The following is a 115343-nucleotide window of genomic DNA, read 5'->3' as shown; positions in this document are numbered from 1 at the left end:
GCCGGCGACCTCCCAGCGCTCCCACTCCGGGCGCGCCGTCGAGGCCCGGTCGATCAGCTCCGGCCACTGCGCGATCGTCGGCCACTCGTCGGCGACCTGTGCCAGGCCCGCTCGGCGCAGCGCTCGACCTGTCTCGCGCTGCTCCTCGAACGGTCGCTCCTGGGGCACGACGATCGCCGGCGCGTGCGCCGCAGCGAGGTCGGCGACCGCGTTCTGACCGGCCCACGAGACGACGACCGCCGCCGAGACGAGGGCCTCCCACGGGTCCTCCGCCCAGGCGCCGCCCTCGCCGAGCACCCGCCACCGCCGGCCGGTCGCCTTCTCGGCATCCCGGATCGCCGCCGGTCCCACGGCCGACCCGCCCGACCCGGCCAACAGGACGACCTCGTCGGTGCGGGTTCCGCCGGCCCCGCGCGCGGCGAAGCGGCTGATCCCGCCGGTGTGCACGACCTTCTCGCCGAGCGCCTCGAGGTGCGGTGGCGACAGGATGCCGCGGGCCCACGGCGCGAGGACGGTGTCGGCGGCCGCGAATCCGAGCATGTGCGGCCGGTCGACGCGGTGACCCGGCTGCGTCACGACGACGGTGCGAAGGCCGAGCAGGCGGGCGAGGAGCGTCACTTCCACAGAGGTGTCCACGACCATGCCGTCCCATCGGCGCTCCGCCGCGGCGGCCGCGATGGTCGCGAGCCGGCCGCGGTGGCCGACGTGCCCGATCGGAGCCCAGTGCAGCATCCCGCCGACGGTCGGGTCGACCGGCTCGCCGCCGTCGTCGTCGCGGTCGAGCACCGTCCAGGTCCAGCCGGAGGGCAGAGCGCGGGGAGCGGGGAGGCTGCTGACGCAGTCGACCTCGGCCGCCAGGTGGGGGGCGATCGCGAGCAGGCGCGTGACATGCCCGCGTCCGTGGTGATGGACGTACCAGCCGAGGCGGGGGATCACGCGGCGCTCTCCGTCTCGAGCAGTCGCGCGAAGCTCGCCTCGAGCGCGTCGATGCGGATGTCGAGCGAGAAGCGGCGCTCGGCGGTCTCGCGGACTACGGCGCGGAACGCGGCATCCTTCCCGCTTGGGAGCATCGCCGCGGCGCGTTCCGTCATCGCGTCGACGTCGTCGGCGGCGACCAGCTGCATGCCCATCGTCGCCGCGGCGATCTCGGGCACGCCGCCGACGGCGAACCCGACGACGGGCGTCCCGCACATGAGCGCCTCGGGGCCGACGAGCCCGAACGGTTCGGCCCACGCCGGCGTCGCGAGGGCGAGTCCGCTGCGGCCTACGAGGTCCGCCAGCGGCTCAGGGGCGAGCTCGCCCGCATAGTCGATACAGCCGCCCAGCCGGGGGAACACGACATCGCGGGCGTACTCCTCGTCGCCGATCCGGCCCGCGATCACGAGGCGCCGCCCGAGACGGCGGGCCACCTCGACGGCCACGTGCGGGGCCTTCTCGGGCACGATCCGCCCGAACCAGACGAGATCGTCCCCGCCGGGTCCGAGCGCCCACGCTCGGGGGTCGACGCCGTTCGGCAACAGCGTCGAGGGGACACCGGCGGCGTCCCACTGCACCTTCGTGTGCGTGCTGACCGAGAGGAACTGCGACCCGTCGCCCGCCGCGGCGACGTGCGCCTCGACGGCGTCGAGGTCGACGGGCGTGTGGAGGGTCGTCACCATCGGGATCCCGAGCTGCGCGGCCCGTTGCAGCGGAAGGGGGTCGAGGCAGTGGTTCGAGACGACGTCGTAGCGCTCCGGGTGCGCCGCGACCGCGTCGAGGGCGAGGCCGAGGGCCGGCAGGCTCACGCGGCGGTAGCTCGAGGGCCAGGTCGTATCGGTCGGTCGAGCGCCCTCGGGCCACACCACCGGCGGCAGGCGGAACTCGCGCGCGTCGGGCAGGAAGTCCGACCCCTCCGGCGCGATGAAGGTCACCTCGTGGCCGCGACGACGGAGAGCGTCGACCTCGGCCCAGACGGCGGATTCGAGGCCGCCGGCGTGCGGGCGACGGATCGGGAACCGCAGCGGGGCGATCACGACGATGCGGAGCGGGCGGGCGCTCACGCGGTACGGCCTTCGAGCGGGTGCGTGCCGTCGAGCAGGCGTCGGTAGAGCTCGGCGTGACGCTCGGCGATCGCGGCATCCATCACGGACCGCACCCCGCGTCGCTGCTCGACGAGCGCGTCGCGCGCGGGACTCGCGGGGCGCGACGCGGGCGCACTCCACAGCGTCCCGAGCGCGGTGGCGAGCTCGTCGGGGTCCGTCCGTGAGAACGAGGCGACCGTACCGTCGTCGTGCTGCTCGGCGAAGAACCCCACCCGCGGGGCCGCGACCGGGACGCCCAGATCCCAGCACAGCTCGAGCCACCCCGAGTGCGTTCCGTGCCGGTACGGCAGGACGCACGCGTCGAGCCGCGCGAGCGCGGCGAAGAGCTCATCGTCCGCGAGGCGCTCGTGCTCGACGAGGTCGAGGGCATCGGATGCCGCGCACAGCTCGCGGACCTCGGCGGCGGCATCCGCGTCGCGCACCCGGTGGTGCAGGCGCACCTCGCCGCGGACCTCGTGGCCCGCATCGCGCAGTGCCCGGAGCGCTGCGCCCAGGACTCGGACGGTGCCCGGCCCGTCGACACCCGGACGCAGGTCCTTCAGGTGCACGCCGACGACGCGTCCCGAGCCGAGGGCCGGTTCGATCGCGGCCGATCGGGGGAGCACGGACGGGTGCGGGATGACGGTGGCACGACGCCCCCAGCGCTCGCGCACCGTGCGGGCGGCGCCCACCGTCAGGGTCGTGACCGCGTCCGCACCGGCCATCAGCTCGTCGAGCTGGGCGAGGTAAGCGGAGCTGTCGCCGAGCTGGGGGTGCTCGAGGTCGTGGAGCGTGAAGACGACCGGCCAGCCGACGGCGTGGGCGGCGTCCAGGCACGCGGTGAGGTGCCCGGGTGGGAACGACTCCGTGCCGAAGTGGATGTGGAGGAGCGACGCCTCGTCCGCGTACGCGCGGATCCACGCCGGGTCGAGAGCCGCCGGCGGCCACCAGACGGCGGGATCCGTCCCCGGAGCGACGGGATCGGCGAGCACGGTGACGCGGGGATCGGCCGTCGCACGATGCACGTACGGATGCCCCGCCGGGATCGACACGATCGTGATCGGGGCGGCGGACTCCGCATCCGTCGTCGTGCCGATGCGCATGGTCGTGTCCACAGATCTCCTTCTGACGCCGTCGCGCCGACCAGAGGAGTGGGTGCGTCTTGACGCCCCGACCGTACGCAACGAATCGTCCGAGGCGAGGGGGGCTTGACCCCGTGCTCACCGCCGGATAACCATGCGAGGTGATCTCCGCTCCTCCGCTCCTGCTCGTCCTCGGTCCCGAAGGGCACGGCGTCACCCGGTACGGCCGGGATGTCGCCGACGCGGTCCTCGCCCGCGACACCGGTGCGAGGGGGGTCCAGGTCGCCGACGTCGCGGCCGGCGATCGGGTGCTCGCCGAGGTGGGTGCCGGCGCGCGCGTCCACCTCCACGCGACGGATCGGCTCTTCGGCGCCACGCCCGAGGACGCCGCCGACGTCGTCGAGCGCTGGGCGCGGCTCAGCCGTCTCACGCTGACGCTGCACGATGTGCCGCAGCCCTCCGACGGCACCATGTTCGAGCGTCGCCGCACCGCGTACGCCCGCATGATCACCGCCGCCGAGCGGGTCGCCGTCAACAGTCGCCACGAGCAGCTGCTCATGGCGGAGTTCCTTCCCGGCACGGCTCCGGCCCACGCCGTCGCCCTGGGCACGCGAACCGATGTCGCGCGCGTTTCGTCGGTCGGCGCCGACCGCGACCTCCGCGTCCTCATCGCCGGTTTCGTCTACCCCGGCAAGGGGCACCGACCCGCGGTGGTCGCCGCCGCACGCGCCGCCGAGACGCTGAGGTCCCGCGGCGAGGACGTGGGCGAGGTCGCCGTCCGCGCGATCGGGGCCCCCTCGCGCGGCCACGAGGACGACGTCCTCCGACTCCGCGACGAAGCGGCCCGCCTCGGCGTCGCATTCGAGGTGACCGGGTTCCTGGACGACGCCGCGTTCGGCCGCGAACTGGTCGCCCCCGGCATCCCCCTCGCCGCGCATGAACACGTGTCGGCGTCCCGATCGATGCTCGACTGGGTCGAGGCCGGTCGCCGCCCGCTCGTCGTCGACTCCCGCTACGCCGCCGAGATGGACGAGCTGCGTCCCGGGACCATCGCGCGCTACACCGCCGATGCGCTCGCGCCGCGGCTCGTCGACGCGTGGCTCGATCCGGCCTCCACCCGACTGGCCGCCGAGGCGTCGCTCGCCCCGACGCTCGACGACGTCGCGACGTCCTACCTCGCCTGGTGGGCGAGCGCGTGACGCCGCGGGGGATCGCCCTGCCCGGCAACCGCTGGGACCTTCTGGACGGACGTCGACCGGATGCCGCGCCCACCGTCTCGGTCGTCGTGGCGCACTACGAGCAGCCCGAGCAGCTCGCACGCTGCCTCGCCGCTCTCGGCGGCCAGGACCACCCCCGCGACCGTCTCGAGGTGATCGTCGCCGACGACGGCTCCACCGAGCCGCCCCGGGTGCCCGAGGGCGTCCGGCTGGTGCGCCAGGCCGACGAGGGCTTCCGCCTTGCGGCCGCCCGGAACCTGGGGGCATCCCACGCGACCGGTGACGTCCTCGTCTTCCTCGACGCCGACACGGTCCCCGAACCCGGTTTCATCCGGGAGCTGACACGGATGCCGGGGCTCGCCCCAGACGTGGTCGTCGTCGGCAGGCGGCGCCACGCCGATCTCACCGGTGCCGCCGTCGTCGCCGACATCCGTCCCGTCGTCGCTGGGCGCGAGCTGCCCGAACCGGCGTGGCTGACCGACGCCTATCGGCGTTCGCGCAACCTGCTCGAGGCGGACGACCGCAGCTATCGGCACACGATCGGCGCCGTCCTCGCGTGCAGCCGCATCATCTTCGACGCGACCGGCGGCTTCGACGAATCCTTCCGCTCCTACGGCGGTGAGGACTGGGAGTGGACCTACCGGGCCTGGCTGAAGGGTGCGCTCCTGGCCCATGTCCCGCAGGCAGTCGCCTGGCACGACGGCCCGGATGCCGGGGCCCGAGACGAGCACGACCGCGCCCGCCGTAACGCCGAGGCCGTCCTCCTCGCCGATCTCATCCCCGTGCCCGGCTCGCGGCCGCACGGTCGGCCGACCGACCGCGTCGACGTCGCAGTGACGGCACCGCCCGGAGCGTCCGAGGGCGCCGCGTTCGTGAGCGTCGACTCGGTCCTCGCGGCCGTCCCGGGGTCGGAGTGGGTGGATGCCGCCGCCCTCGCCGAGGCCCGAGGGCGCCTGGACCGCGTGCGTGTGCACGTCGAGATCGTCCGGCCCGTGCGCGTCGATCGGAATCTCTGCGACCTCGTCGACAGCATCGCCCGAGACGGGCTGGGCGTCGTCACCGTTCGCGCCGACGACGGCGCTGTGCTCCTCCGCATCCGCTCGTCGCGTGCCGCCGCCCGGGAGGAGAGGTGGGGCCGGGATGACCTGTTCCCCCGCGCGTCGGAGCGCGTCGACGGGGTCCGGCTCCTGGTCGGCGAGCCCGACGTCGCCGCCTACCTCGGCGGGTGGGGCTGAGTCGCCGAGGTCCTTCCGCGTCGCGTGTCGACGGGGTCTTCGGCATCCGTGTGACGGATCGTGTTGTGCCCACGGCCCGGGTCTGGTTTCATATCGACGGGGACACCGGTCGTGCCCGCCTGGGGAGGCGTGCACACCGGCGACGAATGGGATCGTCGCCGGCACCGGTCTAACGCACACATCTCTCGCTCGGGGTGTGCGCGACTGGGGAAGAGCATGGGGACAGTGGGGACAGTCGTCGCATCGGCGACGAGCCGTACGCGCATAGACGCGCCGATCGGCCGCGCTATCGCGCGCGCCCTCGTTCCCATCCGATCGGCGGACGGCTCCGAAAAGCCGCTGTCGGCGCCCGGACCTGATGCGATGCGCGCGCCGGCGCACGACTCCGCAGTGAGTGCCCGACGGCGCGCTGCGATACGACATCGAGACGGCACCGGCGACGGCGCCGTCCGGGCGGCGGCGTGAGTCGCCGCGGGACGCTCTTGGGGAGCGTGTACGACATGGGGAAATGTGGGGGGACACACGTGAGCAGAAGACTGAACATCGCCGTCATCGGCGCGGGGTACTGGGGGCCGCAGCTGGCGCGCAATCTGCGCGCGAGTCGGGAGTGGAACCTCGCGGCCATCTGCGACGTCGACATCGACCGCGCCCGCCGGGTGGCCGATGCGGTGGGAGGGGCGCCGGTCACGGCGGAGATCGCGTCGGTGCTCGCCGACCCGCTCATCGACGCGATCGCCATCGCGACGCCGGCCGCCACGCACCATGCCATCGCCATGGCGGCTCTCGACGCCGGCAAGCACGTCATGGTCGAGAAGCCCCTGGCAGACACGCAGAAACGCGGCACCGAGATGGTGCGCCGGGCATCCGAGCGAGGTCTCGTCCTCATGGTCGACCACACGCAGTGCTACACGCCGGCGGTGATGAAGATGCGTGAGCTGATCGCCGGCGGTGAGCTCGGCGACATCCTGTTCGTCGACAGCGTCCGCATCAACTTCGGCCTCACGCAGCCCGACGTCGACGTGTTCTGGGATCTCGCGCCTCACGAACTGTCGATCATGGATTTCATCCTGCCGGACGGCCTGCAGGCGACATCGGTGGCGGCGCACGGCTCCGACCCGATGAACACCGGCAAATCGTGCATCGGCCATCTCACGATGCCGCTCGACGGGGGAGCGATGGCGCACGTCCACGTCAACTGGCTGAGCCCCACCCGCACGCGTCGCATGGTGATCGGCGGAACGCGCCACACCCTCGTGTGGGACGACCTCGACCCGCAGCAGCGCCTCAGCGTCTACGACCCGGGTGTCGATGTCTCGTCGATCTCTCGAGCCACCGCGCAGGATCGCCGTGCCGCGACCAGCTTCCGCATCGGAGGCATCCGCGCACAGGCCGTCGAGGAGCGCGAGGCCCTCGGGACGGTGGTCTCGGAGTTCGCCGACGCCATCCGCGAGAAGCGAACGCCGCGCACGAGCGGCGCGGCGGGGCTGCGGGTGCTGTCGATCCTCGACGCGGCCGCCGGCAGCCTCGCAGCGTACGGCGTCCCGCAGCCTCTGCGGCATGCGCGCCGCTCGGCCGGAGTCGCCGCGTGACGACCTCACCGGCGGCCGGCATCCCGCTCGCCGACCGGGCTCGGGGAATGAGTCCGGTGCGGGATGCGGCCGACCGTGGCTGAGTCCAGGATCGAGGTTCTGGTCCCCTGCCTCGGCCCGCAGGAGGCCGAGGCGGTGGCCCGCGTCGTTGCCGCAGGGTGGATCGCGGAGGGACGGGCGGTCGCCCGGTTCGAGGAGGAGTTCGCCCGCGTCATGCGGGCGCCCTACGCTGCGGCCGTCTCGAGCGGGAGCGCCGCGCTGCAGCTGGCGCTGGTCGTGGCCGGCGTGCGGCCCGGCGATGACGTGGTCGTCCCGTCGCTGGCGTTCATCGCCACGGTGAACGCCGTCCGGCACGTCGGAGCGACCCCCGTGTTCGCCGATGTCCACCCGTACACCGGCACTGTCACGGGGGCGACGGTCGACCGCGTGCTCACCCCGACGACGACGGCGGTCATCGTCGTCGACCATGCGGGCGTACCCGTCGACCTGGACGACATCCGCTCCGTGACGGACCCCCTCGGGATCGTCGTGATCGAGGACGCCGCGTGCGCTGCGGGCTCGACGTACCGCGCGCAGCCGGTCGGCGCCACGGCAGAGGTCACGGCGTGGTCGTTCAGCGACCGATCCATCCTCACCACCGGCGAGGGCGGCATGCTCACGACCACGCACGCCCGGTGGGCCGCGCGGGCGAAGCGCCTCCGCGAACACGCCGCCGACGCGGCGTCCGGGGGCGACGCTCTGCTGCTGCCGCGGGCCGAGGAGTATGCGGAGGTGGGCTGGGACTGTCGGATGACCGATCTGCAGGCCGCCGTGGGTCTCGTACAGCTCGCCAGGCTGCCCGAGATCCTCCGCCGGCGGCGCGAGATCGCCGACCGTTACCGGCGGGAGCTCGCGGGCGTCGCCGGACTTCGCCTCGTCGCCGATCCTGCGTGGGGCGAAGGCAACGCGCATGACCTCTGGGTCGAGGTCGGAGGAGAGTACCCGCTCGACCGCGACCGGGTGATCGAGGCGCTCCGTGAGGCGGGGGTGTCCGCTCGACGCGGCACCCGGGCCGCGCACCGTCAGGCGCCGTACCGATCGCTGACTCCTCCGGAGGGCCTGCCCGGAACGGCTCGGCTGACCGACGGCACGCTCGTCCTCCCCGTCCATCACGCGCTCACGGATGCCGAGCAGGGCCGCATCATCGCGACCCTGGTCCAGGCTCAGCGTGCGGTCGTGACGGCGGCGGAGATCGGTCGCTGACCGGCGGCATCCTCCGCTGAGGAGTCGAGCCCCGGCGTCGCGTGATCGCGACCGGGGTGCCGGCTCACGCCCGAGTCGGACGTATCGTCATCGATCCATCAGGCGGGCACGGACGGACGGGGGGAGGTCCGGCCGTGCCCGCGTGCGGGTGACGGTTCATGCATCGTGGTGAGCCGAGGATCGGCGGTCGGCCAGAGAGGCCTGCGGTTCCTCGATGAGGTTCCGCGTCGCTGATCGCTTCGGCTCGAGCATGAGCCGCCACATCTTCTCGAGTCCGGCTCGCCCGACCCACCGGGGGGCGTGCGCGGCTCGACCTGTCAGAAAATCCATCACCGTGTCGGCAGCCAGGAGCACACGCGCACCCGTGGCATGCCCGTAGGTGTCGATCCACTCCTCCTGCGTGGCCCTGCCGACGCAGACGATCACGAGGTCCGTGTCGGTGTGCCGGAGCTGCTCCGCGATCTCCGCGGACGCGCCCGGTGACGAGACCTGCTCCCGGGTCGGCGTCCAGTGGCCGATGAGTGCGACACCGGGCCATTCGGCCATCACCCGTCGGTGGAGCGTCTCGCGCACGTCCGGAGAACCCCCCACGACCGCTACGCGCCACCGCTCGGCACTCGCGCGGGTCAGGACGTCACCGATCAGGTCGCCTCCGTCCAGCCGCGGCCACTCCGCTCCGGTCGCGCGCTTCGCTCGTGCGGCGACGTGTCCGTCGTCGATGAGAGTCAGATGTCGGATGCCGCTGGCATCCGACGCCTCGTGGTGCGGGTGGTCGAGTGTCGCCGGGACGACCGCGAGCGGCGAGAGCCGTCGATCGTGGATGGTGTCGGCGATCACGTCGCACGCGCCCTGCGCATCGGTGAGGTGGACGTCGGTGCCCGCGATGCGGACAGTCGGTGGCCCCATCAGCGAGGGCCTCGGAACGACCTGCGGGGCGGCGAGCGGGCCGCGCAGGCGAAGGGTGCGTATCGGCGACGTCACCGCGCGCACGGCCATCAGGCGGCCCGCCGCGTGCGCCGCGCCGACACGCGTGTCGCGCAGTGCTGTCCTGCGTCGAGTGCGCGACGCAGTCGGCGCGCCCCCGTATTCCGTTCTGTCCCCATGAACGTTCCGTCCCCCCCCAACATCGACCAGGTCCCAGACCTGTGCCCCCAATGCGGATCCGATCCGCTGTCCCCGTTATTGACGCCGGTCCCCGTCGGCGTCTGCGCGGTGAGCCGAACCCCTCGGTCACCGCACTCTCTCCCCCTGGTCGCTCAGCGACCGACCACGCGTCGCCCCTCACGACGCGTGGAATGTGGGCCCTTCGTACGTGTTCGTTGCGCGAACGAAGGCGTACGAAGAGCCCAGGCAGACATGGTTACGGCCCCCAAGCTCGCCCCCACTTCCTCTGCTGCCGCCTTGTGCCGTGTCAACTCCCCAAAGCCTCTACGGCGGCGATATCGGAACGCTACAGCCGAGTCGCCCGTCCACCAATAGGGGGACAAACCTAATCTGTTGTCCCCCAAACGGGGGACAACTAGGGGATCGGATTAGGGGTTCGTGGAGGCAAACACGGGAGGTCTGTCGACCGGATCGGAGATAACGTGACGGCTGTACATCGAGCGCGCCCACCTGAGGCGCGGGCTCGAATGCCTTTGGGGAGGCTGTTATGTGGGGGAACATCTGGCGTGCCACGATCGTGGTCGCCGTCATCGCAGGGGCCGGCTCGACGCCGGCGTTCGCCGCGGACGGATCGTACGTCCCGAGCAGTCCGCCGGACGGTGGGCTCGACGGATCGGTCGTGCAGGCGCTGTGCGTCGATGAGGCGCCCACGATCGACTACTCGATCGTGCGCGTCGCCGCGACGGCGAGTGCGCGCAGCCTCTCGACCGGACCGGTGACGGTGTCGACCGCTCTGGCCGCGTCGTCGACGGTCGCCTCGACTGTCCGGGCCATCGTCGCGACGGCGGCGACCTCGACACCGACCGCAGAGCTCGTGATCCGGGGTGACGGGCAGGAGATCGCCGTCCCGCTGCGGGTGGATGCCGCGGGTGAAGGCACCGGCAGTATCCTGTGGCCCGGCGTCGAGGTCTCTGGCGACGGCACCGTCGAGGCTCTGCCCGGCTGGGTCCGTTCCGGCGACCAGTGGGAGCCCCGCAACGATGCCGCCGCGTGGACCACGGGCGACGTGACGGCTCAGCTGCGGGTCGGGGGCGAGCGTATCGATGTTCCGCTCGCCTACCCGGGCTACTCCGACGACTGTGCGACGCCGGTCGGCGTCGCGTCGGGAAGCGTCTCCCGCGGGCTGGCGCAGACGGGCGGACAGTGGCCCGTCGCCGCGGCCGTGGGTGGAGCCGCTGCCGTGGTCGCCGGTGTCCTCCTCGTCGCGCGTCGTCGCCGCCGGGTCGAGTCGTGAGACGGCGCCGTCGACTGATCCTGGTCGCCGGCGCCCTCCTCCTCATCGGCACCGCTGCCGCGGCCGTGCACGTCGGTCGCTCGGCATGGGATCTCAAGGAGGCGCTCGATGTTGCGGGGGATGACGCGGCCATCGCGGTGAAGGCCGTCGGCTCGGGTGACATCGACGGCGCGAAGGCCGCCGCCGACCGACTCGTCGACGGTATCTCGCACGAGATCCCGGACGACCCGGTCTGGTATGCGGCGGAGGCACTCCCCGGAATCGGACCGAACCTCTCCGCGGCGCGACGCGCGGCCACCGCGGTCGTCGACGTGGCGGATGACGTCGCTCCCGCCGTCCTCGACACGGCACGCGGCCTCGAGGGCGCCGACGCCGCGGGAGCGGTCCGCGTCCTGCGACACGCAGCTCCGGCCCTCACCCGCGCAGCGGCGGCGCGCGACGACGTCGCGGAGGATCTCGCCGACATCGACCGGAACGCCCTTGTCCCGCAGCTGGCGAACGGTGTCGGCCGTGTCGTCGACGCCGTCGATGACATCCGGCCGCTGACGGACGGTGCGGCGCAGGCGGCCGACCTGGTGCCGACGATCCTCGGTGCCGAGGGCGACCGGCGCATCCTGGTCGTCCTGCAGAACACCGCGGAACTGCGTACCGGGGGCGGCATCACGGGGACATTTCTCGAGCTCCGGGCCCACGACGGCATCCTCACGCTCGGCGCGCAGCGCGATTCGTCGCAGTTCTCGCCGGCGGCATCCCCGCTGACGGCGGTGTCCGCCGCGGAGGTGCGATCCCTGGGTGACGGGATCGGCCGCTACGTGCAGAACGCGTCGATGACCGCGGACTTCCGGGTGACGGCTCAGCTCGCGTCGGCGTGGTGGCAGAAGTCGGGCGAGACGGCACCGGACCTCGTCGTCTCGATGGACCCCGTCGTCCTCTCCGCGATCCTCGGCGCCATCGGTCCGGTCGAGACGTCTGCCGGCGTTCTCAACCAGAAGAACGTCATCGACAGACTGCTCGTCGAGCCCTACCGGACGCTCGACCAGGATGCCCAGGGGCGTCTGTTCTCGGATGCCGCGGCCGCCGTGTTCACGGCCCTCACCGAACGGGCCCGTCCCGCCGCGATGATCCCCGGCCTCGTGGGAGCGGTCGAGGAGGGGCGGATCTCGGTCTGGAGTCGTCACCCCGACGAGCAGAAGGTCCTCGCCCGAACCGCGCTGGCCGGCCCGCTCGCGAGGCAGGATGCCGCCGGCCCGAACGCCTTCGCCGCCTACTTCAACGACGCGACGGGCGGCAAGCTCACCCCGTACCTGACGGTGGGACTCGCGACGCGCTCGGGGGTGTGTCGCGCCGACGGTCTCCGCGAGGTGGAGGTGGAGGTGTCCCTCGGCAGCACGCTGACGAAACGGGATGCCGAGACGTTGCCCGTCAGCGTCACCGGGGGCGGGTTCTACGGTGCTGCGGCCGGCGACATCGCCCCGACGGTCACGGTCGTCACGCCGCCGGGATGGTACGCGGGTGGGGTATCGCTCGACGGTGCAGCCGCCGCATCCGTCGATGCCGGCGAGGACGGCCGTGTCCTCGTCACCCGTCGGGTCGACCTCGCGCCGGGGGGATCCCACGTCCTGACGTTCCGATTCGTCGCCGGACCGGACGTCCCGCTCGACACGGCGACACCCGAGCTCCTCCACACTCCGCTGCTGAAGCGGGTCGACGTCGCCTCGTCGGATATCGGGTGTCCCGCCGCTTGAGGTGAGGCCGCTCACCTCAAGATCTCGCGAATGTCTATTCGGGAAGAGAGCTTTCCTCTAGCATTGAAGCGCCATCCCCCTACGGTTGCCGGGCCGTTCCCCAAGCGGTCTTGACGCGCATTGTCCCCAAACGTGTCCGTCTCTGGCATCCCGGATGGCTTCGCGGACCCCCTCCCGCCGCAGTCCCCACTGAACTGGCCCGAGGGGGTCCGCCCTTTCAGGGGCGTTCGTCAGCGGCTTTCAGCGTTGTCCGTGCCGCCGTCCTCGGCGCCGACGATCGCTTGGAGTTTGGCGATCAGGTCGGTACGCGAGGTGGCGCCGATCCGGCGCCGGATGCGTGCGATGTGGTGCTCGGCAGTGCGCGGCGAGATGAAGATGGCCTCGCCGATCTCGGCGTAGGTCATGCCGCGAAGGACGAGGCCCGCCACCTCGCGCTCGCGCGCGCTCAGCAGGCCGCTGTCGCCGAGAGCCACATCGTTGGTCGCGCTCCCTGGCGCCGCGCTCGGGTGGAGCGTCCGAGCGAACGCAGCGAGTCGGATCCCCGTCCGGCGATCGCGCGAGCGCTCCGACAGGGTGATGGCCAGGCGCGCGCCCTCCCACCCGAGGCCCATCTCAGCCATGCGCGACGCGACCTCTTCGATGCGTTCCGCGGCGCCCTCGTCGACCCGGTTCCGCGACCACTCGGTGGCGGCGGCCGACAGGGCCCCCGCAAGTCGCGACCCGCGCGCGACGGCGGAGAGCGTCCGCACCGTCTGCGCCTGCCCGTGCGGGTCCCGCGCGAGCATCGCTCGCTGGAAAGAGGACCACGTCAGCGGAACCGACCACATCAGCGGGTCACCGAGGCCGTGGAGGATCCCGTTCAGCGTCTCGAGTGCGGGGGCCACCCGCTCGGAGTCGTCGAACACCGGAGCGGTCTCGATGAACTCGCGCAGGGGGTGGAGGAGGAAGAGGTCCGGTTCGACGTGACGGACATCGTCCCGCACCCGCATCCACAGGGCACGCAGCTCGTCGAGCGAACCGTACCGTCGCACGTGGGCGAGCATGACGGCGTCGCGGACGAGGATCTCGCGACTGCTCAAGGGGAGGAACGAGGCATCCACATCCGCCAACCGGGCGGCCGACTCCTCGGGATGCTGCCGGTGCACGGCGACCCACGCGGCCCAGAGCAGCAGCCGCGAGCGCGCCCACGGGCCGCCGTGGTCGTCCATGAGCGCATCGCCGAGGATGTTCGCGGCGGTCTGCAGTTCGCCGAGGTTGATGGCGCCGATCGCGGCGATGACCGCCGGCAGTTCGGGGACCGGACCGTTCTCACCGGAGTCCCCGTAGGTCTCGCTGGCGCGGACGAGTTCGTCGAACGCGCCGCCCGCAGGCCAAGTGAGCGAAGCCGCCAGGCCCCTCATCAGCTTGGCGTGGGCCACCCTCAGCGTCGTCGGGACTCCTCCGGTACCCGCGTTCAGTCGCTCGACCGCGTCGAGCAGAGGCGCGCGGTCTCCCGTGCCGAACGAGGCGAGGGCGCCCTGCGCGTAGAGGAGGAAGTCGTGACCGGGCTGCGCGCGGTAGGTCATGGCGCTCGCGCGGAGGAATCCGCGCGCACTCCACGCCGAGCCGAGGATGCGGAGCGCTTCGCTGTGATCGTCGCCCTCCGCCGACAGGGCGACGGCGTCGACGAGGGAGGCGGCCTCGTCGATGTCGCCTCGGTCCCACGCCATGCGCGCCTTCCTGAGCGCGATGCGGTTCGGATCCGCCCCGGCGGCGAGCGCCGCGTCGTAGAGTTCCGTGGCCCGGGCGAAGTCGTAGGTCGCGGCCTGGTCCGCGTGAGCCTGGAGGACCCGGGCCAGACGCGCGTCGACGTGGCCGCCGAGCGACGATGCCACCTCGGCATCCAGCGACGGGATCGACGACGTGTCGAGCAGGTCGATCAGCTGGGCGACAGGCGTCGTCCGGGTGACGGTCGTCCGGACGATCGGCACGGGGCGACCTCCGCGAAGCAGGAGTCCTTCGGCATGCCCGACGGCGAGCGCGGCCGCCACTGCGTCGTCTGTCGCTGCCGGCAGATCTTCGTCGCCGCCGAGGCTCGCGCGGCGGACGACGGCGGCGACGGGTGGCTCGAGCGTGTCGAGGCGCAGCGCGATCACCTCTCCGACGGCACGGATGACGCGCTCGTGCGAAGGGTCGCGGCAGTAGCCGTCACCGTGCGCGGCGAGTGCCTGCTTGACGAGCCAGGTCACGGATGCCGCCATCCGGACGATCGCTCCGATGCACCCCGGGTCGATCGAACGACCGGCCTGCTCGACGGCGCGGGCGACGTCTTCGGTGTCGACCTGGCCCACAGCCAGGGCCGGTCGGGACTGCTCGATGCGTCGGATCAGTGCCGTCAGCGCCGGTGTCCACGGCCACGGGCGGCAGCTGACGACGAGTCCCGCGCTCGGGTCGTCGAGGTGCCGGTCGAGGACGCGGACCTGGTCATCGGTCAAAAGGTGCGCGTCGTCGACGAAGAGGGTGTCCTCGACGTGAGAGACCCGTCGGGAGATCTCGTCGAGGAGGGGGCTCTTGTCGGAACCCGCGGGGCCGACCACCACGAGACGGGCCGGGCGGTTCTTCGAGCTCAGTTCCTCTTCGACGTGGGTCAGAGCGAGTTGCGGCCACAGCAGAAGGGAGGGCGGAAGACCGGCGGACATCGCAGCCAGTGCCATCGCGTTCCCCTTCCCCTGAACGGAACGAGCAGACACCCGCTGACGATGTTTCGCCGTCGCACCGTTCACCCCTGCACCCGGGTCCAGATTCGGGTCCGACCCGGGGTTTCCCGCCTAAGGCGAGGTTCTGCGAAATCTACCACCGCCCCCACTCCGTGCGGGGCGGAATGCGAAAACAGTGGAGTGTGTGGTATCAGGGTCGCCGAGTGGAAGGCTCGCGGCGCCGTGTGTAGGTCAGGCTCACCTAACCCGATTTTCCTCGCCTGACCGGGGAGAAAAGGCTGAACTTAGGCTGTCCGAACCGCGGGGGTCGGCGCGTACTCTCGAGTCACGACCACTGAAGGAGGCTCTCATGAGCACCACTCTCGACGACCTGCCCCGCGTGTCCGAGTGCAATGCCCTCGGCTGCTCGTACAACGACCACTCGCACTGCCACGCCGCCGCGGTGACCATCGGTGGGACGCCCGGTGACGCCGAGTGCGCCACGTTCATCCCCCTCGGCACGAAGGGCGGCCTCGACAAGGTCGTCAGTCACGTCGGCGCCTGCCAGCGCGCCGAGTGCGTCTTCAACTCGTCGCTCGAGTGCACCGCCGCGACGGTGCGCGTGGGACCCGGAGCGGAGTCGGCCGACTGCCTCACGTACCAGGCCGCCTGACACCCGCCCTCGCGCGCGCCTACTTCGCGGTCCAAGCGGCGGGCGGCGCGCTCTGGTGGGTCGCCGTCTTCACGGTCCCCGTCGTCCGTGAAGCCACGCTGGGGAGCATCGATCCCTTCGTGATGGCGAGCCTCGACATCCCTCTCTTCGTGATCGCCTCGGCGCTCGCGGCGACGGGGATCCGCGCAGCAGCCGTCATCGCCACGGGCTGGACGCTGCTCGTCACCGTCTTCCTCGCGCTCTTCGCGGTGGCGACGACGGAGGCGGGATGGGGTGCCGTCCTCATGATCGCGGCGGCCGCGGCATCCGTTCTCGCCGCCACCGTCATCGTGCACGGGTCCCTTCCCACGCACTGGCTCATGGTGGGGCCCTTCCGGATCCGCCCTGCGTCGCCGGGAGCGACGGTGCGTAGCCATGTCGGAGCGACGGCTCTTCAGATCGTCGTGTTCTGGGGCCTGGCGCTCGGAGTCGTTCCCGCGGTCATCGTCTGGGTCGAGACGAGATGGATGCTGCACGTGCCGGTACCTGCCGGGGCGCGTGGCGCCGGTGTCGCCCTCTTCACCGTTGCGAGTGCCGTCGGGTTGTGGTCCGGCGCCGTGATGTCGACGCAGGGTGAGGGCACGCCGCTGCCGATCGCGACGGCGCGGCGCCTCGTGATCCGCGGCCCCTACCGTTTCGTCCGCAACCCGATGGCGGTCGCGGGCATCGCACAGGGCGTCGCGGTCGGGATGATGCTCTCGTCGTGGCTGGTGGTTCTCTACGCCGCCTGCGGCTCCGTCGTGTGGAACGCCGCGATCCGACCGCACGAAGAACGCGACCTCGAGGCGCGGTTCGGCGACGAGTTCCTGCGGTACCGGGAGCGGGTGCGGTGCTGGGTGCCGCGTCTGACACCGGTCGCGGTCGATCAGCCCGCGGCTTCTCCGGCGGGGGCCTCCGCCGAGTAGACCTCGACGGCGTCGTCGGCCAGCACGAACTGCAGACGGGTGCCGATGGCGAACTTCTCGCGCAGGGCGGCCGGCGTGGTGCTCGACACCACGAGGCTCGATGCCGGCGCGAAGGGCTCCGCTGCGCAGCTCGTGTACCAGGCTCCCGACCACCCGTCCTCGGGGGAGGCGCTCCAGGCTTCGTCCGGCAGGATCTGCAGGCACCGCGCCTTGACGCCGTCGCCGGTGTCGTAGTGGGCGACGATCGGTGTCATGCCCGCGAGTGCGCGGTAGATGCGGCCGTCCTCGGGTGGAGCGCTCAGGACCTCGGGCCAGGCCCGTTCCGCGTCGAGGGGGAGCGACGTGACGTGGGTGACCTCGACGTCGGCAGGGCTCGTGGCCCCCGCGGTCAGGGCGGGGGCGCTCGCCGCCGCGGTGATGCCGACCGAGAGGGTGGCGACCGCCGCGAGGGATCCCGCCCACGCGAGGCCCGCCAGCACGCGTCGCCGACCCGCATCGGTGCCGGTAGTTGCTCGTGCGGCGCGGAGGTCGGCGGCGACGGCGGCCGGAACCGTCGGCGCGGGAGGCGCCGACGGTCGGGGTGTCTGCTGTCGGGGTGTCTGCTGTCGGGGCGCTTCTGGAACTCCGTCGACCACGGGCGGGCGGTGTCTCTCGTCGCGGGCGCGCGTCTCGAGCTCGGCGAGCCGGCGTCGCGCGGGGGGATCGTCGTCCAGGCCGCCGCCGGGCCCGTACGCTCGAGCCTGCAGCGCGCGCAGCTCTGCGCTCAGGCCGTCGTCCATCAGAGCCCGAGAGTCTCGGGGGCGATGGATCCCGCCTCGGCCTCGACCTCGGCCAGCGACTTGGTCTGCAGGAAGGTGCACAGCATCGACACCATCGCGAGCTCGCCCGAGAGCTCCAGTGTGCGACTGGCGTTGAGCTTGAGGTCCAGCTCGCGCGCCTCGAAGGTGATGCCCCAGTGGATCGAACCGAGAGGCTCGGGCTGGATGTAGGTGAGCGTCATCGAGTCGAGGAGGTTGAGCGCGATCAGGCCCGTGTCGAGCCCGTCGGTCCCGTCCTGCGGGATGACCTTGACCCGGTCGCTGATCGGATACCCCAGCGCGGCGAACTCCCCGAGCCAACGCTCGAGCATCTCCTTGCTGTGGAACGGCATGAGCAGTCTCCTGGAGGAACGCCGGATGGGACGCGACCATTATCACCCGTGCGACCTGCGAAGGGCATCCCGCCTAGGCTCGACGGATGGCCATCGGATCCACGATGCACACGTTCACCGTGCACCTCGCCGACGTCGATCGCGGCGTCTACGACGAACTGTCGCTGCGCATCGCGCGGCATCCGTCCGAGACGGCGGCGAACGTCCTCCTCCGCGTGCTCGCGTACGCCCTCGAGTATGAAGACGGGATCGCCTTCAGCGAGGGCATCTCGGCGACCGCCGAGCCGGCGGTCCTGATCCGCGATGCGACGGGTCGGATGACGGCCTGGATCGATGTCGGTGCTCCGGATGCCGCGCGTCTGCACTCGGCCAGTAAGGCGGCCGACCGGGTCGCGGTGTACACCCACCGCGAGCCGAACCGTCTGGCGCAGGCGTGGGCGGGCAAGACGATCCACCGCGCGGCCGACATCCCGGTCTACAGCTTCGATCGCGACTTCGTGGACGATGCCGCTTCCGCTCTGGAGCGGCGCAGCACACTCACCGTGTCGGTCACCGAGCGGCAGCTCTATCTCGACGTCAACGGCCGGTCCACCTCGTCGGCCATCGCGGAGCAGCGGGTCGGCTGACACCTCCGGTCCGGCGGGATGCGGGACGCTCCAGCCTGTGCAGCCCCTGGCAGTCGCGTGGGGATCACCGATGCATGCCGTTGCGGCGATGCGCCTCCCCGTAGCGTGGCCCTCACGTGGTCGGCATCCGCTGATCGTTTCTCCCTCCGCCCCGGCGGACACCCGATCTCGAGCAGGTGCTTTCATCGCTTCAACCGTCACCGAGTCGCGTCTCGGTCCCGTCCGCCAGACATACGCCGGAACAGCGGAGTTCCCCCCGATGGCGAAAGCGTTCACCGACGTCTCGCGCATCGTCCGCGAAACGGGGTTGCTGCACCGGACCCACGCCTTCTACGTCATGGTCGGCATCGCGCTGACGCTCGCCTTCGGCGGAGCAGTGACCGGATTCATCCTGCTCGGTGACAGCTGGTTCCAGCTGCTCATCGCCGGGGCCCTCGGCATCATCTTCACTCAGGTGGCCTTCCTCGCCCACGAGGCGGCGCACCGGCAGATCCTGAGCTCCGGTCCCGCCAACGATCGCCTCGCGCGCATCCTCGCGGCCGGTGTCGTCGGCATCAGCTACGCCTGGTGGACCGGCAAGCACACGCGTCACCACGCGAACCCGAACCGCGTCGGCAAGGACCCCGACATCGAGATCGACACGCTCTCGTTCATCGAGACGGATGCCGCATCGGCTCGCGGCCTGCGCCGCGCGATCACGAAGCGTCAGGGCTGGCTGTTCTTCCCCCTCCTCACCCTCGAGGGCCTCAACCTGCACTTCCTCGGCCTGAAGTTCCTCTTCACCGAGAAGGACGTGAAGGCGCGCTGGCTGGAGATCGCCATGATCGTCCTGCGACTGGCCGTCGTCCTCGTCCCGGTGTTCCTGCTCCTGCCCCTCGGCATGGCGTTCGCCTTCGTCGGTGTGCAGCTCGCCGTCTTCGGCGTGTACATGGGCGCGTCGTTCGCCCCGAACCACAAGGGGATGCCGGTCATCGCCCCCGACGCGAAGCTCGACTTCTTCAGCAAGCAGGTGCGCACCTCCCGCAACATCCGCGGCGGCTGGTGGGCCACCTGGCTCATGGGCGGTCTGAACTACCAGGTGGAGCACCACCTGTTCCCGAACATGCCCCGCCCGCACCTGTCGAAGGCTCGCGAGATCGTGCGCGAGCACTGCGCGACCCTCGGGGTTCCGTACACGGAGACGAGCCTCGGCCGGTCGTACGCGATCGTCATCGACTACCTGAACCGCGTGGGCCTCGCCGCCCGCGACCCGTTCGACTGCCCGATGACGGCGGAGTTCCGCCGGGGCTGAGCCTCAGACGGCACCCGCGTCAGCGGGAAGAGCGCCGAGGAACGGTTCGGGATCGAGCCGCTTCCTCGGCGCTTCGTCGATTCTGGCGCGGAGGTCGGCGTCGACACTCCCGACGTAGAGCCAGCCCATCAACAGTTCGTGGTCGGCGAGACCGTGGAGCGCGCGCACCTCGGGGGAGTTGACCGCGAGGCCCGTTCGCCACATGACGCCCCATCCGGCCCGCCAGAGCGCGAGCTCGAGCAGGTGCGCGGCGCCCGCGGCGGTGGCGTGCTGCTCCCAGACGGGCACGGCCGGGTGCGCCTTCGGGCTCGCGACGACCGCGATCAGCAGGTCGGCGCGGAACGGCTTCATGTTCCGCTCCCCGGGCTCACGGGTGGTGCCGGCGGCGGCGTCGAGCGCGTCGCCGAGGCGGGCGCGGTCATCGCCGCGCAGCGCGAGCAGGCGCCAGGGGCGGAGGGCCTTGTGGTCCGCGACGGGGGTGACGGCGGCGAGCAGCTCGCGCAGCTCGTCGTCGGTCGGAGCACCCGGCCCCACTTTCGCGAGCGACCGCCGCGTCGCCATCGCCTCGAGGACCGGATCGTCGAACGTCGCCATCCCTCCATCCTCGTCGCTTCCGAGGCGGGTGTCGCCGAGGCGGGGTAGCGTCCCGGTCATGACCTGGCCCGCCCATCACCTCTCCCGCACGATCGAGCGCCCACCGCGCGAGGTGATCGCCTTCGCCGGAGACCCCGCGAACCTGCCGCGGTGGGCGGCGGGGCTGAGCTCCGGCATCCGGAACGATGGCGGCCACTGGCTCGCGGACTCGCCCCTGGGGGACATCGAGGTCGCGTTCGTCGGGCCGGTCGAGGCGGGCGTGCTCGATCATGACGTCCGTCTTCCGGACGGCACGGTCGTGCACAACCCGCTGCGGGTGCTGCGCAACGATGCCGGCAGCGAGGTGGTCTTCACGCTGTTCCGCCGTGACGGCGTCACGGATGCGGAGTTCGCTGAGGATGCCGCGGCGATCGAGGCCGACCTCGAGACGCTCCGGGCGGTGATGGAGAGCTGACCGGGCCTTCCCGTGCCGGGGCCGCGGTGTTATCGTTCGACTGAGTTATCAATCGATAACTGAAGCACTCTCCCGGAGGTGCCGTCGACGATGACAGCCCCCACGACGTATCCCGACCTGGTCGCCGAGCTCGAGCGGCGTCGCGCCGAGGCCGCCCGCGGCGGCCCCGAGCGGGCGCGCGAGCGGCACACCGCCCGCGGCAAGCTGCTCGCCCGCGACCGCATCGACACCCTGCTCGACGTCGGCAGCCCCTTCCTGGAGGTCGGTGCGCTCGCCGGTCTCGACCTGTACGACGACGAATGCCCCTCCGGAGGCGTCGTCGCCGGCGTCGGACTGATCCACGGCCGGCACATCATTGTCGTCGCGAACGACGCGACGGTGAAGGGCGGCACGTACTACCCGATCACCGTCAAGAAGCACCTGCGAGCACAGGAGATCGCCGCCGAGAACCGCCTGCCGTGCGTCTACCTCGTCGACTCCGGTGGCGCGTTCCTGCCCATGCAGGACGAGGTGTTCCCCGACCGCGACCACTTCGGGCGCATCTTCTACAACCAGGCGCGGATGTCGCGGGACGGCATCCCGCAGATCGCGGCGGTCCTCGGGTCGTCCACCGCCGGCGGCGCCTACGTCCCGGCGATGAGCGACGAGACGGTCATCGTCCGGAACCAGGGCACGATCTTCCTCGGCGGTCCGCCCCTCGTGAAGGCGGCGACGGGAGAGATCGTCTCGGCAGAGGACCTCGGCGGCGGCGACCTCCACACGAAGGTCTCGGGCGTCACCGACCACCTCGCCGAGAACGATGAGCACGCGCTGGAGATCGTCCGCGACATCGTCGCGACGCTCCCCGCCCCGGCACCGCTGCGCGAGCAGCCCGAGCCCGTGGTCCCCCCCGCCGCCGATCCGGCCACCCTCGTCGACGTCGTGCCGGTCGAACTCACCACGCCGTACGACGCCCACGAGATCGTCCACCGCCTCATCGACGGCGGTACGTGGCACGAGTTCAAGCGCGAGTACGGCGAAACCCTCGTCACCGGCTTCGCCCGCCTGCACGGACACCGCGTCGGCATCCTCGCGAACAACGGTGTCCTCTTCGGGGAGTCGGCGCTGAAGGGAGCCCACTTCATCGAGCTGTGCGACCAGCGCGGCATCCCGCTCGTGTTCCTGCAGAACATCACCGGGTTCATGGTCGGCCGCGAGTACGAGTCGGCCGGCATCGCCAAGCACGGCGCGAAGATGGTGAACGCCGTCGCGTGCGCGTCGGTGCCGAAGCTCACCGTCGTCGTCGGCGGCTCGTTCGGCGCCGGCACCTATTCGATGTGCGGCCGCGCCTACTCGCCGCGGTTCCTGTGGCTCTGGCCCGGTGCGCGGGTGTCGGTCATGGGCGGGCCGCAGGCGGCATCCGTCCTCTCGACCGTCCGCCGCGAGCAGATCGAGGCGCGCGGCGAGGAGTGGTCGGCGGAGGACGAGGCGGCGTTCCAGGCGCCGATCCGTGCGCAGTACGAGGAGCAGGGGAGCCCGTACTACTCGACGGCCCGCCTGTGGGACGACGGCATCCTGGCCCCGGCCGAGACCCGCGACGCGCTCGGTCTCGCCCTCGACGTCTGCCTCCGAGCCCCCTTCGACGCGCCGGGCTACGGCGTCTTCCGGATGTGATGCGCATGTTCTCGACAGTCCTCATCGCGAACCGTGGCGAGATCGCGTGCCGCGTCATCCGCACGCTGCGGGAGCTCGGCATCCGCTCGGTCGCCGTCTACAGCGACGCGGATGCCGGTGCCCGCCACGTCGCACTGGCCGACGAGTCCGTGCGCCTCGGTCCCGCGCCCGCCGCGCTGAGCTACCTCGACATCGACGCGGTGATCGCCGCGGCCCGCGCCACGGGGGCGGAGGCGATCCACCCCGGGTACGGGTTCCTCTCCGAGAACACCGCGTTCGCCGCGGCGTGCGAGCAGGCGGGGATCGTCTTCATCGGGCCGAGCGCCGACGCCATCCGCACGATGGGCGACAAGATCGCCGCGAAGCACGCCGTCGACGCCCGCGGCGTGCCGACCGTTCCCGGTGTCGCTCGCGCCGGCATGACCGACGACGAGCTGATCGCGGCCGCTCCCGAGGTGGGTTATCCGCTGCTGATCAAGCCTTCCGCGGGCGGTGGCGGCAAGGGCATGCACGTCGTGACGGATGCCGGGGGCCTGCCCGCGGCGCTCGCCGCGGCGCGACGCGAGGCGGGCGCGAGCTTCGGCGACGACACGCTGTTCCTCGAGCGCTACGTCGACACCCCGCGGCACATCGAGGTGCAGGTCCTCGCCGACGCCCACGGGACCGTCGTGCACCTGGGGGAGCGGGAGTGCTCGCTGCAGCGCCGCCACCAGAAGGTGATCGAGGAGGCGCCGTCGCCGCTTCTCGACGAGACGACTCGGGCCCGCATCGGGCAGGCGGCGTGCGAGACGGCGCGGAGTGTCGACTACCGGGGCGCGGGGACGGTCGAGTTCATCGTCGCCGCCGACCGCCCCGACGAGTTCTTCTTCATGGAGATGAACACCCGCCTGCAGGTGGAGCACCCCGTCACCGAGGAAATCACCGGTGTCGACCTCGTCGCCGCGCAGTTGCGGATCGCGGCGGGGGAGCCGCTCGGCTTCGGGCAGGACGACGTGACACTCACAGGCCACAGCATCGAGGCGCGCGTCTACGCCGAGGATCCGGCCGCCGGCTTCCTGCCGACCGGCGGGCACGTGGTGGCCGTGCGACACCCGGCGGGCCCCGGCATCCGGGTCGACAGCGCCCTCGCCGACGGACTCGACGTCTCGGTCGACTACGACCCCATGCTCGCGAAGGTCATCGCGACGGGCGCCACCCGTGACGAGGCGCGGCGCCGTCTCGTCGCGGCGCTCGGAGACACGGCCGTGCTCGGCTTCGAGACGAACGTGCCGTTCCTCCGGGCGCTGCTCGAGCTGCCCGCCGTCGCCGCCGGCGACCTCGACACGGGACTCATCGCGCGGGAGCTCGACGGGCTCCTCGCCGCGGACGATCCCGCCGACGTCCTCACCGAGGCGGCGCTGTTGATGGATGCCGCGGTCCCGCGCGTCGGCGGTCCGTGGCGGCGCGCGGACGGCTGGCGCCTGGGCTCGCCCGCACCGCGACGGTACCGGCTCGCGTCCGGCGGTGAGGAGCGGATCGTGGAGCTGGTCGGCGACGGGGTGATCGTCGACGGCGCGGCGGTCGCGGCATCCGTCCGTCCCCTCGGCGACCGGGTCGTCGTGCGCATCGGGGATCGGAGCGTCTCGCTCGTCGCGGCGGTCGACGGCGACGTCGTCTGGCTCTCGGCGGGCGGACGCGCGCACGAGGTGCGGCGCGTGCGGCTCGACCATCGCCGCGACGCGGATGCCTCGGCCGTGCCCGAACTCGTCTCGCCCATGCCCGGGGTGGTCGTGATGACCTCGGTCGCCGACGGGGCCGAGGTCGCCGCCGGCGACGCGGTGGTGGTCGTCGAAGCGATGAAGATGGAACATGTGGTGAGGGCGGAGGTCGCGGGCACCGTGGCGTTGCGCGTCGCGACCGGCGACAGCGTCGGCCGCGGGCAGACCCTGGCCGTCGTGACCCCGGCCCCGGAGGAGGACGCATGAGCGAGGAGACCCCGCGGCGCATCGTGCAGCGCGGACTGTACTTCGACGAGCTCGAGGAGGGCGCCGTCTACGTCCACAGCCCCGGCCGCACCGTGACCGAGGCCGACAACGTGCTGTTCACGACCCTCACCATGAACACGCAGTCGCTGCACCTGGATGCCGCGTGGTCGGAGCAGACCGAGTTCGGCGACCGGCTGGTCAACAGCATGTTCACCCTCTCGACCCTCGTCGGGCTGTCGGTCGCGCAGCTCACGCAGGGGACGATCGTCGCGAACCTCGGGTTCTCGGAGGTGAACTTCCCGGCGCCCGTCCGCCACGGCGACACGCTCTACGCCGAGACCGTCGTCGCCTCGAAGCGGGAGTCGCGCTCACGGCCGGGCCAGGGCGTCGTCGAGTTCGTGCACACGATGCGCAACCAGCACGACCAGGTCGTCGCGACCGCGCGTCGATCGACCCTGATGCGGATGTCGCCGGGAACGCCCGCATGAGCCTCGGTCCTGCGCTGCTGTTCTGTCCCGCCGACCGGCCGGAGCGGTACGCGAAGGCGCTCGCCGCGGCCGATGCCGTGATCCTCGACCTCGAGGACGCCGTCGCGCCGGCCGATAAAGCCGGCGCCCGTGAGGCGCTCGTGGCGGCGGACGTCGACGCCGCGCGCGTGATCGTGCGCGTGAACCCTTCCCCGACCCCCGAGCTGGCGCACGACCTCGACGCGCTGCGCGGCACCCCGTTCCGGCGGCTGATGCTCGCGAAGGCCGAGGAGACCGCCGAGGTCGACGCGCTCGACGGGTACCGCGTCATCGCCCTGTGCGAGACGCCGCGCGGGGTCGAGAACGCGGGCGCGCTCGCGCGGCATCCGCTCGTCGACGGACTCATGTGGGGGGCTGAAGACCTCGTCGCGGGGATCGGCGGGCGCTCCAGCCGCACGGGCGACGGCCGGTACCGCGACGTCGCGCGGTACGCCCGTTCGCGCGTGCTGATCGCAGCGGCCGCTGCCGGGATCGATGCCATCGACGCGGTCCACCTCGACATCGCCGACACGGCGGGGCTCGAGGACGAGGCGCGGGATGCCGCGGCATCGGGGTTCGCGGCGACCGCCTGCATCCACCCGTCCCAGGTCGAGGTCATCCGGCGTGCCTACGCGGCGACGCCCGACGAGCTCGAGTGGGCCGAGGCGGTGCTCGACGAGGCGACGCGGCAGCGCGGGGTGTTCCGGTTCCGCGGACGGATGATCGACGAGCCGGTGCTGCGGCAGGCGCGCCGGGCGCTGTCGCGATGACCACCTGGCGGGCCACGCAGAAGGCGAACCGCCGCGCGGAGCTCATGACCTCGGCCGCGCGGCTGTTCGCCGAGCGCGGGTTCGCGGCGGTGTCGACCGGCGACCTCGGCGACGCCGTCGGGATGAGCGGACCGGCCCTCTACCGCCACTTCGCGAGCAAGGAGGCGCTGCTGTGCGACCTGCTGCTCGAAGCGAGTGAACGACTGCTCGAGGGCGGTCGCGCGCTGACGGCCTCGGGAGGTGCGGCGCGCGAGGTCTTCGAGGCGCTCATCGCCTTCCACCTCGACTTCGCCACGAGCGACGCGGACGTCATCCGGGTCCAGGATCGCGAGCTCGCGAACCTGCCGGTGGACGTCAACCAGCGGGTGCGGCGGCTGCAGCGCGAGTACGTCCAGGAGTGGGATCGCCCGTTCGCCGCGCTCCGGCCGGACCTCGACGACGCCGAGCGCGAGACCAGGCTGCTCGCCGCGTTCGGGCTGTTGAACTCGACCCCGCACTCGGCCGCGCCGAGCGGTGAGCGGGCGGGCGGCATCCTGGCTGGGATGGCCCGTCGCGCGCTGCTCGACGACTGACGCGGGCGGCGATGACAGGATGAGGGGATGCCGCACACCATCGTCCTCACCGGTGCCGGATCGGGCATCGGACAGCTCCTCGCCGAGCGTCTGACCGAGCGAGGTGACCGCCTCATCCTCGTCGCGCGCGACGCGTCCCGGGCCACCGACCTGCAGTCCCGGCACCCGGGCGCCGGCGCGATCGTCGCCGACCTCGCGCGGCCCGCATCGCTCGCGGCGGCGGTCGCGGCATCCGATCTTCCCGAGGGGATCGACGCGATCGTGCACGCGGCGGGCGCCGTCGACCTCGGGCACGTCGCCGACCTCACGGTGCAGTCGTGGCAGGACCAGCTCGCCGTCAACCTCGTCGCCCCCGCCGAACTCACGCGACTGCTGCTGCCGCGCGTGCGCGCGGCGCGCGGGCAGGTGCTGTTCGTGAACTCCGGCGCCGGGCTCGCGGCCCACCCGCAGTGGGCGGCATACGCCGCGTCCAAGCACGGGCTCAAGGCGCTCGCCGACGCGCTCCGCGGCGAAGAGGCGGAGCACGGCGTGCGCGTCACCACCGTCTACCCCGGTCGGACGGCTACGCCGATGCAGGCGCAGGTCCACGCGCAGGAGGGCAGGGATTACGACGCGGATGCCTGGATCCAGCCGGCATCCGTCGTCACCGCCGTCCTCACCGCCCTCGACCTGCCCCGCGACGCCGTCATCACCGACCTGTCGGTCAAGCCCGGCCCGCGCTGACGATGCTTCGGGCGGCGACCGTCGAGGATGCCGCGGCGATCGCCGCGATCCATGTCGCCTCGCGCGCCGCGTACTACGGCCAGCACCTCGATCCGGCGGACGCGGCGCGCGATCGCGAGCCGATGTGGCGCCGACTCGTCGCTGAGGGCGGGCGGGTCGCCGTCGTCGCCGAGGACGAAGGGCTGACGGGGTTCCTGCACGTGCGGCTCGGGGAGACCCTCGAACTGGTGAGCCTGTACGTCCTGCCGGAGCTGTTCGGTCGCGGGGTCGGGTCGGCCCTCCACGAGCGATTCGACGAGATCCGCGGCGGTCGCCCGGCCGAGCTCGAGGTGTGGGACGGCAACGCACGGGCGAAGGCCTTCTACGCCGCGCGCGGCTGGCGGGCGACCGACCGCACGCGCGACGGCGTCACCGGCATCCCGTTCGTCACCTGGCGGCTCGGCGGCTGACGGCGCCCGCCCCCTGGGACGAGACCCGGACGACGTTCCGTATTCAGTCCGAGACGCAAGCTGCGGGCGACCCTGCGCCGTCGTTCCGGGAGTCCGGAGCCCGCAGCACCACTCGGGACTGAGTATCGAACGGGCTCCGCCCGGCAGGCCGGTGATGTGCCGAGTGCAGGTCGAGTGCCCGATCCGGGTGGGGCGGTGACGCCTCCGCGGCCTCTCGTCCTGTGCTCGTCACGCGCGGCGAGAACCGGCGGGTCAGGAGACCGGCTGCGGGTTCGCCAGCACGCCTTCGAAGACGGCCTCGGCGGCGCCGATGAGCAGGCGGTGCTCGGCCAGGGCGGCCGGCAGGATCTGCAGATCCTCGCCGCAGGCCGGCATCGCCTGAGCGCGGACGGCGTGCAGGAGCGCATCGACGTCGAGGTCCGCGAGCACCGCGAGGAACCCGCCCAGCACGATCGCCGAGGGGTTCAGGACGTTGACCGCGTTCGCCAGCGCGGTGGCGAGGATGCGGCGCTGCCGATCGACCTCTCCCGCGACCGACGGGGTGTCGATCCGCGCCGCGAGGGCCTCGCCGAGGTCGCGGTCGTCGCCGCGGCCGAGGCCCACGACCGACAGGAGGCGTGCGCGGCTGACCTCGTCCTCGAGCACCCCGTCGCGGGCGCGGCGGTCGGCGAGGGTCGCGATGCCGGGGCGGTTCTGTCCGATCTCGCCGGCGTAGCCGCCGGCGCCGACCACCGGCATCCCGTTCACGATGATCCCGCCGCCGATGCCGCTCGCACCGCCGTTGAGGTAGAACGCGTGGTCGATGCCGCGCGCGGCGCCGAACAGATGCTCGGCGATGGTGCCGAGGGTCGCATCGTTGCCGACGACGACCGGGATCCCGGTGGCCGCCGCGACGAGGTCCCGGAGCGGCACGTCGACCCAGCCCAGGTGGGGCGCGTCGCGGACGAGCCCGTCCTCGATGCGGACGAGCCCCGGGACGGCGAGGCCGACGCCCAGGATGCGGGAGCCCGCGAGCTCGCCGCGGCGCCAGGTCGCGACCTGCTCCGCGACGAGGTCGGCGGTCGCCTGCGGGGTGAGGAGGTGGTCCTGCGGCAGGACGACGACGGCGCGGATGTCGCGGTCGAGGCCGACGGCGGCGATCTCGAGCGCATCGACCTCGGGGTTGACGGCGATCGCGACGACGGCGGGGTCCACCGCGACGACGGGGGAGGGTCGGCCGACCCGGCGCGACGGGTCGGGAGCGCGCTCGGCGACGAGGCCGAAGGACACGAGCGAGCCGACGAGATCGGCGACGGTCGACCGGTTGAGCCCGGTCGACTCGGTGAGGGCGGCGCGCGACTGCGGGCCCTCGCGGTGCACGATGCGGAGGATGCTGCCCAGGTTCGCGCGCCGCACGGATTCGACGGTTCGCCCCTGATCGGTCACGGACCCCACGATAGCCACCGGAAGGGGTTTGTCGCGGCGGCGCGCCTGGTATACGTTGCTGACAACAACATTTTGTCCGGCTCGCGAAGGAGCGTCATGGTCACCCCCACCCCCGCAGACAAGTTCAGCTTCGGCCTGTGGACCGTCGGCTACAACGGCACCGACCCGTTCGGCGGCCCGACCCGTCACCCGCTCGACGTCGTCCACGCGGTCGAGAAGCTCGCCGAGCTCGGCGCGTACGGTCTCACCTTCCACGACGACGACCTGTTCGCCTTCGGATCGAGCGACGCCGAGCGCCAGCGTGAGATCGACCGCCTCAAGGGCGCCCTCGACTCGACCGGCATGATCGTCCCGATGGTTACGACCAACCTCTTCAGCGCCCCGGTCTTCAAAGACGGCGGCTTCACCGCGAACGACCGTGACGTGCGCCGGTTCGCGCTGCGCAAGGTCTTCCGGCAGCTCGACCTCGGTGCCGAGCTCGGCGCCAAGACGTTCGTCATGTGGGGCGGCCGCGAGGGCGCGGAGTACGACTCCGCCAAGGACGTCCGTCAGGCGCTCGAGCGCTACCGCGAGGCCGTCAACCTCCTCGGCGACTACGTCACCGACAAGGGCTACGACATCCGCTTCGCGATCGAGCCGAAGCCGAACGAGCCGCGCGGCGACATCCTGCTGCCCACGCTCGGTCACGCGATCGCGTTCATCGACTCGCTCGAGCGTTCCGAGCTGTTCGGCGTGAACCCCGAGGTCGGCCACGAGCAGATGGCGGGGCTCAACTTCACCGCCGGCATCGCCCAGGCGCTGTACCACGGCAAGCTCTTCCACATCGACCTCAACGGCCAGCGCGGCATCAAGTACGACCAGGACCTCGTGTTCGGCCACGGCGACCTGCACAACGCGTTCTCGCTCGTCGACCTGCTCGAGAACGGCGGCCCCGGCGGCATCCCGGCCTACGACGGCCCACGTCACTTCGACTACAAGCCGAGCCGCACCGAGGACGAGACCGGCGTCTGGGAGTCGGCCGCCGCCAACATGCGCACTTACCTGCTCCTCAAGGAGCGCGCGCAGGCGTTCCGCGCCGACCCCGAGGTTCAGGAGGCGCTCGCCGCCGCGAAGGTCGACGACCTGTCGACCCCGACGCTGAACCCGGGCGAGAGCTACGACGACTTCCTCGCCGACCGCTCGGCCTACGAGGACTTCGACCCGAGCGTCTACCTCGGCGGCAAGGGCGCCGGCTTCGTCCGCCTGCAGCAGCTGGCGACCGAGCACCTGCTGGGCGCGCGCTGACGTGACCCTCGTGATGGGCGTCGACTCGTCGACGCAATCCTGCAAGGTCGTCATCGTCGACGTCACGACCGGAGCGATCGTCCGCTCCGGTCGTGCGTCGCACCCCGACGGCACTTCCGTCGATCCCGAGGCGTGGTGGTCGGCGCTGCAGAGCGCGATCGCGGATGCCGGGGGCCTCGACGACATCGCGGCATGGTCGATCGGGGGCCAGCAGCACGGCATGGTCGCGCTCGACGCATCGGGCGCGGTGGTGCGCGACGCGCTGCTGTGGAACGACACGCGCTCGGGGCCGGCGGCATCCGATCTTACGATCGAGTTCGGCGCCGACGAGCTCGCCCAGCGCACGGGGCTCGTGCCGGTCGCGTCCTTCACGATCACCAAGCTGCGATGGCTGCGCGACGCGGAGCCCGACAACGCCGCCCGGGTGGCCGCGGTCGCGCTGCCGCACGACTGGCTGACGTGGCGCCTGCGCGGCTACGGCCCGGGGAACCCGGCGCTCGACGAGCTCGTCACCGACCGCTCCGACGCGTCCGGTACCGGCTACTGGGACCCCGCGTCGGGTGGGTACGATCGCGAGCTGCTGGCCGCGGCGCTCGGCCACGACGCGATCCTGCCGCGTGTGCTCGGTCCTCTCGAGTGGGTGACGGATGCCGGCGGTCGCCGCGTCGGTCCCGGTGCGGGCGACAATGCGGGGGCCGCCCTCGGGGTCGGCGCGACGGCGGGCGACGTCGTCGTGTCGATCGGCACGTCGGGCACGGTCTTCGCCGTCAGCGACACGAGGACGATCGATCCGACCGGCACGGCCGCGGGCTTCGCGGACGCCACGGGACGATTCCTGCCGCTCGTTGCGACCCTCAACGCCGCGCGGGTGCTCGATGCGACCGCGCGTCTGCTGGGGGTGGACCACGAGGGTCTCACCGAGCTCGCCGCGGCGGCCGAACCCGGCGCCGGCGGCGTCGTGCTCGTGCCGTGGTTCGAGGGGGAGCGCACGCCCAACCTGCCGACCGCGCGCGCGTCGATCGACGGGCTCTCGCTGGTCAACACGACGCGGGAGAACCTCGCCCGCGCCGCGATCGAGGGCATGCTCGCGGGTCTCGCGACAGGTCTCGATGCGATCCGGGGTCTGGGAGTCACCGCCGAGCGCGTGCTGCTCGTCGGCGGCGCGGCGCGGAACGCGGCGGTCGCCGCGGTCGCCGCGCAGGTGTTCGACGTCCCGGTGGCGGTCCCCGCGCCGGGTGAGTACGTGGCGCAGGGCGCCGCGCGGCAGGCGGCGGCGGTGCTGACCGGTGCCTGGCCGGAGTGGGCCGTCGAGATGGACCGGGAGGCGGCATCCGACCCCCGTCCGGAGGTCCGCGAGCGCTACGACACCGTGGCCGCACGGCGGGCGGAGGAGGCCCGGTGACCCGTCGCGCGCTCATCGTCCGTGGCGGGTGGGACGGGCACCACCCGATCGCCGCGACGGACATGTTCGTCCCGTTCCTCGAGCAGAACGGCTTCGAGGTCGCGATCGAGGAGACGAACGAGGTCTACGCCGACGCCGAACGGATGGCGGGGGTCGACCTCGTCGTGCAGGCGGTGACGATGTCGTCCATCTCGGACGACGCGCTCCGGGGGCTGCGGTCGGCCGTCGAGGCGGGGACGGGGTTGGCCGGCTGGCACGGCGGCATCGCGGATTCGTATCGCAACAGCTCCGACTACCTGCAGCTCGTCGGAGGCCAGTTCGCGACCCATCCGGGGCGTCACCCCGACGACCGCCCGGGCGACGAGCGCGACAACTACCTCGATTACACGGTAGGGATCACCGAGCTGGGTCGCGGCCACGAGATCACGGCCGGCATCGACGACTTCACGCTGCACACCGAGCAGTACTGGGTGCTCCACGACGACCTGATCGACGTCCTCGCGACGACGACGCATCCGACGCAGGAGTACCACCCCTGGCACCGGCCGATCGTGAGTCCCGCCGTCTGGACCCGACTGTGGGGCAGGGGTCGCGTCTTCGTCGCGACGCCGGGCCACACGCCCAAGATCCTCGCCGATCCGAACGTCCGCACCATCGTCAAAAGGGGACTGCTGTGGGCAGCCCGCACGCCGTAGGGATCGTCGGTCTCGGCGTCATTTCGACTCAGTACCTGGACCTTTTCGCACAGAGTCCCTCGATCCGGATCGCCGCGGTGGCCGACCTGCGGCCGGACCGTACGGCGGAGGTCGCCGCGGGCATCCCGGGCGCGCGGGCGCTGACGGTCGACGAGATGATGGTCGACCCCGAGGTGCAGACGGTCCTCAACCTCACCGTCCCCGCCGCGCACGCGGAGGTCGCGCACGCCGCGATCGCCGCCGGCAAGTCGGTCCACGGCGAGAAGCCGCTGGCGCTGACGGTCGCCGAGGGACGTGCGGTGATGGATGCCGCCGCCGCGGCCGGCGTGCACGTCTCGGCTGCGCCCGACACGGTGCTCGGCACCGGCATCCAGACCGCGCGCCGCCTCGTCGACGACGGGGCGATCGGGCGGCCGGTCGCGGCGAGCGCGACGTGGGTATCGCCGGGTCACGAGCTGTGGCATCCCGCTCCCGGGTTCTACTACGCACCCGGCGGGGGACCGCTGTTCGACATGGGGCCGTACTACCTGACGAGCCTCGTCCACCTGCTGGGGCCGGTCGTCGCCGTCACCGGGGCCGCTCGCCGGGCTCGTGCGGAGCGCACGATCGCCACGGGCCCGCACGCCGGCGAGCGGATCGAGGTCGAGGTCGACACGCACCTGAGCGGGCTGCTCGAGCACGCGGGCGGGGCGGTGTCGACCGTCGTCACGAGCTTCGACGCCGTCCGGACGGCCGCCCCGCCGATCGAGGTGCACGGTGAGCGGGGGTCGCTGTCGGTGCCCGATCCGAACATGTTCGACGGCGAGGTCCGCCTCGCGGCGCTCGGTGAGGACGGCTGGCGGTCGGTCCCGGCGTCGGCCGGCTACGAGGGCTCCGGTCGGGGCATCGGGTTGATCGACGCCGTCGCCTCCGGCGGGGCGGGTCGAGCCGGCGGAGCGCTCGCGCTGCACGTGCTCGACGTCATGGAGAGTCTCCTCCGCTCCTCCGCAGAGGGGCGACGGCTCGAGGTCGGCACGACGGTGGAGCGGCCGACCCTCGTCCCGCTCACCGCTGCCGCGGACTGGACGCGCATCGCCGGCTGATCACCGCGCTGCGCCCTGACGACGCCGCCCCGCCTTCCGGCCGGGGCGGCGTCGTCGCGTGACCGGAACGTGATGTTTGACGGGTCCGCCGTCGAGCGTTATCTTCATATCGAAGCGGTTCGACGGCCATTCGCGGAAGCGCTTCGATCACGAAGGAGTGAGATGACCCGGCACATGTCCGAGCGCCCAGAGCGGCGCGACCGATGACGCAGCAGGCGATCGTCACCGAGGTCGCTGCCACGACGATCGAAGAGAAGACGCCGTCCCGCCCCGCGCGGCGGGTGTCGAAGAACGGTCGCTCCTTCCGGATGTTCCTGTGCATCGTCCCGTTCCTGGTGCTGGTCTTCCTCTTCTCGTACTTCCCGCTCTACGGCTGGATCTACGCGCTCTTCGACTACCGTCCCGCCCTCGGCCTCGCCGGCAGCGACTTCGTCGGGCTGCAGTGGTTCCAGCTGCTCGTGAGCTCGCCGACCCAGGTCGCGCAGGTCGGCCAGGTGCTCGCCAACACGCTCGCGATCAGCTTCCTCGGCATCGCGACCTCGGTTCTGCCGCTCGCGTTCGCGATCTTCCTCAACGAGATCCGCGCCCCCTGGTTCCGCAACGCCGTCCAGACGCTGACGACCCTCCCCAACTTCATCTCGTGGGTTCTCGTCTACATGATCGCCTTCTCGCTCTTCTCGAGCTCGGGACTCGTCAACGGCGTCCTGTCGGATGCCGGATTGATCACCACGCCGGTGAAGTTCCTCGACACCGACCAGAACGTCTGGCTGACGATGACCCTCTGGTCGGTCTGGAAGGGCCTCGGCTGGGGAGCGATCATCTACCTCGCCGCGATCGCCGGAATCGATCAGTCGCTGTACGAGTCGGCGGAGATCGACGGCGCAGGGCGATTCCAGAAGATGTGGTACATCACGGTGCCGCAGCTCATGCCGACCTACCTCGTCCTGCTGCTGCTGTCGATCGCGAACCTGCTCAACAACGGCATGGAGCAGTACTTCGTCTTCCAGAACGCCTTCAACAAGGAGTACATCCAGGTCCTCGACCTGTACGTCTACAACATCGGAATGACGGGCAACAACCTGTCGATGGCGACGGCGATCGGCATGTTGAAGAGCCTCATCTCCGTGATCCTCCTGTTCACCGTCAACGGCATCGCCAAGCGCGTGCGCGGCGAATCCATCGTCTGAGTCAGGAGCCCCCGATCATGGTCACCACGACTCCCACCCGCCGCCGCGTCGTCCGGCGCGACGCCGATCTCTCCGGCCGCGTCGTCTTCGCGATCGTCAACTACTCGGTGTTCCTGGCGCTCGCGTTCGTCTGCGCCTACCCGTTCTACTACCTGATCATCAACTCGGTCAGCTCGAACGACCTCGCCGCACTCGGCCAGGTCCGGTGGCTGCCCACCGGCATCCACCTCTCCAACTACGAGCAGGTCTTCCAGCTCGGCGGACTCACGCAGGCCGCGATCGTCTCCGTCGGCCGCACCGTCCTCGGTACGGTCGCCGCGGTGCTCGCCTCGGCCTTCCTCGGCTTCATGTTCACGCAGAGTCGCATGTGGGGACGCCGGTTCTGGTACCGCTTCGTCATCATCACGATGTACTTCAGCGCGGGCCTCATCCCGGTGTTCATCGTCATCCGGAACCTCGGGCTGACCAACAACTTCTGGGTCTACGTGCTGCCGTTCGTCGTGCAGCCGTTCTTCATCATCCTCGTGAAGACCTACGTCGAGGCGATGCCCACCGAACTGCAGGAAGCCGCCGAGATGGACGGCGCGAACATCTTGCAGGTCTTCTTCCGGGTGTACCTGCCGAACATGACGCCGATCCTCGCGACCGTGGCCATCTTCTCGGCCGTGGCGCAGTGGAACAGCTTCCAGGACACCTTGATCTACATCACCGACCAGAGCCTCTACACGCTGCAGTACCTGCTCTACATGTTCATCAACCAGGCCAACAGCCTGGCTCAGGCCATGCAGAACGGCGGCAACATCAGCTCGATCGTCGACGCGGCCACGAGTCAGACGCCGACCTCGATCCGGATGACGATCTCGGTCATCGTCATCCTGCCCATCATCTTCGTCTACCCGCTGTTCCAGCGCTTCTTCGTCAAGGGCATCATGCTCGGCGCGGTCAAGGGCTGAACCCGACCATCACGGTCACACCACCGAGAGGAAAGCAATGAAGCTATCACGCAAGGCCATCGGCGCCGTCGCCGCTCTGGCGACGGTCGGGCTGCTGAGCGCCTGCACCGGCCCCGCGCCCACCGAGAAACGCGAGGAGATCACCGCGTTCCCGACCTCGTGGGACGAGCCCATCACGATCGACGTCTTCGACGGCCTCGCCAACTACATGGGGATGCAGGAGGGGTGGTTCGGCGACCTCGTCGAGAAGAAGTTCAACATGAAGCTGAACATCATCGCCCCCAACGTCGCGGGCGGCGGCGACACCCTCTTCAACACCCGCGTCACGGCGGGAGACCTCGGCGACCTCATCATCACCGACAAGGGCCAGCGGCTCGAGGAGCTCCGCGAGGGCGGTCTGCTCCTCGACTCGGCGAGCTTCTACCCGGCCATGAAGAACGTCGGTCGGTTCGACGCCGCCGTCGACAAGATCAACGAGGGCGCCGACGGCACGTACGCCTTCCCGTCGCAGGTCTCCTCGCTGAAGCCCACCGAGCCCTCCGAGGGCCTCGACCCGACGTTCGGTCCCTACCTGCGCTGGGACCTCTACAAGCAGGCCGGCTACCCCGAGATCAGCACGCTCGAAGACCTCCTCCCGGTGCTGAAGAAGATGCAGGATGCCGAGCCCACCGCTCCCAACGGGCAGAAGACCTACGCGGTCTCGCTGTTCAAGGACTGGGACGGCAACATGCTGAACAACGCCAAGCAGCCGACCACCTACTACGGCTTCGACGAGGTCGGCTTCGCCCTCGCCAAGGGCGACGGGTCCGAGTTCCAGGGCATCCTCGACGAGGACGGGCAGTACGTGCGCGCGCTGCGCTTCTTCCACGAGGCGAACGAGCTCGGCATCCTCGACCCCGACTCGACCACGCAGAACTACGACACCCTCTGGAACAAGTACCAGAACGGCCAGGTGCTCTTCTCGTTCTGGCCGTGGCTCGGACAGGCCGCCTACAACACCGACAAGAACGTCGATGCGGGCCGCGGCTTCATGATGGCGCCGATGGACGACATGGACATCTTCTCGTACGGCGCCGAGGCGTACGGCGGCAAGCAGGTGTTCGCGATCGGCTCGAAGGCCGAGGACCCCGAGCGCATCGCGGCATTCGTCGACTGGCTCTTCTCGCCCGAAGGCGCCCTGGCCAACAACAGCCAGACCCAGGGGGCTGCCGGTCCCGAGGGGCTGACCTGGGAGCTGAACGCCGACAAGGAGCCCGCGCTCACCGAGCTCGGTCACAAGATCTTCTTCGAGGGTGACGCCGAGGTCCCGGCCGAGTGGGGTGGCGGCAGCTACATCGACGGCGCATCGCAGCTGAACATCAGCGCCGTGCTGCCGATCGACACCGACCCGAACACCGGCTTCCCGTACAGCTACAAGATGTGGCCGAGCTACCAGGCCGAGACGAGCAATTCGCTCACCGACGACTGGACGGCCAAGATGGGCGCTCCGACGACGATGGACTACCTGCGGGACAACGACCAGCTCATGGTCGGCGCCGGCGCCAGCTTCACCGCGCCGACCGACTCCTCCGAGATCGAGACGCTCCGCAACCAGGTCAAGGCGACGATCGTCCAGACCTCGTGGCAGATGGTCTTCGCCGAGAGCGATGCGCAGTTCGACTCGCTGCTGTCCTCGATGCAGGAGACCGCGAAGGGCCTCGGCTACGACAAGGTCCTCGAGGTCGACATGGCCAACGCCGAATCGCAGGATGCCGCCCGCAAGGCGGTCTCGGCGGAGTTCGGCGGCTGACCGCCCCGCACGCAGGAAAGGCCCCGTCGGTGATCCGGCGGGGCCTTTCCCTTGCGACTCAGGCGGCGGTTCCGGAGCGGCGGCGGTAGATGCTCCGGAAGAGGAACGCGCAGCCGTAGGCGCCGACGGAGAATCCGATCGTGGCCACGAGGAACATCGTGGGAGGGAAGACGATGACGAGGCATACGACGGTCACGGGGATCACGAGGAGCGCGAGGGTCCGCAGCGGCTCCGCTGCCGGGAGGAGCACGGCGTTCTTGAGCGTCTGGCGGAAGGGGGCGCGGTACGCGGCGACGAGACCCATCGCGTGGACGAACGCGGCGACGGCGTAGGCCGCTCCGGCGAACGCCAGGGCGGCGAGGCCCGTGAGGAGCGGCTCGGGTGCCGACAGCCAGAACACGCCGCTGAAGGCGAGCGCGACGCTCGCCGTCAACAGGATGAGGCTGAGCCCGGTCGCGGGCAGGAAGTTCCGCGCCAGCGCGGGCAGGAAGTCGCGCAGCGGACGGCCGCCCTCCTCGTCGGCGTAGCGTCGGGTCACCTCCAGCAGGGCGCTCGTGGCCGCGCCGATCGTGACGAGGGGTGCGCAGCAGAGCAGGAACAGGATGTTGAGGGCGACGAACTCGAGGAACGACGACAGGCCCTGGACGGCGCGGTTCTCGGGGTCGATCTTCATGATCAGACCGTCGCGGGTTCCGCCGGCGAGTGGGCGAAGCGCGGGGCGAGGAGTTCCGGCCCGGGCGACCGTTCACCGCGGATCGCGGCGAGCAGCGTGCGGGCACCCGCCGCGCCGAGCTCTTCGGCGGGAAGGTCGATGACGTCCGACACGCCCGGAACATGGAGGGCGAGCTCGGCCGGGCTCAGGGCGACGATCTCGATGGGCGCCGCGGAGGCCGAGGCCAAGAGGCGGGCGGCGATGAAGGGAAGGGCTGCCTCGTTGTGGACGAAGAGCGCGGTGGTCTCGGGGGATCCGGCGAGCAGCGCATCGACGACCTCGGTCGCGCCGGGACCCGCGGGGCAGGGGAGCACGGTCGCGGTGAGTCCCACCTCGCGGCTGCGGGAGAGGAACCCGCGGGTGAGGCGGTCCGAGTACGAGGTGTGTCGTGCCTGCACCTGAGGCGGGGCGCCGAGGAGGGTGACGGTGCGGTGGCCGCGCTCGGCGAGACGCTCGGCGGCGAGGCGTCCGGCGGCTTCGAAGTCGAAGTCGACGCAGATCAGCTGGTCGGCCGTGTCGGGGAGGCCGATGAGGACGCTCGGGATGCTGAGGTCGGCGAGCGAGCCCACGCGGGGGTCGCTCGTCTCGACGTCGAGGATCAGCACCCCGTCGACCATCCCCGCCCGCGCCGCGCGTTCGACACCGGCAGCGTCGTCGCTCGTGAGCAGCAGGATGTCGTGGTGGTGCAGGCGCGCCTCTTTGAGGGCTCCCGCGACGATCTGCATGACGACGTGGACGTCGACGCCGGCGCGGATGGGGGCTTGCAACCCCAGAATGCTCGTCGACCGCGAGGCGAGGGAGCGCGCGCTCGCCTGCGGGCTGTAGGAGAGGTCGGCCATCGCCTGCTCGACGCGTTCCCGCGTCTCCTGCGAGATGGTGCGTTTGCCGCTCATCACGTATGAGACCGTCGAGATCGAGACTCCCGCGGCCTGGGCCACGTCGGCGATCGTGGTCATGGACCCTCCTTCTCCGACGGCATCGGCTTCGACGCGCGGATGGATCGAGCGTATCGGCTCGTCTGACGCCTCGAACGCTGCCCTGCCGACCGATGGACACGGTCGTGATCGCTAGTATAGGTTGAGATCGTTGAAGCGCTTCGACACTGTCGTCCACATTCGCTGAAAGGCCCGTCCGGTCATGACCTCTGCCTCCTCCTCGGCCTTCGCGACGCTGTCGGCCGAGCGCGGCATCCTCTTCGGTGGGGACTACAACCCCGAGCAGTGGTCGCCCGAGGTCTGGCGCCAGGACATCGCCCTCATGCAGCGCGCGGGGGTGAACCTCGTCACCGTCGGCGTCTTCAGCTGGGCGGAGCTCGAGCCGACCCCCGGGGCGCGCGAGTTCGCGTGGCTCGACGAGGTCCTGAACCTGCTCCACGCCGGCGGTATCGCCGTCGACCTCGCGACCCCGGTGGCCTCACCGCCGCCGTGGCTCGGGGTCCGGCATCCCGAGACCCTGCCGGTCGACCGCGACGGCGTGCGCCTCGTCGCCGGATCGCGCAACCAGTTCTCACCGTCCTCGCGCGTCTACCGCGAGGCGGCGCGCGCGATCACGGCGGACCTCGCGGCGCGGTACGCGCGGCATCCCGCCGTCCGGATGTGGCACGTCGGCAACGAGTACGGCCAGATCGATCACGGCGACGAGGCGGCGCGCGCCTTCCGGGACTGGCTGCTGCGCCGGTACGGATCCATAGACGAGATCAACCGGGCGTGGGGCACCGCGTTCTGGGCGCAGCGGTACTCGGACGTCGCCGAGATCCTGCCGCCCCGGCGCGCGCCGTACCTCATCAATCCGACGCAGTCGCTGGACTTCCGCCGGTTCACCTCCGACGAGCTGCGCGACTGCTACCGCGAGCTCCGCGACACCATCCGGGGCGCCGGCGCCACCCAGCCCATCACGACGAATTTCATGGGCGCCTTCGCGCACGTGGACTACTGGTCGTGGGCGGACGACGTCGACGTCGTGAGCGACGATCAGTACCCGGACCCCGCCGACCCCGACAGCCCGCTCGACATGGCCTTCGTGCAGGACCTCATGCGCGGACTCGGCGACGGCCGGCCGTGGGTGCTGATGGAGCAGGCGATCAGCGCCGTCCAGTGGCGTCCGCACAACCTCCCGAAGACGCCCGCGCGGGCGCGCCTCGACACGCTGCAGGCCGTCGCGCGCGGTGCCGACGGAATCTGCTTCTTCCAATGGCGGCAGTCCACGGCCGGCGCCGAACGCTTCCACTCCGCGATGCTGCCCCACGCCGGTGCCGACACCGAGGTCTTCGAGGGCGTCTGCCGCCAGGGGCGCGAGCTGCAGAGACTCCGGCCCGTCGTGGGCGGCCGCGTCGCCGCGCGCACCGCGGTGCTCTTCGACTGGCCGTCGTGGTGGGCGTCGGACGAACCCGCGCGCCCGACGGCCCGCTTCGACGGTCTCGAGCAGATGCGTCGCTGGTACCGCCCGCTGTGGCGGCGCGGCATCCCCGTCGACGTCGTGCCCTTCGGCGCCGACCTCAGCGCCTACGACGTCGTGCTCCTGCCGCACGGGTACGTCCTGCGACCGGACGACGCCGCGCGCCTGACCGACGCCGCCTCGCGCGGTGCGCAGGTCGTGGTCGGGCCGTTCAGCGGCGTCGCCGACGAGCGCGGGCACATCCTCACGGGTCGCTCGCCCGTGCTGCTCCGCGACATCCTCGGGGTCAGCGGCGAGGAGTGGGTCGGGCTCCCCGACGACGGCGTCGCCGTCGCGTCGGCTGACGGGCGGTGGGCGGCATCCGTCGCCCACACCCTCGGCGAGAAGCTCCGCACCGACGGCGCCGAGGTCGTGGCGAGGTTCGCGTCGGGCGACCTCGCGGGGCGCCCGGTCGTGACGCGGAACGGGACGGCCTGGTACGTCGGCGCCGTCCTCGCGGACGACCTGCTCGACGCGGTCCTCGGTGACGCGCTGGATGCCGCGGGCGTCGCCGGTGCCATCGGCGTGCCGCCCGCGGAGGTCGAGGTCGTGCGGCGCGGCGACGCGCTCTTCCTGCTGAACCGCGGCGACGACGACGTGACGATCCCGCTCTCCGGAGCCTGGACCGACCTGCTGACAAATGACGAGATCGACGACCACGTGACGGTTCCGAGGGGGGACGCGCGAGTCGTGACAGAAAGGCGAAGGACATGAAGTTCACCGACGGCTACTGGCTCATGAGGCCGGGAGTGACCGGACTGTACGCGAGCGCCGTGGACGACATGCGTGCCGACGCCGAGGCCGGCAGCCTCACCGTCTTCGCGCCGACCGCCGCCATCCGCCACCGGGGCGACACGCTCAACCGGCCGATGATCACGACGACGTTCTCTGCGCCGGCCCCCGGGGTCATCAAGGTGCGGGTGCAGCGGCACGCCGGCGGGCGTCACCGCGGTCCCGACTTCGCCGTGACGGGGGAGGAGGGCTACACGCCGACCGTGACGGTCGACGACGCCGAGGGCGTGCTGGATGCCGGTGACCTCCGCGTCCGTGTGTCGCGCGAGGGGGCGTGGCGCGTCGCGTTCGAGCAGGGTGACCGCGTGCTGACGACCGCGCTGCCGCGCTCGATCGGCCACATGACGGGTCCGGATGGCACGTGGGTGCACCAGCAGCTCTCGATCGAGCCGGGCGAGCGCGTCTACGGGTTCGGCGAACGCTTCGGCGCCTTCACGAAGAACGGCCAGTCGATCGACACGTGGAATGCGGACGGCGGCACGTCGAGCGAGCAGGCGTACAAGTCGGTGCCGTTCTACCTGACGAGTCGCGGGTACGGCGTCTTCGTCGACAGCCCCGACGCGGTGTCGTTCGAGGTCGGGTCCGAGATCAATTCGCGCGTGCAGTTCTCGGTGCCGGGCGAGACGCTCGACTACTACGTGATCGCCGGGCCCGAGCCCAAGGACGTGCTGCGGCGCTACACGGCGCTCACGGGGCGTCCTGCCCGCGTGCCGGCGTGGTCGTTCGGGCTGTGGCTGACGACGTCCTTCACCGCCGCGTACGACGAGGCCAGTGTGACCGAGTTCGTCGACGGGATGGCCGCGCGCGACCTGCCGCTGTCGGTGTTCCACTTCGACTGCTTCTGGATGCGGGAGTTCCAGTGGACCGACTTCACGTGGGATCCGCGCATGTTCCCCGACCCCGACGGCCAGCTCGCGAGGCTGCGCGAGCGCGGCCTCAGGGTCTCGCTGTGGATCAATCCCTACATCGCGCAGCGTTCCGCCATCTTCGCCGAGGCCGCGGAGCGCGGGTTCCTGCTGAAGACGACGGAGGGCGACGTCTGGCAGTGGGACATGTGGCAGGCCGGGATGGCGATCGTGGACTTCACCAACCCCGAGGCGGCCGAGTGGTACGCCGAGCACCTGCGCCGTCTCGTGCGGCAGGGCGCCGACAGCTTCAAGACCGACTTCGGCGAGCGGATCCCGGTCGACGGCGTCGTCTGGCACGACGGCTCCGACCCGCAGCGGATGCACAACTACTACCCGCAGCTCTACAACGAGATCGTCTTCCGGGTGCTCGAGGAGGAGCGCGGCGTCGGCGAGGCGGTCCTGTACGCCCGCTCGGCGACGGCGGGCGGCCAGCAGTTCCCCGTGCACTGGGGTGGCGACAACGACTCGACGCTCCTGTCGATGGCCGAGACCCTGCGCGGCGGCCTGTCGCTCGCGATGAGCGGGTTCGGATACTGGAGTCACGACATCGGCGGCTTCGAGGGAACACCGGATGCCGGTGTCTTCAAGCGCTGGCTCGCGTTCGGACTGCTCTCCTCGCACTCCCGCCTGCACGGTTCGGGCTCGGTGCGGGTGCCGTGGGCGTTCGACGACGAGGCGGTCGAGGTGACGCGCCGGTTCACGACGCTGAAGCTGCGCCTCATGCCGTACCTCGCCCGGATCGCGGAGGAGGCGCACACCGCCGGCATCCCGATGATGCGCCCGCTCGTGCTCGAGTTCCCGGGCGACCGGTCGACGCACGACGCCGACGTCCAGTACATGCTGGGCGACTCCCTCATGGTCGCCCCCGTCTTCACCGAGGACGGGAGCGTCGAGTACTACCTGCCCGAGGGACGGTGGACCTCGCTCCTGACCGGTGACGCGGTGGACGGCCGCACGTGGCAGACCGAGCGTCACGGCTACGAGTCCGTCCCGCTGCGGGTGCGACCGGGCACGGTGCTGCCGTGGGGAGCGCGCGAGGACCGGCCGGACTACGACTGGGCCGACGGCGTGACGCTGCGCTGCTTCGAGCTGCCCGACGGGTACGACGGCGAGACGGTCGTCCCGGGGCACGACGGGGCTGCCGCGACGGTGTTCCGGGTGCGTCGCGAGGGCGGGCGGATCACCGCCGAGTCGTCGGACGCGCGTGCACCGTGGAGCCTGCAGGTCGGCGACCGGACGGCGTCGGTCGTCGGTGCAGGGGCGGTCTCGCTGGAGGTCGCCGGATGACGGTCGACGCCTTCCGCCGGATCGATGTGCCGCTGGCCGAGCGCTCCCGCGACCTGCTCGAGCGGCTGACCCCGCAGGAGCGCGTCGAGATGCTCCACCAGGCCATGCCGGCGGTGGAGCGCCTCGGCATCCGCCCGTTCCACACCGGGTGCGAGGCCCTTCACGGGCTCGCGTGGGTGGGTGTGGCCACGGTCTTCCCGCAGCCCGTCGGCCTCGCGGCGACGTGGGATCCCGAGCTGGTGAGGCGCGTGGGCGACCTCGTCGCGACCGAGGTCCGCGCCAAGCGCGCGTCGGGGGCGGACGTCGACCTCAACGTGTGGGCGCCGGTCGTCAACACCCTCCGGCATCCGGCCTGGGGGCGCAACGAGGAGGGGTACTCCGAGGACCCGCACTACACGGGCCAGCTCGGTGCGGCCTACAGCCGCGGGCTCCGCGGCGACCACCCGCGGGTCTGGAAGACGGTGCCCTCGCTCAAGCACTTCCTCGCTTACAGCAACGAGACCGACCGGTCCGCGACGTCGTCCGAGATGTCGCCGCGCACACTCCACGAAGAGGAGCTGCCGGCCTTCCGCCCGGCGATCGAGCAGAAAGTCGCCGGCAGCGTGATGCTCGCCTACAACCGCGTGAACGGCGTGCCGGCGCACACGCAGCCCGAGCTGATGGCCGAGGCCCGCAGCTGGAGCGACGAGTCCATCGCCGTCGTGTCGGATGCCGGGGCACCGAGCTTCCTCGTCTCGATCCAGCGCGCGCAGCCCGACAAAGTGCACGGCGCGGCCGCGCTGGTGCGCAGCGGCATGGACTCCTTCACCGACGACGGTCCCGACCCGACGCCGAGCCTCGAGGCAGTCCGCGGCGCGCTCGCGCAGGGTCTGCTGACGGACGACGACGTGGATGCCGCGGTCCTGCGACTGCTCGAGATGCGCATCCGCACCGGTGAATTCGACGGCGACGACGACCCGTACGCCGCGATCGGCCCGGACGAGATCGACACGCCCGCCGCGCGCGAGCTCGCCCGCGAGGCGGTCGCCCGTCAGGTCGTGCTGCTGCGGAACGACGCCGGGGTTCTGCCGTTCGCCGAGCCCGCGTCGGTTGCCGTCGCCGGACCGATGGCGGATGTCGTCCTCACCGACTGGTACTCCGGCACGCCGCCCTACGCGGTCGGCATCGCCCAGGGCGTGCGCGACCGCTACTCGACGGCGGCGGTGGAGGTCGTGACCGGCGCCGACACCGTCGTCCTCCGTGCTCCGTCCGGTTACGTCGCCGCAGCGGCGGACGGTACCGTCGACGCGATCCTCGACGCTCGGACCGACGCGAGCCTGTTCGACGTCACGGACTGGGGCGACGGCATCCTGACCCTCCGTTCCCACGCGAGCGGGCGCCTGCTGACGGGCGGCGTCTGGCCGATGCGGGCCGATGCCGAGCGCGTCGGCGGCTGGGTCGTGCAGGAGAGCTTCCGCCGGCACGTGCACGAGGACGGCTCGTGGTCGCTGCTGCACCTCGGCTCGGGCCGGTGGGTGCGCGTCGTCCGCGACGTGGGTCTGCTCGTGGCCGAGGGCGTCACCCTCGACGACGCCGCGCGCTTCGAGGTCGAGACGGTGACGCGCGGTCTGGACGAGGTGGCGCGCGCGGCCGCGGCGGCCGACGTCGTCCTCGTCGCCGTCGGCAACGACCCCCACCTGTCGGGTCGCGAGACCGCCGACCGTCTCCACCTGCTGCTGCCGACCGCGGCGACGGACCTCTGGCGGGCCGCGCGCTCCGCCAACCCGCGCTCTGTGCTGACGATCGTCTCGAGCTTCCCGTACGTCCTCGCGGATGCCGCCGATGCGCCGACCGTCGTCTGGTCGAGCCACGCGGGGCAGGAGCTCGGCCACGGTCTGCTCGACGTCCTGAGCGGCGACCGCGAGCCCGCCGGGCGCCTCGCGCAGTCGTGGCCGGCACACCCGGACCAGGCGGGCGACCTCTTCGACTACGACACCCGACGCCAGCAGGCGACCTACCGGCACCAGCCCGACCCGTACTCCTTCGCGTTCGGACACGGGCTCGGCTATGGCGTCGTCGCCTACGAGGCCGTCGAGGTGGATGCCGGAACGGTGACGGCGCCCGCGCCCACCCGGCGGCATCCCGCCCTCGATCCCCGCGACGACGAGCAGGTCGTCACGGCGAGCGTCCGGGTCGCGAACCGGTCGGAGCGCGCGGTGGAGGAGCTCGTGCAGCTCTACGCCCTCGCCCCGGAGCTGCCGATCGCGGCGCCGCGCCGGTTGCTGCTCGGGTACACCCGCGTGCGGGTCGAGCCGGGCGAGGCGCGGACGGCGGAGGTGCGCTTCACGGTCGAGCGCCTCGCCGTCTGGGACGGCGAGGCGCTGCGGGTGCAATCGGGGGACTACCGCCTCGCGGCGGGACCGTCGGCCGACGCCCTCGACGTGAGCACGACCCTCACCGTCCGGGACTGACGAGCTCGGCGTCCGCCACGACGCGCACCGGGACGATCCGGGCGTCGTCGTGCGTGACGACGTGCTCGCCGGTCACCTCGATGGCGGTGACGCTCTCACGGTCCTCGCACGACGAGCCGACCCAGAGGTCGATCCGTCCCGGCTCGACGACACGCCGGCCGTCGCGCCCCGTGAACGCGAAGCGCGCCGTCGGCAGCGAGAACACGACGCGCGCGCTCTCACCCGGGCCGAGGTCGACCCGGTGGTAGGCCATCAGTTGTGCGACGGGGCGCGTGAGGCTCGCGACCGGGTCGTGCGCGTAGAGCTGGACGACATCGGCACCGGCGCGCTCGCCGGTGTTGCGGACGACGACCGAGACCTCGAGGGTGTCGCCCGCCGCGACCGACGCGGACGCCTGCAGGTGCTCGTGGGCGAACGTCGTGTAGGTCAGCCCGTGCCCGAACGGGCGCACCGGGGTCGGGTCGGCGCTCGTCACGTCGATCGGTCCGCCGAGCCGCGGGTGCAGGTAGCTGTAGGGCTGCGCGCCGGCCGACCGCGGCAGGGTCACGGGGAGCCTGCCCGAGGGCGAGAGTCGTCCCGAGACGATGCCGGCGATCGGGTCCGCGCCCTCTTCGCCGGGGAAGAACGACTGCAAAGCGGCGGCGACGCGGCGTTCGCCGTCGAGCGCCCACCCGATCGCGTACGGACGGCCCGAGAGGATCACGAGGACGACGGGAGTGCCCGTCGCGACGACGCGTTCGACGAGCTGCCGCTGCAGGCCGGGCAGTTCGAGGTCGGCGACGTCGTTGCCCTCGCCGACGGTGCCGCGTCCGAACAGACCGGCGCGGTCGCCGACGACCACGACGGCGAGCTCGGCCGCCGCCGCCGCGTCCACGGCATCGCCGATCGCCGAGTCATCGTCGTCCTCTACACCGCAGCCGCGGGCGTAGGCGATCTCGGCGTCCGGGAACTCGGCGACGAAGGCGTCGCGGACGGTCGGCAGGTCGATACCGTGCGGCGTCCCCGGGTGGTGCGCGAGCACGTGGTTGACGAACGAGTAGCACCCCATGAGCGCCTCCGCCGAGTCGGCGTTCGGTCCGATGAGGGCGATGCGACGAGCGGATGCCGCGGGCAGCGTCCCGTCGTTGCTCACGAGCACGACCGACTCGGCCGCGAGCCTGCGCGCCAGGTCGCGGTGGCGGGCGCCGTCGAGGTCGACCGCGGCCGGCGGCGTCTCGAACGTCTCGTCGAGCAGGCCGAGGCGCTCCTTCTGTGCGAGGACGCGGAGCACGGCGGCATCCAGCAGTGCGGCATCCATCTCACCCGAGCGGATGCGCTCGAGCATCGGCGCGGCGAACGCGTCACCCGTCGGCAGTTCGACGTCGATGCCGGCGCGGAGGGCGAGCTCGGCCGCTTCGCCGAGGTCGCCGGCGACCCCGTGGGTGGTCTGCAGGAAGGCGACCGAGAAGTAGTCCGACACGACCGGGCCCGAGAATCCGAGCCGGCCGCGCAGCACCTCGTCGAGGTAGTGCGCGCTCGCCGCGACGGGTTCGCCGTCGATCTCGGCGTACGAGTTCATGACGGATGCCGCGCCGCCGTCGCGGATCGCCATCTCGAACGGCGGCAGCAGGACGTCGGCGACCTCGCGGGGGCCGGCGTGCACGGGGGCGTGGTTGCGCGCCGCCTGTGATGCGGAGTACCCGACGAAGTGCTTGAGGGTCGCATCGACCCCCGCCGACTGGACGCCTCGCACATAGGCCGTCCCCACGGTCCCGACGAGGTACGGGTCTTCGCCGATGCACTCGTCGACGCGTCCCCAGCGAGGGTCGCGGATGACGTCGAGCACGGGCGCGAGCCCCTGATGGATGCCCAGTTCGCGCATCGAGTCGCCGATCGCGGCGCCCATCTCGGCGACCAGTTCCGGATCGAACGACGCGCCCCACGCGAGCGGCGTCGGATACGTCGCCGCCTTCCACGCGGCGAGTCCGGTCAGGCACTCCTCGTGGACGATCGCGGGGATCCCGAGCCGGGTCTCGGCGCGCAGACGCCGCTGCTCCTCCCAGAGCCAGGCCGCCCGCTCGACCGGGTCGACCGGACGCGTGCCGTAGACACGGGTGAGATGGCCGAGGCCATGAGCCGTGGCATCCGCGTACTTCGTCGTCGTCACCATCTCGTCGGCCAGGGGAGCGACGACCTCGCCGCCCTGGTCGACCCAGTAGCCGACGAGCTGCGCGGCCTTCTCTTCGAGGGTCATCTGCGCGAGCAGATCGTGCACGCGGGCCGAGGCCTGCGGGTGGGGAACGGTCATGTCAGCCCTTCACGGCTCCGGTGAGACCGCCGACGATGCGCCGCTCGAACAGGCTGAAGAACAGCAGTGCGGGGAGCATCGACAGCGAGGTGAACGCGAGCACGCGCGCCGTGTCGACGGAGTACTGCGACGAGAACGCCTGCACGCCCAGCGGGAGGGTGAACTGCGACTCGTTGTTGAGGATGAACAGGGGCAGGAGGTACGCGTTCCAGCTGCCGATGAAGGCGAGGATGCCGACGGTGATCACACCCGGCACGGCGAGCGGCAGCACCATGCGCCAGAAGAACCCGAGGCGGCTGCAGCCGTCGATCGACGCGGCTTCCTGGATCTCGTCGGGGATCGCCCGCAGGAACGGGACGAGGATGATGATCGTCGTCGGCAGGGCGAACGCGATCTGCGGGAGGATGATGCCCGGCAGGGTGTTCATGAGCCCGAGCGAGCGGATCACGATGTACAGCGGCGTGATCGCGACGGTGATGGGGAACATGAGGCCCGAGGCGAACAGGGCGTAGAGGAACCCGCGTCCCTTGAAGCTGTACCGGGCGATCACGTAGCTGGCGGCGATGCCGAGGGCGACCGCGCCGATCGTGGTGGCGAGGGCCACGAAGGTCGAGTTGCCGACCTGGCCCCAGAACTGGCCGCTCGTGATGACGCCGACGTAGTTGTCGATGTTCCACGGGTCGGGGAACCCGGCCGGGTCGACCGTGATCGCGGAGTTCGAGCGGAACCCGCCGATGATGATGTAGATCACCGGGCCGAGCATGAGCGCGATGACCGCGAGGGCGACGAAGTAGACGACGGGCGAACCCCACGGCAGCTTCGGCTTGGGCGCGCGGCGCAGGCGCGGCTCGGCCGGCGGTGCCGTGACGAGGGTCATGGTGGCGCTCACTGCACGCCCCTCTCTGTGATGGCGCCCGCCGTGTCACGGCGGAGCACGAAGCGCTGGTAGAACAGCGCGACGATGAGCGAGATGACGAAGATGACGACGGCGACCGCGTTGCCGTAGCCGAAGTTCCCGGCGTTGCGGCCGGTGACGACCATGTAGATCGCCATCGTGTTGGTGCCGGCGACCGACGAGACGTACTGGCCCCAGATGATGTAGACGAGGTCGAACAGCTGCAGGGCGCCGATGATCGAGAGGAACGCCCAGATGCGCAGGGTCGGTGCGAGAAGCGGCAGGGCGATCTGCCGCTGGATCTGCCAGTAGGACGCGCCGTCGATGGCGGCCGCCTCGTACAGCTCTTCGGGGATGCCCTGGAGTCCTGCGAGGAAGAGGATGACGGCGAAGCCGACGTACTTCCACGTGAGGATCGCCATGAGCGTCCAGATCGCGATCGACGGGTCGGCCAGCCAGTCCTGGGTCAGGCCGCCCAGGCCGAGCTTGTCCAGCATCCCGTTGGCGGCGCCGTTGGTCGACAGCAGCAGGCTGAACCCGGTGCCGACGACCACCTCGGCGATGACGTACGGCACGAAGATGAGGACGCGGATGACGGATTGTCCCCGCATCTTGCGGTTGAGCAGGAGCGCCAAGAGGATCGCGATGGGTCCCTGCAGCACCAGCGACATGACGACGATGAAGGCGTTGTGCAGCAGTGCGCTCTGGAAGTTGGGGTCGCTGAAGATCGTGATGTAGTTCTTCAGCCCGACGAAGTCGGTGGCGGGCCCGAAGCCCGACCAGCGGAAGAAGCCGTAATAGGCGGCCATCAGGACCGGCAGGATGACGAACCCGACGAAGAAGATCACGGCGGGTCCGGCGAGGAGGAGGACCTCCAGTCGCCCCGACCAGCCGAGGCCCCGCCGGCGGCGGGACCGCGGCCGAGCCGGGGGCGGCGTGTCGCCACCCCCGGCGTGCGCCGCGAGACCGGTGGCGTCCGAGACGGACATCTCGCGAACGGTCATGGTCAGCCCTGCGCGCCCGCGGCGTTGACGGCGGCGATGAACTTCTGCGGGTCACTGCCACCGGCGAGCATGTCGACGACGGCGACGTTCAGCGCGTTGCCCACGTTCTGGCCGAGGACGGTGTCGAGCCACTGCGAGACGAACGGGGCGCTGTTGTACGCCTCGAGGATCTGCTGCAGGTAGGGCTCCTTCACCGACTTCTGCGCCACCGAGTTGACCGGCGGCGACTGGAACGCCTCGTAGTACTTCGTCTGCTGCTCCGAGCCGGCGATGAAGTTGAGGAAGTCGGCGCACTCCTTCGGGGCCTGCGCGGAGCACGAGTAACCGTCGACGCCACCCATCATCGATCCGGGCTCACCGTCGCCGCCCGAGATCTCGGGGAAGGGGAACCAGGCCAGGTCGGGGAGGGGCTTCTCGTCCGGCGTCAGCGAGGCGATCACACCCGGGTCCCATGCGCCCATGAGCTCCATCGCGGCCTTGCGGTTCGCGACGAGGCCGGCCGAGCTGCCGGCGCCCTGCTGGGCGGCGGTGGTGAGGAACCCCTCGTTGAACGGCTTGATCGCGGCGAAGTCGGTGAGGTCCTCGGCGGCGCGGGTCCAGCAGTCGTCGCTGAAGTCCTTCGAGTCGCCCGTCTCCTCGATCACCTTCGGGCTGCACTCGCGGATGGCGAAGAAGTAGTACCAGTGCGCAGCGGGCCACGCGTCCTTCGCGCCGAGGGCGATGGGCGCGATGCCCGTGCCCTTCAGCGACTCGACGTCGCTCTTGAGATCGTCGATCGTCGTGGGGGTGTCGGAGATGCCCGCCTTCTCGAAGGCGTCCTGGCTGTAGAAGAAGCCGCCCGGGAGCACCGAGAGCGGCATCGCCCAGACCTTGTCCTGATAGGTCTCGGCCGCGAAGGAGCCTTCGGAGATCTCGCCGCGGACATCGTCGGAGATGCGGTCCGTCAGGTCCATCAGCTGGCCGGCGTTCACCATCGCGGTCATCTTGCCGCCGCCGCGCTGGAGGAAGATGTCGGGCGGGTCGCCCGCATTGAGCGCCGTCTGGAGCTTGCCGTCCATGTCCTCGTTCTGGACGGACTGCATCTTGATCGTGACGCCGGTGTTCTCCTTTTCGAAGGCCGCGATCGCGTCCTTCCAGAACTGCTGACCGGGGCCGGTGGTCGAGTTCTGCCACAGCGTCATCTCGACGGTGCCGTCGCCGCTGCCGCCGCCGTTGTCGCCCGAACAGGCGCTGAGCGCGAGAGTCGCCGCGGCTACCGCCGCGAGCCCCGCCATGATCCTTCTGGTCCTCATGTGATCACCAATCTCCTCATTGAGTGCACTCTCGGTCCTCGAGGTGCGGGTGGTCCCGGCGGTGCGTGCCGGGGGTTCGGTCCCCAGTGTCGGAATTGTTGCCGCCCACGTCAAACGTTTTCGAAAATGTTTTCCATGGGGCTACGCTTCGACGCATGCGAAGCCGCGCCACGATCCACGACGTCGCCGCCGCGGCCGGTGTCTCGGTCGCGACGGTCTCCAAGGCGGTGAACGGACGGTACGGCGTCGCCCCCGCGACTGTGCAGCGCGTGCTCACTGCCGTCGAGCAGCTCGGCTACGAATCGAGCCTCGTCGCGAGCAGCATGCGCGCACGGCAGACCGGTGTCGTCGGCGTCCTCGTCGCGGACTTCGAGCCGTTCTCCGCCGAGGTGCTCAAAGGAGTCGGCGCGGCTCTGCGCGACTCGCGACTGGATCTCCTCGCCTACAGCGGATCGCGGGCCGTGTCGAGCGAAGGCTGGGAGCGGCGCTCGCTGAGCCGGTTGAGCGGCACGCTCGTCGACGGGGTGATCATGGTCACCCCCACGGTCGTGAACGTCACGGCGGAGGTCCCCGTCGTCGCGATCGACCCGCACACGGGGCCGGCCGACCTCCCCACCGTCGAGTCCGACAGCTTCGCCGGCGCCCGTCACGCCGTCGCCTACCTCATCTCGCTCGGACACCGCCGCATCGGCTTCGTCGCGGGTCGCCCCGACCTCCGGTCCTCGATGCTGCGCGAGGGCGGCTACCGGCGGGCGCTCGAAGACGCCCGCATCCCGTTCGACCCCGACCTCGTCGGTGTCGGGCGCTACGTGGAGGACATCGCGCGCGAAGCGGCCACCCGGCTGCTGCGCCGGGCCGACCGTCCCACGGCGGTGTTCGCCGCCAACGACATCTCGGCGCTGACCGTCATCCGCGTCGCGCACGAGCACGGCCTGTCCGTGCCCGACGACCTCTCGGTGATCGGGTTCGACGACGTCCCGGATGCCTCGCAGTCGGTGCCCGCGCTGTCGACCGTCCGCCAGCCGATGCAGCGCCTGGGCGCCGAGGCCGTGACGATGCTGCTGGAGTTCATGGGCGGCGGCATCCCCGCAGCGACGCACCTGCGCCTGCCGACGGCGCTCGTCCCCCGGGCGACCACGGCGCCGCCCCGAGCGGACTGAGGCATCCTTCCCAGCGCGCTCGGAGTGGTTCCCGATAGCGTCGCCTCATGTCCACTCCGCTCGATGAGCAGCAGATCACGGTGTCCGCCTCCTCTCTTCGGAGCATGCGCGATGAGTTCCAGCGCTTCCTCATGGAGTACCGGTTCGGCCTGCAGGAGATCGAGACGAAGATCTCGATCCTCCGCGAGGAGTTCCACGAGATGCACGACTACAACCCGATCGAGCACGTCTCGAGCCGCGTGAAGTCGCCCGACAGCATCGTCGAGAAGATCCAGCGCCGCGGCATCGACCCTGATTTCGAGTCCGTGCGCGCACACATCACCGACGTCGCCGGCATCCGCATCACCTGCAGTTTCGTGAACGACGTGTATCGCCTGTTCGACCTGCTGACCGCGCAGGACGACATCACCGTCCGCGAGGTCGAGGACTACATCGCGACCCCGAAGGGGAACGGCTACAAGAGCCTGCACGCGATCCTCGAGGTGCCCGTCTACCTCTCGACGGGACGCGTCGACGTGCCCGTCGAGGTGCAGTTCCGGACGATCGCCATGGACTTCTGGGCGAGCCTCGAGCACAAGATCTACTACAAGTACGAACGCCAGGTGCCCGATCACCTGCTGGGGCAGTTGAAGGATGCCGCGGACGCCGCCGCCGAGCTGGACGCCCGCATGACGCGCCTCCACCAGCAGATCCGCGGCGCCGGATCCTCCGCACCGACGCACCTCGTCTGACGGTGGCGGCGCACACGACCGGCGGTCTGCTGCAGGCGGCGCGCGAGCGCCTCGAAGGGTCGCCGCGGGAGCGGCTGGGGGAGTGGACGACGAACCGCCGCATCCTGGGCATCGGACGGGCCCCGCGGATCGTCCCGGTGACGGATGCCTGGCACATCGGGGCGCTCCTGATCGGCGAGGACCGCGTCTTCGCGACCGGCGAGGTGCTGCGCGCGCGGCACGACGCGATCCGCGGGTACACCGCCGAGGCGCAGCGCGCGCGGTCGGAGCGGGCCGCGGCCGCGTTCCGGGGCGGGTTCGCCGAGGGCGAGGTGCTCCACCTGGGGTGGACCGAGATGGATGCCGCCGCCGTCGACCGCGGCGAGGGCTCCGGCATCCTGTCGCTGCAGGGCGGCGTGCCGCACGTCGCGTGGAGCCACACGGGTCCGCCGAGACCCCTCGCGGACTATCTCGACGACATGCTGTCCCTGCGCTGACCTGTCAAGGGCCCGGGGTCGGAAATACTGCCTGGGTACTGTGGCATTCCACCTATCACAGGAGTCCGCATGCAGGTTTGGCCCGGTTCCGCTTACCCTCTGGGAGCGACCTTCGACGGTAATGGGACGAACTTCGCCCTGTTCAGCGAGTGCGCCGAGAAGGTCGAGCTCTGCCTGTTCGACGAGAGCGGCGAGGAGACGCGCGTCGAACTCATCGACGTCGACGCATTCGTCTGGCACGCCTACCTGCCGTCGGTGCAGCCCGGTCAGCGCTACGGCTACCGCGTGCACGGCCCGTACGACCCCGAGAACGGGCAGCGCTTCAACCCGAACAAGCTGCTCCTCGACCCCTACGCGAAGGCCGTCGACGGCCAGATCGAGTGGGACCAGTCCGTCTTCAGCTACACCTTCGGCGACCCCGATTCGACGAACGACGACGATTCGGCCGGCGCCATGATGAAGGGCGTCGTCGTGAACCCCTACTTCGACTGGCAGGGCGACCGCCAGCCGAAGACGCCGTACGCCGAGAGCGTCATCTACGAAGCCCACGTGAAGGGCCTCACGATGACGCACCCCGACATCCCCGAGGACATCCGCGGAACCTACAGCGCGATCGCGCACCCGGTGGTCATCGAACACCTCAAGAAGATCGGCGTCACGGCGCTCGAGCTCATGCCGGTGCACCAGTTCGTGAACGACTCGACCCTCCAGGAGAAGGAACTCTCCAACTACTGGGGCTACAACACGATCGCCTTCTTCGCGCCGCAGAACACGTACTCCGCGGCCGGTGGCGTCGGCCAGCAGGTGCAGGAGTTCAAGGCGATGGTGCGCGCGCTCCACGCCGCGGGCATCGAGGTCATCCTCGACGTCGTCTACAACCACACCGCCGAGGGCAACCACATGGGCCCGACGCTCTCGATGCGCGGCATCGACAACCTCGCCTACTACCGGCTCGAGGACGACGACAAGCGGTACTACACGGACTACACCGGCACGGGCAACAGCCTCAACGTCGGCAACCCGCACACGCTGCAGCTCATCATGGACTCGCTGCGCTACTGGGTGCTCGAGATGCACGTCGACGGCTTCCGCTTCGACCTCGCTTCGACCCTCGCCCGCGAGTTCTACGACGTCGACCGCCTGTCGGCCTTCTTCGAGCTCGTGCAGCAGGACCCGATCGTCAGCCAGGTGAAGCTGATCGCCGAGCCGTGGGATATCGGCCCCGGCGGGTACCAGGTCGGCAACTTCCCGCCCCAGTGGACCGAGTGGAACGGCAAGTACCGTGACACCGTCCGCGACTTCTGGCGCGGCGAGCCGTCGACGCTCGGCGAGTTCGCGCTGCGCCTCACGGGCTCGGCCGACCTGTACGAGCAGGACGGGCGGTGGCCGGTGGCATCCATCAACTTCGTCACCGCGCACGACGGGTTCACCCTGCGCGACCTCGTCTCGTACAACGAGAAGCACAACGAGGCCAACGGCGAGGACAACAACGACGGCGAATCGCACAACCGCTCGTACAACCACGGTGTCGAAGGCCCCACGGACGACCCCGACATCCTGCGGGTGCGCGCACGTCAGCAGCGGAACTTCCTCGCGACGATGCTGCTGAGCCAGGGCGTGCCGATGATCTCCCATGGCGACGAGCTCGGTCGCTCGCAGCACGGCAACAACAACGGCTACGCGCAGGACAACGAGCTCACCTGGATCGACTGGACGGCGATCGACCAGCCCCTCATCGAGTTCACCTCGGTGCTCGCGCGACTGCGCCGCGACCACCCGACGTTCCGGCGGCGGCGGTTCTTCGACGGGCGTCCGGTGCGGCGCGAGGAGGGAGCACCGCTCCCCGACATCGCGTGGATCCGTCCGGACGGTTCGGCGATGCAGCCCGAGGATTGGGATTCTGGCTTCGGCCGCGCCGTGGGCGTCTTCCTCAACGGTGACGGCATCCGCGAGCGCGACCGCCGCGGCGAGGAGATCCACGACCGCCACTTCTTCGTGTTCTTCAACGCGAGCGACGAGGCGATCGACTTCACCATCCCCACGGCGACCGCCAGCCCGCGCTGGGAGGTCATCGTCGACACCGCCGGCGGCGTGGACGAGATCCCGATCGTCGACCCCGGCGGCACGGTCACGGTCGGAGGTCGGGCGCTCGTCGTCCTGCGCGACCACGAGCAGGAGACGGTCGAAGTCGATTCATCGGTGGCCGCGTCCCTTTCCGCGATGACCGGGGCGATCGACGTCCCCGCGCAGTCGCAGCAGAGCGAGCTTCCGCACTCATGACCGTCGACCAGAAGGCTCCGCTGTCCACCTATCGGCTGCAGATCCGGGCCGGATTCGATCTGGATGCCGCAGCCGAGCTGACCGACTACCTGCGTGATCTGGGAGTGGACTGGGCCTACCTGTCGCCGATCCTGGCCGCGACGAGCGGATCGGACCACGGGTACGACGTCGTGGACCCGACGGTCGTCGACCCCGAGCGCGGCGGCCCCGAGGGGCTGTCGCGGTTCGCCGCCGCGGCGCGCGCGGCGGGCCTCGGCATCCTGATCGACATCGTGCCGAACCACCAGGGCGTCTCGGACCCGCGGCAGGACCCGTGGTGGTGGGACGTCCTGCGCCAGGGGCAGGCGTCGCCCCACGCGGCGGCCTTCGACGTGAACTGGGCGCTCGGCGGACGGCTGCGGCTGCCCGTGCTCGGGTCGGAGCTCGATGCCGCCGTCGAGGCGGGCGAGATCACGATCGATGCCGAGGCGGGCGTCGTCCGGTACTTCGACCACGAGTTCCCGCTCGCGGACGGCACCGGCGAGGGTGACCTCCGCGACGTCCTCGCGGCGCAGCACTACGAGCTGCTGTTCTGGCGCCGCGGTGACGCGGAACTCAACTACCGTCGCTTCTTCGCCGTGACGACGCTCGCGGGCGTCCGCGTCGAGGACCCGGCCGTGTTCGATGCGAGCCACGTCGAGATCGTGCGGTGGATCGACGAGGGTCTCGCCGACGGTCTGCGGGTCGACCACCCGGACGGCCTCGCCGACCCGGGCGGGTACCTCGACCTGTTGGCGGATGCCACGGATGGTGCGTACGTGCTGGTGGAGAAGATCCTCGAGCACGGCGAGGACCTGCCGTCGTGGTGGGCGACCGAGGGCACGACCGGATACGACGCGATGGCGGTCCTCGACCGCGTGCTCGTCGACCCGTCCGGCGAGCAGGGCCTCACCTTGCTCGACACGCAGCTGCGAGACGGTGCGGCAGCCGACTACGCCGACATGATGCACGAGGCCAAGCTCGCATGGGCGACCGACGGCTTGCACGCCGAGGTGCTGCGGCTCGCGGCGCTCATCCCCGCCGGTGAGCGGAACGGCGCGTCCGACGAGCAGTGGCTCGACGCGCTCGCCGAGCTGCTCGCGGCGTTCCCGGTGTACCGCGCCTACCTTCCCGCCGGCGTCGAAGAGGTCGATGAGGCGGTCGCGCTGGCCTCGTCGCGCCGTCCCGAGCTGGGCGACGCGTTCGAGACGATCGCGGCGCGCCTGACGGCCGGCCCCGACAGCGAGTTCACGAGGCGGTTCATGCAGTCGACCGGTCCCGTCATGGCGAAGGGCGTCGAGGACACGACGTTCTACCGCTGGACCCGGCTCGGCACGCTCACCGAGGTGGGCGGCGACCCGACCGAGTTCGCAGTCGACGTCGACGGGTTCCATGCGGCATCCGCTCGTCGTCAGGCTTCGTGGCCGGCGGCGATGACGTCGCTGTCGACGCACGACACGAAGCGCAGCGAGGACGTCCGGACGCGCCTGTCCGTGCTGGCCGAGATGCCGGAGCGGTGGGCCGAGGTCCTCGGCGAGCTGCGCCAGGTCGCCTCGACCGGTGACGGCCCGTTCGACAACCTGCTCTGGCAGGCGATCGTCGGCGCGTGGCCCGCATCGCGAGAGCGTCTGCACGCGTACGCCGAGAAGGCGTCGCGCGAAGCGGGGAACAGCACGACCTGGTCGGACCCGGATGAGGCTTTCGAAGAGAAGATGCACGACCTCGTCGACGCCGCTTTCGGTGACGCGCGTGCGATCGTCGAGGGCTTCGTCGACGAGATCACGCCGCTCGGCCGGTCGAACTCGCTCTCGCTGAAGCTGCTGCAGCTGGCGGGCCCGGGCGTCCCGGACGTCTACCAGGGCACCGAGCTGTGGGACCACTCGCTCGTCGACCCCGACAACCGTCGCGAGGTCGACTTCGCGGAACGCCGGCGCCTGCTCGCACGTCTCGACGAGGGGTGGATGCCGCCGGTCGACGCGTCGGGCGCGGCGAAGCTGCTCGTGGTGTCGCGCGCCTTGCGGTTGAAGCGCGACCATCCGGAGCTGTTCACGCGGTACACGCCGATGACGGTCGCGGGGGAGGCCGCGGACCACGCGGTCGCCTTCGACCGCGGCGGCGTCGTGGCGGTGGCGACGCGGTTGCCGGCCGGGCTCGCCGCTCGCGGCGGCTGGGGCGACACCGAGGTGCTGACGCACGTCGGCCCGACGGTCGACGTGCTGACCGGGCGCCGGTTCGAGGGCGGTCGTCTGCGGCTCGCCGACCTGCTGGACACCTACCCCGTCGCGCTGCTCGCGCCGGCGGACGTCATCGAAGGGGACGCATCGTGATCGAGGTCTGGGCTCCGCGGGCCGAGCGGGTGCGGCTGCGCCGTCCCGGTGCGGATGACGTCGCGCTGACCGCCGCCGGTGACGGCTGGTGGCGCACCGACGTCGCGCTGGCGGACGGCGACGAGTACGGCTTCGTCCTCGGTGACGGCGACGACCTCCGTCCCGACCCGCGGTCGCGGCGGCAGCCGCGAGGCGTCCACGACGCGTCGGCGTGGGTGGACCCGGCATCCTTCCCGTGGACGGATGAGGCGTGGACCGGCCGGCAGCTCGCCGGCGGGCTGATCTACGAGCTGCACCTCGGGACGTTCACGCCCGAAGGGACGTTGGATGCCGCGATCGCCCGGTTCGACCACCTGATCGACATCGGCGTGACGCACATCGAGCTGCTGCCCGTGAACGCCTTCAACGGCACCCACAACTGGGGCTACGACGGCGTGCTCTGGTACGCCGTGCAGGAGACGTACGGCGGTCCGGCCGCGTATCAGCGCTTCGTGGATGCCGCGCACGCGGCGGGCCTCGCGGTGATCCAGGACGTCGTCTACAACCACCTGGGGCCGAGCGGGAACTACCTGCCCGAGTACGGTCCGTACCTGCGCGACGGGTCGCGGAATACATGGGGCGACAGCCTCAACCTCGACGAGGCGGCCGTGCGGTCGTTCATCGTCGACAACGCGCTGATGTGGATGCGGGACTTCCACGTCGACGGTCTGCGGCTGGACGCCGTGCACGCGCTGCACGAGTCCGGGGAGCAGCCGGTGCACATCCTGCAGGAGATCGCGGAGCGGACCGACGCGCTGAGCGCGCACGTCGGGCGGCCGCTCACGCTCATCGCCGAGAGCGACCTGAACGATCCGGTGATGTTCCTGCCGCGCGAGGCCGGCGGGTACGGCCTGACGGCGCAGTGGTCGGATGACTGGCATCACGCCGTGCACGTCGCACTGACCGGCGAGGCGGTCGGCTACTACGAGGACTTCGCCGACCCCGAGGCGCTGCCGAAGGTGTGGACGGAGGGCTTCTTCCACAACGGCACCTACTCGTCGTTCCGCGAGCGGGATCACGGCAAGCCCGTGCCCGACGACGCGGCATCCTGGCGACTGGTGACCTACGCGCAGGATCACGATCAGATCGGCAACCGCGCGGCGGGAGACCGGTTGACGGCGACGCTGTCGGCCGATCGGCTCGCGGTCGCCGCCGTGCTGACGCTGACCGCGCCCGGGACGCCGATGCTGTTCATGGGCGAGGAGTGGGGTGCGTCGACGCCGTGGCAGTTCTTCACCTCGCACCCCGAGCCGGAACTCGCCGAGGCGACGGCGAAGGGCCGGATCGCGGAGTTCGTGAAGATGGGCTGGGACGAGAGCATCGTGCCGCACCCCAACGACCCCGCGACGTTCGAGCGGTCGAAGCTGGACTGGTCCGAGGTGTCGCAGGGCGATCACGCGCGGCTGCTGGATCTCTACCGGCAGTTGGCCGATCTGCGGCGCTCGCGGCCCGAGCTGACGCACCCGGGTCCCGGTGGGCGGGATGCCGAGGTGCAGACCACCTCGACGGGTCCCCGGTACGTGCTGCACCGCGGCGCGGCGCGGGTTCTCGTGAACCTGTCGTCCGAGCCGTGGGAGGTCGCCGGCGGCGACGTCTGGATCGCGTCCGTCGAGCCGACGTCGGCCGGCGAGCGGCTTGTCGTGGCCCCGGAGTCCGCGGTCGTCGTCGGGGCGTAGTCCGCGTTCCCCTGTCGCGACGCGCCGTGCGCGCTCGCCGTCCGCGACAGGGGAAGTGGGATGCCGGGGGTCGCTCATCGGCTGTGGCTGTGGCGCGGTGTTCTGCGTGGCGCAGCGCGCGCAGGATCGGCCCCGGTTCAGGCCTGTGTCGGGTCAGAAGGGTGCCGGGTCTCCGGGGTGTGTGGTGGCAGGGGTGAAGGCGACGGCCGGGGTGGGTGCGTCTTCGCGGTAGATCCTGCCGAGGGGTGAGGTCCATTCCAGGACTCCACCCCTCAGTTGTCGGACCCGCCATGCGGTGAACTGCTTCATCGAATGGTGTCGTTGGCATAGGTGGGCGAGGTTGGAGAGTTCGGTTTTGCCGCCGAGGGCGTGGTCGTGGGTGTGGTCGACTTCGCACCGGATGGCGGCGACGCGGCAGCCGGGGAACCGGCAGTGCTGGTCGCGGGCTTGCAGGAACCGTCGCATCCCGGATGGGACACGGTACGAGTCGGTGGAGACGGTGACTCCGGTGGTGGGGTCGTGGAACAGGCGCTCCCACGTGTGCGTCGCACCGGCGAGAAGGCGGGCGGTCGCAGGGTCAATGGGGGAGCGGCCGGTCAGATCGCACGGTCCATCATCGGCACCGATCAGAGTCGCTGCGGGAATCAGTACCTGCACGCGCGCGCGGATCGCGCCCAGTGGCCCGGCGGTCGTGTCGCGCGTGTCATCAAGCGACGGCGTGCCGGCGAGGAGCAGGTCGGCGAGCACGTCGGCGCGGACCTGATCGGTCGATCTCCCGTCGGTCGCGATCACATCTAAGGGCGCCGAGCGCTCCTCGCGGGTGTCGACGATCGCCCGCGCCTGCTGTGTGAGCCGGTCGTGGATCCCCTCCGCAATCACGGTCGGCAGGGTCGCGATTAAATCCGACATCCCGTCCCGGCCCGGGATCAACCTGACGCACCGCCGCGCCGCAGCTTCCTCATGCCGCTCGGCGAACGATCGCGGATGCATCCGGTGCGCCAGGATCTCCAGCTCACCCCGCACTCGGTTCGGGGTCTCGCCTTCGCATCGCTCGATCGCAATGGCTTCGAACTCAGCCCATATCTCTGCGGGTAGGTTCAGCCCGGTCTCGACGATCGCCTTCACATGCCCGCGCACGATCCGCCCGGCTTCCCACGCGGCCACGGCCGCCGGGAATCCTTCGATCGTAACCCGAGCCTCCCCGATCCGCCGCTGCATGGTGCGGTCGGTGGTCCGCATCGCTCCGCCGATCTCTGCGGCGGTCGACCGCAGCACCATGTCGTGCAGGGTCACTTTCGCGTTCGGGGGCGCGCCCTGTTCCTCCGCCAGTCGGCCCGCAGCAGCGAGCGTACGGAGCTGCGCGATCTGCACCGCGGCCATCCGCCGCTCCACGTCCTCGACGTCCGCAACGATGCCCGCAATGGCGGCGAGATACGCATCCCCACCAGGGGTTTCCATCGCTTCTGTCATACCTGAACTATCGCACCAGCCTCCGACATCGAGACCCTGAAAACTGCGGAACTCAGGCGCCGCGAACAGATCCCAAATGAGGAACCTCTCACTCGCGAATCGACACCCGACGCACCCGACCTTCACCCCCCTCAAGCCCCGCTCGAAGCCTGTCAAGAGGTCGCCGCCGCGCGCCACGGGGACGTACCGTGACGGCATGATGAGCTCCACCGCATCCCGTTCGTCGGACCTCACCCGCCAGATCGTCGTGATCTCGGCGGTGACGTTCATGCTGATCGCCGCCCTGTTCGGGGCCGGCGTCCTCGGCGGGACTCCGGTTCAGGACCTGCAGAACGGCGCGCTCTCGGCGACCTCCACGGTGCTCGCTCCCGCGGCCCAGGCCTTCTCGATCTGGAGCGTCATCTACCTGTTCATGATCGCGTACACGATCTGGCAGGCACTCCCGTCGCAGCGCGGCAGTGACCGCCAGCGCAAGGTCGGCTACCCGATCGCCCTCACGGCCGTCCTCAACGGGCTCTGGCTGCTGGCCGCCCAGTACACGACGCTCCTCGTCACCGTCCTGACGATCGTCGCCCTGCTCGTCGCGCTGGGCTGGACCATCCGCATCCTGGTGCTCAATCCGCCGCGCACGTTCGCCGAGACGTTCTTCACCGACGTCACCGTCGGACTGCACCTGGGCTGGGTCACGCTCGCCACCGTCGCGAACACGACCGCCTGGCTGACCGCTGAGGTCGCGCCGACGTCGTGGGGCGACGCCGCCACCGCGTGGGGGATCGCCGTCATCATCGTGGTCGTCCTGATCGCCGCCGCGAGCGCGATCCGCACCGGCGGACGCCTCGCACCGGCGCTCGCTTCGGCGTGGGGACTGCTGTGGATCGGCATCGGCCGGTTCGCGACCGAACCTCAGTCCACCCCGATCGCGATCACGGCGTGGATCGCCGCCGCGATCGTCGTGATCGTCCCTCTCGTGCTCTGGGCACGCGGACGTCGCGGGGAACTCTCGCTCGCGCGCAGCTGAGCGGTCAGAAGATCTCGGCGAATCGGCGCAGCAGCCGCTGCGGCTCGTCGAGATCGGCCGCGAGCACGACCGCGGCGACGGTGTCGTACTCGTCCGCGTCGAAGTAGCCGTGGTTGCGGTAGATCGTCATCCGCTCGGTGAACGCGACGCCGGTCGGCTCGGGGTGGAACTGCGTCGCGTACAGCCGGTCGCCGATCCGGAACGCCTGCACGGGGCACTCGTCGTTCGTCGCGAGGAGCACGGCGCCCTCGGGCAGCCGCTCGATGGCCTCCTTGTGCGCCGTCAGGGCGGTGAACTCGGCCTCCAGCCCGCCGAACAGGAGATCCTGCCGACCCGCATCAGTGAGACGGATGCCGGTGGGCCCCGTCCCCTCCGGGTACTCCCGCGTCACCTCGCCGCCGAGGGCGCGTGAGGCGACACCGATCCCGAAGCACGTGAACAGCGCGGTCGTCCGCCCCGCCACGGCAGTCCGGGCCACGGCCTGCAGCCCCGCCTCGATCCGCACCTGCTCCGCGGACTTGGCGTCGTCGGCATCCGTCGTGTTGAACGGGCTGCCGCCGACCACGAAGCCGCGCCAGCGTTCGAACGCGTCGGCGGGCAGGTCGTCGTCGACCAGGTTCCAGCGCTCCAGCCCGCTCTCACCGACACCCATCGCCTGGTGGAACGACGCGTACTCGCCGTCCGCGGCATCCACCTGCGGGCGAACGCACAGATAGACGAGCGGAGCCATTCCTCGAGTCTAAATGCCCGGTCCGGGGCCGAACGCCGTGCGTCAGCGCGAGGAGTTCGAGGTGCGCCCCCGGACGATCCCCACGAACGTGTCGACCAGCTCGGTCGCCCCCTCGGCTGGCCAGGCGAGTGCGACGGCGGATGCCGGGGCCTCCGCGAGTGGCCGGAACGTCACGTCCTTGCGGTGGTGCAGTCGGGCGAGCGACATGGGCACGAGGACGATCCCGACGCCGGTGGCCACGATCTCGACCGCCTCGCCCGTCGTGGCCGGCGCCGCGAATCGCGGCTCCGAGGTCCCCGCGACATCGAAGGACAGGACGTCGTCGCCCGGCACGATCCGGACCTCGCCGAGAAGGTCTTCCGCGGTCAGCTCGTCCGCCGCCGTCAGAGCGGAGTCGGCAGCGCACACCACGACCGTCGTCTCCTCGTAGAGCGGGATGACGTTCAGACCGTCGCGGTCGATCGGCAGCCGGACGATCGCCGCATCCACGTCGCCCCGCGCGAACGCCGCGCGTTGATCCGCGACCGCGAGAGGGACGAGCTCGAGCGGGTTGCGCGGCATCCGGGTCTTCCAGATGTCGATCCACTTGCCCGGCGTCGCCCCCGGGATCGCGCCGAGGCGGAACGGGCCCGACGGCGGTGGGGGTGCCGGCGCGACCGGTGCGGGGGCCGGCTTCCGCTTCGGCGTGGGCTTCGGAGTCGGTTTGGCGCCCCCCGCGCGGCCCTTCCCCGGCGTCGGACGGCCGCCCTTGCGCTGGGGTCCGCCGCGTGTCGCCATGCCTGCCAGCGTAGCCGCGCGCCTCGGGACGCTTCGGGATGCCACGGGGATGCCGCGGCTCAGCAGGTGCCCCACCGTCCGGCGCCCTGGGCCCGAGCGGCGGATTCGGCAGCGGCCAACCGCTCCGCGTACCGGGTGTTCGGTGCGATGCGGAGCGTCGCAGCGTGGCCCTCCGCCACGAGCGCCTCGTTGACGAACGTCCCGTCCGCGGTCCACAGGTAGCGGAGTTCGCGGTCGTACCGGTCGAGGTCCTCCCGGTCGGCGACGGCCCGGAGGCGGGCGCCCTCGGGCGCGAGCTCGCGCAGCCGGGCGGTCGCGGCATCCGCTCCGCATTCCGGTTCGGGATGCGCCTCGGGAGCGTCGATGCCGATCAGACGGACTCGAGTACCGTCCGCAGTCACGAGGGTGTCGCCGTCGACCACGCGCTGCACCGTGATCACGTCGGCTCCCGCCGGCATCCCCTCACCCGTCGACCCGCGCAGAGCGGATGCCGCGACCCAGATCCCCGCCAGCAGGAGCGCACCGACGAACCCCGCGACGACGGCGCGGGTCGAGCGGCGCGGGGTGGTCATGCGCCGAGGCTAACCCCAGCCACAGACGAAGGCCCGACCCCTGGAGAGGGATCGGGCCTTGCAGACGTGTGAGGGGGCGGTCAGGCCGCCAAGCGGAGGCCGCGACGGTCGGTCGCGACGCGCTCGCCTTCGGGGATGCTCTCGTCGTCGCCGATGAGGGACTCCGGTGCGACCCGCGCTCCGGCGCCGACGAAGCAGCGGACGCCGATCTTCGCGCCGGCACCGATGGCTGCTCCGGGTCCGATGTGCGCGTGGGGTGCGATCTCTGCGTTCGGGCCGATGACGGCCTCCGGTTCGATCCACACTCCGCGTCCGATGCGGGCGCCTGCGGCGATCTGCGCCCCGGGTTCGACGTAGCTTCCTGCTTCGACGATCGCACTCGGGTGCACCTTGGCTCCGTTCGCGATCAAGCCACGTCCGTTGGCGTGCTTGCGGTAGCGCAGCGTCTCGCCTCGGTCGTTCTCGATGTCGATGTAGTTCTTGCCCACGGGTCCTCCTTGACGGATACAACGTCCCACAGGGCATTTCATTCCCGAATGGCACCCGAAATCACGGGGTTGACCGCGGCTGGGTAACCTGATTCGGTGACAGCGCACGAAGAGATGGCCGACCCCGCCGCCCCCGAGACGGGCCCGTCGCTCGTCTTCGAGGAGAAGGCCGCTCCGCACACCTGGCTCGACGACATCGTCGGACTCGCGACCGGAACGTTCACCGTTTCCCTGGGATTGTTCCTGCTGCACATGAGCATGGCCGTCACCGGCGGCACCGCGGGCCTGTCCCTGCTGCTGAACTATGCGCTCGACTGGCCGTTCGCGGCACTGTTCGCCGTCGTCAACCTGCCCTTCGGCGTCCTGGCGGTCTGGAAGCGCGGGTGGAACTTCGCCCTCCGCACCCTGGTGTGCATCGGGGCGGTCTCCGGATTCTCCGTCCTCATCGAGCACCTGTTCCTCATCGAGAGGATCGACCCGGTCTTCGGGACCATCGCCGGCAACCTCCTCGCCGGGATCGGCCTGCTGATCGTCTTCCGGCACGGCGCGAGCCTCGGTGGGATCAACGTCGTCGCCCTCGTGATCCAGGATGCGACCGGAATCCGCGTGGGGTGGACCATGATGGTCTTCGATGTCCTCGTCATCCTGCTCGCCCTCCTGGTCGTCCCCTGGCAGTTCGTTCTGCTCAGCGCGGCGGGGGCCGTCGTGCTGAACCTCGTCCTCGCTCTGAACCACCGGCCCGGCCGGTACATCGGTCACTGATGGTCGACATCGGAGGAGTACGCCTGTCGGGCAGGATGATCTGCGCGACGAAGGACGAAGCGGATGCCGTGCGGCGCCACCTCGACGCGCACATCGAGCGCACGCGGGCCGAGGACGGCTGCCTGCTGTTCGAGATCACACCGCTCGGCGGCGGTCGTGCGTGGTCGGTCGAGGAGCTCTGGACCGATGCGTCCACGTTCCGGGAGCACCAGCGACGCGCCGCGGACAGCGAATGGGGTCGCGCGACGGCGGGGATCGAACGCCGTTACCGCGTCGAGGGACTCACGCCGGACGAATGACCGGTCGGCCGGTCACGGCTGGCAGACGGGGCACCAGAACACGATCCGCTCGCTCGTCGCACGCGCCCCGAGCTCCGATCCCTCGATGAGCGTGCCGCAGCGTCGGCACGGCTTGCCGCCGCGTCCGTAGACCCACGTCTGCTTCCCCGGGCGGTTGTCGCCCGTGAACGTGCGCCCCTGTCGATCCCGGTTCGCGCGGATCATCCGCACACCCGTGTCGATGAGACCCGCGACGTCGACCTCCTTCGCGAGTGCGGTGGGACGGATGCCGCGCACGAACAGCAGCTCGTTCGCGTACTCGTTGCCGAACCCGGCGACGTTCCGCTGGTCGAGGAGCGCCACGTGGATCGCACGCTCGTCGGCTGCGACGTTCGCCACCGCCTGCGCCGCGTCCCAGTCGGCGGAGAGCGGATCGGGCCCGAGGTGCCCGACCACGCGGTCCTCCTCGGCGGTCGGCAGGACCTCGACCATCGCGAGCTCGAAGCCGACGGCGTCCGCGGGTCTCGTGCCGACGATCGCGCGGGCCTGGAAGGCGGGGGCGCGCCACTTCTGGCCCGGCCTGTAGACGTGCCAGCGGCCCTCCATCTTGAGGTGGGAGTGCAGGGTCTGCGCCCCGATGCGCATGAGCAGGTGCTTGCCGCGCGGCACGACCTCGCGCACCGTCTCACCGCGCAGGTCGACCGTGGCGCTCCGCGGCACACGCACCTCGAATCGCGTGACCTCGTGGCCCGCGAGCGCCTCGTGCAGCTTCCGCGCGGCTCGGAAGACGGTGTCGCCCTCAGGCACGCTGAGGCTCCCGTGAGCCGCGCCGCAGGGTGAGGCCCTTGGGCGACTCGACGAAACCGGCGTCGCGGAGGGCGCGGCCGGCGGCGGTCGTGTAGACGAACGCACCGCTCACCTGCTCGATCGTGAGGGTGTCGAGGCCACGGGCGCGTGAGGTCTCGACGAGGCTGCGCGCGGCGGCGACCAGGACGTCCTCGTCGTCGGTGAAGGCGAGCGCGGTGCGCCCGCCGCGCTCGAGGTAGAGCACGAGGGTGCCGTCGACCAGCACGACCAGTCCGCCGGCTTTGCGGCCGGGGCGGTGGTTCACTCCCTCGATCGACGGCCAGTTCAGCGCCGCGCCGTAGGGGTTGGCGGGATCGGTGGCGGCGAGCGTCCGCGCGGTGAGCGGTGCGGGCTCCGGCACCGACGCGAACTCGCGGAGCCGGTCGACGGTCGCCGAGGTCGCGAACTGGGCGGCCCCCAGCTTCTCGACGAAGTAGCCGCGCCGGCAGTGCCCGGCATCCTCGAATCCCGCCAGGATCCGGTACACCTGCGCGAAGCCGCCCGGGACCCCCTCGGCCTGGACCGAGCCGCGGGTGACGACGCCGTAGCGCTCGAGGAGCATGCCCGCCGTCGCGGTCGCCCGCAGGGTCGCATCGTCATCGGGGACGGGCAGCAGCGACCAGCGGCCGCCGACCATGGCCGGGCGCTGCGGTGCGGGCCGCGCGGCGGCGGCGATCGGCGCCCCGCGGAACATGCGGGTGCGGGGTGTACGCCGCGTCACCCGGTGCGCTTGCGATCCGCCGGCGAGGAGCCCTCGGACGGGCGCGAACGTGTCGTTCGTGACGCGCCCCGACCAGGTCAGGTTCCAGAGCGCGTCGATGACGGACTGCTCGTTCGGCGCCTCGACCATGCCGACCAGCTGACCGGCGAAGTAAGCGCCGCCGGCGCCGAGCGCGTCGAGAAGCGACTGCTCGAACGGCGTGACCTCGTCTTCGGGGATCTGCAGCGTGAGCGTCGCGGCATCCGCGGGGTGCAGCGCGATCCAGCCGTCGCGTCCGGGCAGAGAACCGTGACCCGACCAGAGCACCTCGCCGGTCGCTGTCAGTTCGTCGAGCAGGGCGGGGGAGTAGTTCCGCACGCGCGACGGCAGGATGAGCGATTCCCACGCGCTTGCGGGGAGCGGGACACCGGCGAGCTGCTCGACCACGGCGAGCACCCCGTCGACCCCCTCGAGCGGACGCGTCAGGTGCTGCCAGACGGGCAGGAAACGCCCCAGCGCCTCGGGCTCGACGGGTTCGACGCTCCCGCGGATCGCGGCGAGCGAACGCATCCGGATGCGGCGCAGCACCTCGCTGTCGCACCACTCGAGGTCGTCCGGGTGTGCGGAGTCCGCGGGCAGGAAGAACCCGCTCGCGAGCCGGCCCTGCGCTTCGAGCCGCTGCAGTGTCTGACGGGCGACGGCGCCGCCCACGCCGAGGCGCGTCGCGACGTCGGAGGTCCGGAACGGTCCGTGCGTGCGGGCGTACCGCGCGACGAGGTCGGCGAGCGGATCGGCGACGGGTTCGAGGAAGGCCGTCGGGATGCCGACAGGCAGCGCCGCGCCGAGGGCGTCGCGCAGGCGGCCCGCATCCTCGATGCCGGCGACGCGGGGGGCGCCGCCGAAGGTGACGCGGATGGCGCGGCGGGTGTCGACGAGTTCGTCGAGCAGAGCCGCGGAATCGGCTTCGGTCGCTGCCAGAGCAGGCGCGTCCGGGTCCGTCGCCGCACCCTCGAGCCGTTCTGCCACCTCGGCGACCGAGAGCGGCCCGAGCAGCCGCAGCAGGTCGGCGACGCCCTCGACGCCGCGTACGCGCCTCGTCGGATCGAGTCGCTGGAGTTCGCGCTCGTACTGCTCGATGACGCCGGGGTCGAGCAGCTCGCGCATCTCGATCTTGCCGAGCAGCTCGCTCAGCAGGGCAGGATCGACCGACAGCGCTGCCGCTCGGCGCTCGGCGAGGGGCGAGTCGCCCTCGTACATGAACGCGCCGACATATCCGAAGAGCAGGTCGCGCGCGTACGGCGACGGCGAGCTCGTCGTCGTTTCAACGAGACGGATGCGGCGGTCCGCGATGCTCCGCGCGATCCGCAGCAGGGCCGGGAGGTCGTAGACGTCCTGCAGGACCTCGCGGAGGGTCTCGAGGATGATCGGGAAGGTCGGGTGCTCCTTGGCGACCTCGAGCAGTTGCGCGGAACGCTGGCGCTGTTGCCACAGGGGCGATCGCTTGTTCGGGTTGAGGCGGGGGAGCAGGAGTGCCCGAGCCGCGCATTCGCGGAACCGCGAGGCGAACAGTGCGGACCCGCCGACCTCCGAGGTGACGAGCTGTTCGAGCTCGTCCGCGTCGAAGACGAACAGCTCGGCTCCGGGCGGCTCGGCATCCGTGTCGGGCACGCGGGCGATGATCCCGTCGTCGCTCGCGACCGCGGCACCCTCGACGCCGAGACGCTCGCGGATCCGCGCGTTGACGGCCAGTGCCCACGGTGCGTGCACATGCATGCCGTACGGGGAATGCAGGATGACGCGCCAGTCGCCGACCTCGTCGCGGGAGCGTTCGACGGTCAGGGTCTTGTCGGTCGGAAGGCTGCCCGTCGCCTCGCGCTGCTCGCCGATGTAGGCGAGCAAGTTGCCGATCGCGTTGTCGTCGAGGCCGGATTCCCGCAGCCGCGCGACCGCCTTCTCGGGCTTCGCCGTCGAGAGTTCGCGCGAGAACTTGCCGAGGGCCTCGCCGAGCTCCGCGGGACGGCCGAGACCGTCGCCGTGCCAGAACGGGAGCTTGCCCGGCTGACCGTAGGCGGGGAGGACGTTCACCCGGTCGTGGGTGATCTCGACGATGCGCCAACTCGTCGTGCCGAGGGTGAACACGTCACCCACGCGGGACTCGTAGACCATCTCCTCGTCGAGCTCGCCGACACGGGCGTTGCGCGCCTCGCCCGAGATGAAGACGCCGAACAGTCCCCGGTCGGGGATCGTGCCGCCGCTGGTGACCGCGATGCGCTGCGCACCCGGCCGGCCGGTGATGGTCCCGGCATCCCGATCCCAGACGACGCGGGGACGCAGTTCGGCGAAGGCATCGGACGGGTAGCGGCCGGCGAGCAGGTCGAGTGTCGCTTCATAGGCCGAGCGGGGGAGGGAGCGGAACGGGGCCGAGCGTTTGACGGTCTCGAACCAGCCCTCGACGTCGAGCACGGCCACGGCGGAGGCGGCGATCGTGTGCTGGGCGAGGATGTCGAGTGGATTCTGCGGCACCGAGATCGCCTCGATCTGCCCCGCGAGCATCCGCTCGGTCACGACGGCCGTGTGCAGCACGTCGCCGCGGTGCTTGGGGAAGAGCGCGGCGCGGCTGACCTCGCCGACCTGGTGGCCGGCGCGACCGACGCGCTGCAGACCGGATGCCGCCGAGGGCGGCGCCTCGACCTGGATCACGAGGTCGACGGCGCCCATGTCGATGCCGAGCTCGAGGCTGCTCGTCGCGACGACGCAGCGGAGCGCCCCGGACTTCAGCTCGTCCTCGACCTGCGCGCGCTGCTCCTTCGACACCGAGCCGTGGTGCGCCTTCGCGAGGATCGCTTCGACCCCGGCTGACGCGCCCGCCTGCGCCATCATGGTGGCTGGCACGGTCGGATCCGGCACGTCGATGCCGACCCTCTCGGCGTAGATCTCGTTGAGCCGTCCCGTCAGACGCTCCGCGAGGCGACGCGAGTTCGAGAAGACGATGGTGGACCGGTGGGCGAGGATGCGGTCGACGATCGCCTCTTCGACGTGCGGCCAGACCGACCCGGTCATCTCCGACGACTGCGGCGGCGTGTACCAGTTGCCCCCGTCCCCATCCCCGTCGTCGTCCGGATCGACGGCGACCGGCTCCTCCTCCTCGGGTGCACCGGGTGGGGGCGGCGGGTTCGTGAGGTCGTCGATCGGCACGACGACGGACAGATCGAACGCCTTCGTCGCCTTGGGTGCCACGATGTCGACCGGAGCCGCTCCGCCGAGGAACCGGGCCACCTCATCGATCGGGCGGACCGTCGCCGAGAGGCCGATGCGCTGCGCCGGGGTCTCGAGCAGGGCGTCGAGGCGTTCGAGGCTCACGGCGAGGTGGGCGCCGCGCTTGGTCGCCGCGACGGCATGGACTTCGTCGACGATGACGGTGTGGATGCCGCGGAGCGTCTCGGCCGCCTGCGAGGTCAGCATCAGATACAGCGACTCGGGCGTCGTGATGAGGATGTCCGGCGGGTCGGCGAGCAGGCGCCGACGGTCCCCGGAAGGCGTGTCGCCGGAGCGGACACCCACGGTCACGTCGGGCGCGGGCATGCCGAGACGCCGGGCCGACTGCCCGATGCCCACCAGCGGGGAGCGGAGGTTGCGTTCGACGTCGACGCCGAGCGCCTTGAGCGGCGAGACGTAGAGGACGCGCGTGCGGGGAGGCGCGGCATCCGCGCGCTTCTTCCTGCCTCGGGCGGACTTCTCGTCGTTGGCCGCGGGCTTCTCGGCCACACGGTCGCGGAAGATGCGGTCGAGCGCCCAGAGGAACGCCGACAGCGTCTTGCCCGAGCCGGTCGGGGCGACCACGAGCGCGTGCTTGCCGGCGGAGATCGCCTGCCAGGCGCCCGCCTGCGCAGCCGTGGGTGCGTGGAAGGCGCTGCGGAACCAGTCCTGCGTCGCAGGGCTGAACCGCTCGAGGACGTCCGCCATGGTTCCATCATCGCGCGGACCACCGACACCGGGCCGGGGCTTGCGCCCCGGCCCGGTCGTCAGACCTCCGTCATCCGACCCTCCCGGAGTTCCAGGGTGAGGTCGGCGCCGACCCTGCTGAGGAACGCGCCGTCGTGGCTGACGACGAGGACCGCTCCCCGGTAGGCCGACAGAGCCTCGACGAGCTGGTCGACCGTGTCGAGGTCGAGGTTGTTCGTCGGCTCGTCGAGCACCAGGAGGTGCGGCGGCGGGTCGGCGAGCAGCAGACGGGCCAGAGCCACCCGGAACCGCTCGCCGCCCGAGAGCGCCGAGACGGGCCGGTGCACCGTATCGCCGCGGATGAGGAACCGAGCGAGGCGGTTCCTCAGCTCGACGTCACCGACCCCGGGTGCCGCGGCGCGGATGTTCGCCAGCACCGCGGCATCCTCCTCGAGCCCGTCCACCCGCTGCGACAGGTAGCCGATCCGGTCGGTGTGCGCCTCTGCGCGGGCGCCCGACGGTGCCGAGTGCAGGGCGGATGCGGCATCCGACCCCGGTTTCGGCCCACCGCCGTCGGCCGAACCTGCACGCGGCACGTGAGGCGCCGCCCCGGCCGACGCGACGAGCCGTTCGAGCAGCGTCGTCTTGCCCGCGCCGTTCGGTCCGATGAGCGCCACCCGCTCCGGTCCTTGGATGATCCAGGAGCGCTCGCCGTCGCCGATCGTCGCGATGCGGCGGCCCGTGCCGACATCCGGATCGGGCAGGTCGATCCGGACCGTGTCGTCGTCGCGCACACGGCGCCCGGCGGTGTCGGCCGCGGCACGCGCGGCATCCACCTTCTCGTTCGCCTCGACGCGGAGCTTGCCCGCCGTCACCTGCGCCGAGCGTTTCATGGTGCCTAGCACGATCTTCGGTGCCGCCTTCCGCGCGGCGAGCTTCTTGCCGTGCGCATCGCGCGTGGCGATCGCCGATTCGATCTGCTGCCTGTCTCGCTTCTCCCGCTTCAGTACCTGCCGGGCCGTCGTCTCGGCCTGGGCGGCGGCGGACTGCTCGGTGTCGAGCCACGCCTTCCAGGCCGAGTACGGTCCGCCGAACACCGACAGCTCCGAGCCGTAGAGCTCGGCGGTGTCGTCGAGCTCCTCGAGCAGCGCCGTGTCGTGGCTCACCACGATGAGCGTGCCGCGCCAGGTCCGAACGAGCTCGTGCACGCGGGCTCGCGCGTCGCGGTCGAGGTTGTTCGTCGGCTCGTCGAGCAGGGCGATCTCGGCCCCGCGGAGCCGGACGCCGACGAGGGCCGCCAGGACCGCCTCGCCGCCTGAGAGCTCGCCGACCGCTCGGTCGAGGGCGCCTTCCGGCAGCCCGACCTCGGCGAGGGCCGCGGTCGCCCGCGCCTCGACGTCCCAGTCGTCGCCGACCGTGTCGAAGTGGCGCTCGTCGACATCGCCGCGCTCGATCGCCCGCACGGCGCCCAGGACCTCGCCGATCCCGAGCAGGTCCGCGACGCGGCGTCCGGTGTCGAGCGTCAGCTGTTGCGGCAACAGGTCGACCCGCCCCGCTGTGGTGATCGAGCCTGATGCCGGTGCGAGGGTCCCGGCGATCAGTTTCAGCAGCGTGGACTTGCCGGATCCGTTCCGGCCGACGAGGCCGGTGCGGCCGCCGCCGAAGGCTCCAGTGACCTCGCTGAGCAGGGCGGTGCCGTCGGGCCAGGCGAAGGTGACACGGTCGAGGGTGACCGCGGAGGTGAGTGTGGTGGGCATGAGGCGCCTCCCTGTGAGGGGTGCGCGGACGTCTGCGTCGACGGACCGGTCCGTAGCGCTCGGTGCGGCCGGGCAGCACGATGTGCTGCGGTCGAAGGATGACGGTCCGCGCCGGTCGGTGAATCGATCACCGGGCGGACTGTCGAATCGTCCTCGGGGAGGGTCGACGGGTCAGCGCGGGATCACAGCGCGATCGCGTCGATAACCTTCAACGGCTCTTCCTCACACTCGGGACAGGACGTCGATCATCGTAGCCACGTCGGTGAGCGGATGCCAGAGGCCGACTCAGCTCTTCGGTGCGGCCAGCTGCTTTTCGAGGAACACCCGCACGTCGCCGAGCTCCTCTGCTGACACGCTGTGCGCGAGGTCGGGGTAGACGCGTCCGCTGAGGTCGACATGCCCCGGCAGCCACTGCGCGGTGTGGTCGACGAAACGCGGCGGGATGACCTCGTCGCGCGCGCCGCGTCCCCAGAACACCGGCGGGCGCACCTCGGCCAGCTCGGCATCTCCGTCCGCGGGTTCGGGGAACGCGTAGCCGGCGAGGTTCACGGCGAATGCCGCACCCTGCGGTCGCATCCGCATCATCTGCAGCGCGATGACGCCGCCCTGCGAGAAGCCGAGAAGACCGACGGATGCCGCATCCCCCCGCACACCGTCGACCCAGTCCCAGACGGCACGGGTCGAGCCGACGACCTCGTCGTGGTCGCGGCTCTCGACGCCGTCGATCGTGAACCACGAGTACCCGGGCATCGGGAAGCGGGGGGCGAGCGGCGCGCGCACGGCGGCGACCACGAACTCCCCGGGCAGGTGCGGCGTGAGGCCGAAGAGGTCCGCCTCGTTCGACCCGTAGCCGTGCAGAAGCACCAGCAGCGGCCGATCGCCGCGCTCCTCGGCAGGCGCGGACCACAGGACGGCGTCGGGATCGAGCGGGGAGGCGGCCACCATGCGTCCATCCTGCCCCAGGCCCCCGACACGGGTGACACGTCCGACACGGGGCGCCGCGGCATCCGCTCGGGTATACATGGAGGCATGGCCGTCCGCACTCCCGACCCCGACCCGAACGAGCGTGACGACGAGGGAAGCGGGAGCGATCCGCTCCGCGGGCTCGGGTCGTCGATGGGCCGTCCGGGTTCCGCGGGCAACCCCGCGTGGCTGAGCGACGTCGAGCTCGCCGAGGCACGCCGCCGGCTGCCGATGCTCTACGTCGAGGCCGTCCCGGTGCGTCTGGACGGGATGGGCGCGGTGACCGAGGTCGGCATCCTGCTGCGGGCGACGCCGATGGGCGAGATCTCCCGCACCATCGTGTCGGGCCGCGTCCGCTACGGCGAGACCGTGCGCGACGCGCTGTTCCGCCACCTCGAGAACGACCTCGGACCGATGGCGTTCCCGATGCTGCCGCCTCAGCCCGCGCCGTTCACCGTCGCGGAGTACTTCCCGATCCCCGGTGTCAGCGCCTTCCACGACGACCGGCAGCACGCCGTCTCGCTCGCTTTCGTCGTGCCCGTGACCGGAACGTGCGAGCCGCGTCAGGACGCGCTCGAGGTCACCTGGATGTCGCCCGAGGAGGCCTCGTCCGACGCGCTCGCGGCCGAGATGGAGGGCGGCCGCTCGACGCTCGTGCGGCAGGCCCTCGCCTCGGTCGGCGCCCTGCGCTGACCCGCGCTTGCCGCGACCTCAGCCGCGGGTCAGGCGCGACAGCGCCGCGACGAAGGCGTCGACGTCGGACTCCGTCGTGTCGAACGAGCACATCCAGCGGACCTCGTTCTTCGAGGCATCCCAGTCGTAGAAGCGGAACGACTCACGGAGCTTCTCGGCGACGCCGTCGGGAAGGATCGCGAAGACGCCGTTCGCCTGCGTCGGCTGGCTGAAGCGCACGCCGTCGATCGATCCCTCGGCCAGCCCCGCCTCGACGGCCGCGCGCAGTCGCGCCGCCATGGCATTGGCGTGGCGGGCGTTCCGCAGGTACAGGTCGCCTTCGTACAGCGCGATCAGCTGGGCCGAGACGAAGCGCATCTTCGACGAGAGCTGCATGTTGAGCTTGCGCAGGTAGGGGAGGCCCTGGGATGCCGCCGGGTCGAGCACGACGATCGCTTCGGCTGCGAGCGCGCCGTTCTTCGTACCGCCGGCGCTGACGAGGTCGACACCGGCATCCTTCGTGAAGGCGCGGATCGGCAGGTCGAGCGCCGCAGCGGCGTTCGACAGTCGTGCGCCGTCGAGGTGCAGACGCATGCCGCGCGAGTGGGCGTGGTCGGCGAGGGCGCGGATCTCGTCGGGCGTGTAGAGGGTGCCGAGCTCGGTGGACTGCGTGATCGAGACGACGAGCGGCTGCGCGCGGTGCTCGTCGCCCCAGCCCCAGGCCTCCATGTCGACGAGCTCGGGGGTGAGCTTGCCGTCGTCGGTCGGGACGTTCAGGATCTTGATGCCGGCGACCTTCTCGGGAGCGCCGCCCTCGTCGACGTTGATGTGGGCGGTGGATGCCGCGACCACAGCGCCCCAGCGGGGGAGCATCGACTGCAGTCCCGTCACGTTCGCGCCGGTGCCGTTGAAGACGGGGAACGCCTGCGACCCCTCGCCGAAGTGGTGCGCGAAGACCTCCTGCAGACGCGCGGTGTACACGTCCTCGCCGTAGGCGATCTGATGGCCGTCGTTGGCGGCGGCGATGGCCGCGAGAACCTCGGGGTGGACCCCCGAGTAGTTGTCGCTGGCGAAGGAGCGGATCATCGGGTCGTGGAGCGTCGTCACCTCTCAAGCCTAGGTCGCGCGGAGGTGCTCTTCCCCGTGTCCGACCCCGGCGATACCCTCACCGCATGAGTGAAGCGACGCCGTCGCCGCGCACCGTCCCTCCGGGCGGGATGCGCACGTTCCTGCACGTCCTGGTGAACACGGCCGTCGCGAACGTCACGACGAGCTTCCTGTGGTTCGCACTCACCTTCTGGGTGTACCTCGAGACCGAGTCGGTGCTCGCCACGGGCATCATCGGCGGCGCCTACATGCTGCTGCTGGCGATCTTCGGCATGGTCTTCGGCACGCTCGTCGACCGCTTCCGCAAGCACGCCGTCATGGTCTTCTCGGGGGTGTTCACCCTCGTCGCGTTCCTCGCGGCCGGCGCGATCTACGTGTCGCAGCCCGAGTCGGCGATCCTCGACCTCCGCGGACCGTGGTTCTGGCTGTTCTCGGGCATCATCCTGGCCGGCGCCGTCGTCGAGAATCTGCGCAACATCGCCCTGTCGACGACGGTGACCCTGCTCGTCCCGACCGAGCGCCACGCGAATGCCAACGGCCTCGTGGGGACCGTGCAGGGCATCGCCTTCATCGTGACGAGCGCGCTGTCGGGCCTCGCGATCGGACTGGTGGGCATGGGGTGGACACTCGCCGTCGCGATCGCCTTCACCGCGGTGCCGCTCATCCACCTGCTGTTCGTGCGCATCCCCGAGGACGCACCGACTCCCGATCCCGGGTCGAAGATCCTCGACATCCGCGGCGCGGCCGCCGCGATCCGCGCCGTTCCGGGACTCTTCGCACTGATCCTCTTCTCGACGTTCAACAACCTCATCGGCGGCCTCTACATGGCGCTGATGGATCCCTACGGGCTCGAGCTCTTCGATGTGAAGATCTGGGGTGTCGTCCTCGCGGTCACGGCGACCGGCTTCCTCATCGGCGGTGGCATCGTCGCCGCGAAGGGGCTCGGCAAGAACCCCATCCGCACACTCCTGCTCGCCGTGGCGGTGATGGGTCTGCTCGGTGCGGTCTTCACGCTGCGCGAATGGTGGTGGCTCTATGCGGTCGGCATCTGGGCCTACATGACCCTCGTGCCCGTGATCGAGTCCGCCGAACAGACGGTCATCCAGAAGGTCGTCCCCTTCGAGCGCCAGGGCCGGGTCTTCGGCGCGGCGACCGCGCTGGAGGTCTCGACCGGCCCGATCACCTCGTTCGCGATCGCCCCGATCGCGGAGTTCTGGATCATCCCGTACTTCCGCACCGACGAGGGTGAGCGGGCGTGGTCCTGGCTTCTCGGCGAGGGCGAGATGCGGGGCATCGCGCTCATCTTCCTCGTCGGCGGACTCATCATGGTCGCCGCCTCGCTCGCCGCGTTCCTCACCCGGTCGTACCGGACGCTGTCGGCCGAGTACCGCGAGGCACCCGAGACGGCCGAGGCGGATGCCGCGCCCCCGGCGCCCGGCATCCCGTCGTCGTCGCGCGAAGCGGCGGGAGGCGTCGCGGGCGACTGACGGCGCCGGAAACGGCTTCGGCGCCCGAGCCCCCCAGAGAGCCCAGGCGCCGAAGTGGCGTTCCGACGTCAGGCGTCGGTGGCGCGGATGCCGGCGACGCCGGCGATGACGGGGCGCATCTTCTTCTCGAGCGCCTCGAAGAACATCGACAGCGGGAACTCGTCGTCGAGGACCGCGTCGGTGTACCCCTTCGGCGGGCCGGCGAGGATCTCGTCGGACAGTCCGCGGGCCCACTGCGACGCGGGGTGGGGCGTGACGGTCTGACGGACCAGGTCGTAGGCGGCGAGCCAGTGCGCGACCTTGGGGCGGTCGATCGACTCCCAGTAGAGCCGGTCGATCGCGTCACTCAGGGCGATGACGGCGTCGGCGACGCGGTCCCACTCGAACGCGAGCGACGTGTCGGTCCAGTGCAGGACGCCGCGCTGGTGCAGCCAGGCGAACAGCAGCTGCCCGCCCAGGCCGTCGTAGTTGCGGACCCGGGTGCCGGTGATCGCGAAGCGGAAGATGCGGTCGAACAGCACGGCGTACTGCACGAGGCCGGCGTGCTCGAGCATCTCGCCCTCGGCATCCGTCAACTGTGCCTTCGCCGACAGGTCCTTCTCGATCGCCACGCACTCGCGGAAGGCGGTCAGGTCGCAGCGGAGCTCTTCGAGCGAGTACAGGAAGAACGGCATCCGCTGCTTGATCATGAACGGATCGAACGGCAGGTCACCGCGCATGTGGGTGCGGTCGTGGATGAGGTCCCACATGACGAACGTCTTCTCGGCCAGACGCTGGTCGTCGAGCAGGCGAGCGGCGGCCTCGGGCAGGTCGAGACGGGTGATCTCGGATGCCGCGCGCACGACGCGCCGGTACCGTGCGGCCTCGCGGTCCTGGAAGATCGCGCCCCACGTGAAGGTCGGGACTTCGCGCATGGCGACCGTCTCGGGGAAGAGGACGGCCGAGTTCGTGTCGTACCCGGGCGTGAAGTCCAGCAGGCGGAAGGAGACGAACAGACGGTTCGTGTAGGTCTGCTCGAGTTCGGCGATGAACTCCGGCCAGATCGTCTCGACGAGGACGGCCTCGACCTTGCGGTCGCGGGTGCCGTTCTGGGTGTACATCGGGAACACGACGAGGTGTCGGAGGCCGTCGATGCGGTTCTCCTGCGGCTGGAACGCCATGAGCGAATCGAGGAAGTCCGGGACGCCGAAGCCCTCCGAGACCCAGCGGTCGAAGTCCGCGACGCTCGCCTCGAGATAGGCGGCATCGTGCGGGAAGGCGGGGGAGAGGGCGCGGATGCCGGCCGTGATCGCCTCGACGTGCGCGCGGGCGGCGTCGTGGTCGGCGGCGTCGGGCACCGACCCGTCGGTGATCTGCAGACCCTGGAGGGCGGTCGCGGCATCCCGCAGCAGCGCCCAGGCGGCGGAGGTCTCGGCCCGGCGGGCGTCCTCGACGACCTCGGGCATTCCGATGATCGTCGACGCGGTGGTGACGGTGCTCATGGTGGACCTCCTATCGGTTCCTCACGGCTTCCTCGCGCAATGGCGGGAAGAATTCCTGTGTTTCCAGCCTAAGGCCGTAAGGATCGCGTGTGCAAGGCGGCTGCGGTACCGCTGCGGTACCGTCGAGGCGTGCCCGCAGACGAGACAGACCCCGCCGATTCCGCGATCATCGCCGCGCTGTCGGGCAACGCCCGCGCGACGCTCGCAGAACTCTCCGCCGTCGCGGGGCTGTCGGTGTCGGCGACGCAGGCCCGCGTCCGCCGGCTCGAGGCACGCGGCCTGATCTCCGGCTACCGAGCGGTCATCGACCCCGAGGTGGCCGGCAAGCCGCTCGCCGCCTTCGTCGAGATCACGCCGCTCGATCCCGCTCAGCCCGACAACGCTCCCGAGCTCATCGCGCACCTCGACGAGATCGAGGCGTGCCACTCGATCGCGGGCGACGCGGCCTACATGCTGTTCGTGCGCGTCGCGACGCCGCGCGACCTCGAGCGGTTGATCCGCGACATCCGCGCCGCAGCCTCGGTGAACACCCGTACGACCGTCGTCCTGCAGACCTTCTTCGAGCACCGCCCGATCTCGCCCGCCTGAGCGCCGCACCCGAGGGGCGTGTCAGCCCGAGGTATGTGTCAAGGGGAGGCGGTCCCGCCCCGCCCTGCATACCGTGGAAGGCATGACCGACACCCCCATCGGCGGCGAGGTCCTCGTCGTCGCGAACAGCCGCTCCGGCGCCTCGCTCGGCCGTCCCGACCGCGTCCCCGACGTCCGCAGGCGGATGCCGGGTGCGACCGTGCGCGAACTCGGCGAGAGCGAGACCCTCGACGACGTCGTGGCCGACGCGATGGTCGGCGAGAACCCGCCGAGCGTGCTGGCGATCCTCGGCGGTGACGGTTCGGTCTCTCGAGCGGCGCACCTCGCGCGCCGCCACGACCTGACCCTCCTCGTCCTCCCGAACGGCACCTTCAACCACTTCGCGCGGTCGGTCGGCATCCCCGACGTCGACGCCGGGCTCGACGCGTATGCCGCGGCGAACGTCCGACCCGTCGCCGTCGCCGAGGCCTCGGTGGACGACGGGGAACCGATCACGGTGCTGAACGCCGTCTCACTCGGGGCGTACCCCGAGTTCCTGGCCGAGCGCGAACGCCGCACCAGCCTCGGCAAATGGTGGGGCGGTGCCGTCGCCGCCTGGCGCGAGATGCACGGCGCCCACGCGGTCGACGTCGTGCGAGGCGGCCGACGCGCCTCGGTCTGGTCGGTGTTCGCCGGCGTCGGCCCCAACGACCCCGACCGCATCGCCACGATGCAGCGCGCCACGCTCGACGAGCCGGTCATCGACGTCCGCGTGCACCACGCCCGCGGCACGCGCGCCCGCGCCATCGCCTCGCTCGCGTTCGGCGAGAAGACCGTCGCGGTCCTCCGTGCACTCCGGGTGATGCCCCCGGCATCCGACATCGAACGGATCCTCGACGAGGACTTCGAGATCGAGGTCCGCGCCGGCAGCGCCCCCGACATCTGGGTGCACGACGGCGAGCTCGAAGAGGTCGGAGAGGACGGCTTCCGTCTGCGGGTACGCGCCGTCGGCGACGGACTCCGGGTCTACCTGCCCGCCCGGTAGGGCCGGATACATCCCGAGTCGGATGCCCCGTCCCACCCCGACCGCGTAGCGTTCAAGGGTGTTCCGTCCGCTCCGCCCCTACCAGGCTGCTGTCGACGCGGCCATCGCGGTGCTGTTCGCGCTGATGGCGCTGCCGTTCGAGCTCGGTGCGGCCGCCGGATCCGACGCCGGAAACCTCGGTGCGTGGAGCGCGATCCCCGTCGTGTTCCTCCTGGCGGCGGCGCTCGGTCTTCGCCGGTACTCGCCCGGCCTCGCGCTCGGCGTCGCGTGGGTCGGCGCCGTCGTGCAGATGAGTTTCGGTCGGGGCCCCGGGTTCGCCGACATCGCCATCTTCGCCGTGCTCTACGCGACGGCCGCGTACGGCACGAGGCTTGTTTTCTGGCTCGGTTTCACCTCGGTCATCGTCGGCTCCGGCACCATCACGGTCTACCTCTTCCGGTGGGCGTTCGTCGGGAGCGGAGCGCTCTCCGACGTCCCGACGCTGATCTTCGTCCTGCTCGCGGCACTGTTCGCACTGGGGCTCTCGTGGACGGCCGGTGCGCTCGTCCGCACTGCGATGCGCGCCCGCGCCAACCGTGCCGCGCAGTCACGCGCCGAGGAGCAGACGGTCGCCGAGCAGGAGCGCACGCGCATCGCCCGCGACATGCACGACATCGTCGCCCACTCGCTCGCGGTCATCATCGCGCAGTCGGACGGCGCGCGGTACGCCGCGGCATCCGATCCCGAGGCCCAGGCCGCGGCGCTCGGCACGATCTCCTCGACGGCGCGCTCAGCCCTCTCGGACGTGCGCCTGCTCCTCACGCAGCTCCGCCATTCCCAGGCGGAGGGTCCGCAGCCGACGCTCGCCGACCTCGAGCAGCTCTACGCCCAGGTGCGAGCGGCAGGCGTCGAGCTGCGCGTGGACGTCGACCCCGCGCCGCGCGGCGAGGTCGCGGCATCCGTGCAGCTGTCGGTCTACCGCATCCTGCAGGAGGCGCTCACGAACGCCCTCCGCCACGGCACCCCCACCGGTGTGGACGTCTCGCTGGCGTGGCACCCCGACCGGGTCGAGCTGCGCGTCCGCAACGACGTCGCTCCCGTCCCCGACGGAGCGGAACGCCGCACCGGCGGCCACGGCCTGATCGGCATGCGCGAGCGCGCGCAGCTGATCGGTGGTCGATTGGATGCCGCGGCCGCAGACGGCGTCTTCACCGTCGAGGCGTCCCTGCCGACCGGAGCCGCGTCCGAGAACCCCGACCCCCTCGAGAGGAGCGCTCGGTGAGCGTCATCCGCGTCGTCCTCGTCGACGATCAGTCCCTGTTCCGCGCCGGTATCCGCATGGTCGTCGCCTCGCAACCCGACCTCGAGGTCGTGGGGGAGGCCTCCGACGGCGCGCAGGCGATCGAGGTCGTCCGCCAGACCCGCCCCGACGTCGTCCTCATGGACATCCGGATGCCGGTGATGGACGGGCTCGCCGCGACCGAGGCCCTGCTCGCCGATGCCGATCCGCCCAAGGTGGTCATGCTGACGACGTTCGACCTCGACGAGGCCGCGGCCCGCGCCATCCAGCGCGGAGCGAGCGGGTTCCTCCTGAAGGACGCCGATCCCGAGTTCCTGCTCGCCGCCATCCGCACGGTGCACGCGGGCTCGTCGGTCATCGCGGCGGCCGCGACCCGGGAGCTCTTCGCCCAGCTGAACGAACCCGTCCGCGCCGTCCCGGCGACGTTCGGCGAGCTCACCGACCGCGAGCGCGAGATCTTCGCGCTCGCCGCCCGGGGGCTCTCGAACGCCGAGATCGCCGCGCGGGAGTTCCTCTCGGAGGCGACCGTGAAGACCCACGTCTCGCGCATCCTCGCGAAGCTGTCGCTCCGCGACCGCGTGCAGCTGGTGGTCTTCGCCTTCGAGCACGGCCTCGCCTGATCGGCGCGCGCACCGTCATCCTTCCGATGTAGACGGTCGCGACGAGCGGCCGACGCGGCGCCCCGGGGGTACTCCGTAGCGTCGGAGACATGCAGATCACGACCACCGAGATGGGCCTCGCCGCCCGCGTCCAGAACCTCACGAAGACCTACGGCGGCGGTGAGAACGCCGTCCGCGCGCTCGACGACGTCACCGTCGGCATCCGTCGTGGCGAGTTCACCGCCATCATGGGCCCGTCGGGCTCGGGCAAGTCGACGCTCATGCACATCATGGCCGGCCTCGATGCGCCGGCCTCCGGCTCGGTCTGGATCGGCGACACCGAGATCACCGGTCTCTCGGACGTGGAGCTGACCATCCTCCGTCGCCGACGGGTCGGGTTCGTCTTCCAGTCCTTCAACCTCGTCCCGACCCTCGACGCGATAGGCAACATCCTGCTTCCCTTCGACCTCGACGGCCGGCGTCCCACGTCTCAGGAGAGGACGCGCATCGACGGCCTCGTCGCGACCCTCGGCCTCGGGCCCCGTCTGCGCCACCGTCCGCACCAACTGTCGGGCGGCCAGCAGCAGCGCGTCGCGATCGCCCGCGCCCTCGCGACGGCGCCCGACCTCGTCTTCGCCGACGAGCCCACGGGCAACCTCGACTCGCGGTCGGGTCGCGAGGTGCTGTCCCTCCTCGCCGCCGCCAGTCGCGAGCACGGTCAGTCGATCGCCATGGTCACCCACGACCCCGTGGCCGCGTCGTACGCCGACCGCGTGCTGTTCCTCGGCGACGGGCGCATCGTCGCCGACAAGCCCCGTCAGAGCGCCGAGCAGATCTCCGCTCACATGCTCAGCACCGAGGTGTCCGCGTGACCGCCCTCGCCCCGTCCGCCGTGCACACGATCGTCCCCGAACCCGCACGGACGTCGCGATTCGCGTGGCTGCGCGAGCGCGGCATGGGCGCGACGATCCTCGTCTCGGCCATCTCGACGGCCTTCGGCGTCGCGCTTTTGTCGGCGACGGGGTACCTCTCCGTGGTGCTCGCCGCGAACCCGATGTACGGCTCGTCCGACACCTTGACGATCGTCCTGATGCTGCTGAGCGGCATCCTGCTCGCCGTCGCGGTCTACGTCGCCGCGATCGTCACCGCGAATACGTTCTCGACGATCATCGCGGGGCGCACCCGCATGATCGCTCTCATGCGTCTGATCGGCGCGACCGCGCGGTCGCAGCGCAGCGAAGTCGCGACGCAGGGGCTCGTCGTCGGCGCGATCGGCGCGGTCCTCGGGCTGGTGGCGACGACGCTCGCCATGGTCGCGGCGGTGCCGCTGCTCGATCGCGCACTCGGGGTGGCCACGGACTGGTCTCCGGTCCAGGCCGCCCTCCTCCTGCCGGCGGTCGCGGTGGCGCTCACGACCTGGATCGCGGCATGGTCGGGGTCGCGTCGGGTTCTCGCGGTCACGCCGCTCGAGGCCCTCGGCGGCTCGGTAGAGCGATCCCGCGAGGAGATCGCCGGTAAGCGCGGCCGGCGGGCGGGCGCCGTGGTCCTCGGTGTGATCGGTGCCGTGCTGCTGGGCGGTGGACTCCTCCTCGGCCTCGTGAGCCCCGCCGGCGTGCTCGTCGCGTTCTTTGGCGGTCTCTTCTCCTTCACCGCCGTCTCGATCAGTGCGGTCTCGATCATGCCGCCGCTCCTGAAAGCCACCGGGCGGCTGTTCGGAAAGTCCGTGACCGCACGCCTGGCCGCAGAGAACGCGGTCCGCTACCCGGAGCGCTCGAGCCGCATGGCGATCGGCGTGGTCATGGGGGTCGCGCTCGTCGTGATGTTCGCGGTGGCCGCCGAGTCGGCCAAGTCCCTTGTGACCGCATCGAGCGGCGGCGAGCCCGACCCCGCATTCAATCAGATGATGGACAGCTTCTCGACGGTCATGATGTGTCTCGTCGCCGTGAGCGCCGTGATCGCCGCCGTCGGCCTCGTGAACCTCCTCACGATCGGCATCGTCCAGCGAAAGCGGGAGTTGGGTCTCCTGCGCGCTCTCGGCCTCACTGCCGCACAGATCCGTCGGATGGTCCTCATCGAGGCAGCGCACGTCACCGTCACCGCGTTGTTGTTCGGATTGACCCTCGGCGTCCTTTACGGCTGGGTCGCGGCGCAGTCCCTCCTCGGCTCCGTTGCGATGCCGCCGCTGTGGATGTCGCCGACGTTCGTCGCCCCCGCGATCCCGCTGCTCCCGGTGGTGATCGTGATCGTCGCGACCGCGGTGCTCACCCTCGGTGCGGCGGTCGCACCGACGCGGATCGCCACGCGATCGGCGCCCGTCGAGGCCCTGTCGGAGTAACGCCCTGCCGCCCCTTCACGCCCTCGATGGAGGGCGAAGGGGCGGTATCCGTCGTCAGTGGCCCTCGGCGGCGGGCGGCTCGTACGACCACGTCGGTGCGAGTGCGCGCAGGCGCATGCCGCGGTACTGCCACGCCGCCCACAGGACGGGCCACAGCGGCAGGGCCGCGGCTCCGCCGATCGTGAGGCGGTCGCGCCAGAGCGTCCGCGCGGGATCACCCGGCAGCGGGCTCACCGCCATCTGGTGGTCCCAGACATCGAGGGCGGCGAGTGCACCGGTCAGCGGGATGCCGCTGTCGCGGAAGATCCGCACCGGACCGTTCGTGTCCTCGGTGTACCGGTCGCTCGCGTGGATGAGCTGCTGGCCGGCGGGGATGATCCCGAGGGCGCGGATCTCGACCGGCACGTCGGTCCCCGGCTCGAACGAGGTCGGGAGCTCGCCGGCCATCGGCGCCATCGCGAGCAGCGGGCCGTAGAGCTCGGTGACCGCACGAGGCGAGTGGAGGGCTCGCCAGGCGGCATCCGCGGTGCAGTCGAGTTCGAGCTTCAAGAGGATCCGCATCGGACCACTCTCGCATTCCTCCGCGGCAGTCGATACGTTGGGAGCGCTCCCACTCTCTCGGCGTCATCGTCGACCCCTCGGAAAGACCGCTATGCCTCTCGAACCCGCCATCGAATCCGGCGACCGCTCGCACACCCTGGCCCCCGTCGAGTCGGTCGCGCAGATCTCCTCGATGCTGCTCGACACCGATCCGACGCTCGATCCGGCCCTCGCCGAGAAGGCCCGGGTCGCCGCCGCCGAAGGCGTCGTCCTCCTGACGAACGACGGCACGCTTCCGCTGGGGAAGCGCCCGGTCGCCGTGTTCGGCCGTGTTCAGATCGACTGGTTCGCCGTCGGCTACGGCTCGGGCGGCGACGTGAAGGTCCCCTACATCTGGAACCTGCTGGCCGGTCTCCGCGACGCCGGTGTCCGCGTCGACGACGAGCTCGCGACGCGGTACTCGACGTGGTCCGCCGCGAATCGCCCCGCCTTCGCCGCCACGTGGGGCGAGTGGCCGCACCACTTCCCCGAGATGGCGATCGACGCGGCGGATGTCGCAGCCGCGGCATCCCGGGCGGACACGGCCGTCGTCGCGATCGGTCGCGCCGCCGGCGAAGCGCGCGACAGCATCCTCGAGCCCGGCAGTTACTACCTCACCGCCGACGAGAGGACGCTCCTCGACACCGTCACGGCGCACTTCTCGCGGACCGTCGTCGTCGTCGACGCGGGCAACGTCATGGACCTGTCGTGGGTCGCGGACTACGGCGACCGGATCGGCGCGGTCCTGTTCGCGTGGCAGGGCGGCATGGAGGGCGCTCGCGCCGTCGCCGGTGTGCTCGCGGGCGAGCAGGCGCCGAGCGGCAAGCTCACCGACACGATCGCACGGAGCTACGAGGACTATCCGAGCGCACCCAACTTCGGCCATCTCGACGTCAACGTCTACGCCGAGGACGTCTTCGTCGGCTACCGGTACTTCGAGACCTTCGCCCCCGACCGGGTGCTGTTCCCCTTCGGGCACGGGCTGTCCTACACGACGTTCGAGCTGACGACCGAGGCGACGACGGATGCCGCGGCCCTCCGCCTCGAGGTCGTCGTCACCAACACCGGCGACCGAGCCGGCAAGGAGGTCGTGCAGGTCTACACCGGGGCGCCCGACGGTGCCCTCGGCAAGCCGGCACGTCACCTCGCGGCCTTCGCCAAGACGCGTCTGCTCGCCCCCGGCGAGAGCGAGACGGTGCGCCTCGACGTGCACCTCGACGACCTCGCGTCGTACGACGACGGCGGGGCGACAGGGCACCGGAGCGCGTGGGTCCTCGAGGCCGGTGCGTATCCCGTCTTCGTCGGGACCGACGTGCGCCGTGCGGCGGAGGTCGCCGCGTTCGAGGTGCCCGAGACGCAGGTCGTGCGGCACGCCACCGAGGTCGCCGCGCCCGCCCACGCGTTCGATCGGCTCGTCCAGCGTCGCGGCGACGACGGTTCCGCCGTCGCCTCGCGCGAGCCCGTCCCCACGCGCACCGTCGCGCGCGCCGAGCGGGTGCTCGGATCGCTGCCGGCCGAGCTCGCGCCGACCGGGGACCGGGGCATCGACCTCGCCGACGTCGCACGCGGCGCGGCATCCCTCGACGACTTCGTCGCACAGCTCACCGACGAGGAGCTCTCGTTCCTCGCCCGCGGCGACGTCACGATGGACAGCCCGCTGGGTGCTCCCGGCAATGCGGGCGTGCTCGGCGGGGTCTCGGCGTCGCTGCGCGCGAAGGGCGTGTCGCCCGTCACGACGACCGACGGGCCGAGCGGCATCCGTCTGTCGGCGTACGCGTCGCTGCTCCCCTCGGGAACGGCGCTCGCGTCGACGTGGAACACGGCCCTCATCGAGGAGCTCGCCGCACTGCACGGGCAGGAGATGCTCCGGAAGGGCTCCGACGTCCTGCTGAGCCCGGGCATGAACATCCACCGCGACCCGCTGTGCGGCCGCAACTTCGAGTACTTCAGCGAGGACCCGGTCGTCACCGGACGGATCGCCGCGGCGGTCGTGCGCGGGGTGCAGAGCACGGGACTCTCGGCGTGCCCCAAGCACTTCGCCGCGAACAACCAGGAGACCAACCGCACCCGCAACGACTCGCGCGTCTCCGAGCGGGCGCTCCGCGAGATCTATCTGCGCGGGTTCGAGATCTGCGTCCGCGAGGCCGCTCCCCGCACGATCATGACGTCCTACAACCAGATCAACGGCGTGTGGGCGCACTACCACCACGACCTCGCCACCGTCGTCCTCCGGGACGAGTGGGGCTACGAGGGGGTCGTCATCACCGACTGGTGGATCGAGAATGCTGTCGACCCGGACTTCCCCGCCCTCGAGGACAACGCCTACCGCGTCCGTGCGCAGGTCGACGTCCTCATGCCGGGCGGTGTGAAACGGGATGCCGCGCCTCAAGCGCAGGCCGACACGACGATCCTCGACTCCCTCGCCCGTGAAGGCGGGATCACCCGCGGCGAACTCCAGCGGACGGCCCGGAACGTCCTCGGTCTCGTCATCTCGCTGAAGCCGATCGTCGACGCTCGTACGCTGGAGGGATGACCGCGAGCCCGTTCGATCAGTCCCGCTACCAGCTGCGTTTCGACTGGGGGCGGGACGGGCTGACCCGTCTCGCGCCCGCGGACGTCGTCGTCGTCGTCGACGTGCTGAGGTTCTCGTCGACGGTGTCGGCGCGGGTCGCGGGCGGCGAGACGGTGGCCCACGACGAGGCCGCCCACGCCGTGTCGCGCAACGGCGCGGCCGTCGCCTCGGCTGCCGCGGCGACGGGCGCCGTCGTGTTCCTCGGGAGCCTGCGCAATGCCACCGCCGTCGCGCAGGCGGTGCTCGCCGAGCAGAACCGCCGCGCGGCCCGCACGAGCGTGAGCATCATCGCCGCCGGCGAGCTGAACGGGCCGGGGGATGCCGCGGTCCTGCGCTTCTCCGTCGAGGATCAGCTCGGTGCCGGGGCGGTCTTCGCGGCGCTCGAGGCGATCGGCCTCGACCACTCCTCGCCGGAGGCCGCAGCGGCATCCGAGGCGTTCCGGGGTCTGCGATCCGCGGTCCGCCACCTCCTCACGGCGAGCGGCTCGGGACAGGAGCTCCTCGACGCCGGTCGTCGCGACGAGGTGCTCGCCGCCGCGGTCCATGACGCCGATGAGACGGTCCCCGTCCTCCGCGACGGCGTGTGGCGCGCCTACGAGGCGATCAACGCGGAGTGAGGGCCTCGCGCCGGGTCGCGGCGGTGATCTCGCGCCGTCGCCAGGTGATCAGGTGGCGCTCATCGAACGTCGGCGCGCACCGCGCGCACGAGGTCGCCCGTGTCGCCTTGCGGTGACGGTACGCGACGTGTCCGGCGGGACACACGCCGACCCAGGGCGCGAGCTCCGTGGCCGTCTCGCCGCGGTGGGTGACGCCGCCCGTGTAGCCGAGCGACCGCGCGACGCGCTTCCACTCCGCGCCGTGCCCCGCGGCCGAGCCCGCGATCGCGTGCGCGATCTCGTGCAGGATCGTCTGCCGGTTCGTCTCGGCGTCGTACCGGGCGGCGAGATAGCGCGAGAGCGTGATGCGCTTGCGCAGATAGTCGCACGCGCCGGCGCGGCGTTTGGCGTTGTCGTACGCGAAGCTCCACGAGTCGTCGAGCAGCTGCCGCAGCAGTGACTCCGCCTCGCGGCGCACGTCGATGAGGTCGCTCATGCCAGCACGATAGGACGCAGGTACGACACTCGGGCCGATGGCCTCAGCCGGCGACCGTCGTGCTGTTGCGACGTCGGTCGACGGCGTCGATGGCGAGCAGCGTCGACTCGAGCTGATCCTCGGGAGCACCCGCCTCCTGCCGCAGGAACAGCGCCTTCTTGAAGTCGGCGCGCGCCGCGGCGTCGTCGTGCGCGTCGAAATGGACCTTGCCGCGGTGCTGGCAGCCGAAAGCGGCGACCGCCGACCACCCCTGCCCCTCGGCCTCCTCGACGCACGTGTTCAACTCGTGGATCGCCGCGGCGTATGCGCCGCGGAACTGCTGGACGGTGGCGTGCAGCATCCGGGCGCGCAGCAGGTCCTTGCGGGTGCCCGCCATCCGGGCGAGGCGCACCGACTCCTCCGAGACGACGAGCGCCTCGTCGAGGCGGCCCAGCACCTTCAGCAGCCAGACCTTCTCGAGCATGGCGGCCAGACTCCGCTGGTCGCCGAGCTCGGTGAGCCGGGTCTGGCATTCGTCGAGGTCGACGATCTCTCGGAGAGTCTCCGGGTCGTATCCCTTGATGAAGCCCACAGCTGTTCCTTCCGACCCCACGACGTGTGTCTCCAGTGTCGCCGCGCCTGGCCCGGAATGGGCTGAGGGCGCGCCGCGCGTCGTGCGCTCAGCGATCGAAGACGGATGCCGCGGGCGCCGGCGACGGGGTCGAATCGGCATCCGTCATGATCCGCGCATCGCGCGCGAACGCCTCGAGCTCGGCGCCGTGGGCGACCTTCGCGGGGTGGGGACCGGCCGCCATCAGACGCGGCAGCCACTCCATCGGCAGCTCGGAGGGCGACGCCGCGATGACGATGTTCCCGAACCGGCCACTCTTGAGCGTTCCCACCTCGGCGAGGATCACGACGTGCTCGAGGACCGAGCGCACGGTCGCGACCTGACGGCGGGCGAAGGCGAGGCCGCTGCCGTCGGCGATGTTGACGAGCAGGATGCCGGTCGGCGCGAGCAGCCCGGCGAGGATCCGGTAGTACTCGACGCTCGTGATGTGGGCGGGCGTCTGCGCCCCCGCGAACACGTCCGAGACGACGAGGTCCGCCTTGCCGACGATGCCCGGGGGGAGGCGTCCCGCGACGTCGCGCGCGTCGCCGATCCGCACGCGCAGCTGGCCCGTGCGCGGCAGCGGCAGGTGCTCGCGCACGAGGTCGACGAGCGCCTGCTCGAGTTCGATGACCTGCTGCCGCGACCCCGGTCGGGTGTGCTCGACGTACCGGGGGAGGGTCATGGCGCCCGCGCCCAGGTGCACCGCGGTGAGGGGTTCCCCCGGCATCCCGATCTGGTCGATCACGGCGCCCATGCGGGCGACGTACTCGAAGTGGAGGTGCGACGGATCGTCGAGATCGACGTGCGACTGCGGGGTGGTCTCGACGACGAGCTCCCAGCCGCCCGCGAACCGGCCGGGGATGATGCGCGCCTGCCTCCCGTCGGACAGTCTGGCGACAGGCGGGTCGAGGGGGGCGCGGGAACGGGCCATCCGACTACGGTAGCCCGCAGGAAGAAACACGATCGAGATACAGCTGTAACCGCTTACCGGCAGTGTGGACGGTAGCGTCAGCCGCATCCCTTCGGCAGCGCCGCCTCCTCGCGCGCCGCCGACGAGCCCCATCGGAAGGTGCACAGCAATGCTCCCCATTTCCCGGAAGCGGGTGTTCGCGGCCGCCGCGACGCTCGCCATCGGTGCGCTCGCGCTCAGCGCGTGCGCCAGCCAGCGCGGCGGCGACGACAACGCGGAAGGACCCGCGGACGTCGACGGCACGTTCGTCTTCGCGGCGTCGTCGGATCCCGCGAGCCTCGACCCCGCCTTCGCCCAGGACGGCGAGACGTTCCGCGTCTCGCGCCAGATCTTCGAGGGCCTCGTGGGCACCAAGCCCGGCACGGCCGACCCCGCCCCGCTCCTCGCCGAGTCGTGGGAGACGTCGGACGACGCGCTGAGCTACACGTTCGAGCTCAAGAAGGACGTCACGTTCCAGGACGGCACCCCGTTCAACGCCGAGGCCGTCTGCTACAACTTCGACCGTTGGTACAACTGGGAGGGCCTGGCCGCCAGCGAGGCGCTCGGCTACTACTACAACAAGCTCTTCAAGGGCTACGCCTCGAGCCCCGACTCGGCCGTGTACGACTCGTGCGCCCCCGATGGTGACTCCTCGGTCACCGTGAAGCTCAAGAAGCCCTTCGCCGGGTTCGTCGCCGCGCTGTCGCTTCCCGCGTTCGGGATGCAGTCGCCGAAGGCGCTCGCGGACTTCAAGGCCGACGAGGTCGGCGGTACCGCCGAGGCTCCGACCCTGAGCGAGTACGCCACCGGACACCCGGTCGGCACCGGCCCCTACAAGTTCGACGAGTGGTCGCGCGGCGAGCAGGTCACCCTGAGCTCCTACGCCGACTACTGGGGCGACAAGGGCCAGATCGACAAGATCATCTTCCGCACGATCGACGACCCGACCGCACGCCGTCAGGCTCTCGAGTCCGGCTCGATCGACGGCTACGACCTCGTCGGTCCCGCCGACACCGGCGCGCTCGATGACGCCGGCTTCACGATGGTCTCGCGCCCGCCCTTCACGATCCTGTACCTCGCCTTCAACCAGGCGGTCAAGGAACTGCAGGACCCCAAGGTCCGCGAGGCCCTCTCGTACGCCGTCGACAAGGACGCGCTCATCTCGCAGGTCCTCCCCGAGGGCACCGAGAAGGCGACGCAGTTCATGCCGCCGAGTGTGAACGGCTGGAACGCCGACGTCACGACGTACGACTACGACCCCGAGAAGGCCAAGGCGCTCCTCGCCGAAGCCGGCTACACCGAGGCCAACCCGCTGAAGCTCACCTTCAACTACCCGGTCAACGTCTCGCGTCCCTACATGCCGGACCCCGAGCAGATCTTCACGGTCCTGTCGTCGCAGCTGAAGGCCGTCGGAGTCGAGGCCACGCCGAAGTCGAACGAGTGGGGCGAGTACCTCGACCTCATCACGGGCGGCACGGATCACGGCATCCACCTGCTCGGCTGGACCGGTGACTACAACGACACCGACAACTTCCTGGGCGTCTTCTTCGGTCAGAAGTCGGCGGAGTGGGGCTTCGACAACCCCCAGCTCTTCAAGGACCTCACCGATGCCCGCGGCATCGCGGACCTCGACGAGCAGACGAAGCTCTACTCGGAGATCAACGAAGAGGTCGCGAAGTTCATCCCCGGCGTCCCGCTGGCCCACCCGGCTCCCACGCTGGCCTTCGACCCGCGCGTCGAGAGCTACCCGGCGAGCCCCGTGAACGACGAGGTGTTCAACCAGATCGTCCTCACGAAGTAAGCCGATCGAGGCGGCTCCGGCCGTCTGACCGGTGCGGGGCGGGATGACCTCCCGCCCCGCACCGACCTCCACGAAAGCGACACCCGTGCTGCGAACCATCGGCAAAAGGCTCCTGCTGCTGATCCCCACCCTCCTCGGTCTGAGCATCCTGCTCTTCTGGTGGGTCCGAACACTTCCCGGCGGTCCCGCCCAGGCACTCCTGGGCGAGAAGGCCACCCCCGAAGCCGTCGCTCGGATCAACGAGCTCTACGGCTTCAACCGTCCTCTGATCGAGCAGTACTTCACCTGGATCGGGCGACTGCTCTCGGGCGACTTCGGCACCTCGCTGCGCACCAGCCAGCCGGTGCTCGATGAGTTCCTCCGCCGGTTCCCGGCGACGATCGAACTCTCGGTCGCGGCGCTCATCATCGCCGTCGGCGTCGGTGTGCCCCTCGGCTACTGGGCCGCGCGGCGTCACGGCAAGGCCGCCGACAGCACCGCCGTCGTCTTCAGCCTTCTGGGGATCGTCGTCCCGGTGTTCTTCCTGGCCTTCATCCTCAAGTACGTGTTCGCGGTCCAGCTCGGCTGGCTCCCGTCCGACGGCCGCCAGGACCCCCGCATCGAAGCCACCCACTACACGAACTTCTACGTGCTCGACGGGCTGATCACCGGCGAATTCGACGCCGCGTGGGACGCGATCCTGCACCTGATCCTGCCGGCCATCGCGCTCGGCACGATCCCTCTCGCGATCATCGTGCGCATCACCCGGGCATCCGTCCTCGAAGTGCAGAACGCCGACTACGTCCGCACCGGAAAAGCGAAGGGCGTGCCGGGGTCGCTGCTGCGCAACCGGTTCATTCTGCGGAACGCCATGCTCCCGGTCATCACGACGATCGGTCTGCAGGCGGGCCTGCTGCTGTCGGGGGCGATCCTCACCGAGACCGTCTTCGCGTTCCCCGGGATCGGATCGTTCCTCTCCAGCGCCATCTTCAACCGCGACTTCGCCGTCCTGCAGGGCTTCATCATCTTCATCGCGATCGTCTACGCGCTCATCAACCTGCTCGTCGACGTCTCGTACAGCCTGATCGACCCGAGAGTGAGGGTCTCATGAGCACCGTCCTTCCCCCCGCAGCCGGCGGCAGCGCCGCTGATGACTCCACCGTCGCCGTGCTCACCGCGGGCACCGGCGGCGCCCCGCGCGGCGGTTTCTGGCACGACGTCTTCCGCCGCCTGCGACGAAGCCCCACCGCGTGGGTGGGCCTGGCGATCGTTCTGCTGTTCGTCGTGGTCGCCCTCCTCGCTCCCGTGCTCGCGCCGTACCCCGAGACGGACCTCCCCGGTGCTCGGGACATCACCCCGACGTACATCCCCGGGCCCGGTGAGATCGCCGCGTTCCCGCTCGGCCTCGACCGCTTCGGCGGCGACGTGGTGTCGAAGCTCATCTGGGGAGCCCAGGCATCCCTCCTCATCGGCGTCGTGTCGACGGCCTACGGCCTCATCGGCGGCATGCTGCTGGGCCTCGTCGCCGGCACGTTCGGCGGCTGGGTCGACAACGTCATCATGCGCCTCGTCGACATCCTGCTGTCGGTGCCGAGCCTGCTGCTGGCGGTCTCGATCGCCGCGATCCTCGGCCAGAACCAGAACTCGGTCATGATCGCCATCGGTGTCGCGCAGGTGCCGATCTTCGCGCGCCTGCTGCGCGCCTCGATGCTGCAGCAGCGCTCGGCCGACTACGTCCTCTCGGCGCAGACCCTCGGCCTCGGCCGCGGACGCATCACCATGACTCACGTCCTCCCGAACGCGGTCGGGCCGGTCATCGTTCAGGGCACGCTGTCGCTCGCGACGGCCGTCATCGACGCGGCGGCGTTGTCGTTCCTCGGCCTCGGCGGCGGGCGCCCCGAGACAGCGGAGTGGGGACGCATGCTCACCTACGCGCAGGCCGAACTCGCCATCGCGCCGTGGCTCGCGTTCCTGCCCGGCATCTGCATCGCCATCACCGCGCTCGGCTTCACGCTGTTCGGCGAGGCGCTGCGCGAGGCCATGGACCCGCGGACCCGCGGGCGCTGACCATGAGCCGGCGGGTGCTCCTCGTCGTGATCGTGCTGCTCGTCGTCGTGGTCGTCGCGCTGGTCGCGGGATACGGCGCGGGCTGGTTGGGCAACGCCGCCGTTCCGTGAGCGGGGCGGGTGGGACGGTGTGCCGTATTCAGTCCCTACGACGAGCCGCCGGGGCGCCCACTGAGCGATTCCGGGCCTGCGGCTGGCGCGCGGTGGTGCGGGGACTGAATACGGAACGTGGACGGGCCCCGGCGCCCGGGTCAGACGGCGATGTCGAGCTCGTTGCCGGGGATCGAGGAGAGCAGGTTGCGCGTGTACGGGTCGCGCGGGTTGGTGAAGATCTCTTCGCTCGAGGCAGCCTCGACGAGCGCACCGTCCTTCATGACGCAGACGTAGTCGCTGATCAGCCGCACGACGGCGAGGTCGTGCGAGATGAAGAGGTAGCTGAGGCCGTACTCGGTCTGCAGGTCGCGGAGCAGGGTCAGGATCTGGTCCTGCACGAGCACGTCGAGCGCCGACACCGGCTCGTCGCAGACGATGAGCTCGGGCGAGAGCGCGAGGGCGCGCGCGATCGCGACGCGCTGACGCTGACCGCCCGAGAGCTCCGACGGGTACCGACGCAGCGCCGACTCGGGCAGGGCGACGTCATCGAGGAGCTTCCGCACCCGGGCCGCACGGTCCTTCGCCGACCCCCGGTGGTAGAAGTCGAGCGGCTCCTGGACGATGCGCTCGATCGTGAACATGGGGTTCAGCGACGAGTACGGGTCCTGGAAGATCGGCTGCACCTTCTGGCGGAACTCGCGCAGCTGACGTCCCTTGAGGGATGCCACGTCCGTGCCGTCGTAGCGGATGACACCCTCCGTGGGGTCCACGACCTTCAGCAGCATCCGCGCCGTCGTCGTCTTGCCCGAGCCGGACTCGCCGACGATCGCGACGGTCTCGCCGCGCGGGATCGAGAACGACACGTCCTTGACCGCGGCGAAGTCCTCCTTCTGACCGCGGACGTTGTAGAGCTTGGTGAGCCCCTCGACCTCGACGATGTTGTCGACCGGCTTGGGCGCGGCATCCGGAGTCGGCGCGCTGAAGGCCTCGGGGCGCAACCGCGCGACGGCGACCGAGGGCGCCGCCTGCACGAGGGACTGCGTGTAGGGATGCTGCGGGTCCTCGAGGATCTGCCTGGCCGGACCCTGCTCGACGATGCGTCCGCGGTGCATGACGACGACGCGCGCGGCGCGCTCTGCGGCGAGCCCCAGGTCGTGCGTGATGAGGAGGACCGAGGTGCCGAGCTCGGTGGTCATACGCCCGAGTTGGTCGAGGATCGTCTTCTGAACCGTCACATCGAGCGCGCTCGTGGGCTCGTCGGCGATGAGCAGGCGCGGGTTGCAGGCGAGGCCGATCGCGATGAGTGCGCGCTGGCGCATGCCGCCCGAGAACTCGTGCGGGTACTGCTTCGCGCGGTCCTCGGCGTTCGGGAGGCCCGCGGCGGCGAGGGTCTCGACGACCTTGCGGTCGACGTCCTTCTTGGTGGCCAGACCGTGGGCGAGCAGCGTCTCGGCGACCTGCGTGCCGATCCTCGACGTCGGGTTGAGGTTCGACATCGGGTCCTGCGGGACGAGCCCGATCTGGGCGCCGCGGACGCCGCGCATCGTCGACTCGGAAGCGCCGACGAGCTCCTGGCCGTCGAGGCGGATGCTGCCCTCCGCGATGCGGCCGTTGCCGGCGAGCAGCCCGATCACGGCCATCGCCGTCGTCGACTTGCCCGAGCCGGACTCGCCGACGATCGCGACGGTCTCACCGGCGGCGAGGTCGAGGTCGACGCCCTCGACCGCCCGCACGGAACCGTCGATGGTCTGGAACTCGACGGCGAGGTCGCGGACCTGCAGGAGGGGCGCGCCGGCGGCGGGGGAGGTCTGGAAGGGCATTCCCCCATCCTGCCCTCCGCCCGCCGCCTGCGCACGGGTGGATCGCCCGGCTTTACCCAGCCGTAACGACCCGGGGGTGTTCAGCCGTCGTGGCGTGCGCCCTCGGAGGGCCGGACCGTGAAGACGTGCGGCTCGATGTGGCCCGCGGCGGCGAAGGCCGCCAGCATCGCCTCGCGCACCGCGGGCACGGCATCACGGTCGATGAGGGCGATCGCCGAGCCGCCGAATCCGCCGCCGGTCATGCGGGCGCCGACGGCACCGTTCTCGCGCGCGGTCTCGACGGCGAGGTCGAGCTCGGGCACCGAGATCTCGAAGTCGTCGCGCATCGAGGCGTGCGAGGCGTAGAGCAGGTCGCCGATCGCGCGCGGTCCCTGCTCGCGCAGGGTGCGGACGGTGTCGAGCACGCGCTGGTTCTCGGTGACGACGTGGCGCACGCGGCGGTAGGTCTTCTCGTCGACGAGCTCCTCGACGCGGGGCAGCTGGTCGACCCGCACGTCGCGGAGCGCCGGCACGTTCATCGCCTCGGCGCCGCGCTCGCACGCCGCGCGGCGCTCGCCGTAGCCGCCCGTCGAGTGGGCGTGGGCGACGCGGGTGTCGATCACCATGAGCTCGAGTCCGGCGGCGTCGAAGCCGAGTTCGACCACCTGGGCGTCGAGGCTCCGGCAGTCGAGGAAGGTTCCGGCATCCGTCTCCCCGAGCATCGACGCCATCTGGTCCATGATCCCGGTCGGCGCGCCGACGGCTTCGTTCTCGGCGCGGCGTCCCGCCTGCGCGAGGGCGATGCGGTCGAGGCCGAGCTCCCACACGTCGTTCAGGGCCGAACCCGTCGCACCCTCGATGGCCGCGGACGACGAGAGTCCGGCGCCGACGGGGACGTCCGAGGCGAACGCGAGGTCGACACCGGTGACGGATGCCGCATCCGTCCCGGTCGCCTGCAGCAGCGCCCACGCGACTCCGAGCGGATAGCGGGCCCACTCGACGACCTCGTCGCGGCGCGCGGGGAAGAGCGCGTCGAGATCGGCGAGGTCGACCTCGACCGGCGTCTCGTCGAAGGTCGACACGACGCGGATGCGGCCGTCCGTGCGGCGGCCGAGCGCGACGTGCGTGCGGTGCGGGGTCGCGAACGGGAAGACGAAGCCGTCGTTGTAGTCGGTGTGCTCGCCGATCAGGTTGACGCGACCGGGCGCCGACCAGAGGCCGACGGGCGCCGAGCCGGTGAGAGTGGAGAAGAGGCCCTGGGCCTCGTCGGCAGCGGTCACAGCGTGACTCCTTCGATGGCGGTGCGGAGGCGCGCGGCGGCGTCCTCCGGGGGGACGTCGCCGATCCAGGCGCCCATGGCGGCTTCGGATCCGGCGAGGAACTTGAGCTTGTCGGCGGAGCGACGCGGGCTCGTCAGCTGCAGGCTGAGGCGCACGGTGTCACGGCCGACGTGGACGGGCGCCTGGTGCCAGGCGGCGATGTACGGCGTCTCGGACTCGTAGAGCGCGTCGACTCCGCGCAGCAGGCGCAGGTACAGCGGGGCGAGTTCGTCCTTCTCTTCGCCGGTCAGGCCGGCGAAGTCGGCGACGTGGCGGTGCGGGAGCATGTGGATCTCGAGCGGCCAGCGGGCGGCGAACGGCACGAACGCGGTCCAGTGCTCGCCGCGGAGGAGGACGCGGGGCCCGGCCTGCTCGAACTCGAGGATGCGCTGGAACAGATCGGGGGCGGTCCGATCGATCGAGTCGAGCAGGCGGGTCGTCCGGGGCGTGACGTACGGGTAGGCGTAGATCTGCCCGTGCGGGTGCTGCAGGGTCACGCCGATGGCCTCGCCGCGGTTCTCGAACGGGAAGACCTGCTCGATGCCGGGGAGGGCCGAGAGGGCCGCGGTGCGGTCGGCCCACGCCTCGATGACGGTGCGAGCACGCGTCACGGACTGGGTGCCGAACGAGCCGGTGCGCTCGGGCGAGAAGCAGACGACCTCGGTGCGGCCGACGCTCGTACGGGTTCGGCCGAGGCCGAGGTGCGTGAGGTCGTCGAGGCCGCGCGGCGGGTCGATCGCCGCCGGCACGTCGTCCGTGGCCTCGGCGAGGGCGGGGCCGAACGACGGCGACTTGTTCTCGAAGACGGCGACGTCGTACACCGAGGGGATCTCGGAAGGGTTCGTGTCGGTCTGCGGCGCGAGCGGGTCGAGCTCGGCGGGCGGCAGGAACGCGCGGTTCTGCCGGTTCGCGGCGACCGAGACCCAGTCGCCGGTGAGGATGTCCTGCCGCATCGTGGCGGTCTCGGGCCGCCCACCCAGGTCGCGGGTGTCGACGGCGCGGTCGGCGCCGAGGGCCGTCCCGGGATCGTCGAAGTAGATCAGCTCGCGGCCGTCGGCCAGGCGGGTGCTGCGCTTGACGACGCCGGCGCCGAGGTCACTCGTCTCGGCAGGGGCGTGCGTCGGCGTGCCGTTCTCCGGTGTGTTCACGTCAACACGGTAGCCGACCGGCTATGTTATCGTCAACATGACGCGAGCCTCCGGAGTTCAAGACGCATTCGCGGGAGCGAGATCCGGGGCGGGAGGGGATGCCGTGCAGCGACGCGTCTCGATGGCCGACGTGGCCGCGGCTGCCGGCGTCTCGGGGCAGACCGTCTCACGCGTCGTCAACGGCAGCCCGCGCGTCGACCCCGAGACCCGCACCCGCGTCGAGGCCGCGATGGCGGACCTCGGCTATCGACCCCACCGCGCCGCGCGGACCCTGCGCACCGGGCGCTCGGGCACGATCGGCGTGATCGTGGCGACCCTCGCGACCGTCGGCAACTCGCGGATGCTCGAGGCCGTGGCATCCGCCGCCGCCCGTCGCGAACTCGCGGTCACCCTCGTCACCCTCACCGGGCCCGCCGATATCGCCGCCGCGTTCGACCGCCTGCACGACCTCGGCGTCGACGGTGCGATCGTGCTCAACGAGGCGACGGCGATCGCCGAGGGCGTCACGCGGCCCGAGGGTCTCGCCCTCGTCGCGGTCGACTCGCCCGGCGGAGGGTTCGCGACGGTCCAGTCCGATCACGCGGGAGGCGCCGAGGCGGCCACCCGACGGTTGCGGGATGCCGGGCGCCGGACGATCGCGCACGTCGCCGGCCCCGCGGGCTCCTTCGCGGCGGACGAACGCGAGCGCGGCTGGCGCGCGGCGCACGACGGTGCGCGCGTGCCCGAACCGCTGCGGGGGGACTGGGGCGCCGCATCCGGTCACGCGGCGGGCCGGGCGCTCGCGGCGGATCCTGCCGTGGACGCCGTCTTCGCCGCGAACGACCAGATGGCGCTCGGAGTGCTGCGCGCGCTCGCGGAGGCCGGTCGCGACGACGTCGCCGTCATCGGGTTCGACGATGTGGCGGATGCCGCCGACTACCGCCCGCCGCTGACCACAGTCCGGCAGGACTTCACGGCACTCGGCGAGGCCGCCGTCGCCGCACTGGCGGCGACGCTGGACGGCGCGCCCGCGACGCGGACCGTCGTCCCGACGACGCTCATCGCCCGCGCATCGGGCTGACGGCTCCCGCCCCGCCCCGCCCTCGCAGCGAAAGCGCCCCGTTCTGCCAACGGCGCCGGCACGGGCGAGCCAACCGGAGGCGATCTCGGCACGAAGTCGCGCTCTCGCCGACGGCCCGAGAGCGGCGGGAAGGGGGTGAGGAGGCGGGGCCCGCAACGATTGCGCACGAGAGCGTTCCTCTGTGCCGAAAGCGCCCGCGCGGGCGTGGCAGGAGGCGACGCTCTCGGCACGATCGTGCGCTCTCGCGCAGAACGCGTGCGCGAGTGCGCACAACGTGCGAGAGGGGTCAGGAACGAGCGTGCGAGCGGTCAGCCGGCGTTGCGGCGGGCTTCCCAGCCGCTCTGCACCATCTCGTCGAGGGTGTAGCGCATCTGCCAGTCCAGGTCGCGGGCGGCGAGCTCGCCGGTGGCGACGATGCGGTCGGGATCGCCGGCGCGGCGGGGGGCGATCTCGGGTGTGAAGTCGATGCCGGTGACGCGGGCGACGGCATCCATGATCTCGCGGACCGACAGACCGTTCTGCGACCCCAGGTTGTAGGCGGGCTCGACCGGCTCGCCGGCGCTCAGGCGCTGAGCGGCGACGACGTGTGCTGCGGCGATGTCCGACACGTGGACGTAGTCGCGGACGTTCGTGCCGTCGGGGGTGTCGTAGTCGTCGCCGTTGATGCGCGGCGTCTTCCCCTCGATGAGCATCTCGAACACGATCGGGAACAGGTTGTGCGGGCTCATGTCGTACACGGACGGGTCTCCCGAGCCGACGACGTTGAAGTACCGCAGCGCCGTGTGGCGCAGGGGCGAATCGGATGCCGCCGTGGCGACGCCCTGCGCGGCGAGGAGCCACTCGCCGATGAGCTTCGACTCCCCGTAGGGCGAGGCGGGACGCTTGGGCAGATCCTCGGTCACGAGCGCCACGTCGGGGGTGCCGTACACGGCGGCGCTGGAGGAGAACACGATGTTCGAGACACCGGCATCCGCCATCGCCGCGAGGACGACGCGCGTGCCCTCGACGTTCTGCTCGTAGGTGTGGAGGGGGCGCTGCACCGAGACACCCGCGTACTTGAAGCCGGCGACGTGGATGACGCCCTCGGCGCCGTGCTCGCGCAGGGTGTTCGCGACGAGCTCGCGGTCGAGGATCGTGCCCTGGACGAAGGGCACTCCCTCGGGGACGAACGAGGCGTCCCCGCTCGAGAGGTCGTCGAGGACGACCGGGTCGAGACCCGCCTCGGCGAGAGCGCGGACGATGTGCGCGCCGATGTACCCGGCGCCTCCGGTGACGAGCCAACTCATGATCCCGAGCCTACTGGCGCGGGACCGACCGGCCGGACGTCAGGAACCCAGCGCCGCGGGCCTCACGAACCCAGCGCTGCGGCGACGACCTTCCGAGCCTCCTCCTGCACCTGCGCGAGGTGCTCGGGGCCCTTCAGGCTCTCGGCGTAGAGCTTGTACACGTCCTCGGTGCCCGAGGGGCGCGCGGCGAACCAGGCGAACTCGGTCTGCACCTTGAGGCCGCCGATCGCGGCACCGTTGCCCGGGGCGTGCGACAGCTTCGCGGTCACCGGGTCGCCGGCGAGTTCGCTCGCCGACACGGCGTCGCCCGACAGCTTCGACAGCGCGGCCTTCTGCTCGGGAGAGGCGGGGGCGTCGACGCGCTGATAAGCGGATGCCCCGAACTCGGCCTCGAGCTCGGCGTAGCGCTGCGAGGGGGTCTTGCCCGTGACTGCGAGGATCTCGGCGGCGAGCAGGCACAGCAGGATGCCGTCCTTGTCGGTCGTCCAGACCGTGCCGTCTTTGCGGAGGAACGAGGCGCCGGCCGACTCTTCGCCGCCGAAGGCGACGGAGCCGTCGAGGAGCCCCGGGACGAACCACTTGAACCCGACGGGGACTTCGAGAAGGGTCCGACCAAGGGACGCGGCGACGCGGTCGATGATCATCGAGGAGACGAGGGTCTTGCCGATCGCGGCATCCTGCGGCCATCCCTCGCGGTGCGCGTACAGGTAGTCGATCGCGACGGCGAGGAAGTGGTTCGGGTTCATGAGGCCGGCGTCGGGCGTGACGATGCCGTGGCGGTCGGCGTCGGCGTCGTTGCCCGTCAGGATGTCGAACTCGTCGCGGCGGGCGACGAGGGAGGCCATCGCCGAGGGCGAGGACGGGTCCATTCGGATCTTCTCGTCCCAGTCGAGCGTCATGAACTTCCACGTCGGGTCGACCTCGGGGTTCACGACCGTCAGGTCGAGGTCGTAGCGCTCGCCGATGAGGGCCCAGTACTCGACCGAGGCGCCGCCGAGCGGGTCGGCGCCGATCCGGACGCCCGCGCGGGCGATCGCCTCGACGTCGATGATCGAGCCGAGGTCGGCGACGTAGCCCTCGCGGAAGTCGTACTCGCCGAGGGTCGAGTCGTCGATGTCCGCGTGGCGGACCCGCTTGACGCCCTCAAGGCCCGCCTCGATGAGCTCGTTCGCGCGGTCGGCGATCCAGCCGGTCGCGTCGGTGTCGGCCGGGCCGCCGTGCGGCGGGTTGTACTTGAACCCGCCGTCGCGCGGCGGGTTGTGCGAGGGGGTGACGACGATGCCGTCGGCACGACCGGCATCCGCCTCGTCCCGTCCCCGGTTGTAGGTGAGGATCGCGTGGCTGAGGGCCGGCGTCGGCACCCAGGAGTCGCGGCTGTCGACGCGCACGTCGACGCCGTTCGCGACGAGGACCTCGATCGCGGTGTGCTCCGCGGGCAGCGAGAGTCCGTGCGTGTCGCGACCGAGGAAGAGAGGACCCGAGATGCCCTGCGCGGCTCGGTAGTCGACGATGGCCTGCGTCGTGGCGAGGATGTGGACCTCGTTGAAGCTGCGCGACAGTGAGGAGCCGCGGTGGCCGCTCGTGCCGAACGCGACCCGTTGGGCGGCGACGGCGGGGTCGGGCTTCAGGTCGTAGTACGCGTTGATCAGCGCGTCCACATCGATGAGATCAGAGGATTCGGCGGGCTGTCCTGCGCGGCTCATCCGCCCAGTCTGCCAGGGAACGCGGCGACGGCGCCTGCGTGTCGCGGATCCGCACCGGCTGTTCAGGCTGGCAGGCGTCCCGAGTCGGTCGTCATACCCGCTGCGTGCTCGGCCAGTTCGTCGAGCACCGTCCGGAGGGCCGGCGAGTCCGCCATCGTCCGCCGGTGGATCGCCGACACCTCGCGGATCGACTCGGGCGAGACGGTGGGGATCGCGACGAGGTCCGGCCCGAGCGGCGGGCGCCCCAGTCGCGGGACGAGTGCGACGGCGATGCCCGCGCGGGCGATCTCGAGGTGGTTCTCGAACTCCATCGACTCGTGCACGATCCTCGGCGCTCCACCCACGCCGTCGAACAGGCGGCGCAGCCACTGACGGCAGATGGTCGACTCGAACGTCGCGACCCACGGTTCGCCGCCGATCTCCTCGGGCCGCAGTTCGGCACGGGCCGCGAGCGGGTGGTCGCGGTGGAGGATCACGTCGGCGACGTCGGTGAACAGCGGAACCTCGACGAGGTGGTCGGGGATCGCGAGAGCCACATTCCCCCAGCGGTGCACGATGCCGAGGTCCCGCTGGCCCGACGCGACGAGGGCGACCGTCTCCCAGGGCTCGCTCTCGCGCAAGGGGAGGCGGAGGTCGGGATGCCGCCGGCCGAGGTCCGCCAGCAGAGGCACCATGACGCCGCGCACGACCGTCGAGAAGGCCCCGATACGGATCTCGCCGGCGACCCGGTCGGGTTCACCGGCGCCGTGGAGGTCGGCGCGCACCCGCTCGAGGTCGGCGAGGATCGGCGTCGCCGAGACGACGAGACGCGTCGCGGACTCGGTGAGGACGACACCGCGGCCGACGCGCTCGAGCAGCGGAACACCGGTGTCGCGTTCGAGCCGCTTGATCTGCTGCGAGACCGCCGACGGGGTGAAGCCGAGCGCCGCGGCCGCGGCGGCGACACTGCCCTCCGTCGCAACGGCGCGCAGCGAGACGACGGCCTCCAGATCGATCATGAAGCGATGCTACCGATTCTGGGCGCGGAATGATCGCTTGTCCTTCATGGATGCCGTGCGGTCGACTGGTCCCGTGACCCGCCGTGACATGCTCCTCGCCGCCCTCGTCGCCTCGCTGTGGGGGCTCAACTTCGTCGTCATCGACTGGGGGATGAGCGGCATCCCGCCCCTGCTGTTCGCCGCGATCCGGTTCGCCGTCGTCGCGCTCGCCGTCCTCGTGGTGCCGAGGCCGCAGACGGGGTGGCGCGTGATCGTCGGGGTCGGCCTGTTCATGAGCCTCGGCCAGTTCGCCCTGCTCTACACGTCCCTCGCGCTCGGGCTGAGCCCCGGGCTCGCTGCACTCCTCCTGCAGGCGCAGGCCGTCTTCACGATCGTGATCGCCGCGATCGCGCTGCGTGAGCGCCCCTCTGCCATGCAGGTCGTCGGCGTGGGTCTCGGCGTCGTCGGCCTCGCGATCGTGGCTCTCTTCCGCGGGGGCGACGCCCCCGTCCTCGCCGTCTGCCTCGCGCTCGCCGCTGCGCTGTCGTGGGCCGTCGGCAACGTCATCTCGCGACGCGCCGGCGTCGTCACCGGTGTCGGCCGCGGCGGCACGCTGTCGCTGACGGTGTGGTCGTCGCTCGTCGTGCCGGTCCCCGCGCTCGCCCTGTCGTTCGTCATCGACGGGCCCGCCGCGATCGGCGCGGGGCTCGCCGCCATCGGCCCGCAGGCCGTGATCTCCACCCTCTACACGGCAGGTCTCTGCACCCTGTTCGCCTACGCCGTCTTCAACGGGCTGCTCGGACGCAATCCGTCGGCGGCCGTCGTGCCGTGGATCCTGCTCGCCCCCGTCGTCGCGATGGCCGCCGCCGCGCTGCTTCTGGGCGAGGCGCCGAGCGTCGGGGAGGTGGTGGGCGGAGCCCTGCTCGTCGCGGGCGTGCTGGTCAGCGGCACCCGTCGTCGTCAGGGTCAGCCGCGGGCGGTCGTGCCCATGGGGGTGCCCACTAGGCTGTCCGCGTGACATCCGAGCCCCCGGCCGCCCCCACCCGTCGCACGTACAGCTTCCTCGGCCCCGCCGGAACCTTCACCGAGGCCGCCCTCGCGCAGGTCCCCGAAGCCCGCGACCAGAACTGGCGTCCCGTCCGCAACGTCGGCGAAGCACTCGCCGATGTCATCGACGGGCGATCGGATGCCGCGATGATCGCCATCGAGAACTCGGTCGACGGCGGCGTCTCGACGACGCAGGACGCCCTTGCGACGGTTCCGGGCCTGCGGATCGTGGGGGAGTACCTCGTCCCCGTCGAGTTCGTGCTGGTCGCGAAGCCCGGCGTCCGGCTCGAGGACGTGTCGGTCATCGCCGCCCACCCGGTCGCCTACGCGCAGTGCCTTACGTGGCTGACGGCGACCCTTCCCGAGCACTCGCACATCCCGGCTGCCAGCAACGTCGCAGCGGCCGTCGGCGTCGTCGAGGGCACGATCACCGCAGATGCCGCGATCGCCCCTCCCGGCATCCTGAAGCTCCACGACCTCGAGCTGCTGGCCGACAAGATCGGCGACAACGCCCACGCCGTCACGCGGTTCGTGCTCGTGAGCCGCACCGCGCCGCCGCCCGCGCCGACCGGTGCCGACAAGACGTCGCTCATCGTCGAGTTGCCGGAGGACCACCCGGGTGCCCTGCTCGAGCTTCTCGAGCAGTTCGCGACGCGGGGGATCAACCTGTCGCTGCTCGCGTCGCGCCCCATCGGGGACGAGCTCGGCCGCTACCGATTCGTCATCGACGCCGACGGGCACATCGAGGACGAGCGCATGGCCGATGCCCTCCTCGGGCTCCGGCGCTTCTCGCCCCGCGTGCTGTACCTCGGTTCGTACCCCCGCGCCGACCGCGCGATCGTCCGCTACCCCGAGCGGTACTCCGACGAGGTGTTCGTCGAGGCCCGCGACTGGCTGCGCGGCCTCGTCTCGGGCGAGCCCGGGGCCTGACCCCGCCCCGCCCGCGGCGAGAGGCTCAAGCGGCGAGGAGCTCCAGGGTCCGGATGCGGGACGGCGCGGCGTCCATCGGCTCGGCGTCGGTCGCACCGGCGACGGGCGACACCATGACCTCGTCGACGCCGTGGCGGGCGGCGAACTCGGCGAGGCGCGCACGCACGTCCTGGCCGGTTCCGACGAACCAGCGCGACATCATCGCGTCGAAGACGGGTGCGGCCAGGCCGTCGGATGCCTCGGCCGAAGCGGCCTGCTCGACGGTCTCGAGCGCCGTGAGCGGCTTGCCGCCGCGCAGGCGCGCCATCATGCGGGCCTGCGGCAGGGCCGCGGCGCGGGCCTGCTCGTCGGTGTCGGCGACGACGGCGTTGGCCGTGACGAAGGTCCGGGGCGCCGACAGCGTCTCGGACGGCTGGAACTGACCGCGGTACAGGTCGAGCGCGCGCTCGAGCCCATCGCCCGAGAAGTGGTTGGCGAAGACGTACGGCAGGCCCATCCCGGCCGCCAGCTGCGCGGAGTAGTCGCTCGATCCGAGCAGCCACACCTCGGGCGCGCTCGTCGAGGCGGGCGTCGCGTGCACGTCGTAGGTCCCACCCGAGGTGAACCGCAGCGTCGCACCCTCGGACGAGACGAGCGAGCGGATGTCGGTGACGTGGTTCGGGAAGCGCTCGACGTCGCTCGTGGTGCCCGACTGGCGCAGCAGCTGCGTGATCACCGGGTCGGAGCCGGGCGCCCGTCCGATGCCGAGGTCGATGCGTCCCGGTGCGAGGGCTTCGAGCGCCGCGAACTGCTCGGCGACGACGAGGGGGGAGTGGTTGGGGAGCATGACGCCACCCGACCCGACCCGGATGCGGCGCGTGCGGGCAGCGGTCGCGGCGATGAGCACGGGCGGCGTCGTCGAGGCGACGGCCGGCATGTTGTGGTGCTCCGCGAACCAGTAGCGCTGATAGCCGAGGTCGTCGGCGCGCTGCGCCAGCGCGATCGAGGCGGTGATCGCCTGGCTGCTGGTCTGTCCCGTACGGACGGGGACGAGGTCGAGAACGGAAAGGGCCGGGGTCGCAGTGCTCATATCGAGAACTGCAACCCCGGCCGGGGGCGGCGCATTCCGCGCCGCGGCGGACTCAGCGGGCGATCCGCACCGTCTTCGACGTGCGGCTCGACGATTCGTATCCGTCGAGGCTGCCGGTCACCCGCACCGAGATCGCGTCGCCGCGGTCGGCGGAGGTCACTCGGTAGGTCGCCGCGGTCGCCCCGCGGATCACCGTGCCATCGTTCAGCCACTGGAACGACAGGCGCGTCCCCTCGGTCCAGGTGCCGGTGCGCGCCGTCAGCGTCGCGCCGACCTTCGCGGCGCCGGTGATCGTCGGGGTCGCCGCCCGCAGAGTGCCCGCGGTGACCTTGACGGTCGCGGCCGACGTCTTCGCGGCCGTCGTGTAGCCGGTCAGCGTTCCCGTGACCCGCACCGAGATGCGAGCCCGCAGGTCGGATGCCGTCAGGCGGTGCGTCGCGGTGACGGCGCCCCTGATCGGCGCACCGTCCCGCATCCACTGGTACGAGAAGGCCGTGCCCTTCGTCCAGGCGCCCGGCTTCGCGGTGAGGGTGGAGCCCACGGTCGTGGTGCCGCTGATGGTCGGGGTGCCGACCGTCAGGGTGACGGGTGCCACGGTGACGGTTCGGTCGACGCGGGCGCGGTTGCCGGCGGCATCCTTCACCGTGTACCGGAGGGTGTTCGTGCCGAGCTTCTTCGTGTCGACCGTGCCGCGGACCTTCAGCGAAGCCGTCAGGTCGCCGTCGACCTCGTCGCGCGCGGTCACGCCGGCGAGGGCGTCGAACGCCGATCCGAAGCGGACGGTGGTGGATGCCGGGGCGCTGATCACGGGCTTCACATAGTCCTCGCGCAGGCCCGCCTCGCGGAAGTGCGTCGAGTGCATGCCGAACGAGTCCTTCAGGTGCGGCATCCAGCAGGCGTCGTTGTGACGTCCCTCGGGGTAGACGGCCCACGTGTGGGGCACGCCCTTGTCGGTGAGGATCGTGTTCATCGAGCGCGCGGCGTCGTCGAAGCGGTACTCGTCGAACTCGCACGCGTCGAAGTAGAAGTCGAACTTCTTCAGCTGCTTCGTGGTCATGTCGCCGGCCTGCTTCAGCGGCGTGGGCAGAGCCGAGCCGGAGTAGCTCAGCGAGCCGATGTGCGACGCGATGGAGGAGAACATCCCCGGGTTCGAGAGGCCGAGCGACCAGGCGCCGAAGCCACCCATCGAGACGCCGGTGAGGGCGCGGAAATCGCGGCCTTCGAGGGTGCGGTACTCCTTGTCGACCAGGGGCACCATCTCGGTGAGGAACATGCTGCGCCACGGCGTGCCGCCGTTCGGCTGGTCGGAGTACCAGAGCGATTCGCCGTCGGGCATGATGACGATCGATTCGGCGAGACCCTGCTTCCACAGTCCGTCGAGGACGTCGTCGATGTCGCGCGGCTCCCACTCGCGGCTGCCGCCGTTGATGCCGTGCAGCAGGTAGACGACCGGGTATTCGCGGTTCGGCTCGCTCAGGTAGGACGGGGGCAGGTAGGTCGCGAACTCGCGCGGCTGACCCTCGAGGTCGGAATCCACCGTCTCGCGGAAGAACCGGGAATCGTTGCCGGTCTCGCGGAGCGTGGTCCCGTCGATATGGAGGAACTGCTGGGATGCCGGCTGGAAGGTGTACGGCTCGCCGTCACGCGTGCCCGTGATCGTCCGGTTGGTGTCGACGACGAGGGCGCCGTCCTCGCCGATGACGACCTCGACCTCGCTGTCGGTGAGGGTGAGGGAGCCCGACTCCTTCATCCAGTCGCGCAGCTCGCGGGCGCGCCGGTCCTTCGACCGGCCGTCGTGGAAGTAGCTCTTGTCGAGCGTCTTCAGGTACGCGTCGACATCGCCGGCCGCGAGAGCGGTCTTCTGCGCCTCGAGGACGTCCGCCACGGCGGCCGACTGCGCGGCCGCGGCGCGGGGCCCGGTGATGCCGTAGACGTTCGCGCGGACGGCATCCTTCGAGTAGATCCCGACGGGTCCTTCGTACCAGCCGCCGCCGCCGTTCATGTCGTACAGGCGCACCGCGAGGGTGTTCTCGCCGCCGAAGTTCGGCGCGTCGGCCGGAACGGGGTAGAGACGCTTCTCGAACCACTGGCTGCTGGCAGCCGGCGGCATCGTGCCCGAGCCGCCGATGCGCTGTCCGTTGAGGAACGCCTCGTCGACGTCGTCGAGGAACCCCAGCGAGGCGACGAGGTTCGTGCCCGAGGCATCCGCGGGGAGGGTGAAGTCGAGCCGGTACCAGGCGAAGCCGTCGTAGTCGTCGAAGGGCGTGCCGTCGCCGGGGACGGTGATGTCCTGCCAGGCCGCGTCGTCGAACTCCGGCGACGCGTAGGACGGGTCGTCCCCCTTCGCGAACTTCCACGTGCCGGCGAGGTCGAGCGAGACGGTCGAACCGGCGGAGGCGGGAGCATCGCTGGCTGCCGCGACGGCGGTCGCCACCGGCGTCGCCGCCGAAGCGGGAACGGCGATGCAGAGGGATGCCGCGACCGCGGCCACTGCGGTGACGGCGGCCAGGCGCCGCCGCGGAACGTGAGAATGCACGGACTCCTACTTCCTTGTGGGATGCCGGGCGTCTCTGCCCGGCTGTGACTGTGCACGTTCACGGAATCACCGATGAGAATGCTGTGAACGTGCACACAGAGAGTCGCACCGTCACCTCGGCGATGTCAACGCGATGCGCGCCTCATGCGCATACGTGCACGCCGGTCAGGCTGAGTCGCGCCAGACCACGGGGCAGTCGAGGACACGCCCGCCGTTGCCGGGGTCCTCGCCGCGGAGCTGACGGAGGACGGATTCCGCCGCGGCGCGTCCGAGCTCGTCAGCCGGCTGATGCACGGTGGACAGCGGGGGATCGCAGCGCAACGCCCACGAGCTGTCGTCGAACCCGACGATGCCGACGTCGTCGGGGATGACGCGACCGGCGGCCTGCAGGACGTCCATCGCGCCCGCGGCGACGGCGTCGCTCGAGGCGAAGACGCCGTCGATGTCGGGTGCACGTTCGAGCAGCGCACGCATGCCCGCCTGTCCGTCCGAGTACGAGTACAGCGGCACCGGCTCCACGAGCTGCGGGTCGAAGCGGCTGCCGAGGGCGTCGACGAAACCCGCCAGGCGGTCGGAACCCGAGTCGCGGTCGAGGGCCGACGCGATCATCCCGATCCGCGAGCGACCGGTGTCCATCAGCCGGCGCGTGATCTCGCGTGCCGCGCCCCGGTTGTCGATGGCCACGTAGGCCGCGTCGCCGATGTCGCGCGGGTGGCCGACGAATGCGGCGGGCAGGCCCAGGTCGGCGATCGCCCGTGTGATCGGGTCGCCGACGCGCGCCGAGACGATGATGACGCCGTCGATCAGTCCGCCGCTCAGATAGCGCGCGAGTCGCTCGATGTCGCGGGTGGTGTCGGCGATCATGAACGACAGCTGGTAGTCGGCCTCCGACAGCGCCGCGTTCGCGCCGAGCAGGATCGAGCCGATGTTGGGGTCTTCGACGAAGAGCGAATGCGGCTCGTGGACGATCAGTCCGATGGCCTGCGAGCTCTGCATGACGAGGCTGCGCGCGGCCCGGTTGGGGACGAATCCGACCTTCGCGATCGCGGCTTCGATGGCCTCGCGCGCTTCGTCGGAGACGTACGGCTGCCCGTTGAGAACCCGGCTGACCGTCCCTCGGGAGACACCCGCCTCGTTGGCGACGTCCTTCACGGTCGCACGCCGACGTCGGCCGATGACATCCGTGCGGTCGCTGCTCACGCGTTCATCGTATGTGCACGCACACACGGCTCACACGCACCGCCGTGCTGCGCGTCGAGGGTACGGATGCCCCTGATCGGCGGGATTCCCGGGAACCCAGGCGCCCTGCGGGGTCGTGTTGACATCCGAATCGCGTCTGCCTACTCTGTACACGTTCACAGAGCCTCAACGCGGAGGAACACCGCGCAGACCTGTGCACGTTCACAGGATCTGAGGAGAACATGTCGGCCCCCGCCCGCCCCTTCGCGCACGACGGCATCGCGTTCGGTTGTGACTACAACCCCGAACAGTGGACGCCGGACGTCTGGGACGAGGACATCGCGCTGATGCGCGAAGCCGGTGTCGACTTGGTCGCCATCAACATCTTCGGCTGGGCGCACATCGAGCCGCGCGCCGGCGAGCACGACTTCGCCCGTCTCGACGACATCATCGGGCGCCTCCACGCCGCCGGCATCCGGATCAACCTCGGTACCGGCACCGCTTCCACCCCCGCGTGGCTGACGACCGCCCACCCCGAGATCCTGCCCGTCGTCGAGGACGGGACGCGCCGGTACCCCGGTGGACGCCAGGCGTGGTGCCCGAGCTCGCCCGTCTACCGCGAGGCCGCCCTCGCCCTCGTCGACGCCGTCGCAGCGCGCTACGGCTCGCACCCGGCCGTCGCGCTCTGGCACGTGTCGAACGAGCTCGGCTGCCACAACGCGCTCTGCCACTGCGACGAGAGCGCCGCGGCCTTCCGCGAGTGGTTGCAGGCGCGCTACGGCACGGTCGCCGAGGTCAACCGCGCGTGGGGGACCGCGTTCTGGAGCCAGACCTACTACGAGTGGGACGAGATCCTCACCCCGAAGGCGACGCTCTCCAGCCGCAACCCCGGCCAGGTCCTCGACTACCACCGCTTCAGCAGCGACGCCCTCCTGGCTCACTACCGCGCCGAAGCCGACGCCATCCGTGCGCACAGCGATGTCGCGATCACGACGAACTTCATGGTCACCGCGCACATCGAGAACCTCGACTACTGGTCGTGGGCGGCCGAGATGGACATCATCGCGAACGACCACTACCTCGACCATCGCCTCGGCGACCCCCGGTCCGAGCTCGCCTTCGCCGCCGATCTCTCCCGCGGTCTCGCGCAGGGGTCGCCGTGGCTCCTCATGGAGCACTCGACCGGCGCCGTCAACTGGCAGCCGCTCAACAAGCCCAAGGCTCCGGGCGAGATGATCCGCAACTCGCTCACGCACGTCGCACGCGGCGCCGACGGGGTCTGCTTCTTCCAGTGGCGTGCCTCGGTGCAGGGCAGCGAGAAGTTCCACTCCGCGATGCTTCCCCACGCCGGCACCGACTCCGCCGTCTGGCGCGAGGTCGTCGAGCTCGGCGGCATCGTCGAGCGCCTCGGCGAGGTCGCCGGCTCCCGCGTCGTCTCCGACGTCGCCTTCCTCTTCTCGTGGGAGTCCTGGTGGGCGACCCAGAGCGAGACCCGCCCGAGCCAGGCGTTCGGCTACCTCGACCAGGTCCACGCGGCGCACCGCGCCCTCCACGCGAACGGGCTCACCGTCGACGTGGTGGCCCCGGGCGCCGACCTGTCGGACTACCGCTTCGTCGTCGTCCCGGGCCTTCACCTCATGACCGAAGCGGATGCCGCGGTCCTCACCTCGTGGATCGCCGACGGCGGCACCGCACTCATCACCTTCTCGACGGCGATCGTCGACGAGAACGACCGCGTCTACACCGGCGGCTACGCCGGACCCCTCCGCGAGGCGATCGGCCTCCACATCGAGGAGTTCGCCCCCGTCGCGCCGGAGGCGTCGCTGACCCTGAGTGACGGGTCGACCGCGCGGCTGTGGTCCGAGCGGTCCCGCACCACCACCGCCGAGGTCCAGGCATCCTTCACCGATGGTCCCGCCGCCGGGATGCCGGCGCTCACCCGCAACGCCTCGGGCGAGGGTGCGGCCTGGTACCTCGCGACTCTTCCCAGCGAAGCCGACTACCGTGACCTCGTCGCGCGCCTCGCCGACGAGGCCGGAGTCGCTCCTGCCGCCGTCGTCGAGCCCCGTACGCGCGATCTCGAGATCGTCCGCCGACGCGGCGAGCTCGCGTCCTATCTCTTCGTGATCAATCACGGCGAGACCGACGTCCACGTCGAATCCGACGGTGTGGACCTCGTGACCGGCACACCCGTCGCCGGTCGCGCCATCGTGCCCGCCGGCGCGGTGCGCATCATCAGAGAGGAGGCGGCCGCATGACCGCCACGGAAGTCCTCGTGACGCGTTCGCAGGCGAAGCCGCCGCGCGCGAAGCGGATCCCGCGGGCCAAGACCCCGCACAAGGGGGCGATCGCGGTCTTCACCGGACCGTTCGGCATCCTTTTCCTGCTCTTCTACCTGGTGCCGATCGGCTACGCCATCTGGCAGTCGCTGCTCGTCGTCCAGCGTGACGGGCTCTACGGCGAGCCGACCGAGGTGTTCGGCGGGCTGACGCAGTACATCCAGGTCTTCCAGAACGCGCCCTTCTGGGAGTCGGTCGGACGCGTGCTGCTGTTCGGCGTCGTGCAGGTGCCGGTCATGCTCGGCCTGGCCCTGCTGTTCGCCCTGCTTCTGGACTCGCCCGCCCTCAAGGGCAAGCGGTTCTTCCGTCTCGCCTTCTTCGCGCCCTACGCCGTCCCCGGTGTCATCGCGGCGATCATGTGGGGCTTCCTCTACTCGCCGAACCTGTCGCCGTTCACCGGCCTCACGAACGCCGTCGACTTCCTCTCGCCCGAGATGATCCTCTGGTCGATCGCGAACGTCGTGACCTGGGTGTTCGTCGGCTACAACATGCTCATCATCTACTCGGCCCTCCTCGCGATCCCCGCCGAGGTCTACGAGGCCGCGCGCCTCGACGGTGCCGGACAGATCCGCATCGCCTGGTCTATCAAGATCCCCATGGTCGCCCCGGCCATCATCCTCACCGCGGTCTTCTCGATCATCGGAACGCTCCAGCTGCTCGCCGAGCCGCAGGTCTTCCGTTCGTTCAGCACGGCCGTCAACTCCTCGTTCACGCCGAACATGACGATCTACGCGACCAGCGCGGTACCGAACCCGTACCTCGCGGCGGCCTTCTCGGTCGTGCTGGCCCTCGCCACCTGCGTCCTGTCGTTCGCGTTCTTGAAGCTCACCCAGCGGAAGGCCGAGCAATGAGCCTCCTCACCCGTACCCGGGGCGCCACGGCGACCGACCTGCCCTCCACGCGGGGACCGCGCGAGTCGATCATGTCGCGCACGGCGGCGCTCCTCATCATGGGCGTCTTCACGCTGTACTTCCTCGTGCCGATCTGGTGGCTGTTCATCGCCTCCACGAAGGACCGCGGCCAGCTGCTGACGACGAACGCGCTGTGGTTCGCCGACTGGAACCTGTTCGCCAACATCGGCGACCTCGTCTCGTACAACAACGGCATCTACTTCCGCTGGCTGCTCAACAGCCTCGCCTACGCAGGTCTCGGCGCGCTGCTGGCCACCGTGTTCGCGGGGATGGCGGGATACGCCCTCGGCAAGTACCGCTTCCGCGGCCGTGAGGCGTTCTTCAACATCGTCCTCGGCGGCGTCCTCGTCCCGGCGACGGCGCTCGCCCTGCCCCTGTTCCTGCTGTTCAGCCAGGTGAACCTGACGAACACGTTCTGGTCGGTGCTGCTCCCGAGCATCGTGAGCCCGTTCGGCGTCTACCTCGCACGCATCTACGCGTCGTCGTCGGTGCCGGATGAGCTCATCGAAGCCGCCCGCCTCGACGGTTCGGGCGAGGTCCGCACGTTCTTCACCGTGTCGTCGCGGCTCATGGCTCCGGCCCTCGTGACGATCTTCCTCTTCCAGTTCGTGTCCATCTGGAACAACTTCTTCCTGCCGCTGATCATGCTCCGCAGCCAGGACCTGTTCCCGGTCACCTACGGCCTCTACACGTGGAACACGCAGCTCAACCAGATCCCCGAGCTGCGCACCTACGTCCTGGTCGGCGCGTTCCTGTCGATCGTGCCGCTCATCATCGCCTTCCTCTTGCTTCAGCGCTTCTGGCGCAACGGACTCGGCAACGGTTCCGTGAAGTGAGCTCCTGCCGCGGGCGGACCCCGCGGCATCCCTGCAGTACCAGTACCTGTCACCCGATCAATGATCAGATTGGAAATCCCATGCGTCACACCAAGAAGGCAGTCGTCGCCGGCGTCGCACTGCTCACCGCCTTCACTCTCGCCGGCTGCGCCGGCGGCACCGGCGGCAGCGGCAGCGGCAATGCCGCGGACCCGGCTGCCTGCGCTCCCTCCGAGGGCAAGGTGACCCTGGACTTCACGTCCTGGATCCCCGGCATCGAGGACGTCGCCAAGATCTGGAACGCGGAGAACCCCGACATCCAGGTCAAGGTCCAGACGGGCCCCAACGGCAACTCCGGCACCTACTCGAGCTTCTTCAGCCAGCTCGAAGCGGGCAACGCCCCCGACCTCGGCCAGATCGAGTACGACGCG

96 protein-coding genes (2 of these 96 cut by a window edge) are annotated in these 115343 nt (G+C 71.0%); 57 read left to right on the top strand and 39 right to left on the bottom strand.

Annotated elements, in window-relative coordinates; genetic code table 11:
- The 3 genes in view from AC4NN1_RS09995 to AC4NN1_RS09985 are tightly spaced (each overlapping or abutting the next) and all read right to left on the bottom strand, a layout consistent with a single transcriptional unit that may run on beyond the window.
- Window positions 1-936, bottom strand: partial view of a glycosyltransferase gene (locus AC4NN1_RS09995; RefSeq protein ID WP_491955177.1) — the 5' portion only. 54 nt of this gene lie to the left of the window's left edge; 936 of the gene's 990 nt are visible here — the first part of the coding sequence; it begins with the start codon at window positions 934-936; its stop codon lies off the left edge, out of view.
- The gene (locus AC4NN1_RS09990) at window positions 933-2039 is read right to left on the bottom strand and encodes a glycosyltransferase (RefSeq protein ID WP_020097836.1); all 1107 of its coding nucleotides are present in this window, start codon (window positions 2037-2039) and stop codon (window positions 933-935) included. Before AC4NN1_RS09990 ends, AC4NN1_RS09995 begins: the two co-directional genes overlap by 4 nt.
- Complete coding sequence (locus tag AC4NN1_RS09985; protein WP_491955176.1) at window positions 2036-3175, bottom strand: glycosyltransferase family protein; 1140 nt, start codon at window positions 3173-3175, stop codon at window positions 2036-2038. The genes AC4NN1_RS09990 and AC4NN1_RS09985 overlap by 4 nt, the downstream gene beginning before the upstream one ends.
- A 128-nt stretch (window positions 3176-3303) precedes the next feature.
- Between AC4NN1_RS09985 and AC4NN1_RS09980 the strand changes: the two genes are divergently transcribed.
- From AC4NN1_RS09980 to AC4NN1_RS09965, 4 genes are all read left to right on the top strand, one after another.
- Window positions 3304-4341, top strand: coding sequence for a hypothetical protein (locus AC4NN1_RS09980; RefSeq protein WP_491955175.1), 1038 nt, complete (start codon window positions 3304-3306; stop codon window positions 4339-4341).
- A complete protein-coding gene (locus AC4NN1_RS09975; protein ID WP_491955174.1) occupies window positions 4326-5594 on the top strand; it encodes a glycosyltransferase family 2 protein in 1269 nt (422 codons plus the stop codon). The genes AC4NN1_RS09980 and AC4NN1_RS09975 overlap by 16 nt, the downstream gene beginning before the upstream one ends.
- 524 nt (window positions 5595-6118) lie before the next feature.
- Window positions 6119-7183 (top strand): Gfo/Idh/MocA family protein, encoded by a 1065-nt coding sequence (locus AC4NN1_RS09970; RefSeq protein WP_491955173.1) that lies wholly within the window; start codon window positions 6119-6121, stop codon window positions 7181-7183.
- A 63-nt stretch (window positions 7184-7246) separates the two neighbouring features.
- Complete coding sequence (locus AC4NN1_RS09965) at window positions 7247-8425, top strand: DegT/DnrJ/EryC1/StrS family aminotransferase (RefSeq protein WP_491955172.1); 1179 nt, start codon at window positions 7247-7249, stop codon at window positions 8423-8425.
- Between the two features lie 156 nt (window positions 8426-8581).
- Here the strand turns inward: AC4NN1_RS09965 and AC4NN1_RS09960 are convergent, their stop codons facing one another.
- Window positions 8582-9331 carry a WecB/TagA/CpsF family glycosyltransferase gene (locus tag AC4NN1_RS09960; protein ID WP_491955171.1) on the bottom strand — a complete coding sequence of 250 codons (750 nt, stop codon included), beginning with the start codon at window positions 9329-9331 and terminating at the stop codon, window positions 8582-8584.
- A 745-nt stretch (window positions 9332-10076) separates the two neighbouring features.
- Between AC4NN1_RS09960 and AC4NN1_RS09955 the strand changes: the two genes are divergently transcribed.
- Window positions 10077-10823 carry an LPXTG cell wall anchor domain-containing protein gene (locus tag AC4NN1_RS09955; RefSeq protein WP_491955170.1) on the top strand — a complete coding sequence of 249 codons (747 nt, stop codon included), beginning with the start codon at window positions 10077-10079 and terminating at the stop codon, window positions 10821-10823.
- Complete coding sequence (locus AC4NN1_RS09950; RefSeq protein ID WP_491955169.1) at window positions 10820-12568, top strand: DUF4012 domain-containing protein; 1749 nt, start codon at window positions 10820-10822, stop codon at window positions 12566-12568. The genes AC4NN1_RS09955 and AC4NN1_RS09950 overlap by 4 nt, the downstream gene beginning before the upstream one ends.
- 230 nt (window positions 12569-12798) lie before the next feature.
- Here AC4NN1_RS09950 and AC4NN1_RS09945 read toward each other — a convergent pair whose 3' ends face one another.
- A complete protein-coding gene (locus tag AC4NN1_RS09945) occupies window positions 12799-15261 on the bottom strand; it encodes a helix-turn-helix transcriptional regulator (protein WP_491955168.1) in 2463 nt (820 codons plus the stop codon).
- Window positions 15262-15613: 352 nt separating this feature from the next.
- On the opposite strand from AC4NN1_RS09945, the gene AC4NN1_RS09940 reads away from it, so the two are divergent.
- Both AC4NN1_RS09940 and AC4NN1_RS09935 read left to right on the top strand, forming a co-directional pair.
- The gene (locus AC4NN1_RS09940) at window positions 15614-15916 is read left to right on the top strand and encodes a DUF1540 domain-containing protein (RefSeq protein ID WP_018185675.1); all 303 of its coding nucleotides are present in this window, start codon (window positions 15614-15616) and stop codon (window positions 15914-15916) included.
- Between the two features lie 122 nt (window positions 15917-16038).
- Window positions 16039-16860, top strand: a complete 822-nt coding sequence (locus tag AC4NN1_RS09935) for a methyltransferase family protein (RefSeq protein WP_491955167.1) — start codon at window positions 16039-16041, stop codon at window positions 16858-16860.
- Here AC4NN1_RS09935 and AC4NN1_RS09930 read toward each other — a convergent pair.
- Window positions 16821-17639 (bottom strand): hypothetical protein, encoded by an 819-nt coding sequence (locus tag AC4NN1_RS09930; protein ID WP_491955166.1) that lies wholly within the window; start codon window positions 17637-17639, stop codon window positions 16821-16823. The two genes, AC4NN1_RS09935 and AC4NN1_RS09930, sit on opposite strands and share 40 nt — an antisense overlap.
- Window positions 17639-18010 carry a hypothetical protein gene (locus tag AC4NN1_RS09925; RefSeq protein ID WP_018185672.1) on the bottom strand — a complete coding sequence of 124 codons (372 nt, stop codon included), beginning with the start codon at window positions 18008-18010 and terminating at the stop codon, window positions 17639-17641. The genes AC4NN1_RS09930 and AC4NN1_RS09925 overlap by 1 nt, the downstream gene beginning before the upstream one ends.
- A gap of 86 nt (window positions 18011-18096) precedes the next feature.
- Here AC4NN1_RS09925 and AC4NN1_RS09920 point away from each other — a divergent pair, with 86 nt between their 5' ends.
- Window positions 18097-18636: a YaeQ family protein gene (locus AC4NN1_RS09920; RefSeq protein ID WP_018185671.1), complete on the top strand. Its 540-nt coding sequence runs from the start codon at window positions 18097-18099 to the stop codon at window positions 18634-18636.
- 88 nt (window positions 18637-18724) lie between these two features.
- A complete protein-coding gene (locus AC4NN1_RS09915) occupies window positions 18725-19927 on the top strand; it encodes a fatty acid desaturase family protein (protein ID WP_491955165.1) in 1203 nt (400 codons plus the stop codon).
- Between the two features lie 3 nt (window positions 19928-19930).
- Here the strand turns inward: AC4NN1_RS09915 and AC4NN1_RS09910 are convergent, their stop codons facing one another.
- Window positions 19931-20521: a nitroreductase family protein gene (locus AC4NN1_RS09910; protein WP_336125800.1), complete on the bottom strand. Its 591-nt coding sequence runs from the start codon at window positions 20519-20521 to the stop codon at window positions 19931-19933.
- Window positions 20522-20579: 58 nt separating this feature from the next.
- On the opposite strand from AC4NN1_RS09910, the gene AC4NN1_RS09905 reads away from it, so the two are divergent.
- The 8 genes from AC4NN1_RS09905 to AC4NN1_RS09870 all read left to right on the top strand — a co-directional run bounded on the left by AC4NN1_RS09905 (window position 20580) and on the right by AC4NN1_RS09870 (window position 27612).
- A complete protein-coding gene (locus AC4NN1_RS09905; RefSeq protein WP_018185666.1) occupies window positions 20580-20975 on the top strand; it encodes an SRPBCC family protein in 396 nt (131 codons plus the stop codon).
- Between the two features lie 90 nt (window positions 20976-21065).
- A complete protein-coding gene (locus AC4NN1_RS09900) occupies window positions 21066-22628 on the top strand; it encodes a carboxyl transferase domain-containing protein (RefSeq protein ID WP_491955164.1) in 1563 nt (520 codons plus the stop codon).
- Window positions 22628-24592 carry an acetyl/propionyl/methylcrotonyl-CoA carboxylase subunit alpha gene (locus AC4NN1_RS09895; protein WP_491955163.1) on the top strand — a complete coding sequence of 655 codons (1965 nt, stop codon included), beginning with the start codon at window positions 22628-22630 and terminating at the stop codon, window positions 24590-24592. Before AC4NN1_RS09900 ends, AC4NN1_RS09895 begins: the two co-directional genes overlap by 1 nt.
- The gene (locus AC4NN1_RS09890) at window positions 24589-25080 is read left to right on the top strand and encodes a MaoC family dehydratase (protein WP_018185663.1); all 492 of its coding nucleotides are present in this window, start codon (window positions 24589-24591) and stop codon (window positions 25078-25080) included. Before AC4NN1_RS09895 ends, AC4NN1_RS09890 begins: the two co-directional genes overlap by 4 nt.
- Entirely contained in the window at window positions 25077-25868 is a 792-nt protein-coding gene (locus AC4NN1_RS09885; protein ID WP_491955162.1) for an HpcH/HpaI aldolase/citrate lyase family protein, read from the top strand. The genes AC4NN1_RS09890 and AC4NN1_RS09885 overlap by 4 nt, the downstream gene beginning before the upstream one ends.
- Window positions 25865-26440 carry a TetR/AcrR family transcriptional regulator gene (locus tag AC4NN1_RS09880; RefSeq protein ID WP_491955161.1) on the top strand — a complete coding sequence of 192 codons (576 nt, stop codon included), beginning with the start codon at window positions 25865-25867 and terminating at the stop codon, window positions 26438-26440. The genes AC4NN1_RS09885 and AC4NN1_RS09880 overlap by 4 nt, the downstream gene beginning before the upstream one ends.
- A gap of 27 nt (window positions 26441-26467) precedes the next feature.
- A complete protein-coding gene (locus AC4NN1_RS09875; RefSeq protein ID WP_491955160.1) occupies window positions 26468-27163 on the top strand; it encodes an SDR family oxidoreductase in 696 nt (231 codons plus the stop codon).
- A 2-nt stretch (window positions 27164-27165) separates the two neighbouring features.
- On the top strand, window positions 27166-27612 hold the full coding sequence (locus AC4NN1_RS09870; protein WP_491955159.1) for a GNAT family N-acetyltransferase: 447 nt from the start codon (window positions 27166-27168) through the stop codon (window positions 27610-27612).
- 252 nt (window positions 27613-27864) lie between these two features.
- Here the strand turns inward: AC4NN1_RS09870 and AC4NN1_RS09865 are convergent, their stop codons facing one another.
- Window positions 27865-29046, bottom strand: coding sequence for an ROK family protein (locus AC4NN1_RS09865; RefSeq protein WP_336125814.1), 1182 nt, complete (start codon window positions 29044-29046; stop codon window positions 27865-27867).
- 87 nt (window positions 29047-29133) lie between these two features.
- Between AC4NN1_RS09865 and xylA the strand changes: the two genes are divergently transcribed.
- From xylA to AC4NN1_RS09830, 7 genes are all read left to right on the top strand, one after another.
- Window positions 29134-30321 carry a xylose isomerase gene (gene xylA, locus AC4NN1_RS09860; protein ID WP_020097861.1) on the top strand — a complete coding sequence of 396 codons (1188 nt, stop codon included), beginning with the start codon at window positions 29134-29136 and terminating at the stop codon, window positions 30319-30321.
- A 1-nt stretch (window position 30322) separates the two neighbouring features.
- Window positions 30323-31723, top strand: coding sequence for a xylulokinase (locus tag AC4NN1_RS09855; RefSeq protein ID WP_491955158.1), 1401 nt, complete (start codon window positions 30323-30325; stop codon window positions 31721-31723).
- Window positions 31720-32418, top strand: coding sequence for a ThuA domain-containing protein (locus tag AC4NN1_RS09850; RefSeq protein ID WP_491955157.1), 699 nt, complete (start codon window positions 31720-31722; stop codon window positions 32416-32418). Before AC4NN1_RS09855 ends, AC4NN1_RS09850 begins: the two co-directional genes overlap by 4 nt.
- Entirely contained in the window at window positions 32397-33500 is a 1104-nt protein-coding gene (locus AC4NN1_RS09845) for a Gfo/Idh/MocA family protein (protein ID WP_491955156.1), read from the top strand. Before AC4NN1_RS09850 ends, AC4NN1_RS09845 begins: the two co-directional genes overlap by 22 nt.
- A gap of 203 nt (window positions 33501-33703) precedes the next feature.
- On the top strand, window positions 33704-34687 hold the full coding sequence (locus AC4NN1_RS09840; RefSeq protein ID WP_491955155.1) for an ABC transporter permease: 984 nt from the start codon (window positions 33704-33706) through the stop codon (window positions 34685-34687).
- A gap of 17 nt (window positions 34688-34704) precedes the next feature.
- The gene (locus AC4NN1_RS09835) at window positions 34705-35640 is read left to right on the top strand and encodes a carbohydrate ABC transporter permease (RefSeq protein WP_020097866.1); all 936 of its coding nucleotides are present in this window, start codon (window positions 34705-34707) and stop codon (window positions 35638-35640) included.
- Window positions 35641-35677: 37 nt separating this feature from the next.
- Window positions 35678-37429, top strand: a complete 1752-nt coding sequence (locus tag AC4NN1_RS09830) for a type 2 periplasmic-binding domain-containing protein (RefSeq protein WP_491955154.1) — start codon at window positions 35678-35680, stop codon at window positions 37427-37429.
- A 58-nt stretch (window positions 37430-37487) separates the two neighbouring features.
- On the opposite strand, the gene AC4NN1_RS09825 is transcribed toward AC4NN1_RS09830, so the two are convergent.
- Window positions 37488-38102, bottom strand: coding sequence for a YesL family protein (locus tag AC4NN1_RS09825; protein ID WP_018185650.1), 615 nt, complete (start codon window positions 38100-38102; stop codon window positions 37488-37490).
- 2 nt (window positions 38103-38104) lie between these two features.
- Complete coding sequence (locus AC4NN1_RS09820; protein ID WP_018185649.1) at window positions 38105-39097, bottom strand: LacI family DNA-binding transcriptional regulator; 993 nt, start codon at window positions 39095-39097, stop codon at window positions 38105-38107.
- Window positions 39098-39278: 181 nt separating this feature from the next.
- Between AC4NN1_RS09820 and AC4NN1_RS09815 the strand changes: the two genes are divergently transcribed.
- From AC4NN1_RS09815 to AC4NN1_RS09805, 3 genes are read left to right on the top strand one after another with little or no spacing between them, the layout of a single operon-like run.
- Complete coding sequence (locus AC4NN1_RS09815; RefSeq protein WP_491955153.1) at window positions 39279-41288, top strand: beta-galactosidase; 2010 nt, start codon at window positions 39279-39281, stop codon at window positions 41286-41288.
- Window positions 41285-43561: an alpha-xylosidase gene (gene yicI, locus AC4NN1_RS09810; protein ID WP_491955152.1), complete on the top strand. Its 2277-nt coding sequence runs from the start codon at window positions 41285-41287 to the stop codon at window positions 43559-43561. Before AC4NN1_RS09815 ends, yicI begins: the two co-directional genes overlap by 4 nt.
- Window positions 43558-46011 (top strand): glycoside hydrolase family 3 C-terminal domain-containing protein, encoded by a 2454-nt coding sequence (locus AC4NN1_RS09805; protein WP_491955151.1) that lies wholly within the window; start codon window positions 43558-43560, stop codon window positions 46009-46011. The genes yicI and AC4NN1_RS09805 overlap by 4 nt, the downstream gene beginning before the upstream one ends.
- Here the strand turns inward: AC4NN1_RS09805 and AC4NN1_RS09800 are convergent.
- The 4 genes from AC4NN1_RS09800 to AC4NN1_RS09785 are packed head-to-tail and all read right to left on the bottom strand — an operon-like array spanning window position 45995 to window position 51471.
- On the bottom strand, window positions 45995-48298 hold the full coding sequence (locus tag AC4NN1_RS09800) for a beta-xylosidase/alpha-l-arabinosidase (protein ID WP_491955150.1): 2304 nt from the start codon (window positions 48296-48298) through the stop codon (window positions 45995-45997). The genes AC4NN1_RS09805 and AC4NN1_RS09800 overlap by 17 nt on opposite strands.
- A gap of 1 nt (window position 48299) precedes the next feature.
- Window positions 48300-49175: a carbohydrate ABC transporter permease gene (locus AC4NN1_RS09795; protein ID WP_020097872.1), complete on the bottom strand. Its 876-nt coding sequence runs from the start codon at window positions 49173-49175 to the stop codon at window positions 48300-48302.
- Between the two features lie 8 nt (window positions 49176-49183).
- Window positions 49184-50197 (bottom strand): carbohydrate ABC transporter permease, encoded by a 1014-nt coding sequence (locus tag AC4NN1_RS09790; RefSeq protein ID WP_491955149.1) that lies wholly within the window; start codon window positions 50195-50197, stop codon window positions 49184-49186.
- A 2-nt stretch (window positions 50198-50199) separates the two neighbouring features.
- Complete coding sequence (locus AC4NN1_RS09785) at window positions 50200-51471, bottom strand: ABC transporter substrate-binding protein (protein ID WP_491955148.1); 1272 nt, start codon at window positions 51469-51471, stop codon at window positions 50200-50202.
- 116 nt (window positions 51472-51587) lie between these two features.
- Between AC4NN1_RS09785 and AC4NN1_RS09780 the strand changes: the two genes are divergently transcribed.
- The 6 genes from AC4NN1_RS09780 (at window position 51588) to treZ (ending at window position 60196) form a co-directional block, all read left to right on the top strand.
- Window positions 51588-52649, top strand: coding sequence for a LacI family DNA-binding transcriptional regulator (locus tag AC4NN1_RS09780; protein WP_491955147.1), 1062 nt, complete (start codon window positions 51588-51590; stop codon window positions 52647-52649).
- A 47-nt stretch (window positions 52650-52696) separates the two neighbouring features.
- Window positions 52697-53380, top strand: coding sequence for a GTP pyrophosphokinase (locus AC4NN1_RS09775; RefSeq protein ID WP_018185640.1), 684 nt, complete (start codon window positions 52697-52699; stop codon window positions 53378-53380).
- 2 nt (window positions 53381-53382) lie between these two features.
- The gene (locus tag AC4NN1_RS09770) at window positions 53383-53856 is read left to right on the top strand and encodes a hypothetical protein (protein WP_018185639.1); all 474 of its coding nucleotides are present in this window, start codon (window positions 53383-53385) and stop codon (window positions 53854-53856) included.
- Window positions 53857-53925: 69 nt separating this feature from the next.
- The gene (glgX, locus tag AC4NN1_RS09765; RefSeq protein WP_491955146.1) at window positions 53926-56136 is read left to right on the top strand and encodes a glycogen debranching protein GlgX; all 2211 of its coding nucleotides are present in this window, start codon (window positions 53926-53928) and stop codon (window positions 56134-56136) included.
- Window positions 56133-58481, top strand: coding sequence for a malto-oligosyltrehalose synthase (treY, locus tag AC4NN1_RS09760; protein WP_491955145.1), 2349 nt, complete (start codon window positions 56133-56135; stop codon window positions 58479-58481). Before glgX ends, treY begins: the two co-directional genes overlap by 4 nt.
- Window positions 58478-60196 carry a malto-oligosyltrehalose trehalohydrolase gene (gene treZ, locus AC4NN1_RS09755; protein ID WP_491955144.1) on the top strand — a complete coding sequence of 573 codons (1719 nt, stop codon included), beginning with the start codon at window positions 58478-58480 and terminating at the stop codon, window positions 60194-60196. Before treY ends, treZ begins: the two co-directional genes overlap by 4 nt.
- A 153-nt stretch (window positions 60197-60349) precedes the next feature.
- On the opposite strand, the gene AC4NN1_RS09750 is transcribed toward treZ, so the two are convergent.
- Window positions 60350-61666, bottom strand: coding sequence for an HNH endonuclease signature motif containing protein (locus AC4NN1_RS09750; protein ID WP_491955215.1), 1317 nt, complete (start codon window positions 61664-61666; stop codon window positions 60350-60352).
- A gap of 196 nt (window positions 61667-61862) precedes the next feature.
- Between AC4NN1_RS09750 and AC4NN1_RS09745 the strand changes: the two genes are divergently transcribed.
- Window positions 61863-62684 carry a TspO-related membrane protein gene (locus AC4NN1_RS09745; protein ID WP_336125840.1) on the top strand — a complete coding sequence of 274 codons (822 nt, stop codon included), beginning with the start codon at window positions 61863-61865 and terminating at the stop codon, window positions 62682-62684.
- Between the two features lie 4 nt (window positions 62685-62688).
- Here AC4NN1_RS09745 and AC4NN1_RS09740 read toward each other — a convergent pair whose 3' ends face one another.
- The 4 genes from AC4NN1_RS09740 to AC4NN1_RS09725 all read right to left on the bottom strand — a co-directional run bounded on the left by AC4NN1_RS09740 (window position 62689) and on the right by AC4NN1_RS09725 (window position 65251).
- Complete coding sequence (locus AC4NN1_RS09740) at window positions 62689-63414, bottom strand: glutamine amidotransferase-related protein (RefSeq protein ID WP_311858789.1); 726 nt, start codon at window positions 63412-63414, stop codon at window positions 62689-62691.
- Window positions 63415-63456: 42 nt separating this feature from the next.
- Window positions 63457-64191 (bottom strand): LysR family substrate-binding domain-containing protein, encoded by a 735-nt coding sequence (locus AC4NN1_RS09735; RefSeq protein ID WP_491955143.1) that lies wholly within the window; start codon window positions 64189-64191, stop codon window positions 63457-63459.
- A gap of 59 nt (window positions 64192-64250) precedes the next feature.
- Window positions 64251-64763, bottom strand: a complete 513-nt coding sequence (locus AC4NN1_RS09730) for a thermonuclease family protein (protein ID WP_363456581.1) — start codon at window positions 64761-64763, stop codon at window positions 64251-64253.
- 80 nt (window positions 64764-64843) lie between these two features.
- Window positions 64844-65251 (bottom strand): UDP-3-O-(3-hydroxymyristoyl)glucosamine N-acyltransferase, encoded by a 408-nt coding sequence (locus AC4NN1_RS09725; protein WP_018185630.1) that lies wholly within the window; start codon window positions 65249-65251, stop codon window positions 64844-64846.
- A gap of 114 nt (window positions 65252-65365) precedes the next feature.
- On the opposite strand from AC4NN1_RS09725, the gene AC4NN1_RS09720 reads away from it, so the two are divergent.
- Window positions 65366-66013: a YitT family protein gene (locus tag AC4NN1_RS09720; RefSeq protein ID WP_018185629.1), complete on the top strand. Its 648-nt coding sequence runs from the start codon at window positions 65366-65368 to the stop codon at window positions 66011-66013.
- The gene (locus tag AC4NN1_RS09715) at window positions 66013-66312 is read left to right on the top strand and encodes a putative quinol monooxygenase (protein WP_231370926.1); all 300 of its coding nucleotides are present in this window, start codon (window positions 66013-66015) and stop codon (window positions 66310-66312) included. Before AC4NN1_RS09720 ends, AC4NN1_RS09715 begins: the two co-directional genes overlap by 1 nt.
- Before the next feature lie 12 nt (window positions 66313-66324).
- Here AC4NN1_RS09715 and AC4NN1_RS09710 read toward each other — a convergent pair whose 3' ends face one another.
- The 4 genes from AC4NN1_RS09710 to AC4NN1_RS09695 form a co-directional block, all read right to left on the bottom strand.
- The gene (locus AC4NN1_RS09710; RefSeq protein WP_020097886.1) at window positions 66325-67098 is read right to left on the bottom strand and encodes a DNA-formamidopyrimidine glycosylase family protein; all 774 of its coding nucleotides are present in this window, start codon (window positions 67096-67098) and stop codon (window positions 66325-66327) included.
- Window positions 67091-71800, bottom strand: a complete 4710-nt coding sequence (locus tag AC4NN1_RS09705; protein ID WP_491955142.1) for an ATP-dependent helicase — start codon at window positions 71798-71800, stop codon at window positions 67091-67093. Before AC4NN1_RS09705 ends, AC4NN1_RS09710 begins: the two co-directional genes overlap by 8 nt.
- 59 nt (window positions 71801-71859) lie before the next feature.
- Window positions 71860-73536 carry an ABC-F family ATP-binding cassette domain-containing protein gene (locus AC4NN1_RS09700; RefSeq protein ID WP_491955141.1) on the bottom strand — a complete coding sequence of 559 codons (1677 nt, stop codon included), beginning with the start codon at window positions 73534-73536 and terminating at the stop codon, window positions 71860-71862.
- Between the two features lie 285 nt (window positions 73537-73821).
- On the bottom strand, window positions 73822-74481 hold the full coding sequence (locus tag AC4NN1_RS09695) for an alpha/beta hydrolase (RefSeq protein WP_336125852.1): 660 nt from the start codon (window positions 74479-74481) through the stop codon (window positions 73822-73824).
- 84 nt (window positions 74482-74565) lie between these two features.
- Between AC4NN1_RS09695 and AC4NN1_RS09690 the strand changes: the two genes are divergently transcribed.
- Window positions 74566-75192, top strand: a complete 627-nt coding sequence (locus AC4NN1_RS09690; protein WP_020097890.1) for an NUDIX hydrolase family protein — start codon at window positions 74566-74568, stop codon at window positions 75190-75192.
- Between the two features lie 18 nt (window positions 75193-75210).
- Here the strand turns inward: AC4NN1_RS09690 and AC4NN1_RS09685 are convergent, their stop codons facing one another.
- The gene (locus AC4NN1_RS09685; protein ID WP_491955140.1) at window positions 75211-76278 is read right to left on the bottom strand and encodes a threonine aldolase family protein; all 1068 of its coding nucleotides are present in this window, start codon (window positions 76276-76278) and stop codon (window positions 75211-75213) included.
- Window positions 76279-76343: 65 nt separating this feature from the next.
- On the opposite strand from AC4NN1_RS09685, the gene AC4NN1_RS09680 reads away from it, so the two are divergent.
- A complete protein-coding gene (locus AC4NN1_RS09680) occupies window positions 76344-77765 on the top strand; it encodes an MFS transporter (RefSeq protein WP_020097892.1) in 1422 nt (473 codons plus the stop codon).
- Window positions 77766-77833: 68 nt separating this feature from the next.
- Here the strand turns inward: AC4NN1_RS09680 and AC4NN1_RS09675 are convergent, their stop codons facing one another.
- Window positions 77834-79246: a DUF6421 family protein gene (locus tag AC4NN1_RS09675; protein ID WP_491955139.1), complete on the bottom strand. Its 1413-nt coding sequence runs from the start codon at window positions 79244-79246 to the stop codon at window positions 77834-77836.
- Between the two features lie 129 nt (window positions 79247-79375).
- Between AC4NN1_RS09675 and AC4NN1_RS09670 the strand changes: the two genes are divergently transcribed.
- The 6 genes from AC4NN1_RS09670 (at window position 79376) to AC4NN1_RS09645 (ending at window position 85071) form a co-directional block, all read left to right on the top strand.
- Window positions 79376-79834, top strand: a complete 459-nt coding sequence (locus AC4NN1_RS09670; protein WP_020097894.1) for an Lrp/AsnC family transcriptional regulator — start codon at window positions 79376-79378, stop codon at window positions 79832-79834.
- An 82-nt stretch (window positions 79835-79916) separates the two neighbouring features.
- Entirely contained in the window at window positions 79917-80858 is a 942-nt protein-coding gene (locus AC4NN1_RS09665; protein ID WP_491955138.1) for a diacylglycerol/lipid kinase family protein, read from the top strand.
- Window positions 80859-80916: 58 nt separating this feature from the next.
- Window positions 80917-82119, top strand: coding sequence for a sensor histidine kinase (locus AC4NN1_RS09660; protein ID WP_491955137.1), 1203 nt, complete (start codon window positions 80917-80919; stop codon window positions 82117-82119).
- Window positions 82116-82757 (top strand): response regulator, encoded by a 642-nt coding sequence (locus AC4NN1_RS09655; protein ID WP_018185613.1) that lies wholly within the window; start codon window positions 82116-82118, stop codon window positions 82755-82757. Before AC4NN1_RS09660 ends, AC4NN1_RS09655 begins: the two co-directional genes overlap by 4 nt.
- Window positions 82758-82846: 89 nt before the next feature.
- Window positions 82847-83608 (top strand): ABC transporter ATP-binding protein, encoded by a 762-nt coding sequence (locus AC4NN1_RS09650; protein ID WP_311858819.1) that lies wholly within the window; start codon window positions 82847-82849, stop codon window positions 83606-83608.
- Entirely contained in the window at window positions 83605-85071 is a 1467-nt protein-coding gene (locus AC4NN1_RS09645; RefSeq protein ID WP_020097898.1) for an ABC transporter permease, read from the top strand. Before AC4NN1_RS09650 ends, AC4NN1_RS09645 begins: the two co-directional genes overlap by 4 nt.
- 54 nt (window positions 85072-85125) lie before the next feature.
- Here the strand turns inward: AC4NN1_RS09645 and AC4NN1_RS09640 are convergent, their stop codons facing one another.
- Complete coding sequence (locus AC4NN1_RS09640; protein ID WP_491955136.1) at window positions 85126-85632, bottom strand: hypothetical protein; 507 nt, start codon at window positions 85630-85632, stop codon at window positions 85126-85128.
- Between the two features lie 91 nt (window positions 85633-85723).
- Between AC4NN1_RS09640 and AC4NN1_RS09635 the strand changes: the two genes are divergently transcribed.
- Window positions 85724-88183 (top strand): glycoside hydrolase family 3 protein, encoded by a 2460-nt coding sequence (locus AC4NN1_RS09635; protein ID WP_311868965.1) that lies wholly within the window; start codon window positions 85724-85726, stop codon window positions 88181-88183.
- On the top strand, window positions 88180-88839 hold the full coding sequence (locus AC4NN1_RS09630; protein ID WP_020097901.1) for a 2-phosphosulfolactate phosphatase: 660 nt from the start codon (window positions 88180-88182) through the stop codon (window positions 88837-88839). The genes AC4NN1_RS09635 and AC4NN1_RS09630 overlap by 4 nt, the downstream gene beginning before the upstream one ends.
- Here the strand turns inward: AC4NN1_RS09630 and AC4NN1_RS09625 are convergent.
- The 3 genes from AC4NN1_RS09625 to AC4NN1_RS09615 all read right to left on the bottom strand — a co-directional run bounded on the left by AC4NN1_RS09625 (window position 88826) and on the right by AC4NN1_RS09615 (window position 90837).
- Window positions 88826-89314, bottom strand: a complete 489-nt coding sequence (locus tag AC4NN1_RS09625) for a SprT-like domain-containing protein (protein ID WP_018185607.1) — start codon at window positions 89312-89314, stop codon at window positions 88826-88828. The two genes, AC4NN1_RS09630 and AC4NN1_RS09625, sit on opposite strands and share 14 nt — an antisense overlap.
- Before the next feature lie 43 nt (window positions 89315-89357).
- Complete coding sequence (locus AC4NN1_RS09620) at window positions 89358-89885, bottom strand: hypothetical protein (RefSeq protein WP_018185606.1); 528 nt, start codon at window positions 89883-89885, stop codon at window positions 89358-89360.
- 88 nt (window positions 89886-89973) lie between these two features.
- Window positions 89974-90837, bottom strand: a complete 864-nt coding sequence (locus AC4NN1_RS09615; RefSeq protein ID WP_311858828.1) for a spermidine synthase — start codon at window positions 90835-90837, stop codon at window positions 89974-89976.
- Window positions 90838-90985: 148 nt separating this feature from the next.
- Here AC4NN1_RS09615 and AC4NN1_RS09610 point away from each other — a divergent pair, with 148 nt between their 5' ends.
- From AC4NN1_RS09610 to AC4NN1_RS09600, 3 genes are all read left to right on the top strand, one after another.
- Window positions 90986-92656: an ABC transporter substrate-binding protein gene (locus tag AC4NN1_RS09610; RefSeq protein WP_491955135.1), complete on the top strand. Its 1671-nt coding sequence runs from the start codon at window positions 90986-90988 to the stop codon at window positions 92654-92656.
- An 85-nt stretch (window positions 92657-92741) separates the two neighbouring features.
- A complete protein-coding gene (locus tag AC4NN1_RS09605) occupies window positions 92742-93746 on the top strand; it encodes an ABC transporter permease (protein ID WP_491955134.1) in 1005 nt (334 codons plus the stop codon).
- Window positions 93743-94702: an ABC transporter permease gene (locus tag AC4NN1_RS09600; RefSeq protein WP_020097904.1), complete on the top strand. Its 960-nt coding sequence runs from the start codon at window positions 93743-93745 to the stop codon at window positions 94700-94702. The genes AC4NN1_RS09605 and AC4NN1_RS09600 overlap by 4 nt, the downstream gene beginning before the upstream one ends.
- A gap of 250 nt (window positions 94703-94952) precedes the next feature.
- On the opposite strand, the gene AC4NN1_RS09595 is transcribed toward AC4NN1_RS09600, so the two are convergent.
- The 3 genes from AC4NN1_RS09595 to galT form a co-directional block, all read right to left on the bottom strand.
- Window positions 94953-96614 (bottom strand): ABC transporter ATP-binding protein, encoded by a 1662-nt coding sequence (locus AC4NN1_RS09595; protein ID WP_363456628.1) that lies wholly within the window; start codon window positions 96612-96614, stop codon window positions 94953-94955.
- Window positions 96615-96694: 80 nt separating this feature from the next.
- Window positions 96695-97873, bottom strand: coding sequence for a galactokinase (galK, locus tag AC4NN1_RS09590; protein WP_311858834.1), 1179 nt, complete (start codon window positions 97871-97873; stop codon window positions 96695-96697).
- Window positions 97870-99060 carry a galactose-1-phosphate uridylyltransferase gene (gene galT, locus AC4NN1_RS09585; protein WP_491955133.1) on the bottom strand — a complete coding sequence of 397 codons (1191 nt, stop codon included), beginning with the start codon at window positions 99058-99060 and terminating at the stop codon, window positions 97870-97872. Before galT ends, galK begins: the two co-directional genes overlap by 4 nt.
- 121 nt (window positions 99061-99181) lie before the next feature.
- Between galT and AC4NN1_RS09580 the strand changes: the two genes are divergently transcribed.
- The gene (locus AC4NN1_RS09580; protein ID WP_491955214.1) at window positions 99182-100120 is read left to right on the top strand and encodes a LacI family DNA-binding transcriptional regulator; all 939 of its coding nucleotides are present in this window, start codon (window positions 99182-99184) and stop codon (window positions 100118-100120) included.
- Between the two features lie 308 nt (window positions 100121-100428).
- On the opposite strand, the gene galE is transcribed toward AC4NN1_RS09580, so the two are convergent.
- From galE to AC4NN1_RS09565, 3 genes are all read right to left on the bottom strand, one after another.
- Window positions 100429-101406, bottom strand: a complete 978-nt coding sequence (gene galE / locus AC4NN1_RS09575; protein WP_018185596.1) for a UDP-glucose 4-epimerase GalE — start codon at window positions 101404-101406, stop codon at window positions 100429-100431.
- 62 nt (window positions 101407-101468) lie between these two features.
- Window positions 101469-103109: a phosphoglucomutase (alpha-D-glucose-1,6-bisphosphate-dependent) gene (pgm, locus tag AC4NN1_RS09570; protein WP_311858841.1), complete on the bottom strand. Its 1641-nt coding sequence runs from the start codon at window positions 103107-103109 to the stop codon at window positions 101469-101471.
- Between the two features lie 62 nt (window positions 103110-103171).
- Window positions 103172-104107 carry a LysR family transcriptional regulator gene (locus AC4NN1_RS09565; RefSeq protein WP_018185594.1) on the bottom strand — a complete coding sequence of 312 codons (936 nt, stop codon included), beginning with the start codon at window positions 104105-104107 and terminating at the stop codon, window positions 103172-103174.
- 73 nt (window positions 104108-104180) lie between these two features.
- On the opposite strand from AC4NN1_RS09565, the gene AC4NN1_RS09560 reads away from it, so the two are divergent.
- Window positions 104181-105104: an EamA family transporter gene (locus AC4NN1_RS09560; RefSeq protein ID WP_491955132.1), complete on the top strand. Its 924-nt coding sequence runs from the start codon at window positions 104181-104183 to the stop codon at window positions 105102-105104.
- Window positions 105101-106063: a prephenate dehydratase gene (gene pheA / locus AC4NN1_RS09555; protein WP_020097911.1), complete on the top strand. Its 963-nt coding sequence runs from the start codon at window positions 105101-105103 to the stop codon at window positions 106061-106063. Before AC4NN1_RS09560 ends, pheA begins: the two co-directional genes overlap by 4 nt.
- A gap of 25 nt (window positions 106064-106088) precedes the next feature.
- On the opposite strand, the gene AC4NN1_RS09550 is transcribed toward pheA, so the two are convergent.
- The 3 genes from AC4NN1_RS09550 to AC4NN1_RS09540 form a co-directional block, all read right to left on the bottom strand.
- On the bottom strand, window positions 106089-107132 hold the full coding sequence (locus AC4NN1_RS09550; RefSeq protein ID WP_018185591.1) for an LLM class flavin-dependent oxidoreductase: 1044 nt from the start codon (window positions 107130-107132) through the stop codon (window positions 106089-106091).
- A gap of 52 nt (window positions 107133-107184) precedes the next feature.
- The gene (locus AC4NN1_RS09545) at window positions 107185-109668 is read right to left on the bottom strand and encodes an alpha/beta hydrolase-fold protein (protein ID WP_491955131.1); all 2484 of its coding nucleotides are present in this window, start codon (window positions 109666-109668) and stop codon (window positions 107185-107187) included.
- Between the two features lie 165 nt (window positions 109669-109833).
- Window positions 109834-110868 carry a LacI family DNA-binding transcriptional regulator gene (locus AC4NN1_RS09540; protein WP_018185590.1) on the bottom strand — a complete coding sequence of 345 codons (1035 nt, stop codon included), beginning with the start codon at window positions 110866-110868 and terminating at the stop codon, window positions 109834-109836.
- Between the two features lie 221 nt (window positions 110869-111089).
- On the opposite strand from AC4NN1_RS09540, the gene AC4NN1_RS09535 reads away from it, so the two are divergent.
- From AC4NN1_RS09535 to AC4NN1_RS09520, 4 genes are all read left to right on the top strand, one after another.
- The gene (locus AC4NN1_RS09535; protein ID WP_491955130.1) at window positions 111090-113105 is read left to right on the top strand and encodes a beta-galactosidase; all 2016 of its coding nucleotides are present in this window, start codon (window positions 111090-111092) and stop codon (window positions 113103-113105) included.
- Entirely contained in the window at window positions 113102-114037 is a 936-nt protein-coding gene (locus AC4NN1_RS09530) for a carbohydrate ABC transporter permease (RefSeq protein WP_020097913.1), read from the top strand. Before AC4NN1_RS09535 ends, AC4NN1_RS09530 begins: the two co-directional genes overlap by 4 nt.
- Window positions 114034-114933 (top strand): carbohydrate ABC transporter permease, encoded by a 900-nt coding sequence (locus AC4NN1_RS09525; protein WP_020097914.1) that lies wholly within the window; start codon window positions 114034-114036, stop codon window positions 114931-114933. The genes AC4NN1_RS09530 and AC4NN1_RS09525 overlap by 4 nt, the downstream gene beginning before the upstream one ends.
- A gap of 80 nt (window positions 114934-115013) precedes the next feature.
- Window positions 115014-115343 carry the 5' portion of an extracellular solute-binding protein gene (locus tag AC4NN1_RS09520; RefSeq protein WP_020097915.1) on the top strand. Its footprint extends 1008 nt past the window's final position, so 330 of the gene's 1338 nt are visible here — the first part of the coding sequence; it begins with the start codon at window positions 115014-115016; the stop codon falls past the right edge of the window.

It is taken from the genome of Microbacterium sp. MDV22-iso44 (assembly GCF_058629135.1).
The sequence above is the reverse complement of the archived record's forward strand: the minus strand, read 5'-3'. Positions and strand labels throughout refer to the sequence as shown.

Coding starts and splice junctions, on each gene's coding strand:
- AC4NN1_RS09965 (WP_491955172.1), top strand. CDS start 7,247: ATGCGGCCGACCGTGGCTGAGTCCAGGATCGAGGTTCTGGTCCCCTGC.
- AC4NN1_RS09960 (WP_491955171.1), bottom strand. CDS start 9,331: ATGGGGCCACCGACTGTCCGCATCGCGGGCACCGACGTCCACCTCACC.
- AC4NN1_RS09955 (WP_491955170.1), top strand. CDS start 10,077: ATGTGGGGGAACATCTGGCGTGCCACGATCGTGGTCGCCGTCATCGCA.
- AC4NN1_RS09945 (WP_491955168.1), bottom strand. CDS start 15,261: ATGGCACTGGCTGCGATGTCCGCCGGTCTTCCGCCCTCCCTTCTGCTG.
- AC4NN1_RS09940 (WP_018185675.1), top strand. CDS start 15,614: ATGAGCACCACTCTCGACGACCTGCCCCGCGTGTCCGAGTGCAATGCC.
- AC4NN1_RS09935 (WP_491955167.1), top strand. CDS start 16,039: ATGGCGAGCCTCGACATCCCTCTCTTCGTGATCGCCTCGGCGCTCGCG.
- AC4NN1_RS09930 (WP_491955166.1), bottom strand. CDS start 17,639: ATGGACGACGGCCTGAGCGCAGAGCTGCGCGCGCTGCAGGCTCGAGCG.
- AC4NN1_RS09925 (WP_018185672.1), bottom strand. CDS start 18,010: ATGCCGTTCCACAGCAAGGAGATGCTCGAGCGTTGGCTCGGGGAGTTC.
- AC4NN1_RS09920 (WP_018185671.1), top strand. CDS start 18,097: ATGGCCATCGGATCCACGATGCACACGTTCACCGTGCACCTCGCCGAC.
- AC4NN1_RS09915 (WP_491955165.1), top strand. CDS start 18,725: ATGCGCCTCCCCGTAGCGTGGCCCTCACGTGGTCGGCATCCGCTGATC.
- AC4NN1_RS09910 (WP_336125800.1), bottom strand. CDS start 20,521: ATGGCGACGTTCGACGATCCGGTCCTCGAGGCGATGGCGACGCGGCGG.
- AC4NN1_RS09905 (WP_018185666.1), top strand. CDS start 20,580: ATGACCTGGCCCGCCCATCACCTCTCCCGCACGATCGAGCGCCCACCG.
- AC4NN1_RS09900 (WP_491955164.1), top strand. CDS start 21,066: ATGACAGCCCCCACGACGTATCCCGACCTGGTCGCCGAGCTCGAGCGG.
- AC4NN1_RS09895 (WP_491955163.1), top strand. CDS start 22,628: ATGCGCATGTTCTCGACAGTCCTCATCGCGAACCGTGGCGAGATCGCG.
- AC4NN1_RS09890 (WP_018185663.1), top strand. CDS start 24,589: ATGAGCGAGGAGACCCCGCGGCGCATCGTGCAGCGCGGACTGTACTTC.
- AC4NN1_RS09885 (WP_491955162.1), top strand. CDS start 25,077: ATGAGCCTCGGTCCTGCGCTGCTGTTCTGTCCCGCCGACCGGCCGGAG.
- AC4NN1_RS09880 (WP_491955161.1), top strand. CDS start 25,865: ATGACCACCTGGCGGGCCACGCAGAAGGCGAACCGCCGCGCGGAGCTC.
- AC4NN1_RS09875 (WP_491955160.1), top strand. CDS start 26,468: ATGCCGCACACCATCGTCCTCACCGGTGCCGGATCGGGCATCGGACAG.
- AC4NN1_RS09870 (WP_491955159.1), top strand. CDS start 27,166: ATGCTTCGGGCGGCGACCGTCGAGGATGCCGCGGCGATCGCCGCGATC.
- xylA (WP_020097861.1), top strand. CDS start 29,134: ATGGTCACCCCCACCCCCGCAGACAAGTTCAGCTTCGGCCTGTGGACC.
- AC4NN1_RS09840 (WP_491955155.1), top strand. CDS start 33,704: ATGACGCAGCAGGCGATCGTCACCGAGGTCGCTGCCACGACGATCGAA.
- AC4NN1_RS09835 (WP_020097866.1), top strand. CDS start 34,705: ATGGTCACCACGACTCCCACCCGCCGCCGCGTCGTCCGGCGCGACGCC.
- AC4NN1_RS09830 (WP_491955154.1), top strand. CDS start 35,678: ATGAAGCTATCACGCAAGGCCATCGGCGCCGTCGCCGCTCTGGCGACG.
- AC4NN1_RS09825 (WP_018185650.1), bottom strand. CDS start 38,102: ATGAAGATCGACCCCGAGAACCGCGCCGTCCAGGGCCTGTCGTCGTTC.
- AC4NN1_RS09820 (WP_018185649.1), bottom strand. CDS start 39,097: ATGACCACGATCGCCGACGTGGCCCAGGCCGCGGGAGTCTCGATCTCG.
- AC4NN1_RS09815 (WP_491955153.1), top strand. CDS start 39,279: ATGACCTCTGCCTCCTCCTCGGCCTTCGCGACGCTGTCGGCCGAGCGC.
- yicI (WP_491955152.1), top strand. CDS start 41,285: ATGAAGTTCACCGACGGCTACTGGCTCATGAGGCCGGGAGTGACCGGA.
- AC4NN1_RS09805 (WP_491955151.1), top strand. CDS start 43,558: ATGACGGTCGACGCCTTCCGCCGGATCGATGTGCCGCTGGCCGAGCGC.
- AC4NN1_RS09800 (WP_491955150.1), bottom strand. CDS start 48,298: ATGACCGTTCCCCACCCGCAGGCCTCGGCCCGCGTGCACGATCTGCTC.
- AC4NN1_RS09795 (WP_020097872.1), bottom strand. CDS start 49,175: ATGACCCTCGTCACGGCACCGCCGGCCGAGCCGCGCCTGCGCCGCGCG.
- AC4NN1_RS09790 (WP_491955149.1), bottom strand. CDS start 50,197: ATGACCGTTCGCGAGATGTCCGTCTCGGACGCCACCGGTCTCGCGGCG.
- AC4NN1_RS09785 (WP_491955148.1), bottom strand. CDS start 51,471: ATGGCGGGGCTCGCGGCGGTAGCCGCGGCGACTCTCGCGCTCAGCGCC.
- AC4NN1_RS09775 (WP_018185640.1), top strand. CDS start 52,697: ATGTCCACTCCGCTCGATGAGCAGCAGATCACGGTGTCCGCCTCCTCT.
- glgX (WP_491955146.1), top strand. CDS start 53,926: ATGCAGGTTTGGCCCGGTTCCGCTTACCCTCTGGGAGCGACCTTCGAC.
- treY (WP_491955145.1), top strand. CDS start 56,133: ATGACCGTCGACCAGAAGGCTCCGCTGTCCACCTATCGGCTGCAGATC.
- AC4NN1_RS09750 (WP_491955215.1), bottom strand. CDS start 61,666: ATGACAGAAGCGATGGAAACCCCTGGTGGGGATGCGTATCTCGCCGCC.
- AC4NN1_RS09745 (WP_336125840.1), top strand. CDS start 61,863: ATGATGAGCTCCACCGCATCCCGTTCGTCGGACCTCACCCGCCAGATC.
- AC4NN1_RS09740 (WP_311858789.1), bottom strand. CDS start 63,414: ATGGCTCCGCTCGTCTATCTGTGCGTTCGCCCGCAGGTGGATGCCGCG.
- AC4NN1_RS09735 (WP_491955143.1), bottom strand. CDS start 64,191: ATGGCGACACGCGGCGGACCCCAGCGCAAGGGCGGCCGTCCGACGCCG.
- AC4NN1_RS09730 (WP_363456581.1), bottom strand. CDS start 64,763: ATGACCACCCCGCGCCGCTCGACCCGCGCCGTCGTCGCGGGGTTCGTC.
- AC4NN1_RS09720 (WP_018185629.1), top strand. CDS start 65,366: ATGGCCGACCCCGCCGCCCCCGAGACGGGCCCGTCGCTCGTCTTCGAG.
- AC4NN1_RS09715 (WP_231370926.1), top strand. CDS start 66,013: ATGGTCGACATCGGAGGAGTACGCCTGTCGGGCAGGATGATCTGCGCG.
- AC4NN1_RS09705 (WP_491955142.1), bottom strand. CDS start 71,800: ATGGCGGACGTCCTCGAGCGGTTCAGCCCTGCGACGCAGGACTGGTTC.
- AC4NN1_RS09700 (WP_491955141.1), bottom strand. CDS start 73,536: ATGCCCACCACACTCACCTCCGCGGTCACCCTCGACCGTGTCACCTTC.
- AC4NN1_RS09695 (WP_336125852.1), bottom strand. CDS start 74,481: ATGGTGGCCGCCTCCCCGCTCGATCCCGACGCCGTCCTGTGGTCCGCG.
- AC4NN1_RS09690 (WP_020097890.1), top strand. CDS start 74,566: ATGGCCGTCCGCACTCCCGACCCCGACCCGAACGAGCGTGACGACGAG.
- AC4NN1_RS09680 (WP_020097892.1), top strand. CDS start 76,344: ATGAGTGAAGCGACGCCGTCGCCGCGCACCGTCCCTCCGGGCGGGATG.
- AC4NN1_RS09675 (WP_491955139.1), bottom strand. CDS start 79,246: ATGAGCACCGTCACCACCGCGTCGACGATCATCGGAATGCCCGAGGTC.
- AC4NN1_RS09665 (WP_491955138.1), top strand. CDS start 79,917: ATGACCGACACCCCCATCGGCGGCGAGGTCCTCGTCGTCGCGAACAGC.
- AC4NN1_RS09650 (WP_311858819.1), top strand. CDS start 82,847: ATGCAGATCACGACCACCGAGATGGGCCTCGCCGCCCGCGTCCAGAAC.
- AC4NN1_RS09640 (WP_491955136.1), bottom strand. CDS start 85,632: ATGCGGATCCTCTTGAAGCTCGAACTCGACTGCACCGCGGATGCCGCC.
- AC4NN1_RS09635 (WP_311868965.1), top strand. CDS start 85,724: ATGCCTCTCGAACCCGCCATCGAATCCGGCGACCGCTCGCACACCCTG.
- AC4NN1_RS09630 (WP_020097901.1), top strand. CDS start 88,180: ATGACCGCGAGCCCGTTCGATCAGTCCCGCTACCAGCTGCGTTTCGAC.
- AC4NN1_RS09625 (WP_018185607.1), bottom strand. CDS start 89,314: ATGAGCGACCTCATCGACGTGCGCCGCGAGGCGGAGTCACTGCTGCGG.
- AC4NN1_RS09615 (WP_311858828.1), bottom strand. CDS start 90,837: ATGGCCCGTTCCCGCGCCCCCCTCGACCCGCCTGTCGCCAGACTGTCC.
- AC4NN1_RS09610 (WP_491955135.1), top strand. CDS start 90,986: ATGCTCCCCATTTCCCGGAAGCGGGTGTTCGCGGCCGCCGCGACGCTC.
- AC4NN1_RS09600 (WP_020097904.1), top strand. CDS start 93,743: ATGAGCACCGTCCTTCCCCCCGCAGCCGGCGGCAGCGCCGCTGATGAC.
- AC4NN1_RS09595 (WP_363456628.1), bottom strand. CDS start 96,614: ATGCCCTTCCAGACCTCCCCCGCCGCCGGCGCGCCCCTCCTGCAGGTC.
- AC4NN1_RS09580 (WP_491955214.1), top strand. CDS start 99,182: ATGGCCGACGTGGCCGCGGCTGCCGGCGTCTCGGGGCAGACCGTCTCA.
- galE (WP_018185596.1), bottom strand. CDS start 101,406: ATGAGTTGGCTCGTCACCGGAGGCGCCGGGTACATCGGCGCGCACATC.
- pgm (WP_311858841.1), bottom strand. CDS start 103,109: ATGAGCCGCGCAGGACAGCCCGCCGAATCCTCTGATCTCATCGATGTG.
- AC4NN1_RS09565 (WP_018185594.1), bottom strand. CDS start 104,107: ATGATCGATCTGGAGGCCGTCGTCTCGCTGCGCGCCGTTGCGACGGAG.
- AC4NN1_RS09550 (WP_018185591.1), bottom strand. CDS start 107,132: ATGAGCACTGCGACCCCGGCCCTTTCCGTTCTCGACCTCGTCCCCGTC.
- AC4NN1_RS09535 (WP_491955130.1), top strand. CDS start 111,090: ATGTCGGCCCCCGCCCGCCCCTTCGCGCACGACGGCATCGCGTTCGGT.
- AC4NN1_RS09530 (WP_020097913.1), top strand. CDS start 113,102: ATGACCGCCACGGAAGTCCTCGTGACGCGTTCGCAGGCGAAGCCGCCG.
- AC4NN1_RS09525 (WP_020097914.1), top strand. CDS start 114,034: ATGAGCCTCCTCACCCGTACCCGGGGCGCCACGGCGACCGACCTGCCC.